Genomic DNA, 115,343 nt, shown 5'->3' with positions numbered 1-115,343 from the left:
ATAACATCGATGTTTTCATTTCTCAACTCTCTTACAACGCCATGAATTCTGGATCCTTTTACTCCTACACAAGCTCCTACCGGATCAATTCTGTCGTCATAAGCATCTACTGCGATCTTCGCCTTTTCACCAGGAATTCTTACTACCTTTTTCAAGATAATTGTACCGTCCTGGATCTCAGGAATTTCCAGCTCTAATAACTTCTCAAGGAATTTAGGTGCAGTTCTGGAAATAATAATCTGCGGTTTAGAACCTTTAAAATCTACTGTCTCAACAATAGCTCTGATATTCTCACCCTTTTTAAAGAAATCGGATGGGATCTGGTTTTCTTTCGGTAAAATAAATTCATTCCCTTCATCATCCAGCAAAATCACGTGCTTATGACGGATATGGTGGATTTCTCCTACAACTATTTCCCCAATTTTATCTCTGAACTGTTCGTACAGCATTGCATTATTATGCTCCTGAAGTTTAGTAGCCAGAATCTGCTTCAGGGTAAGAATATTTCTTCTTCCCAACTGCGCAACAGGAATTTCCATTGTAAAGTCTTCGCCTACTTCGAAGGTAGGGTCTATCTTTTTCGCTTCAGAAATTTCAATTTCCAGATCATCATCTTCAGACATTTCGTCCTCTACAATTGTTTTATTTAAAAATATCTGAAAATCTCCTTTATCCGGGTTTACAATCACATCAAAATGGTCATCTGAATCAAATCTCTTTCTTAAAAGAGTTTTCAGTGAATCTTCAATAATTGCCATAAGATCAATCTTACTGATCCCTTTTTCGTCTTTAAAATCACCAAAGGATTCAATCAACGCTATATTATCCATCTATTCTTTTTTCTTTTTAAAATTTAATTACTACTAATGCTTTTCTGATCTCAGAGTAAGGAATCTCTTTTTCCTCCTCTACATCTACTTTCCCTTTTCCGATATCTTTCGGCTTACGGTAACGCAAAACAAGGGTGATTTTCTCATCATCTACTTTTGACAATTCCCCTTCAATTTTAGAAGAATCCCCCAGCATCACCTCAATCTCTCTTCCAATGTTTTTACTGAACTGTCTCGGTGTGGATAATGGCTCACTCAGTCCGGCAGACATCACCTGAAGGCTGAAGTCATGTTCTTCACGATCCATATTGAATTCTATTGCACGGCTTGCATCAAGGCAATCCTGCAAAGAAACTCCGTTATCACCATCTAAAATCACTGTAATATCATCCCCTGCAGAAATCTTAAGATCAATAAGAAACAGATCTTTTCTGGTCTCAAGGAATTCATTTAATAATTCTTCAATTCTTTTTCTAAACTCCATATATTTTTATCTTGATTTACAGTACGAAAAAAGGCTTTCTTCCGAAGCCTTCCCATTTTTTCCGTAAATCCATTGCAAATATAAGCTTTTTTTCTAAAAATGCAAAATTATATTAAGTATCAAGCAAATAGCGCCCGGTTCATTTACAATAAATTAAAAGAATATGTCACAGGATTTTTATTACTTTTGTCTTTAGAATTTTAAAACAAACATTTTGAATATAACGATTGTAGGAACAGGTTATGTAGGATTAGTTACAGGAACTACTCTGGCAGAACTTGGCAATTCAGTATACTGTGTTGATATTGATGAAAAAAAAGTAGAAGGTATGAAAAACGGCATTGTTCCCATCTATGAGCCGAACCTTGAAGAAATGTTTTTGAGAAACATCCAGTCTGAAAGATTATTTTTCACTACCAATCTTAAAGAAGCTTTAGATAAAAGCGAAGTTATTTATCTGGCATTGCCTACTCCTCCGGGGGAAGACGGATCTGCAGACCTGTCTTATGTACTTAAGGTAGCCCAGGATATTGGTGAACTGATGACTGAATATAAAGTCATTGTCAATAAAAGTACCGTTCCTGTGGGAACTGCGGAAAGAGTAAGAGAAACGATCTCTTCCAGAACAGATATCCCTTTTGATGTGGTATCAAATCCTGAATTCTTAAGAGAAGGCTTTGCCGTTGAAGACTCTATGAATCCCTCGAGAGTAGTTGTAGGCGCCAGCTCAGAAAGAGCCAAAGACATCATGTCTAAAATTTACCAGCCCTTTACCAATACAGGGATTCCCATCATCTTTATGGATGAAAAATCCTCAGAGCTTACCAAATATGCAGCGAATTCATTTTTGGCAGTAAAAATTACCTTTATGAATGAAATTGCGAACTATTGCGAAAAAGTAGGTGCAGACGTAGATAAGGTAAGACTGGGAATGGGTAGTGACGACAGGATCGGGCACAGATTCTTATTCCCGGGTATCGGATATGGCGGAAGCTGTTTCCCTAAAGATGTAAAAGCCCTTATAAAATCAGGGAAGCAGGAAGACTTTAATTTCCAGATCCTGGAAGCCACGGAAAAAGTAAATACAACCCAGAAAGTAATCTTGGTTTCTGAAATTGAAAAATATTTCGGAGGAAATATTGAAGGAAAGAAAATTGCCATGTGGGGACTTGCCTTTAAAGCCAATACAGATGACATCAGAGAGGCTTCCTCTTTAGACAATATCGCTCTTTTGTTAGAGAAAGGTGCAGAAATCATAGCTTATGATGCTGTTGCAGAAAATAATGTTCAGAAGCTTTTAGGCAGCAAAATCAGGTATGCCAAAGGAATGTATGATGCACTGGAGGATGTAGATGCCTTGTTTATTGCTACTGAATGGCCGGAATTCAAAAATCCTAATTTTGAACTTATGGCTAAAAAAATGAAAAACAAAGTCATTTTTGACGGCAGAAACATGTATCCATTGGAAATCCCTGAGCAAAACGGATTTCATTATAAAAGTATAGGAAGAAAGACCATCTCAAAATAAATCAATGAAAAATATTATCATTACAGGAGGTGCCGGATTTATCGGTTCCCATGTTGTAAGAGAATTTGTAAAAAACAATCCGGACACTACGATCATCAATCTTGATGCCCTCACCTACGCCGGAAATCTGGAAAACTTAAAGGACATTGAAAATGAGCCCAATTATGTTTTCGAAAAAGCAGACATCACAAAACCGGAAGAACTCAGAAAGGTTTTTGAAAAATATAACCCGGATGCTGTTGTACATTTAGCTGCAGAAAGTCATGTAGACAGAAGTATTACAGATCCGATGGCATTTATCAATACGAATGTGAACGGAACCGCCCATCTTCTGAACCTGTGTAAAGAGTTCTGGACATTAAATCCTGATCATACCCATGGCAGATTCCCGGATGAAAAAAGAACACATCTTTTTTACCATATTTCAACGGATGAGGTATATGGAAGCTTAGGCGAAACAGGATTCTTTCTGGAAACAACACCATATGATCCTCAATCTCCATATTCAGCTTCAAAAGCAGCTTCCGACCATTTGGTAAGAGCTTATGGAAATACATATGGAATGCCATTTATCGTATCCAACTGCTCCAATAACTACGGACCTAATCATTTTCCGGAAAAACTGATTCCGCTTTGCATTTCGAATATCATCAATGAAAAACCGCTTCCAATTTATGGCGACGGAAAGTATACCCGAGACTGGTTATTTGTAATTGATCATGCCAGAGCGATTCATCAGATCTTTAAAGAAGCAAGAACCGGAGAAACATATAATATCGGAGGCTTTAATGAGTGGCAGAATATTGACCTTGTAAGAGAACTGATCAGACAAATGGATGCTAAACTGGAAAGACCGGAAGGCTATTCTGAAAAACTGATTACCTATGTAAAAGACAGACCTGGGCATGATAAACGTTATGCCATTGATGCAACAAAATTAAATAAAGATCTGGGATGGAAACCATCTGTGACTTTTGAAGAAGGGTTAGGAAAAACGATTGACTGGTACCTGGAAAATAAGGAATGGCTGGAGCATGTAACGAGTGGAGATTATCAGAAATACTACGAGACTCAATATAATTAATCATGAAGCTGGTTTTTCTATTGCTATTTATCATATCTTCTCTTTTTAATGCTCAGGCACTCCCTCCGCCTCCGGCAATGGCAAACTCTTCACAGCAAAAGCTTATTGATGAGTTTATAGAAGTTTCCCATTATAAGGAAGCATTGATTAATTATGCAAAAGATTATCTGGAACTGAAAATGTTTGATTACAGTGTGGATCCGCCCAAAGAACTGATTACAAAGGAACAGGCAAGATCTATTATCAACCGTTTTAATTTTGATGAGTTTAAAATTTCATTATACAGCTCATTCTCTTTTATTCCGGAAAAAAACTTAAAAGAACTTATACAATTTCATAAAGGCATAGGAGGAAAATTATCCAAAGATAATTCGGTATTCCTCATCACTCCCACCATAGATTTAAATATTAAAAATCAAATGGATTATGCCATAGAAAACATACAAAAATAAAAGATGAAAGGAATAATATTAGCCGGAGGATCCGGAACAAGACTCTACCCTCTAACGATTGCAGTAAGTAAACAGCTGATGCCGGTTTATGACAAACCTATGATCTATTATCCGCTTTCCACATTGCTTTTGGCAGGAATCAAGGATATTCTGATCATCACTACCCCGCATGACCAGGAAGGTTTCATCAAACTTCTGGGCGATGGTTCACAAATCGGCTGTAATATAGAATACGTTGTACAGCCAAGCCCTGATGGTTTAGCACAGGCATTTATCCTGGGCGACAGGTTTATCGGCAGTGATCCTGCCGCACTGGTACTGGGTGATAATATTTTTTACGGTTCGGAAATGGGAACTTTACTGAAAAATAAAACCAACCCGGACGGAGGTGTTGTTTTTGCCTATCATGTAGCTGATCCTGAAAGATATGGTGTCGTGGAATTTGACAAAGATCTGAAAGCCGTTTCTATTGAAGAAAAACCGTTGAATCCAAAGTCAAACTATGCTGTACCCGGACTTTATTTTTATGATAACAATGTAGTCGAAATTGCTAAAAATATCAAGCCTTCTGCAAGAGGCGAGCTGGAAATTACCGATATCAATAATGTTTATTTAAAGAATGGAAAGCTTGAGGTAGCTGTTCTTGACAGAGGGACCGCATGGCTGGACACAGGAACTTTTGACTCTCTTCACGATGCTTCAGAATTTGTAAGCGTTATTGAAAAAAGACAAGGATTTAAAATAGGCTGTATAGAAGAAATTGCGTTCAGAAACAAATTCATTAATGAAGAAAAACTGCTTGAAACGGCTACCAAATATGGTAAAAGCGGATATGGTGAATACCTGAAACAACTTATCGGAAAATAATCAATATAATTTATAAAAATCACAGACTATTGGCCATAACGCCAATAGTTTTTGTTCATACCGCCAAATATCAATATATTAGTTGTTGATTTTTAGTTTTATTGACGATGAAAATTCATAAACTAAGAGAGACGGTAAGAATTAATTATTATAAATTTGCAAAAACTTACACAGATGAATGAACCACAACAGAAGTGGACAGAAACGATTGATGCAGATCATTCGTTATTTGACTTGAAGCTAAAAGAAGTCTGGCGATACAAAGATCTTGTTTACATGTTTGTAAAAAGAGATTTTGTATCCAGTTTTAAACAGACTATTTTAGGGCCAATCTGGTTTTTTATTAATCCCATCTTAACAACCATTGTCTATCTGGTTATTTTCGGAAGAATTGCCAAATTACCTACAGACGGTGCACCGCCGCTTCTTTTTTACCTGGCTGGTGTTACTCTTTGGAATTACTTTTCAGCCTCATTACTGGCGACCTCCTCTACATTTACCGGAAATGCAGGAATCTTCGGAAAGGTGTATTTCCCGAGACTGGTGACTCCGTTATCAATTGTCATTTCCAATCTGATGAGGTTTGGGGTTCAGTTTCTTTTATTTATCCTTGCATGGGCATATTATCTGAGTGAAGGAAAAGTTCATCCTAACATATGGATCCTTGCAACGCCCTTTCTGATAATCCTTATGGCCCTATTTGCCTTAGGATTGGGTATGATTTTTTCTGCTCTTACAACAAAATATAAAGATCTGGCAATGCTGCTGGGGTTTGGAGTAAGCTTATATATGTATGCAACACCGGTGATATATCCTATTTCCTCATTACCGGGATTCTTTAAGAAGCTTGCTCTATATAATCCTTTAACAGGTATTTTTGAATGTTTTAAATATGCATGGTTAGGGGTTGGTGACTTCTCTCCTCTCATGTTAGGGATGAGCTCTGCTATCATTCTCATCATCATGGCAGTAGGAGTTGTTATTTTCAACAAGGTTGAAAAAACGTTTATGGATACGGTGTAATTATTTGCTGTTTAAAATTTAAATTAAAAAAAATGCTGGCTTTAAAAGCAGAAAACATATCTAAACAATACCGTCTGGGACAAGTCGGGACGGGTACTCTTTCCCATGATCTCAACAGGTTCTGGCACAAGGTAAGAGGGAAAGAAGATCCTTATCTGAAAATTGGAGAAACGAATGACAGAACTACAAAAGGAGATTCTGAGTATGTATGGTCTCTTCGTGATGTTAATTTTGAAATAGAAAAAGGTGATGCAGTAGGAATTATCGGAAGAAACGGTGCCGGGAAATCCACCTTATTAAAATTATTGAGTAAGGTTACAAAACCTACTACAGGAAAAATATATACGAATGGCAGAATCGCATCCCTGTTAGAAGTAGGTACAGGTTTCCATCCGGAAATGACAGGCAGGGAAAATGTATTCTTAAACGGGGCTATTTTGGGTATGTCCCGTAAGGAAATCAAGCGTAAATTTGATGAAATTGTGGCATTTTCAGGTGTTGAAAGGTACATAGATACTCCTGTGAAAAGATATTCTTCAGGAATGTATGTCCGTCTGGCTTTTGCTGTTGCAGCTCATTTGGAATCTGAGATTCTTATTGTAGACGAAGTTCTAGCTGTAGGAGATGCAGAATTTCAGAAAAAATGTCTGGGAAAAATGAACGATGTGACCAAAGGAGAAGGAAGAACAATTCTTTTTGTAAGCCATAATATGGCAGCTGTTAAGCAGCTTTGTACATCAGGAATATTAATGAGAAACGGACAGATCGCTCATCGCGGGGATATCAATAGTGTTTTGGAAAATTATATCATCAATGAATTATCTCCTAATGTTGATTTCAGATATATAGAAGATTTGAGCAAAAAAGCACAGATTCAAAAAGTAAAAATATATAATAATAAAACTGTAGAAACTACTGAGTTCGGCCATAATGAAGATATTAATCTGGATATAGGTTTTGTCAACAGAAATGTAAATACAGGGATCAGAGTCAATATTGCAGTTTTGGATAAGTTTGAAAATGTGGTCTTTATTACGAGAAAAGTATTTGAAGGAAAAAATGAAAATAATTTCACTCTCAAGATTGAGGGAGGTAAATTAATACCTAACACTTACGTACTTTCAGTTGCTATAGATACACCCTCGGTAGAATTGTACGATATTATAAAAGGTGGCATACAACTTAATATCATTGAAACGGGACATGAGAATTTCCTTGCCGGAGATACGGACAACGGAATTATCACTCCACCTGTAATATGGATGTAAACAATGGGTAAAAAAATATTAATTCTTTCTACAGGTGATGTAAATGGTGCATACGAAGCCATGTACAAAGTCGCTCATATTATGAAAAATATGGGTCATGAGGTTGTCATGTGTGTGAAACACAAAACAAAAAATGAAGACTTCATTAAAACCTACAGACATCAACACTCTTCGCCACATCCAGGTCTATTGACAAGAGTTATCGGCAAAATAAAGAATAAAATAAATCCTGTACAGCCTCCAAAAGCACTGAGTACAGACAGAAAATACTCCTTTTTCAGCAAAGATGAATTATCAGAAAATATTCATGTTGAGAGTATGCTGAACATTGTAGGTTTCACACCTGATTTTATCTTCACGGGAATGACTATTGATTTTCTCAACAGTACAGATCTTCTCAATATATATAATGCTACCAAAGCAAAAATATACAATGTTACAGTAGATATGAATCATTTCACCGGAGGTTGCCATTTTTCTTGGGGATGTGACGGCTATATCAAAGGATGTGATGAAAACTGCCCCGCAATTACAAAGAATGATGAAAGAGTAACAGCTAAAAATAATTTTGAAAGAAAATTTGAAAATGCAAAAAAAGCTAACTTTCAGATTATTGCCGGTTCAGGGCTGACGTTGAAGCAAGCTCAGGAATCAAAGATATATAAGGATCAGAAAACAATTTATAATGTCAACAGCCTTATTGACACCAAATTACTCAATGATAAAAACAAATCAATCGCAAAAAAAATATTTTCATTAGCTGATGATCACTTTTATATTTTAACGGGCGCCCAAAATATGGAAGATCCAAGGAAAGGGTTTTCCTACCTTCTTGAGGCTCTTGAAATATTAGATAAAGAATTGCCTGTTGAGCAAAAAGAAAGAATAGTGCTTCTGGTTGTTTCCAACAGTGTAAATGAAGAGTTCAACAGAGTGACCTTCAAAAAACAAAAAATAGATTACATAAAAGACTACAGGTTATTATCATTATTATATCAGGCTGCTGACATCTTTATCAATTCATCCATTGAAGATTCCGGGCCTATGATGGTTTCCGAAGCTCTTGCCTGTGGTACGCCTGTGGTAGGCTTTGATACCGGTGTACTCACCAATATGGTAATAAATGATTACAATGGATATAAAGCTCCGTTGAAGGACAGTGAAAAATTAGCTGAAGGAATAAAAAAGATCTTTGAATTAAATAAAGATTCTTACAAAACCTTTTCTCAAAATGCAGTCAAACAGGTCGAAGAATTTTCGTCTTATGAGTATGCTGAAGAAATCTTTAAAAACATCCTTGAAGCATGAAAAAAGTTGCTATTTTAGGGGCCAGCTATCTGCAGCTGCCGTTAGTAAAAAAAGCGAAAGAAAACAATCATGAAGTACATTGTTTTGCCTGGGATGACGGGAAAGCAGTTTGTAAAGAATATGCAGATTACTTTTATGATGTTTCTGTTCTGGAAAAAGAAACCATTCTTGCAGAATGCAGACAAATTGGTATAGATGGTATCCTGACCATTGCAACTGATATCTGTATTCCTACAATTGCCTATGTAGCCCACGAATTAAACCTCCCCGGAAACAGCATTGAATGCTCATTATTAACGACAAACAAGTCGCTGATGAGGAAGTGCTTTGAAGAAAATAACATTGTATCACCCCGGTCCATTTCAGTTTCTGAATTTAATCCTGATGATTTTAAGTCATTCAATTATCCATTGATTATAAAACCTTCTGACAGATCCGGAAGTTTGGGAGTAATAAAGGCAGATTCTCCTGAGGAATGTAAAGAAGCAGTAGAAAATGCAATACGTTATTCTTTCTCTAAAACCTGTGTAGTTGAAGAATACATCAAAGGCAAAGAAGTAAGCGTGGAAACAATAAGTTTAAACGGCGAGCATAAGATTATAACAATCACAGATAAAATTATTACAGAAGAACCTTATTTTGTAGAACTGGCACATCATCAGCCCAGTTCATTTCCCCAGGATATTCAAAATAAAATACATGATATTACCTATGCCATGCTGAAAGCTACCAAGGTTGAAAGCGGAGCTTCGCATGCAGAACTTATGATCACGAAAGAAGGTAATGTCTTCCCTATAGAAATAGGAAGCCGTATGGGAGGAGATTTTATAGGTTCGGATCTTGTTCAGCTATCAACAGGATTTGATTATGTACAAGCCGTTTTGGATATTGCTTTGGGAGAATTTAAATTCCCTTCTGAAATATCACAAAAAAAATATTCGGGAGTCTATTTTTTATCAGAAAATACGAAATACCTGCTTCCTCTCTTTGCTGAAAATGCATTGGAAACATTTATCGTAAAAAAAGAAATAACAAACCCTTCATTACAGCAGGCACACTCAAGTAATGATCGTTCAGGATATTTGATATATCAGTCGGACAAAAAAATTGATTTGGCATGAAACGCATAGCTATTATTGGATCAGGTCATCTGGGACAACAAATTCTGCATCATATTCATACTGATACAGAAGATAAGGTTATTGGTTTTTTTGATGATTTTCAGGAAAAAGGAAATACCATTAAGAACCTTCCTGTTCTGGGCGGCATAGACCATATTATGGCTTCTTTTGAACAAAATCTTTTTGATGAACTTATAATTGCTATCGGATATAAACATCTCACGTTTAAAAAGCAGGTATTCGAACAATTTAAAAACACAATTCCATTTTATACCTTTATCCATTCCACAACCATTGTTGATTCTTCAGCAAAAATAGGGGCCGGAAGCTTTGTGTATCCCAATTGCATGATTGATCAGCATGTGGAAATCGGTGAAAATACACTCATCAATATTTCATGCTCCATTGCACATGACTCAGTTATAGGCAACCATAGTTTTCTCTCTCCCTCAGTTTCAATAGCTGGTTTCGTTACCATTTCAGAATTATGTATTCTTGGGATAAACAGCACAATTATTGATAACATCAGTATTTCAGAAAATATACAATTGGGAGGAGGAACCGTAGTCATTAAAAATTTAGATACATCAGGATTGTATGTTGGTAATCCTGCAAGATTTATAAAATAAATATGATTCCATTCAACAAACCTTTTATTATAGGCAACGAGCTAACATACATTGAAGAAGCAGTAAAAAGCGGCAAAATTTCAGGTGACGGAATGTTCACAAAGAAATGCCAGCATTTTTTTGAACAGAAATATAACTTTCCTAAAGTTCTGATGACAACTTCATGTACTGATGCTCTGGAAATGGCCGCTATTTTATGCAACGTAGAACCTGGTGATGAAGTAATTGTTCCCAGTTATACCTTTGTTTCTTCTGCCAATGCATTTGCTCTTCGTGGTGCCAAAATAGTTTTCGTGGATTCTTATGCCAATAATCCCAATATTGATCCGGCAGAAATAGAAAAGCACATTACAGAAAAAACCAAAGTTATTGTTCCTGTACACTATGCAGGAGTAGCTTGTGATATGGAGAAGATCATGAATCTTGCCCATAAGCACAATCTATTTGTGGTAGAAGATGCTGCACAGGCTATTGACAGCTATTACACCTTCTCGGATGGTACAAGAAAAGCATTGGGATCTATAGGACACTTTGCAGCTTTTTCTTTTCATGAAACCAAAAATATCATTGCCGGAGAAGGCGGAATGCTGGCTATTAATGATCCCCAATATTTTGACCGTGCTGAGGTAATTCGTGAAAAAGGAACCAACAGAAGTGCTTTCTTCCGTGGAGAAGTAAATAAATACGGCTGGGTAGATCTGGGTTCGTCTTTTTTGCCTTCTGAGATCATATCAGCATTTTTATATGCTCAGCTGGAAAACCTGGAAATCATACAGAAAAAAAGATTAGAGATCTGGCATAATTATCAGAACGGGCTTTCTTCGTTACAGGAAAAAGGATTCATTACACTGCCGGATATCCCTGCTTCTGCAACCAATAATGCCCACATGTTTTACATTGTCTGTAACAGCTATGAGGACAGGAGTAATTTAATTCAGTACCTGAAAGCACAGGATATCCACCCTGTTTTTCATTATCTTAGCTTGAATAAAAGTGACTTTTTCTTAGCAAATAATCCTAAAATAGATATTCCTAACTCAGACCATTTCACAGATTGTCTGCTGAGACTTCCCTTTTATTATGAATTATCTGAATCTGAACAAAATAAGATTATAGAATTGATCAACAGTTTTTATAAAAAATAATATAACTGCCCCGCCACTTCTCAATAATAAAATATGAATTTTTTAAAAAAATATATTGTTAATTTTTTGTTCGATGTTCTGAATTCGAATGCATATAAAGCTCACCGGCAAAATAAACTGAATGCATGGGCAAGGAAAAGCTTTAAACAGTTTGGAACGAATTCTGTATTGCCAGAGGACCATTGGATAAAAAACCCTCAATATATATCTATAGGCAAAAACTTCAGTTCCCTGTTTCATCTCAGGTTGGAAGCATGGGATCGTTTTCAGGGAGAACACTTTACTCCTGAGATCATAATCGGGGATGACGTCATTTGTAATTCAGACGTCCACATTGGTGCTATTAATAAGATTATTATTGGAAATAACGTACTTATGGCCAGCAGAATATACATTTCTGATCATTCCCATGGAAATATAAGCATTGAAGATCTGGAGCATGTCCCTGGAATGAGGCCGCTATATTCCAAAGGCCCTGTAATTATTGAGGATAACGTATGGATTGGCGAAGGCGTATGCATCCTCCCGGGAGTTACCATTGGTGAGAATTGTATTATAGGAGCCAACTCTGTGGTAAATAAGAGCTTCCCTAAAAATTCAGTTATTGCAGGAATTCCCGCCAGATTAATAAAAACATTAGAAAACTGAAATGAAAAAAATAAAACCTCTAGCATTTTATCTCCCTCAATATCACCCCGTTCCTGAAAATGATGAATGGTGGGGAAAAGGCTTTACGGAATGGACCAATGTAAGTAAGGCTAAGCCATTATTTGAAGGACATGAACAGCCTATATATCCTGCAGACCTGGGATATTATGATCTTCGGGTTCCTGAGGTCAGGGAGCAGCAGGCTCAGATGGCAAAAGATTATGGAGTACACGGATTTATTTACTATCACTACTGGTTTGGCAGCGGTAAACAATTGCTGGAACGTGTTGCCAATGATGTATTGCAGTCAGGTAAGCCTGATTTTCCTTTTTGCTTCTGCTGGGCCAATGAGACATGGTCAGGAATATGGCATGGATTGTCAGAAAAAATACTGGCCAAACAGACTTATCCGGATGAACAGGATTTAATTGCTCATTTCGAATATCTGCTGCCTTTCTTCAAAGATGAAAGATATATTAAAGTAGACAACAAGCCGCTTTTCATTATCTATGATCCGAATCATTTAAATGAAGGTGATCCTCACTATATTTCAAAGTTCAGAGCGCTTGCGAAGAAAAACGGATTTGACGACCTGTATGTTATGGCATCCAATAAACTCCGTGATGATTTTGATTTTAAATCCATGGGGTATGACAGCAAAATCTCCAATGCCTTTCAGAAAGCATGGGTTCCCCATATTGATAAAAAAGAATATATCTCCCACTCCCAATATTATAAAAACAGGATAAAAGGACTGATCGGGATTAAGAAAAAAGAGCAGCCTAAAGTAAGAATTCAGGATGCCCGGGCCGTTGTAAATGACTTAAAGTTCGAAGAAAGTAACGTTCCTACCTATCCATGTATCCTGCCTAACTGGGACAACACTCCGAGAAGTGGCTACAGAGGGATTATATTAGCCAATAATTCCCCGGAACTGTTCGAAAAACAGGTAGAAAAAGCGCTACAATATCTTGAAAGTAAAAAAGATTATCCGGAACAGTTTTTAATTGTTAAATCCTGGAACGAATGGGCCGAAGGAAATATCCTTGAACCTGACAGAAAACACGGCTTCGGATATTTGAATGCATTAAAAAAAATATTGAATAAATACAGTGGAAATGAGTAAATTCAGTGTACTTATCGCTAATTATAATAATGGCCATTTTTTTGAAAAATGTTACCGGAGTTTAATTGCGCAGACTGAAACAGACTGGGAAGCAGTAATTTTAGATGACGGTTCTACTGACAATTCTCTTGAAATCATCAAAAAGATCATTGGTGGTGATCCCCGGTTTAAAATCAATCTGAATGAAGAAAACAGAGGAATAGGATATACAAAAAGAAAATTAATTGCCCTTGCTGAATCCGAAGTATGCGGTTTTTTAGACCCTGATGATGCGCTGGCACCACAAGCCCTGGAAATTGTCTTAAAAACTCATTCCGAAAATCCGGAAGCAGGCTTGGTATATTCAAACTTTGTCCGTTGCGATGAGCACCTCAACCCCATATCCGTTCATAAGGCCAAACAAATTACAGACCTGGATCAGTCTTATTTTAACTTCAATGCTGAAATCTCGCATTTTGTCACCTTCAAGAAAAAGATTTACGAAAAGACATCAGGTATTGATCCTTTTCTCAAAATTGCTGAAGATAAAGACTGGTATATGAAAATGTGCGAAATAGCCCCCGTTAAATATATTGATGAGGACTTATATTTATACAGAATCCATGACAGCGGCATTTCTACTACAAAAAATGCAGAAAAGGCATTGTTTTGGCACTGGGTAGCACTGATAAAAATGGCAGAAAGAAGAAACATCAGTGTGGAAGACCTTTTCCTTCAGAGCTATGTTCCGAAAAATAAATATGATCAGGCGCTCAATAAGCTGAATCACGTGAAAAATTCAAGATGGGCAAAACTGGGAAATATGCTTGGACTTTTTAAAATATTTAAAAAACTTTAACCCTATTGGAGTAAATTAACGTCTTAACGAGATAAAAAACACATATGATAATTGGTAATGGAATTCTGGCAAATGCCGTAAGATTGTACGATAAAGAAGATGTTATTTTTTTTGCATCAGGGGTTTCCAATTCACTGGAAAAAAATCCTGTTGAATTTGAAAGAGAAATATCACTCCTGAAATCAGTTATTCAAGACCATCCTGATAAAAAACTGATTTATTTTTCCACATGCAGTATTTACGACCCCAGTAAAACCGGAAGTCCTTATGTGATGCATAAACTTACCATTGAAAAAATAATCGCTGAGCATTGTTCAGACTTTATTATTTTCAGGGTAGGAAATGCTGTAGGCCGCGGTGGAAATCCCAATACGCTGATCAATTTCTTTAAAAATTCGATTCTTTCTGAAAATAAGCTGACAATCCATAGCAATGCAAGAAGAATCCTTATCGGGACAGATGATATTGCTGCATTTGTAGGAAAATACATGAGAGATTTCAATAATGAGATTATCAATCTCGCCTACCCTTACCAATATTCGTTGCCGGAGATATTATCCCAGCTGGAATATCATCTTGCTAAAAATGCAGATTATGAAAGCATAGAGGAAGGTTCCCTCTACAATATAGAGTTCAACAGCATTACCGAAGACTTTTTCAGGGGCATATCACCTGATGAATATTTAAAAAAGCTTTATACATCTTATTTATAAACCAGAATGATGCTGCTGCATACAATTAAACCGGCAGCTTCATCTGTAACCTGAAAAAATAATTTTTGTACCTTCGAACAGAAAAATTCAGAAACCCTGAGACCAGGCGGAAACAATTTATAAAGCCTGAACTTGTATTAACTGAAGATTAAAAACACAACTAACCCATTGAATAAAAATGAAAATGAACCCCAAAATATCCGTAATTGTTCCCTGCTACAAGCAGGCTCAGTTTTTAGATGAATGCCTGCAGTCCATACTGGATCAGACTTATGAAAACTGGGAATGTATTATTGTCAATGACGGATCACCCGATAATACTGATGAAGTAGCTGATAAATGGGTAAAAAAAGACAACCGTTTCAGATATCTTTATAAAGAAAACGGAGGCTTATCTTCTGCAAGAAATGCTGCTCTGGAAATCGTTACCGGAGATTATATACAGTTTCTGGATTCTGATGACCTCATACACCGGGAAAAGTTTGCCAAAAGCCTTTCCGGAGATAAAGAATATCCCTTGATCGTAAGCCAATATACAATTTACAGAAACCGGGAGCACCTTCCGGGCTATAAAGATATTCAGCAAAGCTTCCTGACGTTTGATGGAATTGTATACGGCTGGGACCTTAGTTTTTCTATTCCTATCCATTGTGCTTTGATCAATAAAAAGCTTTTGGAAGGTTTTCTTTTTGATACGACTCTTACCAGCTGTGAAGACTGGGTTATGTGGATTTATATCACTAAAGATAACCCTGATGCCCTTCTGATCAATGAAGCTCTTGCCCATTACCGAAAAGATGTCAACGACAATATGTCTGCTGACCCGCTCAAAATCATGAAGCAGCGCCTTAAAATTCTACCAACATTAAAGAAGCTTTACGGTGAAGAGGTACATGACAAGCTGGCCTATCATATCATAGAAGTTCGTACAACCCAACTGATACAACAGAGACGCGAATTTCAAAAAATGATTCCTCTGGCGGTTGTGGCAAGATATCTTTCTTTTAAAAAATTCTATTATAAACTTTTCAGGAAGAAAGTAGACGGCTAGCTTCCAGACAGCTATATTTCCATAAAACCACACAAATGAATCGGGTGATGCCAGACAGATATTGAGCAGAAACCCAAATAACATGCTATAACTTTTAATAAATTTATTTAGATGAGTCAGTTTGTACACGTAATCATGACAAGATTCAATGTTCCAACAAAAGGATGGAACGAAACGCGTTCAGGATTTAAACCCCTTACAGAAGAATGGCTGGATGACCGTTTTAAGCTATTCAGAACATACGTGCTTCCTTCCTATAAAAATCAGACCAACCAAAACTATGTCTGGCTTACCTTTTTTGATACCAACACATCTGATAAATTTAGAAAAATCATCAAAGAAATTGAAGCAGAATATCCTGTTTTCAGAGCCGTTTTCGTAGAGGATTTTGATGAAATGAAAACCAAAGCTGTAGAAGTAATTCCCCAATACTTCGCCTCTGACACTAAATTTGTCATTACCAGTGAGCTGGATAATGATGATATGCTTCATCAGGACTATATAAAAACCGTACAGGAACTCTTTAAACCGGTTCATGACCTTGTCATTGATCTGAGAAGAGGATACCAGCTTACTATGCTGCCTGATCGAAAAGCAGTGGTGAATGTTTATAATGATGTGGTAAATCCTTTTGTAAGTTTAGCCGAAAGTGTGGATAACTTTAAAACGATGTTAAAAGAAAGAGCACACAACAGCTACCGTCATTACCCGAATTTTTCTGTTGAAAACAGCAGGGAGATGTATATTCAGATCATCCATCAATATAACCTGATGAATGTTACCTTTAAGCATAAAGCAGTTTACGATGTTGATTTCTCTGAATATGGGATGACAGAAAATACCAGATTTACCATTAACCGCTTCAGAACCCTTCAGCATAATATTGCCAGGGTACCTTTCGTAATGGGACTTATTCTGAAGAAAATTTTTAAAAGATAAGGCCCGCCATCTGCCATGAAGCTTAATAACCTCCAGATATTAAGAGGAATTTCAGCATTGTTGGTGTGTTGTTTTCATTTTCGTGAAACCATCAACCTGCCAGGCCTGAATCTTGGTGATATTCTTTTTAAAAAAGGAAGTATTGGTGTACCTGTTTTCTTTATTATCAGTGGATTTATTATGGCTTTTACCACTCAGAAACTCAATTTCAGTAAAGATTCATTTCAGCAGATCACTCTCTTTTATAAAAGAAGAATCATCAGAATTGTTCCGTTGTATTATCTTCTCACATTGGCTGCGATGATACCCGGAGGAGGTTTCCTGCTATATTTTTACGGACCGGGTCTTCATGAGCTTATCCATTCTTTATTATTTCTTCCGACACGGAAAGAATTCCCCGTACTTTTTCTGGGCTGGTCATTAAATTTTGAAATGTTCTTTTACCTTATATTCGGAATTTCATTACTGTTTAAAGAAAAAAGATATTACTTCATCACAGCCTTTTTTATCCTGACAACTATTTTAGGATATTTTATCCATTTTGAAAATCCTTATCTCAGGATGGTAACCCATTCCCTGAATCTCTATTTTGTAACAGGAATTCTTTTTTCACTTTTACTGAACAGATTTACCGTTTCAAGAACCTGGGCAGGAATTATTGCTGGGGCAGGAATTACATCATTCATCCTTGTTTTGCTTAGTATTATCCCGATAGACAATGACTGGGTAAAGCTGGCCATTATATCCCTGTTTGTGTTTTCTTTTTTAACTTTTGACTACACATTCCATTGGAAAGGAAACAGATTTTTAGTCTTTCTGGGTGATATTTCCTATTCATTATATTTGTCTCATCCTTTTGTAGAAATAGTATTCAGGAGGTTTAAAGTTGAAGGTTATCTCAATATTCCTTTTTTCCTTTTAAAAATTATTACGGCTGTTATAGCAGCTTCGTTCCTGTATTATTTTGTAGAAAAAAAGGTAACCCATTATTTAAAAATTAAATTAAAAGCATAATTGATCAAAATGAAAATTTCAGTAATCATCCCCGTCTACAACGCTGAAAAATATGTTGCCCAGGCTGTAAAGTCTGCGCTTCAGTTGGAAGATGTATATGAAGTAGTACTGGTAGAGGATAAATCTCCGGACAACGCTTTGCAGGTATGCCAGGAACTTGCTGCACAATATGACAGGGTAAAGCTTTACCAGCATCCTGATAAAGGAAACCATGGGGCAGGCGCAACCAGAAATTTAGGAATTGAAAAATCAGAAGGAGATTTTATTGCATTCCTTGATGCCGATGATTACTATCTTCCGAACCGTTTTGATGCAGAAAAAGAATTGTTTACCAACAAAGATGTGGATGGAGTGTATGGTGCCATAGGCGTCCATTATTATTCTGAAAAGGCAAAAGAACAGTATTATAAAGTTTTCGGAGACCGCCTTACTACGGTTTATAAAAAATATCCTCCCAAAGATGTATTTCCGGGACAGCTTAATATGATAGGAACTTTTGGACTTTTCAGTATTGATGCTCTCACAATCCGTAAAAGTTCTTTACAAAATATGGAGTATTTCTTCAAAACCCATTTAAAGCTTCATCAGGACACAGAATTTTTATTCAGGCTTTCTTACTACCTGGATTTATATCCGGGAATACTTGACAAAGCAGTAGCTGTAAGAGGTGTTCATGAGAATAACAGAATTACCAAAGTAGATTCCGGACAAATAAAGCCGGCTTCTACAAGGGTTGTATTATGGAAAGAAGTCAACAGCTGGGCAGAGAATGAAAATACGATTCCCGAAGATATTAAGCTCCATATCAAACGGGTATACAGAAGTTTTCAGATTGCCAATGCTCCCCTTCTGAAAAAATGGGGAATGATCACGAAGTATCTGCTGACGGATTATAAAAGTATCCGATCCGGTCTTTACAATATTAATTTCAGAAACGACCTGTTTTAAACTAAGAAACTAGTTTAATAATTAATGTTTTGCAAAATGGATTTTTCTTAAAAGATTCCGCATCGGTTTTTCAATAAACTGGTAGAAAACAGCAGAACTCAGCAGCATCACAACAATATAAATCACAAATACCGTATCGATACCGAATGTATATTCCTGAGACTTAAAAAACGCCCTTAAAAGATAAAGAACAGGGATATGCGTAATGTATATGCCATAGCTTATTTCTCCCAGATACTCCAGCGGCTTCAATGAAAATAATCTGGTAACCCGGCCGTTATTGGCAGAAATCAGGATGATAGCAGGAACAAAAAGTAAAGCCATCAGACCATTATGGTAGAAAAGCGGTACAAACATCAGAGATATAAGGATCAGTAAAAAAACGGCAATAACCTGACGGTCGTAATTTTTCTGTCTGTAATTTTTTACGAAAAATATCCCCGCAAGGTTTCCGATCAGAAATTCATTAAGATGCCAGAAAGGGAAATAGTAAAGGAACTCATGGCTTTTTGTATGAGGCCCTTCATACGCTCCATACACCGGGTAAAGATTAGAAAACACCTGGGTAACCAGCCATAGAGCAATGGCAAACACCCAGATCATTTTATTCTTTTTGGCATAAAAATAATTATATAAAAGCGGAAAAAGCAGATAGAAGAAAAACTCAACGGAGATAGACCATCCCGGAAAATTGAGGATCATGGCTTCTCCGGGTATCCAGCTCTGAATCCCCAATCCATATAAAACCACTTTATACCAGTCGAACATCTCATACCGCGTCATAAAATACAGCAAAAGCCCAAGCATATAAAGCGGATAAATCCGGGCAAACCTGTTTTTATAAAATTCCAGATAATCAATTTTGTCTTTCTTATGATACGCTATAATCATAATAAACCCTGAAAGGATAAAAAAATAGCTGACCCCTACATTAGCCCTCAGAAAAAGATTGGAAATGTAGTCTATCTTATATAAAAACAGATCTTTATTAAAATGGGAAACAACAATTGCCATGGCGGCAACAAACCGGGTAAATGTAATCTGACTTATCTTCACAGAAAAACAAAATGCTTTACTTTATCAAAAGATACTCCCTTCAAAGCGGCAGGCTGTTTATCTGATATAAAGTATTAATTTTAAGGCACAAAAATAAGATTTATTCTTATAATTATGTAAAACAAATTATATTTGTAGGCTACAAATGTGAAAATAAATTCAGGTATGCTATATGAAATTTTAGCAAAAATTCAACGGAAAAGTCAGATTTCTCGTCTCAGAAAACACCCTAATGTTTCTTTTAAGGGGATAAAGCTTGGGACCAGCAATCATTTTGTTCTGCACGGAAATTTAAAGAAAATTACCATCGGGGATTCCGTGAGTTTCAGAAATTATGTACACATCCTGGTACAGCAAAATGCGACTTTAGAAATCGGGAATCATTTTTTCATGAATAATTTCTGTTCCATCAATTGTCTTGACAGCATTTCAATAGGTGACAACACGCTGTTTGGGGAAAATGTTAAGCTTTACGACCACAATCATGCTTATCAGACACATCCGGAATTTAAGCTGTTTTCTTCTGAGTTCACCACCGCTCCCATCAAGATCGGAAGTAACTGCTGGCTCGGAAGTAACGTAACCGTTTTAAAAGGGGTTACCATAGGAGATAACTGCATTATCGGAGCAGGATGTACCATTTACAAAGACATTCCGCCTAACACTACTGTAATCAATCGTCAGGATTTAATATTTAAGGAACAATAATGAAGTTTTCGATCCTTATCGCACACTATAACAATGCTCTTTTTTTCAAAGACTGTTTTGAAAGCATTCTTCAGCAAACCTATACAGACTGGGAAGCTATAATTTTAGATGATGCTTCTGCTGAAAGTGAGAAGAAAATAGTACAGGAAATAATTTCAAATGACAAAAGATTTAAATTTTTTGAAAATGAAAAAAATTCCGGTGTAGGAGTCACAAAAAGTAAGCTGATTGAACTGGCAGAAGGAGACATCTGTGGGTTTCTGGATCCTGATGATGCCATTGCCCCTACAGCCATTCAAAAGTGTATGGAAGTGTTCCAGGCTAAAAAAAATACCGTTCTTACCTACTCAAGATTCATGACCTGTGATCAGAACCTGAAACCGATTTCACCATTCAGATCTGCCATGCAGGTGCCGAATGGAGATCCTTACTTTTTCAATTTCCCGATTCAGATTGCTCATTTTGTGACTTTCAGAAAGGCAGTTTATGAACAAACCGAAAAAATGAATCCCAATTTAAAAATAGGAGAAGATCAGGATTTATACCTTAAAATGTATGAAAAAGGGAAAGTTCGGTTTATTGATGAAACCAACTATTTTTACAGAACACATCAGGGCGGAATCTCCCAGAATGACAATAAAAAGAAATCCCACGACTATTTTGCCCAGGTGATTTTCAATACCATGAAGCGCAGAGGACTTACCACCATTAATGGAGAAAAAGTTCCGGAACAATATACAAATGCAGATGAAATATTCGGACTGCTGCAATACCAGCACCAGCTCCCTTTCCGTATCAAGAAAAAAATAAAAATTACTTTACAATCAATCTTCGGATAATGTTAGAAAAAAAAATAAAAATTCTGTTCAGGCATCGTTCCATGGAAATGGGAGGCGTAGAAAAAGTATTACTGGCTCTTCTCAATAACCTTGATCCTGACAAATTTGAAATTACGGTATGCCTGACCCTTAACCAGGGGAAATTGCGTGATGAACTTCCGAAACATATCAGAAAACTATATCTTACCGATGGAAAAGAAGATTTTTCCGGGAACTCTATTTTACAGAAGCTTCAGCTTGTTAAAAGAAGACTGAAGCTGAGAAAACTGAAAAACAACCCTGCGATTGCCGACCGTCTCATCAATGATACTTTTGATATAGAAATCGGTATGGATTACAGGGATTACGAAGCCATTCTTAATTCTACCAATAAAAAATCAAAAAAAATAGGATGGTTTCATTCTGAAATTAATGTTCCAAAATTTCAGCCGCTGGTCCCTGATATTTTAAAGAGCTTTCCTCAGTTTGATCATATGGTATATTGTTCCCACAAGATAAAAGATATGATGCATCAGCACTATCCGGATCTCAATTATCCGGCAGAAAGTGTAATTATCAATCCTATTCCTATTGAAGAGATCAAGCGGAAAGCGGAAGAAAAACTGGAAAATTTTCCGGAAGGGCCTGTCTTTGCATCTATCGGAAGGCTTCATTCAAGAAAAGGCTACCATAAACTTATTGAAGCTCATACAAGGCTTATTAACGAAGGTTTCCATCACAGTATTATTGTCATTGGTGATGGTGACGAAATGAAGAACCTCAGGACTCAGACAGCAAAAAACAATGTTGAAAAAACATTTATTTTAGCAGGGAATCAGATGAACCCATATCCTTACATCAAAAAGGCAGATTATTTTATCCTTCCTTCAGAATCTGAAGCCTGGCCATTGGTAATTGCCGAAGCATTAATCCTTCAAAAACCGATTATTGCAACAGAGGTAGGAGATGTAGGTCTTATGATCAAAGACCGGGAAACGGGATACCTCATCAATTACGAGATCGATGAAATGTATTCGGCTATGAAAAAATTCCTTACGGATCCCGGCTTTGTTCTTCAAATCAGGGAGAATCTGAAAACTATTGAAAGCCAGTTTGACAATAAGAAAATATTTGACAGCGTAGAAAATATGATAGAAACGCTATACAGAAAATAGGCTACTGTGCAGAATATCCTCCGTCAATCACGAGATTGGTACCTGTGACCCATCTTGAGGCATCAGACAGCAGAAAAATACAAGCATTCGCTACGTCTTCAGGTTCGCCTATTCCCAGCGGATGCTTTTTTATGATCTCAGATGAAGCCTCTTCACCAATATCTTCAAACATTTTTTCTAAAATCGGAGTGTTTACCATCGCAGGGCTTATGCTATTGACACGGATATTACTTCTTGAAAGCTCCATGGCCAATGAACGGGCTCCGGCAATTACCGCTCCTTTACTCGCAGAATATGCAGCTTTTCCTGCCTCTCCTACCATTCCTGCAACCGAAGAGATAAATACAAAACTGGAGGTTTCGTCTTTATATTTTTTTAAGGATAAAATTTTAGCAATTTCGAGTCCTGCAATGACATTCACGGCAAATATGTCCTGATACAGCTGAGAATGGTGTTTTTTTAGCGGTAATGTTTTTTCGATACCGGCACAGTGTATAAATCCTGATATTTTACCTAAAACTGAAACTTTATCAGCAATAATTGCTTCAAGGTTTTCAGATTGGGTAATATCTTCAGTTATCGTTTCCACTTTTGTTTCAGGATCCAGCATGGAGACGGTTTTCATCAGTTCTGCATGATTTCTGCCCACAAGGATCAGGTTTGCACCGCTTTTGCTGCATCCTACAGAACAGCTTCTCCCGATTCCGGAAGAAGCGCCTGTAATGAGAATAATTTTATTTTTTAATGAGAAAGCATCCATTAATCTTCAAAATTTTCTTTCCCTATAACATCCATTAAATCTGATACGGTTTCGATATCTTTAAAATGCTTGGTATCAATTTTCTTGCTGAAATTTTCGTCTACAAACGCAATAACAGAAAGTAAGCTGATAGAATCATAGCTTTCCAGAGATTTCAGATTCGTTTCAGTAGTTAATGTTTCATCTTCTTCCAATTCCTCCTGTAGTTTTTCTAAAAAAACAGATGTTTTCATATTTTATAATTTTAAATGTTTGTTTTTAAATTTCCATAATAGTAGCTCCCCATGAGTACCCTACTCCGAATCCTGCCATTAAAACCTTATCTCCTTCTTTCAGCATTCCTTTTTCCATCATATTTTTAAGAGCAATAGGAATGGTTGCAGAAACAGTATTCCCTGTTTTTTCCATATCAATATAGAACTTTTCCGCAGGAATTTTCGTTTTCTTTCTTAAATAATTCAACATAAAAGAATTAGCCTGATGAAAAACAAAATAATCAATATCATCCATGGTCATTCCGTTCACTTCCAGTGTTTCTTTTACCAGTCCGGGAATATTCTCAATCGTAAAATTAAAAATTTCCGGGCCGTTCATATAAATATTTTCCGGGCTGAATTCATGTTCAGGATTCAGCTCAAAATCTTTTTTAAAAGCCCCTTTCTTCACAATAAGATTTTCTGCACCGCTGCCGTCTGTTCCCAGACAGAACTGATAATCATTACCTTCAGCCTTTTCGATAATGGCAGAAGCAGAGGCATCCCCGAATATACTTCGGTTTCCTTTATCATCAGGATGAATATGTTTGGTGTACGTTTCTGAAGTAACCAAAAGAATACTCTTTGCAATTCCTGCAGAGATCAATCCTTTTGCAAAAGCCAGTCCGTACACAAATCCCGAGCAGCCCAGGTTAAAATCTATGGCTCCGATATTTTTTCTAAGCCCCAGTCTGTCCTGCAAAATACAGGCCGTTGTAGGCAGGAAATATTCAGGACTCTGGGTACAGAACAAAATAAAATCTACTTGGTTCCTGTCATAGCTTTCGAAAATTTTTTCTGAAGATTGTACGGCCATATCCAGTACGGTTTCATTATCAGAAGAGATGTGGCGCTGGGAAATGCCTACTTTCTCCTGGATACGCTCTGAGCTCCATTCGGGGAACTGTTTTTCAAGATCATCGTTAGTTAACACCTGCTGAGGCAGATAATATTCTATTTTTGAAATTTTCATCATATTAATAAATTCTCTTTCTTTGCAAAAGTAACGAAAACAAATTTACACTTTGATGATTTTTATATTCAGAATCTTGTTAAAAATAGACGCTCTCTATCATACTTTTTTGAACAGGGCCAGTCTTGAAGTGGCAAAATACAGAGGGATGAAAGTAGGTAAAAACTTCAATATGCCTGATAAAGTGTATTTCGGAACAGAACCTTACCTTATCGAAATTGGTGATAATGTGAATATTGCCGGGGATGTAAGGTTTGTAAATCACGGGGGAACCACTACTCTTCTGAGAAGGCTTCCCGGATATGAAGATGCCAGAATCCTCGGAAGAATAAAAATCGGAAATAACTGTACCATTGGCCTTAATTGTGTGATCATGCAGGATGTACAGATTGGAAACAACTGTATTCTGGGAGCTAATTCTGTGTTATCGCAGTCTATGCCTGATAATACGGTCTTTATCGGAAACCCTGCACAGTTTCTCTGCACCATTGAAGATTATGGTGACATCGTTCTTAAAAATAATCCGGAATATCCCCGTGAACTGGAGAAAGACAGAAAAAAGCTGGACGCCTATATCAAAGAGAATCTTCCTTACAAATTCAAAAAAGCAAGGAAAATCAAATAAAAACCATGAAACGGAAAAAAATCTTATTTATATATTACCAAAATACCAAGGCTGGCGGCATAGCTAAAGTACTTTCCCATCTAACCTCAGAACTGGCAGAGCTCAATTACGACATTGAAATTCTTTTTCTGCTTGAGCCGCACGAGGATTTTTATCCGATACATCCTAAAGTTAAAAAACACTATATCAATTCTTTTGGAGATAAATACGCAAGGCTCGGAACTTCCATGTATAAGAAGTACAGTAAAATCCCCAAAATATATAATATTTATTCTTATCTGTATGATTTTGGCTCATACAGGGTATTAAAACAATGGATCCGTGAAAACCATCACAGGTATGACACTATCGTTTCCTGCTGGTATAAAATTTCCTCAATGCTGGCTGTTGACAGTCAGGTAAGTAAGAAAACAATTGCGTGGGAACATATCAGCTACCAGACAGGCGGGTTGGTTTATTACCGCATTTTACGGAAATATTATAAAAACCTGCGCTCCATCATCTCCCTGACACAGACTTCGCTGGAGCATTACAAAAAAATAAATCCGAATTCTGTGGTTATTTCCAACATTATCGGGGATAATTATGAAAATTTCCAACTGGATATTTCCAATAAAGAAAATATTATCTGTACTGTAAGCAGGCTGGATCCTGAAAAAAATGTAGAAGATTTAATTAATATCATCAAGGAATGCAATATAGGTGAAGACTGGAAAATCATTATTGCCGGTGACGGAAGCCAAAAAAATTTACTCAAAGAGCAGGCTCAGAAGCTTGGGCTCCATTCCATTGAATTTCTCGGAAGCATTCCTCAGGAACAAATCTTAGCGCTATACAAAAAATCAAAAATATTTTGCATGACCTCACTGAACGAAGGCCTGCCTACCGTTCTTATTGAAGCCATGTTCTGTGGTAATGCTCTTATTGCCTATGACTGTCCTACCGGTCCTTCCGAAATCATAAATGCCAATAACGGTTATCTGATCCGGATGCACGATAAGGAGGATTTTATCATAAAACTGAAACATCTGATTAACAACCCTGGTGAACTTACAGAGCTTATGGTTTCCAGCAAAGCGGAATCAGAAAAATGGAGTAAAGAAAAAATAGTACTGCAATGGGAAAAGATACTTTAGAACAGGATATGCTTATATCCGTCATCATTCCTGTTTACAATTCTGCGAATAGCCTGCCTCAATGTATTAATTCTATTTTAGAGCAGCGTTATAAAAATTTTGAACTGCTGTTAATAAATGATGGTTCTGCAGATTGTTCTTTAGAAATCATGAATTCATTTGCCGGAAAAGATCAAAGAGTTAAAGTCATTGATAAAATTAAAAACAGCGGAGTAAGTGATACAAGGAATATGGGTATTTCTCATGCAAAAGGAAAGATAATCTGTTTTATAGATTCTGATGACTGGGTTGAAAAAAATTATCTCCAGGTTTTCGTTGATCATTATAAATCATCAGATACTTTACTTCTTCAGAATATTATACGGGGTAAAGCCAGAGATCTTCATTATAAAACGTATCAAATACAGACAGATTTTACAGAATTACTGGTGAGAAATAACCTGTTATATTTCGGAGGGCCCGTTGCAAAATTTTTTGAAAGGGAAATCATCACAGAAAATAAGATTACTTTTAACAAAGAAGTAAGTTATGGTGAAGATCTGATGTTCTTTCTGGAATATATGAAACACATTAATGCCATAAAAATCATTGATGCCTCCCTGTATCATTATGAGTTTACTGAAAGCTCGCTGAGCAGGTCAAAACATTCCTTTGAATCTTTATTCAAATTGCATACTGCCATAAAAGATTTTATTTCCTTACACCGGCAGCAATCCGGCAAAAAGCTAAAAAAATATGTTTATCAGGTAGACTGGGATATTATTGAATCCGGTATCGATCAGGGTATTATCGGTAAAAACTTAAGCAGAAAAGAAGCCTATAAAAATCTGGACTGCATAGCATCATCGATAAACATCTGTCATTTCATATATACAGGGTTTTACAGAAAAGCTTTATTTTTACTTCTCAAAACCAGACAATTTAAGCTGCTTTTGAAACTTAAAAGAACTCTAAATAAATAATTCTCCTTTGAAAAAAAAAATTCTTATTCGTATTGGTTCCCTTCGCCACGGTGGTGCAGAAAAAGTCCTTGTTAATTTTCTTAAAAATCTTCCTGAGGACAAATATGAAATAGACCTGCTCATCAACCTGTATACAGGAATGTATATCAAGGAAATTCCGTCATGGGTCAATCTGCATTATTTGCTTAAAGGAGAAATGATTACCACCAACAGGCCCCATGAAATACCGGTAAAGGTATTCAGAGTACTGTATCAGAAAATGTTTTTATGGTTTCCGTCGCTTCTTTACAGGTTTGTTTTGAAAAATAAAAAATATGACGTAGAGATAGCGGCCATCCATGGGATGTACAAAGAGCTGCTTTCCAGCCCGCAAAAAGATTCAAAAAAAATAATCTGGATTCAGAATGATATTTTTAATCTGAAAGAATATACACCGGATGTTATAAGGGAGCTTTTTAAATTTGACCGGATACTGGTAATTTCCGAAAAACTGAAAGAAGAAATGCTGAAGGCTGCACAAAATGACCGGGAGAAACAGAATGTGATTAAAATCTTTAATCCGATAGATAAAAATGATACTTTAAGAAAAGCAGATATTGAAATCAGCGATTACCCTTTCAGTAATGATCTTCCCACTTTTGTGACTGTAGGAACCGTATATCCTCAGAAAGGCTATGACAGGCTATTGAATGTTCATAAAAAACTGATTGATGAAGGATTAAAGCACCAGCTGCTGATCATTGGTGACGGCTATGACTTTAATGCTATTCAGGAGCAACTTAATACGTTAGGACTTCAGGATACTGCAAAAATGCTTGGTTTCAGCAGCAATCCCTACCCTTACATGAAAAAGGCGGATTTTTATATTATGTCTTCGCGGCATGAAGGGTTTCCTACCATTATTGCTGAGGCCCTTATTCTTAACAAACCTATTTCGGCAACAGACATTTCCGGAATCAGGGATCTTCTGCAGGACGGAAAACTGGGAAATATCACCGCAAATTCCGAAGAAGGAATATATGAGGGAATGAAAAAGTTCCTTACTGATAAAAATGCTACTGAAGAATACCGGAAACAGATCTCTGAAACGGAACTTCCCTTTGTTTTGGAAAAATCCGTAGAACATCTTCAGAAAATAATTGACGAAGCATAAAAACATTGACAATGGCTGATTATTCTATTATTCAAAAAGACTTTTACCGGGAAAGCGGAAAATGGCTTTCAACATTTCAGATCTGGAAAAAATGCATCAATCCCAATCTCCATTTTATTTACATCTTGAGAAAGGCACAGAAATATCAGAAGAAACCCGTTCTGAATATTTTCTGGAGGATAGTACTAAGACATTATCAGATCAAATACGGATTTCAGATCTATCCTGAAACCCAGATTGGTGAAGGTTTTTATTTAGGACATTTTGGAAGCCTTGTCATCAATCCGAAAACGATTATCGGAAAAAACTGCAATATTGCCCATGGAGTTACCATCGGCCAGCAAAACCGCGGAAAAAATGAGGGTTCTCCCGTTATTGGTGATGAAGTATGGATAGGCACCAATGCTGTAATTGTAGGCGCCATTACTATTGGTAATAATGTACTTGTTGTTCCTAATTCTTATGTTAATTTCGATGTACCACAGGATTCTATCGTTATGGGAAACCCCGGAAAAATTTTTCCAAATTTAAAAGCAACACAAGGCTATATCAACAATAAGATATAAAACCTGCCAATGGCTGAAGATTTTTGAAACGCTGGCGTAATACACTATAAAACAAATCATAAAATTCTGCGATACTATTTGAAATTTATTATTTTTTTCTATTTTTACAAAAAATGAAAACAGTTATACTATAATTCATTTTTAAAAAATTAAAAACACACAACTATGAAAAAAAACACTCAAATTCAATCGGGTAGTTGAAACTACGGCTGCCCATCCTTTTACCTTTCAGAAACACAACATTAGCATTTAAAATCAGAACAACTGTAAACACTTATGTTTATAGACTTTGCCTTTTTATTCACAATAAGTGAAGAAAGCAAGCTGGTCTTCTATTGTGAATCTGGATATTTTACCACTTTAAAAAGACACAACGTTTAATAAATTCTAAACACATGAAAAAAAAGTCTATGCTCAGAGCTATTGCCGTACTATTCTGTATAGTACCCAGCCAAGCTTTTTCCAGGCTCTCTTCCATTCCGGCAGAGTACAGTTATGGAAAAGAAAAGCCTCCAGGGGTGAGCCGTTATACGCCGCCTTATGTCTATGATCTGGATCCAGGTTTCACCATTCAGCAGAATGTCAACCAGAAAGGACTGGTTGTTATTGAAGGAAAATTCACAAAGCCTTTCACCAGCGATGATGTCCGCATGGAGATCAAGTATCAGACCCCGCAAGGCGGCTGGATAACCGCCTGGTGCAAGATTCTGTATTCCTACAATCAGTACAATGAAAACCTTAAAGCTGTTTTTGAACTGCCTGAAGCCACTACAGCAACCTATAACCTGAAGATTGAACTGAACTCCAATTCGAATCTCAGCAACTTCAGCAGTGTGACATGGAACAAATCCGTAAGCCATTACAAGCAAGGAGATTATAGCCCCACCAGCTGTGACCTTGACGAAAATGAATACACCATCCTTTTGACTCCTAAAAAAGAAGGAACACTTATCCTTGATAATACAGGAAAAGTTACAGGTATCAAAGACAGGGTAACCTCAGCCCATGCGTGGAATAAACTTAGCAATATCATTATGAACAATAAGAAAGATGATGTTGTATTTTCTCCAAAGAACCCTTCAGATCTCCTTACCGATACTAATGGGAGTAAATCCGTAAAGATGGTGAATACAGGAGCTATAAGCGATACATTGGGCGCCACTCCGGAGTTTATTTACCATGAAATGCCAGGACATCCGATCCCTTATCTGTACAGCTATGATGATCCTGTATATATGTTTGCAGGGAAATTCTCCATCAACGGATTGATGATGAAATTCAGCCAATGGCCGGGAGAACCCAACGGACCTGGTTATCACAACTTTAAGAACCCAAACAGCCTGGAAAGCAGATACTTTAATATGTACAATACCATCCATGAAAAACTATCTGACTTCATGACTGACCAGGAGCCTATTGTGATTGTATCCAGCTATATTACAGGATTCCGGGTCTACAAAAGTAACGGATCCTACATTAACATTACTAACCTTACGGCTCACAGTAATTATGGCGCTCCTCATTTCGGTTACACCAATGATCAGGGCAATGCCCGTAGGGGACCGGGTTCTGAAGACCTGATCATTTCTAATACACCGGAAATGACCTTATATGGCATGGGTGCCCTCCGGAATAGTGTTACCAATTTCTATGACCCCGTACGTTCACTACAGGATATTGAATCAGAAATATCAAAATTCATCAACTATGTAGGAATCTTCAATATTCCTTATAATGTTGGGGAATGTGTGAATGCATGTTTTGCAATAAACTCAGGAGCTCTTCCGGACAATAATGTCATAGACTGGACCAAAGCCCCCAACAGCTATATTTTTACAGGAAAAGATAAAAACGGTAATAATGTGGATGGCCTTTATATTCCTGTTAAAAAAGCATATGAAATGTGGGCAAAAGGAGGCGACCTCATGAAGGATGAACAGAACAACTATACCAGGATTCCGGATGCAGGAGTTGCCAAAGCCGGATTATACTGGGAAGATGAAGTAGGACTGATAAAATCAGTGGCCCTTGAGGGAGCCGGAGAAAATGCCAGGATTAAAGTACTTGTCAATAAATTGAAAGAAGGAAACGCTGTGGTTTCTTATCGTATTGATGATAAAATATACTGGACCTGGCATGTTTGGGTTACGGATGACCCAACCAATGGAAGCACATATCACCAGGGATTTGAGGCTGATAAAAACAATAACCTTGTAACAGACTGGAAATGGATGGACAGGAACCTTGGAGCGACCAATGCCAATCTTGTAGGTCATGATTTCCACAAATCAGGAGGATTGCAATATCAATGGGGAAGAAAAGACCCGTTCCCATCCAATTATAAAGATCTTTCGATATATACCATCAGAGGAGAAGTTGGAATCCTGAAAGGTTCCGTTCCTTCAAAATACAGAGGAAGCCTGTATGCACCGGCTGACAATACAGGTTTTGATTCTCCTAACGGAAACATTAGATATTCCATCAATAATCCTATCAACTTAATTATTCCGCCGGTTTATGTGTACAAAATAGGAGAAACACCTGTTGATAACGGAGAAAACTACCTGATTCAGGGTCCTGGTGCAAACGACTGGGAAAGAAAAGAGCAAACCACATGGTTCTCAAAAAATAAGTATAAGGTATTCAACACGAACAACCATTATGACAATGAAACCTGGGATTTGTGGGGAGATACCCGCGGTGGAAAATGGGTAAATATGAATACTTCTGACGCAACCGTTGCCAAAGAAAGCAAGCAGTATGCAATGAAATCTTCTTTTGACCCATGCCCATGCGGATGGAGAGTTCCTTCTTTCTACTCATCCGTAGATGCAGAACCGAAAACCAGCCCATGGGGTAAGGCAGGAAGCATGAGTAATGTGGATATCTCGCCTAATACCTTAAGTCCACAATATCCTGGAATAAAAGTTTATCCTGGTTATGGATTTGACTTAAGCAATGTTGCTGACCGAAATTTAGGAATGCTACCCATCACAGGAAACTATGAGTACTACCCTCAGCCAATGACTTTAGCCAACCGTACCAGTGCCCAGATTGACGGATTAAGGGATGCCAACAAGCTATACAAACAGCCATTCATAGGCTTCCAGGATCAGCATAGTGATGGAGCACTGCATGCCTCTACGTTCTTTTCTTCCATCAGCCCGGGGGAAACTCCCGTAACAGGAGCAAGAGGACTTTTCCTAATATCAGATGCAGGAAATGTTCCCAACCACTCAAATGTAGGATGGCACAATATAGCTTATAACCGCATTCTTGAGGGAAATACCTATGAAACAAGGGCAGTACGCTGTATAAAAGATCCTAACAATGCTTATATGTCTGCAGCATTCGAAACAGAATATGTGGCTGCATCCCCTGTACAATATTCATCGGAAACTCTTAAGGAATGGACAAAAGACCCCAACAGTTACATTGAATATACCAACACCACGTTAGATGTACCTGCAGCAGATAAAGACATGGTTATCGATATTCCTTTGAGAAAAGCATATGCAATGCATAACCTCTATTTATCCGAAAATAATGAAATGCCAACAGGAAACATCAAATCTGCCTCTGTACAGTGGACAACTGATAAGAACCTGATTGCCAACATGGAAATCATTGGAGACACTATGGAAAATTCCAGATTAAGGGTAACTCTCAACCAGGGCCGTACAGGTAACGCCGTGGTAGCTTTTCATTTAGGAAATACCGGATGGATAAGTAGTGGAAATCCTGACCCGGTTCTTTGGAGCTGGCATATCTGGGTTCCCGGCACAGTAATACAGGAAAGCCCAGAATTCACCACAGAATCTATAGCAAATGATGGTATAAAAGCAGCTAATGAGCAGTTCGTAAACCCAACAAACAGTTATTATGGAGTTCCCTTAAAAACAATATTAATGGATAGGGACCTAGGAGCACAGATGCCATTTATCAACGAACATGTGGAAGGTTCTGCTGATACAGAAACTTCACCACTGGGATACCAGGCCTCTAACCCAACTTCTGTAAACAGTTTACGGGTAGATCAGATCAAGAACAGTGGCGGCCTGCATTTCCAATGGGGAAGAAAAGATCCGATCCCTGTATTTTACAATCCCGGAGGCTTCTATAATTACCCTCAGGTCTGGGTTTCCGGAAAATTATCCAGGCCTTTCAATACCTATAATGTCTACAGACAAAGCAACCTTGCAGGCGGAGTCATCCAGTATGGTGCAGCGGATATTACCAATACCAGCTATATGAGTAATTATACAAAACCTTACAGTACTTACTCCAACAGTTCAAATGCCAATGTATTGCCTACGGACAATACAGCTTTAAAAATAAAAAAAGTTCTAAAGTACTCTGTTAATAACCCATTTGTATTTCTGTATCAGAACGATGCTGCTAAGTTCGACTGGATTTCTGATGAGAACGGATTATTTACTGAAAGATGGAACCATGCCGGAACAAAATCTCCATATGACCCATGTCCTGCCGGCTGGAGAATCCCTGATCTACAGGGAACAGCGGTGGACGGTGTAAACATCTTTGACGGCTACTTAAGTTACGCCAAAGGAAACTCTCCATGGTTCTATAATGCCAAGTTCAGCATTCTTCAGTCCAACGGAAGCTATAAAAACTTCTACGGAATAGATCCTACTATTTCAAGCACATTATCAGGAGTACCCAGCTACGCTCCAAACAACAGGGTTCACTTTGAAAATTATAATGTCAATAAAGGAAATTATATAGGAGGATATGCCCGATCTACCGGCGCAAAAACGAACATCAGATATGGATTCGTCTTCAATAAGCCCGGTTATAACATCGGTAATTTTGCAAACAATGGAATCAGAGGTTTTGCCGGAGGTAATAATATGGATGGTATCATTGATGCAGCCAATGCAAGTTTCTATAAATCGGGGATTTGGACTTCTGCCGCTTTAGGGAACGGATCAGGTAAGGCAGTAGGAATGTACTTCAATTCTGAAGGTGGTCAAACTACCACTTCTTCTCCATTGAATGTTATCTTTTACTTTACTCCGACCTATGATTTCAACCCACAGGCTGCAATGTCTTGCCGTTGTGCCAAGATCCAATATGACGCCGAAGGAAATGAAATCCCAAGATATGATCCTTCAGCAATTCCCGTCCCTAAAAACGCAATGCAGAAAGCTGTCAATACCTTTGCCAAAAAGGACATTGAAAAGATGCAGAAAGACAACAGCAAACTGATTCTTTTCCCAAATCCGGTTAAGAATATATTATACATCAATGCTGATGACAAAGAGTATTATTTCCAGATCTACAGCCTTTCCGGACAACTGATAAAAGAAGGAAAGTTTGAGAACAGACAGACCGATGTATCTTCTCTGGTATCCGGAGCTTATTTAGTGAGGATCAACAATGCAGAAGCATTCGTGAAAATCATTAAGGAATAATCATCTCTCACTTCATAATTAAACGATCCCGGTTGGGATCGTTTTTTTGTTTAAAAACTATTCTAATAATTAAATGGAAAACGTCAACATAGGATTATCACCGTAAAGTATAGTAACACCAACAGTTAGAGAAAATTTTACTTGCATTTATCGGTAATTTCATGTACTTTTGAAAAATGTATTGTTAGATTACAGGTTATTATATTTTATCAGTAGATGACACAATCTTACAATACAACTTGTTCTGAAAGAAATCGCTTAATATTCAAAAACACAATCCAGACCTATTATTAATTTAAAAAAGATAATTTTTGATGAAAAAAATACAGCCCAAATTTTCCCATTCCATACCTGTGCAATCAACTCTATAAACGGACAGCACTCCGTTGCACAAACAACCGTAACAATTTATCTTCAAAAGTTTCTTTTGAGCTGTTGAGATATCTGTACACTTAAGAATTATTTCTGAAATTAATTCTTTTCCAAACAATATATAATTCCGATACCCGGCATAACACCTTCAGGAAACACCTAAGGAAGATGATATAAAAATTAATCTCAAAGCATAGAAAAACAAATACAAACATGTTAAAAAAAATAGTTCCGATTCTTCTCATCTTGATTTATCTTACAGGTTTTTTACTTTCCTTCACTTATATATTTGATAATTTATTTGGTGCAGAAAAGCTGGAAAGTATCCGGAATATTTTCGAATACGGAATTATGTTCTGTTCTTTCCTCGTATTCAATGCATTTCTTTTTAAAAACAAATACACCTCAGTAATTGCCGTTATTCTATGTTTATTATTAAGCATTAATTTCCTGATATCAGTATCCTGTTTTTTTATTTACCACTCAGGCTTCAATGTAGGAATGGCAATAAGCATCCTGGAATCTAATGTAAATGAAGCCATAAGCATGTCTTATATGTTTATCCTGCCAGGTATCCTGTTTTTTATTTTTTTTGGATTACTGCTTTATTCAGTAAATTATCTGAAAAAAAGTGTAATTAAGTTTGATATCAAATTTTTTATCATCGCTTTATTGTGGCTGCTTATGCCGTTTGCTTTTTATTTTAAACACAGATATGTAAGTAATAAAGGCGGAGGAAGAATGATTAAAAATGTGTACTATCATTTAACGGATTTCGGTATTGCATTAGATATCCAGAAAGATATCAATGCTCTCAAAAATGTTCCAAAATTCGACGTCAAAAAAATACAGCCTGGAATAGAAAATGTAATTCTTATCATCGGTGAATCTGAAAGGAAGCAAAACATGTCCTTATATGGCTACGACAAAAAAACAACACCTTATACAGATCAGCAGGCCGAAAATATGATGATTTTTGACCATGCCGTTTCTCCGGCAGGAATCACCAACCTGAGTGTTCCCCTGATGCTATCCAGCATTCATCCGGATGAATTCAGGTATCATTATGAGAAGCTTTCCTACAACATCATCAATCTGGCCAACCAAAGCGGATACAATTCCTTCTGGCTCAGTACACAGGCAAGCGCAAGAGGAATTACAGCCATCGCTTCCATGGCTAAAAATAAAAAATGGGTAAACGGCTATGATGAAGTAATTGTCCCCGAATTGAAGAACGTTATTCAGAAGAAACAGGATAAATTTATAATTCTTCACATTATGGGCAGCCATCCCAATCCATGCAACAGACTGCCTGCTAACTGGAATTCCGGAGATCTGAACTGCTATGACAGCTCCATCAAATACACGGATTATGTCTTCAATAATATTTTCCGCACTTTGAAAAACACCAATTCTGTAGTCATCTATGCTTCTGATCATGGTCTCAAAATAAAGGGTGACAAATTATTGCACATAGACTCTAAAGAATCTACCCAGGTACCGTTTTTTGTATGGTTTGGAGATAAGGTACCTGCCAAATACAGAATCACCGGACATGAAACCAAACTGACCCAGACCACTTATATTTACCCTCTGATCATGAAATATATGGGTCTCGAAACACCTCAGCATTATAAAAATGAGGAAAATAAATACCTGGACCTCAACATGAGCAGTATGGAATATAACCAGCTTCCGGAATAATCATTCCTGGTACTGCTAAGAGTGTTTATTGAAAAATTAAGAATATTTTAATTCCCATGACTCAGATTTTGATTTATACTTTGTAATTTTATACTGTTTTTAAACGTTTGGATTAAACTTATAGACATTAATAGTTGTAAAGCAAAAAGCATATCGGAATATTGAATATGATTTTAAGCATATTTTAATATTAAACTTTGTTAAAAGTGATTGATTCTTTAACAAAAATTATATTTTTGTACAATTATTGATTTGGTCTATTGATTTTGAAAATAATTTAAACGAAATAAATAATTATAAACCTTACAATTTAAATTATGGCACAATCGTACGAAGTTATTTTCGAAAACAACAAAAAATGGGTAGAGTCCAAATTAGCTGGGGATCCTGACTTCTTTCATGAACTTGCAAAAACTCAGCATCCGGATTATCTGTACATCGGATGTTCGGATAGCAGAGCTACTGCAGAAGAACTGATGGGAGCAAAACCAGGCGAGGTGTTTGTTTACAGAAACATTGCCAATGTGGTCAATACTTTAGATATGAGTTCCACAGCCGTTATTCAATATGCTGTAGAACATCTGAAAGTAAAACACATTATTGTTTGCGGACATTACAACTGCGGCGGTGTAAAAGCAGCAATGACTCCTCAGGATCTGGGGTTACTGAATCCCTGGCTGAGAACCATCCGTGATGTATACAGACTGCATCAGGCGGAGCTGGATGCTATTGAGGACGAAGGTAAGCGTTATGACAGGCTTGTAGAGCTTAACGTTCAGGAGCAGTGCATTAACGTGATCAAAATGGCCTGTGTGCAGGAAAGATACATTTTAGAAGAGTATCCTATTGTTCATGGCTGGGTTTTTGACCTCAGAACAGGTAAAATCATTGATCTGGAGATTGATTTTGAGAAAATCTTGAAAGACATCCAAAAGATCTACAATCTTACAAGTTCTGATTGGGTAATGAGCAGAAAGACTAAATAGTTTTTCTAAAAAAGAATGTAAAAATGAAATTCTGGAGTATTATTGTATTAACGTTTTTTCTGAATTTTACGGCGCTGCCAGGCATTGCTGCGGTTGCGGGCTGGGATATTGCAAGAACGAATGTAATAATCAATGAAGAAGAACCCCATTCTCACCCATCCTCATTCATTGTTTACGAAAAGACCATTCCGAAACCTTTAGATGTTTTCGATTATCTGAAGTTTTCCGAACCTGATGTTCAGGGCGTGTCTTTTGTTCTGATTGATGATTCCTTTCATCTTTCACCTTTACTTACTATATTTTCTCCCCCTCCGGAAGCGTAACTCCTATAGTTAGATTTTTTGATACTATTTCCATATCATTTCTGATATCGGATACACACGTACTTTAAAAAATTATTTTTTCAACTTTTATAATTGACTTATTTAAAGCAGATAAGCCGGTTATACCTTACAGCTTCACATTATGAAAAAGACATCATTAATAGGAGGAATCAAGGAGAATTTTCCTTCAGGACTCGTGGTATTTTTAGTAGCACTTCCGTTGTGTTTAGGAATTGCTTTAGCATCAGGCGCTCCACCTTTATCCGGTATTATTTCCGGTATCATAGGCGGCCTGGTAGTAGGAACAATCAGTAATTCAAATATTTCAGTTTCAGGTCCTGCAGCAGGTCTGACAGCTATCGTTTTAACAGCAATAACAGATCTTGGTGCATTTGAGCTTTTCCTTTGTGCAGGGATTATTGCAGGACTTATCCAATTGGTTTTAGGGTTTGTAAGAGCCGGAAGTATTTCCAACTATTTCCCGAATAATGTCATTGAAGGAATGCTGGCAGCCATCGGAATTATTATTATTTTAAAACAGATTCCGCATGCGTTAGGATTTGATAAAGATTATGAAGGGCATGAATCCATCTTCGATAACGGCCTGAATTTCGGATATTTTACAGAATTGTTTGGAGCGATCCATCCCGGTGCAGTTGTTATTACTTTCATTTCTGTAGCGATCCTTATCGCATGGGATAAAATCCACGTACTGAAAAGGATGAAAATGCTTCCGGGAGCATTGGTTGCCGTCATTGTAAGCATCCTTTTGAATCAGCTGTTTAAGATGTCCGGAAGCTCGCTGGCTATCGAAACCCAGCATTTGGTTTCTTTACCGGTACCACAGTCTTTTGATGATTTTAAGAACCTGATTACGACTCCTGACCTTAACGGCTTTACCAATCCTAAAGTATGGATTGTAGGGGCAACGATTGCCATTGTAGCTTCTATCGAAACTTTACTTTGTATTGAAGCTTCAGATCGTCTGGACAGACAGAGAAGGATTACAGATACCAATCTGGAGCTTAAGGCACAGGGCATCGGGAACCTTATAAGCTCATTCATCGGAGGGCTTCCAATGACTTCTGTGGTCGTAAGAAGTTCTGCGAATGCCAATGCAGGAGCAACCTCTAAAATGTCCACAATTATTCATGGTGTCTTCTTATTGATTTGTGTACTGTCTATTCCTGTTGTTTTAAATTTAATTCCGTTGGCAACATTGGCTGCGGTATTAATTCTGGTAGGATATAAACTGGCGAAGCCGGCTACATTCAAACATTTCTGGCATTTGGGAAAATTCCAGTTTATTCCGTTTGTGGCAACGGTGGTAGCGGTAGTGGCTACAGATCTTTTAAAAGGTGTGGGAATTGGTCTGGCGATATCCATTTTCTATATCCTTCAGGGAAATATGAAAAGAGCCTATTATTTAAGCAGAGAAAGGCTGGATGATGCAGATGGGATCAATATCAAACTGGCTGAAGAAGTATCATTTTTAAATAAGGCAGCCATCAAAAAAACACTTAAAAATATAAAACCCAACTCTACGGTGGTCATTGATGCGAGAAACACTTCCTACATTGCAACAGATGTACTGGAAATGATTCAGGACTTTGCCAATATCCGCGCAAAGGAACAGGACATCAATGTAGAACTGATAGGCTTTAAAACTTCATACAGAGATTACGAAAGAAGTGAGGATTCCCATATCCTGGTTACTCACAAGAGAGCCATGTAATCTCAATAATTAATTAATTTTTTTAACTTTAAATTCGAAAACAATAAAAATATGAAAGCACATACATACGAAACCCAATCTACTATTACTCCTGAAAAAGCATTAGAGTTCTTAAAAGAAGGAAACCAGAGATTCGTAAACAATCTTAAGGCAAACAGAGACCTTCTTGAACAGGTGAATGCAACCCGTGAGGGACAGTGGCCTTTTGCAGTAGTATTGAGCTGCATAGACAGCCGTACATCTGCAGAGCTTATCTTTGATCAGGGATTAGGAGACATCTTTAGTATCAGAATTGCCGGTAACTTTGTGAATCAGGATATTCTGGGATCTATGGAATTTGGGTGCAATGTGGCAGGTTCTAAACTTATTGTCGTATTAGGACATACCAAGTGCGGAGCTTTGAAAGGAGGTCTTGATGCTGCAAAAATTGAAGGTCTGGGAATGGACAACCTGAACCATCTTATCAATCACTTCAATCCTATCATCAATGAAATTATTGAAGAGAATGAAGAACGTTCATCCAACAACAGCTCTCTTCTTGAAAGGCTTAACCAGCAAAATGTAAGAAGCGCGATTGAAGACATCCGTAAGCAAAGTTCAACCCTTAAAAATCTTGAAGCTGAAGGTAAAATTAAAATCGTTGGCGCCAATTACGATGTTGAAACAGGTGCTGTAACCTGGTTATAAGAAGCAATTCATTTAATTCCAATTATAATTTACAGAAATGCCATCGGATTCCGATGGCATTTATTTTTGACAAATAGCATCAATATTCTAGCTATTTTAAATTTCATTTTTAAAAGTCTATTGATACAAGCTTTTTATACTGTCATTTTTCTTTTTGATTTCTGAATAGATCAAATTCAGTTTTTCGGGGTTTACTTTAGCTGGATTTGCTTTTATCGGAGATCGGTTACTTGGATGAACCATTGCCTTTTTTAAATCAAATTGCTCAAGATCTTTTTGAGTATAGAATATTTTTAAAAATCCGCCTGTCTTGGTAGGAATTTCTTTAGCTTTTACTGTATCAATTTTTATTGATTTTACTTTTTCATATTTTAAATTGCCTTTTACATCCATAAAAACCGGTGAAACAGCTATATCTTTTGGGGTAATTATGATAGAATTAATTGTTATACTATTTTTTATAGCTTCGTTCACGGGAAGGCTGATAGGATAGGAATCTATGGTTTTCGTTCCGTCAGAAAATAAGAAAATTGATTTTTCTCCTTCTTGTCCTTCCACGGAATATAAAGCATTTAATAAGGCATGTGAAAAATTAGTCCCCGCTTTCAATGGCTTGAAGAGAGTTATATCTTTTGTAATTTTATCAATAGAGGTAAGCAATTTCTGTTTATCCCGTGTTATAGGACAAATGAGATAAGAGTCTCCTGCAAAAACTACAATTGAAAATGCCTGATTTTCTTTTTTAGCAGAAACTACATTTCTTACAACCTTTAAAATTGCTTCTGATCTGTTCGGCTCAAAATCTATTGAATACATCGATAATGATTTATCTATCATCAAAACTATATTCTGCTGTGGCAGAGCGCTTCTTTTCTCCACATTTTTATTTTCAGTCTTGTTACAACTTAAGAGAGTCACCAAAAGCAGGATAAAAAAAGGCTTCATTTTTTTATAATTTCATGGAAATAGTAGATTTGAATACAACATTAATAGCTTGTGATTCAATACACAATAATAATCAATTATTTAATAGGTAACACTTCTTGAAGCGAATAAATTTTAAATAATAAAGTATTTAAACATAAAATGAATGACTGCCTTATTGTAAGACAGTCATTACATTATATTTTAATTTTTGTTGTTTTTCCTTTCTGAAATTATTTCCCGTTAAAAGCGGACATTGTATTATTCAATCCGGCAAATACAAAAGAAAGAGCAGCCTTGGAAAAGGTTTCAATTCTTTCGGTAAGCTTTTCAGCTTCTTCTTCATTCCAGGTTCCTAATACATAATCTACCTGTCGTCCGGCAGCAAAGTCTGCAGAGATCCCAAAACGAAGCCTTGCGTAATTTTGAGTCTGCAGTACTTCATTGATATTTTTAAGTCCGTTATGCCCCGCATCGGATCCTTTTCCTTTCAATCTTAACGTTCCGAAAGGGAGGGCCAGGTCATCGGTAACAATAAGCACATTCTCCAAAGGAATGTTTTCTTTCTGCATCCAGTATTTCACAGCATTCCCTGAAAGATTCATATAAGTATCAGGCTTAAGGACAAAAACTTTCCTTCCTTTATGTTTTCCTTCTGCCAGCCACCCGAAATTCGATGTATTGAATGATACCTCAAGTGTTTCCGCTATTTTCTCAGCTACTTTAAAGCCTATGTTATGTCGTGTATTTTCATATTCTGAGCCTTTGTTCCCAAGCCCTACGATTAAATATTTCATCAGAAATTTTTTGCAAAATTAAGGGATAAAAAATAAAAAACTCAATCTTAGGAAAGATTGAGTTTGAATATTGTTAAAAAAATTCTTTATTGTGGTTTGTAGATGTAATTAACACCATATCCTTTTGTCATATAAGTCTGAGGATCGTAAACGTAATTTGTACTCTTAACAATCGGCGTCGGAATTGGTGGAGTAAGATCTGTTACCGACCATCTCTTAGGGTTATTTGGAGAAAGGATAAGACTTTCTTTATCATTGATTATTGTAGATAATAATCTTGAAATTTTATATACATGCGGCAATAATGTGAATGGGCTCACCTGCTCATCATATGCATAATATTCATAGCTGTATTTTCCTGTAACAGCTCCAAATGCACCTCCTGACATTGTTCCGTAATATCTTACTACTTTTGATACGTTATCTCCTACATAGCTGTACCCTGTTTTAGAATAATCCGTGAAAGTAAGAGGAGCTCCCGGAACATCCGGCCCGTTTCTCATAATGATAGAATCCAGTTTTCCTGTAGAAGCGCTGTATTTGATATCATAAGCCGTTTTTTCTTTTCTCAGCAAAGTTTGTGGCCCAGGAGTCGTTGCAGGCGGAACAGGCGGAGGTCTTCTGAAGATCGAGCGGCTTTCAGAAATAAGCTGCAGCCTGTTGTTATTTGCGTAAGTGAATAATTGAGTGTAGGACACACTGTCTTTATCCAGCTTTCCGTTCCCGTCAAGATCAAGAAAACCATTGAAGTTGATCTGGCTGATTTTATCACCACTGTACATAATATCAGTAACGGAAGCACTGTCTGTGATTACTTTGGTCACAAGAAGCCCGCTGTAGCGATATTCTGCGATAGTATCTTTATCTGTAATTTCTCTGTATAATGCTCTGGGACCGCTTAATCCTTCTGTATTGTTAAGATCCAGCAATGGATTCCCGTCCTCATCCAGCATGTCCTTGCAGGAATGTATTGAGGAAAACCCTGCGATCAGTAAAATAAAATAGAAAATTTGTTTCATTTCCTTGTAATTGATTATTTTTTTGACAAATATAATTTTTTTTTGCCTAAAAATTGTATTATTATTTATATTCTGGTGAGATTAATAACTATATTTCTCCTATAAATTTTTATAGGTAAAAGTTAAATTCTGATTTTTTTCAACTGTTACATACCCCTGGTTATCATAAGAATAACTTTGGGCTGTATTTACAGGAGCAGCCGGTGACGGCAGTTCTATGAACATTGAAGTAGGATTGTTCGGAGATATTTTATAGAACTGGGCCGGATTGATCAGACTTCGTGTGATAAAATACACTGAAGGGAGTGTTGAATACGGGCTTTTCTGAGCATCATAGTTCTGGAAGCTGTACTTGCTTATCACAGCTGTGCTCATATTCGGGTTTCCATTGATATCCAGTATACCTTTGGAACAAACTACCTGAATAACATTATCACCATTGTACACAAAACTATAGTCAATAAATCTGTTATAGGCACTGATTCCTCCTTCTTTTCTCTTCTCAAGAATTTTAGTAAGTTTATTGGTAGTTGCACTATAGGTAAATGCATAGTCACTTACAACAGATACAGACGGGGTAGCCCCTGTTGCTGTAGAAGTAGCATTGTAAATCTTTTTACCGGTAGCATCAGGAACAATGTTGAATTCATACACAAGGCTGGATGATGCTGAACTTACATATTTAATTTTAGTGATATTCTTATCCGTATAGGTTACCGTTCCGGTAAAATAAGCATTTCCCGGAGCAGATTCATCTTTAGACACTGCAGTCTGTAAGTCTCCGGTTACCGCTGTAGTAGTGTATTCTTCCTGAGTAACATTATTGGAACTAACCTTTGCCAAAATCTTTTTAGGCGGCGGACCATCATCAGGATTCGGGATGGATTCTGTAGGATCTGAGGTAGTATTACATGCTGTCAGGAACCCAAGAAAAGCAATACCGGCAAACATTTTAAAAAAATAGTTTTTTACCATATAGAATTTTTTAGCTTGTCCAAATATAATTCAATTTTCGATAATACACTTTACTTTATCTGAACAAATTCACAAGAAATAGAGTTAATAAACAAAAAAAATCTAAAAACATAACGTTTTTAGATTTCCAAATATTGTATTATTATGAAAATTAATAAGGCTGTAATATTGATGTTGTCAAAACAGACTGTGACATATCGCTATTGAGGAAAGTAGCGTCAACCGCTCTTCCTATTCCAAGCACTGTTCCTGCAATAGCTCTTTTTATACAGGCTACTTTAACAGAATATTGATTTTGAGGGATAAGATTGGTAAGGGTTGCATTAAGGTTAAAAATCTTATAAGCACCGCTGTCTCCCAGGAGCACATCTGTTCTCACCGCTCTGAGTGCATCATTTATAAAAACACCACAGGCAAAGCTTGCAGAATTGGTACCTGTCTTCTGAACCGTTGTCTGGAATGAAAAAGTAGCTTTGTTTGTACCGTTGGTAACGGAAAACGTATCTACTGTTCCGGGAATTACAGTCCAGCCTCCCGTCAGAGCGTCTCCATTACTGTAAGGGCTGGTAGACCCACTGGCCCCAGAAAAGCTGATTCCGGTTTTATCCGCAACGGTGTTGATGGAAAACAAAGACATACTCCCCTGCCCATCAGCAATTTTGATAGCTTTCCAGTCATTCGTACCTAAATCCGTATTATTGTGCAATATATCACCGGCTGTACCGGCAGAACCTTTCAGTAAATCAGTACCTCCAGTTCTTAATTCTTTTCCAACATTAAGATCTCCGTTCACATCCAGCATATTAGTCGGATTAGGAGTATTGATACCCACCTGAGCATTTGTTGCAGCAGCTAATAAAAGAGATGTAACAAATAATATTTTTTTCATAATCCTTCTTAATTTATAATAGAGTTAAATACTTCCGGAACTTCATACACGTCTATTTTAAGAGAAGACTGGGAAATAAACTTATTGATATTGCTGTATAAATTTGTTCCTATACTCAGTGTATTTCCTGATCCCCCATAAGAGCCTAGTCTTGTACATGCAACACTTACCGTATGGTCCCCTTTGGAAAGATTATCTACAATCCCGATCTGGGTGTGGGTAAGGAAAGGATATGAAGTAGTAATGGCCTTCAGATTTCGCTGTCTCAGGTTTACCAGTTTGTCATCCACAAAAATTCCACAAGCATAATCTATTGAATTGTCTGTACTTCCTGCTCCCCCAAAATCTGCCTGTACAACAGTTTCAAACTGAAAATACGCTTTACTTTGAGTACTGAATACACTGATTACATGTGAAAGCCCGTCTATTTTTTTGAAGTTCGTAAGCGTACTATATTGTTTTCCCTGGGTAAATGTTCCTCCTCTGGAAGCAAGACTTACTGAAGAATCTTCCGAAGAAGTAAAGGTAATTCCTGCATCATCCGAGAATGAATTGTTATAAATCAGGTAAAATTTATTAGGTTCGTATTCAGGAATTCGAAGTGATTTCCACATCGGCGGAAAACCTTCCCCCTGAGAAACCAGCAGCTGGTCATTATTGCCATGGAAAACGGAGTTATCAGCAGAATTAAAAACCCCGATTTTATTTCTGAAATTAACATCTCCGTTTACATCAAGTTTGGCTTTTGGAGTCTCTGTTTTTATTCCTACCTGAGCTGACAGTAAAAGGCCCATGGTAAGAAGCAGCGTTGATAATAGTTTTTTCATCATTAGTTGTTTTTATAGCTCACGTATTCGATAACATCCATTTTCATTGTAGATTCCAGAGTAAATGCGCTGGAAGCCCCGTTTGAAGACTGTACATTACGTCCGATCGCAAATTGCGAAGCAGCACTTGAGGTATCAATCTTTCTGCATGCAATGTCAATATTATGAACTCCTACAGGAACGTTCTGCTCAGTATAGTTAAGCGTAAAGATATAATCCTGAAGCCCTGCTTTTCCGCTGTTGTTATTGGAAGCAATTCTGTCCGGACGTACAGCTACCAGTGTTCCGTTTCTGAAAACACCGCAGGCAAATCTGACACTCTGTACCGTAGTAGCTGTGGAAGCCTTCATTTCAACGCCGGTCTGAAACTGATACGTAAGCCTGTTCTTGCCGTTTTTGATGGTAAAAGTATTGCTAAGCCCGTTTATTTTTTTCCAGTTCCCTTTGGTGATATCAGTGATATTATCCCCAACATTGTTGGTATAGACGCCATCACCTGCAACTCCATCAGTAAGTGATATAATACCCGTTTGATCCGACGACAGATAAGAATTGATCAGCTTATACTGCCCCTCTTCCATAAAGGAAACATTCAAAGATTTCCACACAGGAGGCAAACCCTCACCCTGAGAAACCAAAACCTGGCCGTTCAATCCAGCTTCACCAGCCTGAGTTGAAGTTCCGCCTACTCTAAGTTCTTTTCTTAAGGTGGTTTTCCCGTTCACATCAAGAACAGACTTCGGTTTAGCAGTACCGATTCCCACCTGTGCATTGGCATAGAATGATAAAAATCCAGCCGCGCAGCAATATATAATTTTTTTCATAATAAGGACTGCAAAGGTACAGAATGAAGTCCAAAAAATTCCAGTTATATATCGGTAAACCTATAGAAATAAACACATTAGAGAATAGAATTAATCACACATAAAAGTAGAATTATTTCTACATAACTCCACTTTTTATATTTAGAAAACAGCATATAAGGTCTCAAACCCTTACTGTGCGGGAGTTTACAAAACTTCTTTACTCATTAAAGAGTGATTTCGCACCCTTAAAAAAGGCTGTAATTCTCTTTAACAGGAATATTACAAAAGAAAAACATGATAACAATCACAAAAAAACGTATAAAATTTTAAGGCTTTTATACGTTTTTCACAATTTTTATAAACTTGTTCCTAAAGAACAAAAAGTAAAATTTAATTATGCTCAATAATGGCTTTCAGCAGTAGATTTACCTCATCTACATTTTTAACCTTTTCCTTTCTCATCATCAGCTGATTGCCCTCTTTTCCTGACTTCTCTTTCAGCTGAGCTTCAGCAGGATTTCGGGTCAGATAATTAATTATATGTCTGAATCTGTCAGTCTGATAAAACCTGTCCTGGGGATTTCCCGGGAAGTACCCTAAAAACACACCGTTTTTCATGACAATTTTTTCAAAACCAATGTCTGCCGCAAGCCACTTCAGGGAAACACTCTTCAATAGATTTACAGCTTCTTTAGGTAACGGCCCGAAACGGTCAATCAGCTCCAGTTCAAACTGATGAAGATCCGCCTCATTATTGATCTCGGCAATTTTCTGATATAATAACAGCCTTTCTTCTGTATTGGAAATATATGAATCCGGCAGCATCAGCTCCAAATCGGTATCGATATTGACATCCTTCACAGATTTGAAAAGCTTCTGTCTGTCTTCTTCATTTTCAAAAAGATTTTCAAAATCAGCATCATCTTTTAGTTCTTCCAATGCTTCCTGCATTAATTTCTGATACGTTTCAAACCCCATCTCATTAATAAATCCACTCTGCTCAGCACCCAGCAGATCACCGGCACCACGGATTTCCAGGTCTTTCATTGCAATCTGAAAACCACTTCCAAGATCAGAAAACTGTTCTATTGCTTCCAGACGTTTTCTGGCATCGGAAGTCATCATATCATAAGGAGGAGTAATCAGGTAGCAGAAAGCTTTCCTGTTGCTGCGTCCTACCCTTCCTCTCATCTGGTGCAGGTCTGCCATTCCAAATCTTTGTGCATCATTGATGAAAATGGTATTGGCGTTGGGCACATCTACCCCACTTTCTACAATGGTGGTAGACACAAGAACATCATATTTCCCTTCCATAAAATCCAGCACATTTTTCTCAAGCTGCTTTCCTTCCATCTGCCCATGTCCCGTAATCACTCTTGCATCCGGAACCAGCCTCTGGATAAGTCCTGCAATGTCTTTAAGGTTTTCAATCCTGTTATTGATAAAATAGACCTGTCCATCTCTCTGGAGCTCATAAGAAACAGCATCACGAAGGGTTTCTTCATTGAATCCGATCAGCTGTGTCTCTACAGGCTGCCTGTTGGGCGGTGGTGTTTTGATCACGGATAAATCTCTTGCTGCCATTAATGAAAACTGTAAAGTTCTCGGAATAGGAGTTGCCGTAAGGGTAAGGGTATCAACATTATTCTTCAAAGTTTTCAATTTATCTTTTACTGAAACTCCGAATTTGTGCTCTTCATCAATAATCAGCAACCCAAGATCTTTAAATTTCACAGAACTGCTCACCAATTGATGTGTACCAATAATAATGTCTACCTTTCCGTTTTTCAACGCTTCCAAAGTCTCAGATTTCTGTTTAGCCGTCCTGAACCTGTTCACATAAGCAACATTTACCGGGAAATCTTTAAGCCTTTCTTTAAAGCTTCTGTAATGCTGGAAAGCAAGAATAGTTGTAGGCACCAACACAGCCACCTGTTTGCCGTCTGTAGCCGCTTTAAATGCCGCCCGGATTGCGACTTCCGTTTTTCCGAAACCAACATCTCCACAAACAAGTCTGTCCATTACCGTATCAGCTTCCATATCTCTTTTTACATCGATGGTCGCTTTTTCCTGATCCGGAGTATCTTCGTAAATAAAGCTGGCTTCCAGTTCATTCTGTAGATAGGAATCGGGTGTATACGCAAAACCTTTGGCCGTTTTTCTCTGGGCATATAATTTGATAAGGTCAAAAGCAATCTGCTTAACCTTCGCTTTCGTTTTCTGCTTTAAAGATTTCCAGGTCGGAGATCCGAGCTTGCTCAGCACAACCTCTCTTCCATCCGGTCCGTTGTACTTCGAAATTTTATGTAAAGAGTGAATGCTTACATATAATAAGTCTCCGTTTTTATAAGTCAGTTTAAAACATTCCTGGATTTTCCCGTCATTATTCACTTTTACCAATCCCATAAATTTTCCGATTCCATGATCGATATGGGCGATATAATCTCCGATTTTCAGAGACATGAGGTCTTTCAGGGTAAGCTGTTCAGATTTGGCAAAAGTGTTTTTAGCTTTGTACCTCTGATAACGGTCAAAGATCTGGTGATCCGTATAGACCATCAGTTTATGCCCGTTATCAACAAATCCTTCATGAAGTTCGGATTTAAAGCTTTTAAAAGGAAGCTCATGTTCAAGCTCTTCAAAAATAGACTCCAGTCTTTCTTTCTGTTTTTCTGTTGAAAAAGAAATCCAGGTATCGAATCCATTGTTCTGCTTTTCCTCAATATCTTCAATCAATAATTCAAAGTTTTTATGAAAAGATGGCTGTGGAAGCTGGTCCATTTTTACTTCAGTAACTTCTTTCAGGCCTTCCATCATCACTCCTCCAAAATCAACTGTTTTGAATTTTTTATAATCGAACAGAAACTCCTGGTCAGAAATAAAAAGTTCCTGCGGAGTCCTGTGAGCAATATCTTTACTCAGTGTATCATACTTTTCCAGGGACTTTTCATAGAATGTCCTGATCTTCTGCATTCCTACCATTCCGTTTTTAGAAACGACAAAGCTTTCAGGAGATAATAACTGCAGCAAAGACACTCTGGTTCCCGTCACTGAAAAGTTCATATTGGAAACCAACTGGAAATCCTTCACTTTATCTACTGAAAGCTGTGTCTCAATATCAAAAGTTTTAATGCTTTCCACTTCATTACCGAAGAACGTGATCCTATACGGTTTTTCATGCGAATAGGAAAAGACATCTACAATACCGCCTCTTACAGAAAACTCTCCCGGTTCAGAAACAAAATCAGCCTGCTGGAAATGATAATGATTAAGCAGTTCATCCACGAAATCAAAGTCCAGCTGATCCCCCACTTTAATATGATGGGAAATTGCTTTAAAATCCTCTTTTTTCAAAACCTTTTCAGACAAAGCTCCAGCGTATGCCACTATAACTTTAGGAGATCTCCCTGAATTGATTTTATTTAAAACCTCAGTTCTTAAAACCAGATTGGCATTCTGCGTTTTTTCTACCTGATAAGGTTCAAGATGGGTTGCCGGAAAATACAATACCTTATCCTTACCCAAAAGATCTTCCATCTCCGTATTGGCATACAAGGCATCTTCCTTATCATCTACCAGATAAAGAATATTTTTCTTCTGGACCAAAAAAAGCTCAGCCACAAAAATAGAAACCGAAGAGCCGGCACTTCCTTTTACGGCAATATGCTGATTATTTTCTAGCTGGGTAAAAATTTCTTTTCCAAATTCTTTCTGCAAAAGATCTGGAAGAAACTTTTCATTGATGGATTTTAACTGCATAAATAGTAATGGTATAAACGACAAAAGCGATTTCGGGAGTTTTCCGAAACCGTTTATGATATACAAAGGTACGGATATTTTTTATGTTCCTTTGAAAAACAGAAAGAGTGATGTTTAAAATGAATAGCTTACGTTCATTATTCTTAATTTTTTACAATTTTATTTAATAACATGTTAAAAAAATTCAAGTATTTTCTCCGTGGCACAGTGTTTGGCTTTTAAGTAAAACCAAACATTAAGAATAGTATTATGAAAAAAGCAATTAAAATCCTAGGAGTTATGATGCTGTTGGTATTTACAGCATTATCTTTTTCGTCGTGCAGCAAAGATGACGACCCTGTTAACAATGAATTTTTTGCAGGCACCTACAAAGGGCAGATTTCTTATAATGACGGTGGCTCTACCAACATCAGCACGGACAACGGAAGTGTATTTGTAACAAAGATAGCGAGCGGCACCAAGTATAATTTTGCTTTCTCAAACAGCATTCCGGACATTAATGGAGTAGAGTTTAATCAGGAAGGAGATCATACGCTTGTGATGATTGGTTCTACTGCGACCTCTTATATCAGAATTGACAACAATACTTTAAAAATATTATTTGCAAAAGACGGCAAAACGTGGACAGCCAACTGTACACGCTAGATTTGTCTATTTATATATTATGCAAGCCTGTCTCCTCTATTGAAGACAGGCTTTTTAATTGTAAATGAAGTGTTTTAATATTTTTTTAAGCTGTAATAAACTTTAGTTAAGTTTAAAAATCCTAATTTTCTAGCCTGCTTTTTGTATATCTTTATTCAACAAAAACAAACAATAATTCTTATGAAAAAATTATTATCTGCAATGTCATTGATCCTTGGATTAGGACTTGCAACTGCCCAGCAGACTGCTCCCGCTAAAAGCACAACAGCACATCCACCTGTAAAAGCAACTGCTGTAAAGGCTGCTGCTAAACCGGCAGAAGTAAAAGCTGCCAAACCGGCAATGGATGCAAAAGCTGTGAAGCCTGCACAACCAGCCGCCAAAATGAAAAAAGACGGCACCCCGGACAAGAGGTACAAAGAAAACAAACACCTGAAAAAAGACGGTACTCCTGATAAAAGATATAAGGAGAACAAATAAGCATAACATCAACATATAGTTGTTATTTTCATAATCAAATTTCGAAAAGCCGGTGGAACTTGTTCCATCGGTTTTTTTATGTGAGGCTTCATAAAAAATGATTCCAGATTCTCTACTTATTTATAAATTTGACCCATGTTAAACTTCTTCAAGAAAAATGCAGCACTGATCTGGGCAAAGAAACATGTCCGAAAAGCAGAGGATTTCAAAAAAAACGCTGAGAAAGACCAGGAAGATTTACTCCTTTCTCTTGTGAATACGGCTCAAAAAACACTTTTTGGGCGGGAGCATGATTTTGAAAACATCCATACTGTAAAAGAATTTCAGGACAGAGTTCCTGTAGCCGATTATGAAGATCTGAAACCTTATATTGAAAGAGTAAAAAAAGGCCAGGCAAATATTCTCTGGACAGAAACTCCTGAATATTTTGCCAAAACTTCAGGGACAACTTCAGGATCTAAATACATTCCTATTTCCAAAGAAGGAATGCCATTTCAGATTGCCGGTGCGCAAAGTGCTCTTTTCCATTATATCAGCAAAAAAAACAATGCAGATTTTGTAAACGGAAAAATGATTTTTCTTCAGGGCAGCCCTGAACTGGAAGAGGTATTCGGAATAAAGACAGGAAGACTGTCCGGCATTGTAGCGCATCATATTCCCAATTATCTTCAGAAAAACCGTCTGCCAAGCTGGGAAACCAATATCATGGAAGACTGGGAAGCCAAGGTAGACAAAATCATAGAGGAAACGGAACATGAAAATATGACGCTGATCTCCGGAATCCCGCCATGGCTGATAATGTATTTTGAGAAGCTAACCGAAAAACATGGTAAAAAGATCAAACAGCTTTTCCCGAATCTTCAGCTTATTGTCACCGGAGGAGTCAATTACGAGCCTTATCGTGATAAAATGGAAGAACTTTTGGGAGGCAAAGTAGATATCATCCAGACCTTTCCGGCGTCTGAAGGATTCTTTGCTTTTCAGGACGATTATACCAGAGAAGGGCTGCTGCTCCTTACTAATCATGGAATTTTCTATGAATTTATTCCCCTGGAAGAATATGGCAAACCTGAAGCAAGAAGATTAACGTTAAAAGAAATTGAGCTGCATAAAGATTATGCACTGATTCTTACCACCAATTCCGGGTTATGGGCTTACTCCATAGGAGATGTTGTAAGGTTTATCAGCAAAGATCCGTACAGAATTCTGGTAAGTGGAAGAACCAAACATTTCACTTCTGCTTTTGGGGAACACGTAATTGCTTTTGAAGTGGAAGAAGCAATGAAAGCTACCCTTGAAAAATACCCCGCACAGATTACAGAGTTTCATCTTGCACCTCAGGTAAACCCGGCTGAAGGACTTCCTTATCATGAATGGCTGATAGAGTTTGAAAAGGAACCTGAGCATTTGGATGTATTCAGAAATGAGCTTGATCAGCAGCTACGGGCAAGAAATACGTACTATGACGATCTGATTTCGGGAAATATTTTACAGCAACTGCACATCACAAGGCTTAAAAAGAATGCTTTTCATGACTATGCCAAATCCCAGGGAAAATTAGGAGGCCAAAACAAGACTCCAAGATTGGCTAATGACAGGAAGATTGCAGATCTCTTAGAAATTTACAAACTTTAATCATATTTTTTAAATTCCAGAAACGTATATTCGAAAAAAATTATAAATTTGAAAAACTAAAAGAAAATAATGAAAGCATCTGTACTGTTGAAATCATCCTTACTAACGTCTTTATTTGTTATTACATCTTGTGCTACGACAAAATACAGCGAAGATATTTCAAAAAACAATTACTCCAATCTTGAAGCCGGAAAAATTTACAAAGTCACCATGAGAGACGGATCTCCGAAACAGACGATTTTATTCAGAAACGTCGTTGGTGAAAATCTTGTAGGTACAGCGGGTAAAAAAGACAGTACAGAGGTAATTATTCCAAAAGCAAATGTAGCAGCTGTAAAAGACAGAAGAAAGGCCAGAATTGCGGCCGGTGCTACTCTTATCGGCGCTGCAGGTGTTGCTGCAATTGTACTGAGCTCTACCAGAGCCGACTAAAATAGATTTTATCTTTTGGGATATATTTAATATATCTTTTAAAAATCAACATATGAATAGTCCTAAATAAATTTTTAGGGCTATTTTTGTTCATGATTTCCTTTACCCCGTTACAAACATTACAAAATGTTGAGTTCAGAAATCTTCTCACCGGGAGATTTTTTATTGTTTTAGCTTTCAGAATGCTTGCCACTTTATTGGGATGGTGGGTATATCAGTTAACAAAAGATCCTTTTTCCATCGGCCTTATCGGTCTTTCAGAAGTAATTCCTGCCGTAAGCTGCGCGCTGTATGCAGGGCATGTTATCGATATGAATGAGAAAAAGAGACTGCTTCTCATTTGCAACTATGCTTATATTTTTCTGATCGGGCTTCTTCTGATTCCTGCATTTTTTAATGTGGAAATGCATTTTACCGGCCATCAGATCACTTATTTTATTTATGGCGTTATATTTTTTACAGGGATCGCAAGAGCTTTTATCGGTCCTATTGTTCCTTCCATGATTCCAAAAATTGTAAAGAAGGAAAATCTTCCGAATGCAGTAACTCTGAACCAGGCCACGTTCCTGATATCTTCTGTCTGCGGGCATGCTATTGGTGGTGTCCTTATCGGATTTATCGGAGTAAAATGGACCCTGGTTGCTATTTTATCATTAATATTTGTCGCTTCATTATTTTTCTGGCAGCTTCATAAACAGCATTCGGAATACAAAAAAGAAACAGTAAATGTTGTGGAAAGTATGCGTGAAGGAATTTCTTATATCTTTAAAACCAAAGAAATCCTGGGAGCACTATGCCTTGATATGTTTGCCGTCCTTTTTGGAGGGGCAGTGGCTATGATCCCGGTATTTGCCACAGATATTTTAAAGTCAGGAGCGGAAGGCTTCGGATTGCTGAATGCAGCCTCAGATATCGGTTCTATGTGTATCATTACTATTTTATCTATTGTTCCGCTTAGAAAAAACCAAGGAAAGATCCTTCTTGCTGTTGTTACCGGATTCGGGCTTTGCATCATTGGATTTGGCCTGTCCAAAATATACTGGCTGTCTTTTATGTTCCTGGTGATGAGCGGCATGCTGGATGGGATTTCCGTTGTTATCCGCGGCACCATTGTGCAGCTTAAAACGCCTGATCATATAAGAGGCCGTGTTCTGAGTGTGAATTCGATTTTCATCATGTCCAGCAATGAAATGGGACAGTTTGAAAGCGGTCTTATGGCTAAATTACTGGGGGTTGTGCGCTCTGTCGTATTTGGAGGATGTATGACCGTCCTGGTTGCATTGGTAGTGGGAAGCACTAATCCCAAACTGAGGAAAATGCAATATTAATATATTGTTTATCAATTGTTTTAAAATTCTGATATACAAAAAATCAGAATCCGAAATACTTAAAATCAGAATAGAACGTTTTCTATTCTGATTTTTATTTTACAGCTGTTTTTTTTAATCCAATAAAAGAATTCGATCTCAAAAATTCATCAAAACCACCAATATCTTTACGATGTCTGCATAATTCAATCTCAAGAATAAAATACAACATTTAAAACCAATACATTACTTTGATTAAATATATCTCAAAATCTTTAATTTAACGTTAATAATTTTTTATATTTGCTTCATAAACTATCCCCTATGACTAAACTTTTACTAATTATGAGCTTTCTCATTGTAAATTATTGGGCAGAAGCCCAGACTTTCTCTGATAAAGCGTTAACCCAAGCTGTTTTGCAGCTCAACGCTTCCAAAACAGCCAATGATTACGATAATCTTTTCAATAAATTTTCTGGAGCAAAAACGTCAGAAACATGGCAGTCCAGTTATTATGCCGCTGTCGCTTTATATCTTAAGAATGAAACCCTGCTGAAGAAATCAGCCGGAGCAAGCCTTATGGATGACAATGCTTTAGCCAGAAAAATAGCAGCAGGAGCATGGACTGTACAAAGAGACAATGCTGAGATCAACATATTGCTAGGGTTACTATATGTTCAGAAAATTCAGATCGATAGCTCCCAAAGCAGCCAGCCGGACCAGGATATCATCTCTCAAAGTATAGCAAAAGCGGAAGCCAACTCTGTAAACAATCCGAGACTGGCCGTTCTTCAGGCAAAAATCAAAGAAAAATCAGGTGATAAATCCAATGCCGACATTTTATACCGTAAAGCTTTAAGCGAATTCTCCAACCCCTCTTCAGACAGTAAATCTCCAACATGGGGAAAGCAGCTGATACCTTTCCAATAACCTGAAGATAAAAAATTAAAATGATCAACATGAAAAAATATCTACTCGTTTTTCTATTTTTTTTAGCCCAAATGGCTTTTGCACAGCAGGACTGTGCTACTGCCATACCGATATGCAGTGATGCCGCCATTTCTCTCACTCCTAACAGCTGGGGGAATGTAAAAGAAGGTCAGGTAGGCTGTCTGGGCCCTTCCGGAGAGAGTAATTCCATATGGCTTACTTTCAGCATAGAAACAGCCGGAACACTTACTTTTGTAGTAACTCCTACAGGCCCCAATGCCGTAGGTATTGATTATGATTTTGCCCTTTATGGCCCCAATCATAACTGTGCCAATACAACAGCCACTCCATTGAGATGTTCTTATGCTGGTGTTAATATAAGCATCGTCAACCCTACCGGGCTTAATATGACTTCTACGGATACAAGTGAACCATCAACTGGTGATGGTTTTGTAAAATATATTGATGTCCTCCCGGGGCAGGTTTACCATCTTCTTTTGAATAATTATTCTCCGCAAATTGCCCCATTTACGTTAACTTTTGGAGGAACAGCTAAGCTTCTTACTCCGTTTGACCATAATTCGGCACAGGTTTATCAGCCACATCCGTTTTTACAGCCTGGCCCTACGCAGAACGGAGAGATCCCGGTATGCGGAAAAATTGTCAACTATGATTTTTCTACATTTTCCTCCCAGATCTTAAATGGCAACCCTAATTTTGTAGTAAAATATTATGCTTCAGCAACAGATGCATTAGACGATACAAACGCAATTACTGCGCCTACGAACATTAATGTAGCTACCACTTATACTTATGCAATCAGCTATGTTGATCCAAACAGCCCGACCAGCTTCTTAAACCAGTGCAGAGAATATGGACAGATCAAATTTCTTGATAAATCATTCACGCTAAACCCTGCCACACTTACCTCTTGCAGCAACAATAATTCAGGGACTGCAATGTATGATCTATCTACAGCAACTGTAGGAGCTGCTCCTAACCATATATTAAAGTATTATCCTTCTATGTATGATCTTAATAACGGAACCAATGAGATTACCAATCCTTACATGTTTGTTTCGGCAGAAGGGTCAGTTTTTGTAAAAGCAATCAACGAATTTGGATGTACAGCATCTGCAGAAATTACTCTTAAATTCTATCCTCTGGTTACAGCAACAGATGCTTCATTAAGATCTTGTTTTATAGAATCCAACCCGTCCACTGCTTTATTCAATCTTGCAAATGCACCGGTGACAAGCCCTACGGGAACCACTACCAAGAGATATTTCCCGTCACTGACAGATGCAATAGATGCAACAAACGAAATTTTAGGATTCAATAATTATATAGCACCGAATGGATTTGTATATGTTAGAGTATCAGACACACGAGGATGCTATACCGTTGCAAAAATTACCTTAACAGTAATTCCTCCTGTAACATCAAGTGTTCTGAAAGACAAAATCATCTGTATGGAGGACACCACAACTTTAGATGCAGGACCAGGATTCAACAGCTACGAGTGGAGCACAGGAGCTACTACCCAGTCTATCAAAGATGTAGGAGTAGGGGTTTACTGGGTAAAACTGAAAACAGGAGAATGTATCGCAACGCAGAAAGTTACTGTATATCCTTCTGAACAACCTGTCGTAAACGGGGTTGATGTTTCCAATACAACTCTTACAATAAATGTTATCGGAGGAACACCGGATTATCAGTACTCAATGGATAAAATCACATGGCAGAATTCCAATACCTTCACCAATATTGCCAGAGGCACTTATAAAGTATATGTAAAAGATGCTTATGACTGTGAGCCTATTGAAGTGACTGTAGTGGTTCCAAACCTTATCAATATGATTACGCCTAATGGCGACGGTGTGAATGATGTTGTAGATTATTCCGCTATGGCAGACAAACAAAATCTTATTTTGAGTATCTTTGACAGATACGGAACAAAAATCCACCAGGGAGACAAATCAAACGGTTACAAATGGGACGGAACGATTGCAGGGAAGAAGATACCAACAGGTACATACTGGTATTCTGTAACCTGGAATGAGAATGATAAAAAGAACACTCCTTTCAAGTTTTCAGGTTGGATTGTGGTAAAAAACAGAGAATAATCCTTTACATAAAAAGCCGCTTTGGCGGCTTTTTCTTTTACAAATAATGATAAAAATTTATTGATTTTATAACTTGTTTAACGAAAATAGTTTTAACAATGAAAAAAATATTACTTCTTTTTATTTTATTGATAACTCAAATGGCCTATTCACAGTCAGACTGTGTCACAGCAATCCCTATCTGTGGTAACTCTGACATTTCTTATACCCCTTCTGGCCCGGGGAGCATCATAGAAATTCTTAATCAACACGGAGGCTGCCTTAGTACCAATGAAAGATATACTGTTTGGTATACCTTCACTGTGTCTACACCAGGTACACTTGCGTTTACAATAAAACCTAACGACCAGGACGATGATTACGATTTCGCAGTCTATGGCCCTACTACAAACGGCTGTGCTTCTTTACAGGACGCAAATCATGTTTTCATACAGCCAATAAGATGTAATTACAGCGGTACTCCGGGAGACACAGGACTGGATCTTGCTCTTGCTCCCCCTGCAGTATTCCCTACCAACCCTCCTGGTACCACAGCAAGTATGAACAATGGAAAATGGAGTCCTTATATGAACGTACTGGTAGGCCAGACCTATTATCTGGTTATTGACAACTTCAGCAGATCCGTTAATGGTTTTTCTTTAGAATGGACAGGTACGGCAAGCTTAAGTTCTGCATTTAACGATCCTGTACTTTCCCCTAACCCATTTATCACTCCGGGAATTCCGGGAGCTAATCCTAATGATCCAAGCCAGGTGATGGTTTGTTCATTACCAACTCAGTTTGATTTTACAACACTGACGGCATCCATTATTAACGGTAACAGTTCCAACTTCTCCGTTACTTATCACAAAACAACCAACGACGCCCTTACAGGCGCCAACCCTCTTACAGTAACTACTGTAGACGGAACAACAACATACTATTACCGAATTGTATACCACGATCCAAGCAATCCGAATAACCCTATCAACGGATGCTTTATTACCGGGAAGTTCAAGTTTGTCAATGCCGGCATCACAGCCAATTCGGCCACTTTATACTCCTGTAACAACAATGGAGCCGGTACCGCAAAATACAATTTAACAACAGCCAATATATTCGGAGGCTCCGGGGCAACAATTAAATATTATACTACGGTTGCCGATATGAACGCAGATATCAATGAAATTACTGATCCTGCCAACTACGTTTCCGCCGAAACAACCATATATGCAAAAGTTGTTTCCAACTTCGGTTGTATTGCAACTACTACGATCAGATTGTTATTCTATCCAACGGTTGTATTGAAAGATGCTGTACTTCAAAACTGTTATATTGAAAACGATGTTACCCGTTCAACATTTGATCTTTCCAAAGCTGATATCGGGGTAGCTGTTCCAACTCCTACAGGAACTATTATTAAATATTATACCTCGATAGCCGATGCTAAAGCTCAGACAAATCCTATTGTAGGAGCATTAAATTATCTTTCAGAAAGCAAAACGGTATATGTAAGAGTAGACAATGACAAACAATGTTATTCAATTGCCAAGATAGAACTGGTGGTATTACCTCCGGTAAAATCAGCTGTACTAAAAGACAAAACGATTTGTGCAGAGGCCAAAACCACTTTGGATGCAGGACCTGGATTTGTAAGCTACGAATGGAGCACAGGTGAAACGACACAGTCTATCAGCAACGTGGGAGTTGGTGCTTATTGGGTAAAACTTCAGACCGGGAAATGTTTTACACTTCAGGAAGTACGTGTGCACCCAAGCCTTCAGCCGGTAATTTCAGGAATAGAAATTACCAACAACAACATCACTGTAACAGCTACGGGCGGAGTTCCTCCTTACAAATATTCTGTAGATGGTGTTACATGGCAGGATTCCAATATATTCACAGGACTTCCAAGAGGTGAAAATACAATATATGTAAAGGATACTTACAACTGTACTCCTATTCAGGTGACGGTGACGGTTCCTAACCTTATTAACGCCATCACACCAAACGGAGATAATGTAAATGATGTTATCGACTACTCAGCATTAGCATACAAGAAGAACCTTATCTTCATTGTGTATGACAGATATGGAAACAAACTTCATGAAGCTAATAAAATGAGAAACTTTACCTGGGACGGAACAGCCTTCGGTAAGAAAATTCCAACCGGAACTTACTGGTACACGATCTCATGGAATGAAAATGATAAAAACAATACCGAAACCAAATATTCAGGATGGGTATTGGTAAAAAACAGAGAATAAGTTCTCCTAAATCTATTTTATAAAATCACCTCAGTTCTGAGGTGATTTTTTTATCAACAGATTCAAGCTCCTGTTTACAGCATTTTCCGAAAGACTGCTAATAATTTGTTGAATACTATTTTTTAATTATTTTTTAAATAAACTATCTTTGCACCATGGCGCAGAAAGAAACATTATCATCCCTGACACACGGAAACTTTGCAAAAGAATTGTCTATTGCGGATGGAAAAATGCCTCCCAATGCAGTGGACTTTGAAAGACTTGTTATCGGAACTTTTTTGATTGACAAAAAAGGTCTTGATCATTCCATTGACCTCCTTACTCCGGAGGTATTTTATGACCCCAGACATCAGGTCATCTTTTCCACTATCCTGAAACTTTATGAAGGCAACCACCCGGTAGACTTAATGACGATTATTCAGGATTTAAAAAAAGAAGATAAGCTGAGTCAGGCAGGTGGAGATCATTACATCATTGACCTTACAATGGGAGTAAGCTCATCTGCTCATATTGAATACCATGTACGTGTTATTCTTGAAAAATATATTTTAAGAAGCCTTATCAACGTTTCTGCCAACGTTATTGATTCTTCCTACAAAGAGTCAACAGATGTTTTTGAACTTCTGGACAAGGCAGAACAATCTTTCTTCGAGATCACTAACGGAACGATTAAGAAGGGATTCGACACTGCCAATTCATTGGTAAAGCAGGCTATTGATACCATTAAATCTTTAAAAGATAAGCAGGGGCTTTCAGGAGTTCCATCAGGTTTCAGAGATGTGGATAAGGAAACCGGTGGATGGCAGAACTCTGACCTCATCATTATTGCAGCCCGTCCGGCGATGGGTAAAACGGCATTTCTTCTTTCCATGGCAAGAAATATTGCTGTAGGCCACAAAATCCCTATGGCGCTGTTCTCTCTCGAGATGGCATCCGTACAGCTTATCACCAGAATGATTGCTTCCGAAACAAGAATCTCCTCAGAGAAGTTAAGAAAAGGAACACTGGATGATGAAGAATGGCAAAGACTGTTCTCCAACGTATCTGAACTGGAAAACGCTCCTTTATATATTGATGAAACTCCTTCCCTTTCGATATTTGATTTCCGTGCGAAGTGCCGAAGACTGGTAATGCAGCATGGCGTAAGGCTTATCATGGTCGACTATCTTCAGCTGATGACTGCCGGAGGAGGCGGTAAAGGAGTCGGAAACCGTGAACAGGAAATCTCCATGATTTCACGTTCATTAAAAGCGATTGCAAAAGAACTTAATGTACCTGTGATTGCTCTTTCCCAGCTTTCAAGAAGTGTGGAAGCCCGTCCGGGGAAAAGACCTCAGCTCTCAGATTTGAGGGAATCCGGAGCGATTGAGCAGGATGCGGATATTGTATCTTTCATCTTCAGACCGGAATATTATAAAATTTCTGTTTGGGATAATGATGAAGAAGGACAGGAGACTTCTACTGAAAACCAGGCTGAGCTTATTATTGCAAAACACAGAAATGGTGCTACGGCAGATGTCAGATTATCATTCCTAAAACATTTTGCAAAATTCGGTGATATAGAAGCAGCATTTGATGGCGGTGCCGGAGGAGGATATCCTTCCAATTTCGGGGAGCCAAGCGGATTTGACAGGATCAAAACTACGATTCAGCCAGGAGCGGCATTTGATCTTCCGGACAGTTCGAAACTTTCGGGGTCATCAATGAATGATTTCGACGATGATGATGACTTTCCGTTTTAAGGAGGGCTAAATTCAAACCAGATCAGTTTAATGTACTGTCAATAAATCAATTTTAAAAAGCAGATTTGAGAATCGAAATTTATACCGATGGGGCTTGCAGCGGAAATCCGGGAAAAGGCGGATACGGAATTCTCATGCGGGTTCCGGAAAAAAATTACCAGAAAACATTTTCAAGAGGTTTTCGGAAAACCACCAACAACAGAATGGAGCTTCTGGCTGTCATCACGGCATTGGAAAAACTGAAATCAACAGAAAATGAGATCCATGTCTACACAGACAGCAAATACGTATCTGATGCGATCAATCAGAACTGGATTGCAGGTTGGATCAAAAGAGGATGGAAAAATGTAAAAAACCCCGACCTCTGGAAAAAATTTGTTGAACTTTACAATAAACACAACCCCAGAATGCACTGGATAAAAGGCCATGCCGGGCACTTTGAAAACGAGCTTTGTGATAAATTAGCGGTTGCAGCAGCCAATTCTTCCGATCTCGAAATTGATACTTATTTTGAGAGCCTGGATAATAATTCCTTATTTTAATTGAATTAATACAAATACGTAATCACTACTATAATATTCACCATTATATCATAATAAGCGATAAATATTTAAAAAATTATTAAAATTTTAGCAAAATTAACATTAAATACATATTAATTGATTGGGATTTAATATCTTTACATATTAAAATAAGTCCCATTATAAATGAATAAAAATCTATTATTGTATTTATCTGTTCTTTTACTCTGTATAGCCGGGAAGTCCTTTGCCCAGACTTATCAGCTTGTCGGAAACCCGGTAACGACTACCGGCTGGACAATGGTTTCTCCCACCCAGGTAAACACAGATTTTATTCAGCTTACTCCGGATACCAACAACCAATCCGGCTCCATCAGGCTGAATGATCCTATCAATTTAAAATATTGTGACAAATGGAGGGTGGAATTTGATTTCAGAATGGATTCCAACCAAACCTCCAACGGAGATGGAATCGCTTTCTGGTATCTTGCCAATCCGCCTGTTGCCAGCGTATTAGGCTCAGGACTTGGAGTTTCTCAGAATGCAGTTGGTCTTATCGTAGGGCTTGATACTTACAACAATACCACTACTGCTACAATGAGCAAGGTTCATGTTGCTTACGGACAGGTTCAAAACACAACAGACTCCAATAACGTTGAATTTTTCAATGTTCCCGGAAGTTCTTTTCACTCACCGGATTTAAATACTACGCAGCCTTTTCAGGGAACTACCTTTAAGCATGTTGAAGTAACAGCACAGGTAGATCCTGCTGCCCCTACCAGCTGGATCATAAAAATAACAATAGACGGTAATGTAATCTGCAATCAGTCTTTTGCCCCCTCCGGAACAGCAGCTGCAATGACTGTCGGATATTTTGGATTTTCAGCGTCTACAGGAGGGGCAAGATCAAGACACTCTATTAAAAATGTAAAAATTTATACGGATAAAGTTCCTATTTTACAGAATTCAGCAACTCAGTCTTTCTGCCCTAATCCCACTACCGGATATGGCTCTGTAAACCTGACTTCATTTAATTCGCAGTTTGTCAGCAATCCTTCCAATTATACATTCACTTACTATCCTTTTGGAAGCTCAACGCCTATTGCGAACCCTGCCAATTATCAGTTTAATGCCAACACAACCGTTACCGTTGTTGTTAAAGATAATGCAGGACTCCTTTGTGATAATCCGGATGGGAAAATATTACTGGTTCTCGCTCCTTTTAAAGCCGAAGACAAAACCATTACGGCATGTAATAACAATAAAGCCGGAACCGCTGCTTTCAACCTGAATACGGCGAATGTCACTGATGTTCCCGGTGTCACTAAAAAATATTATAAAACGTTAGCAGATCTCAATGCCGATAGTAATGAGATTCAAAATCCAACCAATTATATAGCTGCACCGGGAGTTGTTTATGTAAAAGTAACTACCCCTCAGGGATGTACAGGTACGGCAAAAATCACACTGGCATTTTACCCTGACACCCCTGTGAAAGAAGCTACCCTGAGATCTTGTTTCATTGAAAATAATATTAACAGCGCTATTTTTAACCTGACTGCTGCGGATGTGACCACTCTGGGAACAGGGGCCGCAAAAAAATATTATACCTCAATAGCAAACGCTTTAGACGGAACCAATGAGATCATGAATCCCCTTCAGTATTTATCAACAAGTACTGCCGTGTATGCAAAAGTAACAGATGCCAACGGATGCTATAATATTGCTAAAATCAACCTTATCGTATTACCTCCTGTAACATCTTCTGTTCTGAAAGACAAAATCATTTGTATTGGTGAAAAAACAGATCTGGATGCAGGTCCCGGATTCGATGGTTATGAATGGAGCACCGGAGCTACAACCTCATCTATTAAGGATGTAGGCGTAGGGCCTTATTGGGTAAAACTTAAAACCGGCAACTGTATTACCACACAGATTGTCAATGTAAAAGCATCTGCAAACCCTGTAATCTCCAGCATCAATATTGACAATAACACAATAACTGTAAATGTAGCTGGCGGAACCCCTCCTTATCAGTTTTCTGTGGACGGAGTTAACTGGCAGACCAGCAATATATTCACAGGCCTTGCAAGAGGAGAGGTAAGAGTTTATGTAAAAGATGTTTATAACTGTACACCTGTTGAAGTTCAGATTACAGTACCTAACCTTATCAATGCCATCACTCCGAACGGCGACAATGTAAACGACTTTATTGACTACTCGGCACTTGCCTACAAGAAAAACCTGCTGTTCATTGTTTATGACAGATATGGCAACAAACTTTATGAGGCAGGGAAAATGAGAAACTTCACATGGGACGGAACTGCTTCCGGTAAAAAAGTCCTCACAGGTACTTACTGGTACACCATCTCATGGAACGAAAACAACAAAGACAATACTGAAACCAAATACTCAGGCTGGGTATTGGTAAAAAACAGAGAATAATTGAACATCTGAAACTACCTCCTTGGGGGTAGTTTCGGTATTAAAAGCAGGCTATATTCAATCCAAAACTGAAACCAGACATTGCTTTCGTGAGCAATATAAACATAAAAAAAAAAAAAACAATTTATATCCAAGAACAAATAACATTATAATCCATCCACTATGAAAAAAGATATACTCATTTTATTTTTGACTATCTTACTCTGTCTTCCGGGAAGATTATTTTCACAGACTTACCAATTGACCGGAAACCCTGTAAATACGACCGGCTGGGACCTGGTTTCTGATGCTGTGGTAAGCGGAGATTTTGTAAGGCTTACAAGTGATCAGACCAGCAGATACGGCGCTATAAAACTATCCACTCCAATCACCCTGAGCTACTGTGATAAATGGAAGGTGGAATTCGATTTCAGAATCGATGGAAACGGAACCGCACAGTTTGGAAGAGGAGACGGCTTTACTTTCTGGTATCTTGCCAATCCGCCAACAGGATTCGTTTCAGGAGGAGGACTAGGTATTCCGGCCAATGCTTCAGGGCTTATGGTTGGTTTTGATATCTTCAACAATACAACTGAAGGGCAGATGAGTAAAGTTCATATTCTTTATGGCACCAACAATACAGCGGGTAACAATATTGAGTACAACACGACTCCGGGAAGCACATTCCACTCTCCGGATCTTATTGCAACGCAGCCGTTTGTAGGAGATACTTACAGACACGTTGAAGTAAACGGAGAAACAGACCTTACCAATCCTACCAACTGGATTATCAAAGTAAGAATAAATGGTGTTCTTATTGTAGATCAGTCTTTTGCTCCTTCCGGAGGCGCTGTGGGAATGTCACAGGGATATTTCGGTTTCTCTGCAGCAACCGGAGGCGCCAGCGCAAGACATTCCATTAAAAATGTTAAAGTATTTGTGGATAAAGTTCCTATCTTAAGCAATACCGTAACACCGTTCGTATGTACGAATCCAGCTACTGGAAATGGTGTTGTAGACCTTACTTCTTACAATTCTCAATTTGTAAATAATCCTGGTAACTATATTTTCACTTATTATTTACTGGGAAGCTCTACTCCCATTGCCAATCCTACAAACTTTCAGTATTCAGGAAATACCACAATCAAAGTAGTTGTCAAAGACCCTACTTCTACTCTTTGTGATAACGGCGACGGAGTCATCCAGCTGAATCCTACTCCATTTGCAGCAACAGATGCCAGTCTTACCGGATGTAATAACAACAATGCAGGGACTGCAACCTTTGACCTCAACACAGCTGCCGTAACCACTGTTGCAGGAGTTACCAAGGAATTCTATCCCACTCTATATGATCTGAATAATGGGACGAACCAGATTACAAATCCCTCTGCTTACGCATCTGCAGCAGCAACAATATACGTAAAGGTAACTACTCCTCAGGGCTGTGTAAGTACAGCTAAAATTACATTGAATATTTACCCTGTTGTGGTTGTCAATGATATTGAAATCAAATCGTGTTTTATTGAAAGCAATCCGTCTATGGCATCCTTTAATCTCGTAGGAGCCGTCGTTTCACAGGGTGGACTCACAAAAGAATATTACCCTTCATTGACTGATGCTATCAGTGGAACTAATGCAATCTCCACTCCTGCAGCATACATTGCGCCTAATGGAGTTGCCTATATTAAAGTATTCAGTGCAAACGGCTGCTATTCTATTGCTAAAGTTACGTTAACCGTAATACCGCCTGTTTACTCAACAGCTTTACTTGACAAAACAATTTGTATAGAAAACACAACCACTTTAGATGCAGGAGCAGGTTTCAAAAGCTACGAATGGAGCACAGGAGCTACCACACAGTCTATCAAGAATGTAGGAGTAGGCACTTATTGGGTAAAACTTAAAACAGGCGATTGTATTGTGACACAAAAGGTAACGGTATATCCTTCCGATAATCCCGTTATTACCACGATTGATATCGCAGGAAGCACTGTAACGGTATATGCCAATGGCGGAACTCCTCCGTACCAGTATTCAATGGATAATATCAACTGGCAGGATTCCAATGTCTTTACCAATATTGCAAGAGGAGAGGCAAAAGTATATGTAAGAGATGGCTATAACTGTCTCCCTGTTGAAGTCAATATCACAGTACCTAATCTGATCAATGTAATTACTCCAAATGATGACGGCAAGAATGATTTTATTGATTATTCAGCGCTTGCCAATAAACAGAATCTGGAAATAGCAATTTTCGACAGATATGGTTACAAAATGTTCCAGGCAGATAAAACCAATGGTTACAAATGGACAGGAACCACCAACGGAAGCAAAAAAGTTCCTACAGGAAATTACTGGTATTCTATTTCATGGAATGAAAATAATAAAAACAGTACTCCGATAAAATTCTCAGGCTGGATTGTTGTAAAGAACAGAGAATAATTACACTTTCCAACACATCAAAAGAATCACTCCGCTGGCCGGGGTGATTTTTTGCATTAACGGAAAGGAGATATTTCATTTTAAAGACTCTTTATTCATATTCAATTCTTAAATTTGTCCTATGAATTATTTGGAAGCTTTAAGCAGAAGATATTCTGTAAAAAAATTCAATCATCAGATTATTCCTCAGGAAACTCTTCACAACATTCTTGAGTCAGGAAAGCTGTCTGCCAGTTCACTGGGACTTCAGCCCTATAAGATTATCGTTGTTGAGAGTGAGGAGATGAAACAGAAACTGATTCCTGCCTTCTATAATCCATCACAGATTTCCACCTGTTCTCATCTTATTGCTATTATTTCAAAGAAAACGATTGAAGAGAATTATATCCGTGGTTATTTTAATCATATTTCTGAAGTACGGGACACTCCCATTGAAAAACTGGATCCCTTCAGAAACAGCATTAATCAGCATATCAACCAGAAAACACATGATGAAATTTTCAACTGGGCGGAAAAGCAGTCCTATATAGTATTGGCCAATCTTATGTATGCCGCTGCTATTGAAAATATAGACTCATGTCCCATGGAAGGCTTCCGCCAGGATCTTATAGAAGAAATTCTGGATATCAATCCTGAAACAGAAAAAGTAACCGTTACCCTCGCTTTAGGCTACCGTTCTGAAGAAGACCATTTCCAGCACATGAAAAAAGTAAGAAAACCAAACGAAAAATTGTTTAAATTTATTTAATATTTTAAACGATTGTACCTAAAGCCAGCATATGATAAAAGCGGATGTATTAGTAATCGGTTCCGGCATTTCCGGACTTTCCTATGCCATTAAAGTTTCTGAACAGCTCCCTGATGCCAAAATCATTATTGTAACCAAGTCTGACGAGGACGAAAGCAACACCAAATATGCACAGGGCGGTCTCGCTGTCGTTACAGATTTTCAGAATGACAATTTCCAAAAGCATATTGATGATACAATGCGTGCCGGCGACGGAGAAAACAAACGCGATGTCGTGGAAATGGTAGTAAGAGAAGCTCCGGCGAGATTTAATGAAATTGTTGAATGGGGTGCACAGTTTGATATGAAGAACGGCAAATTCGCTTTAGGAAGAGAAGGAGGCCATACTGAAAACAGAATCGTCCATCATAAAGATATCACAGGTTTTGAAATCGAAAGAGCTCTTTTGGAAACAGCCAATAACAGCCCGAATATTGAAATTTTGGATCATCACTATGTCATTGACATCATTACACAGCACCATGTCCCGGGAAAAGAACTTAATGAAGGTGACATCCACTGTTATGGCGCTTACATTCTGGATGAAAAATCCAAAACCATCAAAAAAATTACTTCTAAAATAACACTGGCAGCCACAGGAGGTGCCGGACATGTTTATAAAAACACCACCAATCCTACGATTGCAACAGGAGACGGAATTGCCTTTGTAGCCCGTGCCAAAGGAAAGGTTTCCAATATGCAGTACTACCAGTTCCATCCAACAGCCTTATACAGCAAAATGGACGGAATGCTGTTTTTAATTTCAGAAGCAGTACGTGGAGACGGGGCCAAATTAAGAACCAAAAAAGGTGAAAAGTTCATGCATAAATATGATGAACGTGAAGAGTTGGCATCCAGAGACATTGTTGCAAGAGCCATTGACGCTGAAATGAAAATTACCGGCGATGAATTTGTTGGCCTGGATTGCAAGGAAATGAACCATGAAAAATTCTTAGAACATTTCCCTAATATTTATAAAAAATGCAAAGACGAAGGAATTGATCCATTCACTCAGCTGATTCCTGTTGTTCCCGCCTGTCACTATTTGATGGGGGGCATTGAAGTAGACAGGGACGGGCAGTCTTCCATCAGAAACCTTTTTGCCGTAGGAGAATGCACCAACTCAGGACTTCATGGCGCCAACAGACTTGCTTCAAATTCACTTCTTGAAGGTTTGGTTTTCGGCCACAATGCTGCTATGAAAACTGTAGATCTCCTGAATGAAAACAACTTCAACTTCGATGATCTGAAAGCCGTTCCTGAATGGAATGAAGAAGGAATGAAAATTATGGATGAAATGGTCATTATCAGTTATCTGAGAAAACAGCTTCAGGAAATGATGAGTGATCTGGTAGGTATTGTAAGGAGCAACCGACGTTTGAATATGGCTCTGCAAAAACACCAGGAGATTGCCGCTGCCGTTGATGAAATATACCACTACTCTATACTTTCCCCGCAATTGTCAGAATTAAGAAACTTAACAACCGTTGCACACCTCATTATTACCCAATCTATGGAAATGAAGGAGAATAAGGGAGCATTTTATAATAAAGATTTAGCCTAAAGCAAAACATAATGAAAAGACCAAGCTACGTTACAGATAAAACATTAAAGACATTTATAAAAAACGCTCTTGAAGAGGATATTCAGGATGGAGATCACTCTACCCTGTCTACTATTCCACAGGATCTTGTACAGAGTGCAAAGCTTTTGGTAAAACAGGACTGTATTCTTGCAGGTGTTGAGCTGGCAGAAATCATTTTCCACACTTTTGACAAAAACCTAAAGGTTGAAGTTTTTATTACAGACGGAACTCCTTGTAAAGTTGGGGATGTAGCTCTTATTGTAACCGGAAGCGCAAGGTCTATCCTTTCCACTGAAAGGTTTGTTCTTAACTGCATGCAGAGAATGAGCGGTATTGCTACTCTTACCCACGATTGGGACTCCAGATTGGTAGGTACAAAAACTAAACTTTTAGATACAAGAAAAACGACTCCCAACTTCAGAATGTGTGAAAAATGGGCAGTGGCTATTGGCGGAGGGACTAATCACAGATATGGCCTTTATGACATGATTATGCTGAAGGACAATCACATCGATTATAACGGAAGCATTACCAATGCAGTAGCTATGGCGAAAGACTATGTTAAAAAGAATAAGAAAAAGTTAAAAATAGAGGTGGAAACAAGGAATCTTGAAGAAGTTCAGGAAGCCATCAATGCTAAGGTTGACAGAATTATGCTTGATAATATGGATGTGAAGACCATGAAAGAAGCTGTAAAAATGATCAACGGCTCCTGTGAGTCTGAAGCTTCAGGTGGAATTACCCGTGATATGCTGAAAGAAATTGCAGCAACCGGCGTTACTTACATCTCTGTAGGAGCTCTTACACACTCTGCAGAGAATATAGATTTGAGTCTCAAAGCAGTGAAATAGCGTTGAATTTTTAACAAAAAGACCCCCAGTTTGTTAAAAATTCAATAACATGACTTTTTTCATACAAAAATTCAATTTTTAGCCATACCACTGATTTTTAACACCTTAACATTATTAAGACTGATTAAAAATTAACATTGAGTTAATAATAGTTAAATTTAATTTTGCGAATTTTGCAGAAAATTAAATCTAATTATTACTAACGATTATGAAATTAATCAACAAATCAATACTGACTGCGGTAATTACATTATCTACAGCTAGTGTTTATTACGCTCAAGAGGTTCAGGATTCTACGAAAACTCAATCTAAGGACATCGAGGAGGTAATCTTAAGAGGTGTTACGGATATCGCTAAAGATAGAAAAACACCTGTTGCTGCATCTACCATTAAAGCAGCACAACTTGCAGAAAGATTAGGTAACCAGGAGTTACCTGAGATTTTGAACACTACTCCATCTGTTTACGCAACAAAATCAGGAGGTGGTTTTGGTGATGGAGGTCTTACAATCAGAGGTTTCGAATCCAGAAACATTGCAGTAATGGTGAACGGTATGCCTGTAAATGATATGGAAGGAGGTACTGTTTATTTTTCAAACTGGACCGGATTATCTGATGTAACAAGTACATTACAAGTTCAGAGAGGTTTGGGTTCTTCTAAATTAGCTATTGCTTCTGTAGGAGGAACAGTAAACTTCCTTACCCGCTCTGCTGACATGAAAAAAGGTGGGGTAATCAGATTAGGTGTTGGTAACAACGACTATTTAAAAACCTCTTTTTCTTATAACACTGGTAAATCTAAAGATGGTGTTTCTGCTTCATTCTTAATGAGCAGACAAGCCGGAGGTACTTATATTGAAAATACTGATTATGAATCTTATGCATATTTCTTTGCATTAGGTTATGAAATCAACAAAAAACATAACTTACAGTTTACCATAACTTCTGCTCCTCAGTGGCACGATCAAAGAACTTTTGCTCCAACAATTCAAAATTACATCAACTACAACCCTGAATATGATGGAAAAAGTCCTTACAGAAGATATAACTCTGACTTCGGATATTATACTGATGCTTCAGGAAACAAAGTTGCTTTAGCAAACAGATCTAACTATTATTCTAAGCCAGTAATGATGTTAAACTGGGACTGGACAATGAGTGAAAAGTCTAAATTAAGTACAGTTTTATACATGTCTAATGGTAGAGGTGGTGGAACAGGTGATTTAGGTAAAGTAGGAGGAAAAGGAATGACTGATTTCTATGATGCAGCTGGTCACTTTAACTATGATGCCATTTTCGCAGCTAATGCAGCTGTTAACTTAAATACTGCGGGTGCTGGAAGTACACTAATTCGTAGATCAAGTATCAACTCTCACAACTGGTATGGTATCTTGGCAAACTTCCAACATAAAATCAATGACAACTGGAATTTCTCAGTAGGAACAGATGACAGATATTATTATGGTTACCACTACCAGGTTGTTAGTGACCTTTATGGAGCAGCAGGATATAAAGACAAAGCGAACCAAAATTTAGCTCCAAGAATCGTAAGCAATACTTATGATTATAAAAAGCTTAGCTGGAATCCTTTTGGAGGTAAATTAGCTCCATCTGAAGACCAGATTGGATATAGCAATGACGGAGAAGTTCTTTGGTACAGTGGATTTGCGCAAGTAGAATATACTAAAGATAACTTATCTGCATTCTTACAAGGTTCCGTATCTAACCAAGGTTACCAGCGAATTGATAACTTCGTAGTAGACGGAAGTACAGTAAAAGGTCAGACAATAAACACTAAAACTGGATTTAAAAATATCTTCGGATACAATATTAAAGGGGGAGCTAACTATAACATTAATGAGCAACATAATGTTTTTGCTAATTTAGGTTATTATAGCAAGCAGCCATTCCTTAATACTGTTTACCCAAGTAACCAACAGCTTATTAACCCTTATCTGACTAATGAGAAAATTTCTTCTGCTGAAGTTGGATATGGATTCAGATCTGCGAAATTCACTGCAAATGTGAACGTATATAGAACACAGTGGAAAGACAGATGGTTAAGAAAAACAGGTCAGACTTTCACTTTAGCAGACGGTTCAACGACTACAGGTTATTCTGAAATCAATGGTATTACCGAAATTCACCAGGGAGTAGAATTTGATGGAGTATACAGACCTAACCGTTTCTTGGAAGTTCAGGGGATGTTCTCTTGGGGAGATTACTATTATAAAGGAAATGCTAGCGTAGCTTCTTTCGATGATAACAACAACCCTGTTACTTTAGCTGGTTCAGCAGGTAACGAACTATACTTGGATAAAGTAAAAGTAGGAGGTTCAAGCAATAACAGTATTCCTCAGATGACAGCATCATTAGGTCTTACAGTAAAACCGGTAAAAGATCTTAATATCTTCGGAACTTGGAGATATGTAGGTAAACTTTATTCTACTATTGATGCTGGAACATTTACTAACGTTTCTGCACAGGATAGAGGAGTATTGAAATTACCTGACTTCAACTTATTCGATGTAGGTTTCTCCTACAAAATCAGATTGCAGAACGAGGCTCAGTACTTCACTATTGGTGCTAACGTTTACAACCTATTTGATACTGTATATATTTCTGACTCTGCTACAAGTGTATTTGCTGACGATAAACCAAAATATCTGGCTGATGGGAAAACACTTAATACAAAAAATCAGACTTACGAACAACTTGGTATGATGTACAAAGGTCTAGCAACTGGTAACCGTGCTTATTTCGGTTTCGGAACTACCTGGGCAGCAACATTATCATTCAACTTCTAATAATATTATAATATTAGATTTTCTCAATATCAATCCCGGCTTTGAGCCGGGATTTTTGTTATCTTTGTGTACAAAAAAATAGGATTATGGATTTTTACAACATTTTACTTAATGCCCACAAAGGATTCGGGTATCTTGAGATTCTTTTGGTAACATTATTTATCATTGCCCTTTTAGCTACCATGTTCGGTTTCAGTGGAAAAGTGAACAAATTTCTGAAGAAAACGACTCTTTTTACGATGATTTTCTTTCATGTTCAGTTTTTATTGGGAATCATTATGCTGATCACCACTTTCAGCAAAGGATTAAATATGGGAGAAGTAATGAAAAATGCGGCATTAAGATTCCAATATGTTGAACATCCGTTCTCTATGCTTATTGCTGCGGTTTTGATGACCATTGTCAACAAAAAAGTAAAATCCAATGATACTATTTCTTTGGGAGTAGTCATTATGGGGCTGATTGCAGTAGGCTTATTTGCATTCGCATTCCCCTGGACAAGAGTCTTTGGGGCTTAAAAAAAAATAAAGAAATTATATGCGTTATAATTTATAAATAGTTTAATCTTAAATTTTTAATTAAATCAATGAAAGTAGCTGTAGTAGGTTCAACAGGAATGGTTGGACAAGTTATGCTTAAAGTTTTGGAGGAGAGAAACTTCCCTGTAACAGAATTAATCCCGGTAGCATCCGAAAGATCTGTAGGCAAGAAGGTGAAGTATAAACAGAAGGAATTTACCATCGTAAGCATGAAGGACGCTATAGCTGCCAAACCGGATATTGCCATCTTCTCTGCAGGAGGATCTACTTCACTTGAATTCGCTCCTTTATTTGCAGAAGCAGGAACAACAGTAATTGATAATTCTTCTGCATGGAGAATGGACCCTGATAAAAAATTAGTCGTTCCCGAGATCAATGCTGATGTTTTAACGAAAGAAGATAAAATCATTGCCAATCCGAATTGTTCTACCATCCAATTGGTAATGGTTCTTGGACCGTTGAACAAAAAATATGATTTAAAAAGAGTAATCGTTTCTACGTATCAGTCTGTAACAGGAACAGGTAAGGCTGCTGTAGACCAGTTAAACGGTGAGATCAGTGGAGATGAATCTACTGAAAAAGTATACCCTTATCAGATCTTCAAAAATGCATTGCCACACTGTGATGTATTTGCTGATGATGACTATACAAAAGAAGAGATCAAACTGATGAAAGAGCCTAAGAAAATTTTAGGAGATGATACTTTCAACCTGACAGCAACTGCTGTAAGAGTTCCGGTTCAGGGTGGACACTCAGAAAGTGTAAATATCGAATTCGAAAATGAATTTGACCTTGACGAAGTAAGAAAAATCTTATCTGAAACACCTGGTGTAATTGTAATGGACGATGTGAAAAACAACCACTACCCTATGCCTCTGTACTCAGAAGGAAAAGACGAGGTTTTCGTTGGAAGAATCAGAAGGGATCTGTCACAGCCTAAAACGCTCAACCTCTGGATCGTAGCAGACAACCTGAGGAAGGGAGCAGCAACAAACGCTGTACAAATCGCAGAATACCTTGTAGCAAACAACTTAGTATAAACTAACAAAATAAAAAAGAGTCTCAGAATTGAGATTCTTTTTTTTATCAAACTCCATATGAATACCCAGAAAAATGCACACCAAGAGAAAATAGGATTCCAAAAGCTTATTGCCGTATTTGGAGTAATGCTTTTTATCGGAAAGATTATTGCCTGGAGGCTAACCAACTCTGACGCAGTCTTTTCCGATGCCATGGAAAGTATCGTGAATGTCATCAGTGCATTTATGGGGCTTTATTCACTCCATCTTGCAGCAAAACCTAAAGATGAGGACCATCCGTACGGCCATGGAAAGGTTGAGTTCGTAACCTCCGGTATTGAAGGTGCCCTTATCGCTATTGCCGGTGTTATGATTATTTATGAAGGAGTTCATAGCCTTATTGTAGGAAAAACATTAAGCAAAATTGATCTCGGAATTTGGATTATTGCTGCCACTGCAGTGGTTAACTATCTTCTGGGCTATATTTCCATAAAAAAAGGAGAAAGAGAGAACTCCCTGGTTCTTATTTCATCCGGTAAGCATCTTCAGTCCGATACCATTACAACACTTGGGGTGGTGGCCAGTTTAGTAATTGTCTATTTCACCAAAATCTATTGGCTGGATTCCGTAGTAGCATTAAGCTTTGGCCTTTATATCATATTTGTAGGTTATAAAATCGTCCGGAAATCCCTAAGTGGTATTATGGATGAACAGGACCCTGAGATACTTAATCAGGTTATTAAAATTCTTGAAGAAAACAGACATACAGAATGGATTGATGTACACAATATGAAAATCCAGCAGTTTGGTGCTTCCCTGCATATTGATGCCCATATTACCCTTCCCTGGTATTATGATCTTCGTGATGCTCACGATGAAATGGAGAAAGTAATTCTCCTGCTTGCCAAAAATATAAGACGCAATATTGAGTTCAATTTCCATATGGACGACTGTAAACCGATTTCGTGTCCGGTTTGCCAGATCAAAGAATGTCCTGTCCGTGAAAAAGATTTTATCAAACGTGTCAAATGGACCCCGGAAAACGTAACCAGTGTAAATAAGCACACAGCAACTAAGGATGAGTAAGAAAATAAATCAGGCTGATTCAGCTTTCTTTATGAGCTATTTGTTTTCTGTAATAAAACATCGGTACAATCAGAAGTATGATTAACGGCTGGATTACGAATCTCCTCATATAAAAAGAAAAAAGATACCCTATTTCAAATCTGTCATGAATACAATACAGATAGATAGGCAATGTAATGGCAAAAACAACAGCCATCATCACTGCTCCCTGTATCGTCCAAGCCTTATTTTTAAATAAGCCATAAATAATCAGGCAGGAAAAAAATGAATTTAAAATAAATCGGAAAACATGCCCGGCAATCAGTTTGCTCCATTCAAATGAGGGAAAATCAATATTCTTATTGGCTTCATGAAAATAATCCAGGAAAGGATCATAAAAAACAGTTCCTTCCAGGATTCTTACCCCTATCAACCCGCAGATTCCTGCGATAACCAGAAGCCAGCTAAGAATTTTCATGTTTTAAAGCAAAAAATTTAATCCAGATCAGCCAAAGTACAACAACACTCCCGTAAATAACAGCAGGAAAAACAAAATCGTGGAATATTTTTCCATACTCCTTATGATCAGTCATCACGATATTTAATCCCATAATTCTCAGGAGATTCATGATATAGAGTATGACTAATCCTGCACCCGCAAAAACAAAAGTCTTTATTCCTTTATAAAAGGCAAACACAAAAGACACAAATAAAATAATGACAGAAACGGCATTACATCCTTCTACCATTCTTGTCACATAATTTTGCTTAACATAAAACCAAACCTGCTCATTCTTTACATCATCATAAAGCTGGGTAGGATAACCTATCGCATTCTGAATGAAAGTCACCTGATTGGCAATCATCCTTGAAAACGAATCCAGCCCGGAATCTTTTCCGCTGTTCAGATAGAACTGATAAGCGAAAAGCAGCACCAGATAAATAACAATAAAGCGCAATAAAATACCTAAAACAGGCTTAAAGTCTTTCAGCATACTGCAAAGATAAAAATTAGCATGTAATATCCTGGATTTGAATCAGGAAACTTAAAAATAATGGAACAAGCTCCAGAATTATGGGATTTAAAATAGAAATTTTTCTCTAAAACATTCAATAAAAATAATATTCTACAGATCTGTTATAACAGGCTTAAGCTTTCATGTGTGAGTTCTTTAAACTATCATTTCCAACTCATGTTAATTTAGTATATTTGTTTCCATATTATGACTTCTGAAAACGCAAAACGATTTTTTGAAAACCAGCTAGGTAAAAAATCTTCTGAATTTGTCACATTAGCTCAAAGCGGCTCTGCGAGGGTAAATTTCCTGGCCACTGCCGGTACAGAAAAATACATCATTACATACAATGAAAATATTCCGGAAAATGAAAGTTTTCTTTACTATTCTGAAGTATTCTCAGGTTTGAATCTTAATACTCCTTCCATCCTTGCCATTTCAGAGGACAGGAAGATGTATATCCAGGAATTTTTGGGACAGCATACCCTTTCTGAAGTGATTGCGAAAGAACAGCTGTCTCCCTCCGTAAGATCTTTGGTACAGCAGACGTTAGAAAAGCTTTACCAGCTGCAGGTACAGACTCAGGGAAAAATTGATTTTTCAAAAACCTTTGAGTATGAAAGTTATGATGAGCTTCCCGTGACGCATGATCTTTATTATTTTAAAAACTTTGTGGCCGATTTTCTGGAGCTTGAATATAATAAGTCGGCTCTTCTGAAAGAATTCAAAAAGATTGCGGTACTTATTGAGAATCTTGAACCTAAAGGAATTATGATCCGTGATTTCCAGGCAAGAAACATCATGGTGAACGAACAGAATGAAGTCTCTTTTATCGATTATCAGTCGGCAATGAAAGGTCCGTTGATGTATGATGTCATCTCTTTTCTTTTTCAGGCTAAAGCCAATTTTCCTGAAGATTTCAAACAGGAAATGCTGGATTTTTATATTGGGCAGTTTGATCATCCTGAAACAAGAATTCAGTTGAAAAATGCAGTGATGCCTATTCAGATGATGAGATTTTTACAGGTTTTGGGAGCTTACGGATTCAGAGGTTTGATTCAGAGGAAACAACATTTCATGGCCAGCCTGGAAAAAGGAATTCAGAATATTATACAGTTTTCAAACGCCTGGGAACATATGAAGGATTATCCTGAACTGAATAAGGTTATTCAGCAATTGGAATCGGAAAAGGCACAACAAAAAATTGAAGAAATTATAAATTTGAACCATTAAGAAGCTTTAAGTTATTAAGGGCTTATTGGTCTAAAAAATTAAAAACATACAAATGCTACACATCGAGATACACAGTTTTTCTTACAAAAAAGGAGGAATTCCCAAGGATAATTCCGGAAACGGCGGAGGTTTCGCCTTTGACTGCCGTGGAATTTTAAATCCGGGAAGAATTGAAGAATATAAAAGCCAGACCGGAAATGATATAGGAGTTCAGGAATATCTGGAAACAAAAACCGAAATGCCAAAGTTTTTGGAACTGGTAAAATCTCTTGTTTCAATTAATATTGACAATTATTTAGAAAGAGGTTTTGAACATCTGCAGATCAATTTCGGATGTACCGGCGGGCAGCACAGATCGGTATATTGTGCAATAAAGATCGCTGAATTTATCAAAGAAAAATATCCTGAAGGTACTGAGATCACCCTTCAACATGATGAACAGCCACAACTCAATATTAGTAATCAGTAATGAGTAAATAAGTAATTTCTTATTACAATTATCCATTACTCATTATTCATCACTCATTACTTATACTATTATGAAAGCTTTAATTTTCGCAGCAGGGAAAGGCACCAGACTGAAACCGTTTACAGATCATCACCCTAAAGCACTGGCAAAAGTAAATGAAGTTCCGCTTCTGGAAAGGAATATCAGTTATCTGAAAAGTTTCGGAATCACGGATTTTGTGATCAACATCCATCATTTTGGAGATCAGATTGTTGATTTTTTAAATAAAAATAATAATTTCGGGTGTAAGATCGAAATTTCGGATGAAACCAACGAACTTCTGGAGACAGGTGGCGGCTTGATTTTTGCACGAAAATTTCTGGATCACGGAGAAGATTTTTTAATTATGAATGCTGATATTCTGACGGACCTGAATATCAATACTTTGGTAGAATACCACAAAAAGATAAAAGATTTTGCTACTTTAGCGGTTTCGGACAGAGAAAGTTCGAGAAAACTCCTTTTCAATGATGATTTGGTATTAAGAGGCTGGCTGAATGTCCAAACCGGGGAACAAAGGCTTGCAGAATTCAACAAAGGCTTTAAAGCGCTTGCTTTCAGCGGTGTCCATTGTATCAATCCTATTATCTTTGAAAAAATAAAAAGAACAGGCAAATTTTCTGTTATGGAAGAATATCTGGATCTGATGCACACCGAGCATATACATGGCTTTGTGCATGACAGTATTCTTATTGATGTTGGAAGACCATCATCCATAATAGAAGCCGAAAAACATTTTAAATAAATTTTGCAATGGAAATTGATGGAACCAGAGATGAAAGTTTGGTAAATCCAGAACTTGATATTAACGAAACAAAACTACACAATAGCTTCAGACAAAAAACATGGGATGAAACGATCACTAAAGACAGCTGGATGGTCTTCAAGGTCATGGCTGAATTTGTAGACGGTTATGAAAAACTGGCTAAGATTGGCCCATGCGTTTCAATATTTGGTTCTGCCCGACTGAAGCCGGAGAACAAATATTATGAAATGGCAGTTGATATTGCTGAAAAGATTACCAAACTGGGCTTCGGAATTATTACCGGAGGCGGACCCGGAATTATGGAAGCAGGAAATAAAGGAGCTTTCAATGCTAAGGGAAAATCTATCGGGCTCAATATTGATCTTCCGTTTGAACAGCATTTTAATCCTTATATCAACAAATCCTATTCTATGAATTTCGATTACTTTTTCGTGAGAAAAGTAATGTTTGTAAAATATTCCCAGGGGTTTGTGGTAATGCCGGGAGGCTTCGGGACCCTGGATGAACTGACTGAGGCGATGACTCTTATTCAGACCAATAAAATCGGGAAATTCCCGATTGTTCTTGTAGGAAGTGAATTCTGGGGAGGACTGCTGGATTGGTTTAAGGCAACCCTGTTAAAAGAAGGAATGATTGCTGAGGACGATCTTGATCTTTATCGTGTGGTAGATAGTGCTGACGAGGCTGTTGCACATATTAAGGCCTTTTATGATAAATATTCTGTAAATGTAAATTTTTAATTGGCATATTATTTGTGACTTATAACTAACAAGTATGATTGTAAATCTATTAATTAAGATGAAAAAACTTTTATATATATCAGGAATTTTAACATTTTTTGTTTTAATGAGTTTTATGTATGTAGACTTTTTCTCTTCAATGACCAAAGTTGACTATATTGATGGAAGCAAGACATTGAAGTTTACCACAAAAATGAATACAAGCCATATCTCTGATGCTATTAAAATAAACCCTAACACGGCTGGATTTGAAGCGGAGGTAAAAAAATATGTGAACAATAATTTTGATGTATTTGTCAATGGGGCTCCTAAAACGATTACCTTCACGGGAAGTCAGGTCAGCGGAGAAACTGTATGGGTGTATTTTGAAACCGGAGGCGTTTCGGATATCAACACCTTAAAGATTAAAAATACGATCCTTTTAAGCGCTTTTCCTAAGCAGATCAACATTGTTAATATCGCCTACAAAGGCAGCCAGAAAACAATGAACTTCCAGCGAGGAAAAGAAGTGAATGAAGTTTCTTTTTAATGTAAATTAGATTTAACCATTATAAATGGGTACCCTGGAAAGTTAAATTTTTCAGGGTATTTTTTATTCAAAAAACATTTCTAAAGTAAAGACTACCGGGAAAGAGAATTTCTATGTACAGTTCGGACTTTATATTTAGATCCTAATGACAGTAACAAAAAGATTCTGTGCAGTTAATTTTGCTGGATAACCATTACGGTTAATAAGAGGAAATAAAAACCACCACAGATGCGGTGTTTTTTATTTTAACGGGTTAAAATCCTGTACTCCATAAAAGGGTCGCAAGGTTCAGCTCACTGTCCTTAAAATAAATCAGGCAGCTTTTCAAGCTGCCTGATTTTATAGTATATGAGAATATATTCTATCTAAAATATTACTCAATTTTGATATTGTCAATCTGAACATCATACACTCCACCATTTCCGGTTTTGATAGCAAACATGTCTTTTCCTGCTGTAGTGTTAATATCTGCAATACCTGTAAGGGTAAGCTCAACCAATCTCCACTGACCGTTTGTATTGATAGAACCGTTGTAAGAGTTGGCACTTTCTACTCCTAAAGTAGCTCCGGTAGAGAATGTACCTAAGTTAAATACGTAGAAACCTCCACCTGCTTTATATACGTTGAAAGACAGTGACTTTCCTGTTGCAGTACCTTTGATATACATTGTAATTCTTTTTGGTACAGCTGGTATTCCTGTAGCAGCAACAGATGTAAATACATAATCGTTAGCGGTCGGAGTACCTTTGATCTGAAGTGAATTTGTACCATTATATCCTAAACCAACACCTTGTGTAGCGTAAGGCTTAAGTCCGAAACCGTTTACACTTGATAAGAAAGTTGCCCAGTTTTCAAAATCTGAACCTGCGAAAAGGTTTACAGCAGAAGCAGAAGGAGCATCTGGTTCACCTGGATTGAATCTTGGGTTCGGGAAGTTAATATCATCAAGAGTTCTTATATAAGCCTGATCTGTGAAAATAGTTGCGTTACTTGAACTTGTAAAACGGCTCAAAAGAAGAACGATATCACCACTTTTTTCATATTTAGGAGAGATAGGAGATTTCGCAAAAGTTGCATAGTTGCTGAAACGAAGATCTAATCTACCTGCTTTTTTATCCGTAATATAACGGTCACCTGTAGCAGATTCGTCAGCAAAAGTTTTTGTCAGTTCCGGTTCTTCAAACTGAACATTTTTAATTTTTACAAGCTGATTGATGTGAGCACCATTTTTAAGAGCATCAGCAATAGAATTAAACTCTAATGGCTTTATTGCAGTTACTACAGCCTTTTGTCCGTCACAAACTCTTGCCATATAATTGGATAGTTTATTAGGGTTGATTCTACCGATAGGATAGTTAGGATCAAAAGAACCTACTTTAATGTTTCCATTAACCCCCTGAACGATCAATCCTTTCAGGTTGATTCTTACTAAAGATCCTGTAGGATAATCAAGATACTGATTCCCACCATCGATATCAATCTCGATACCTTGTGTTGGATTTTCAGGCTTATCCTGAAGGAACATCATTTTGTAAATATTCCCTGATTCATCGCTTGAGGAAACATATGCTTCAACGATGTAATCTTCTTTAATGATATCAGCTTCAGTTGGTTTTGCTTTTGCAATGGTAGCAAGATCAGTTAGTAGGTGATTTGCTGCTGCAAATTTATTGGTACACTTGATTTCCGGGATCTCATAATCATCAGTTTTTACACATGATGAGAATGACAGCATTGAAATAGCACTAAAGATCGCCGCTTTAAAATATATATTTTTCATTGTTTTCGATTTTTAATTTTAATTTTTTAGAATCTGAATTGAAGGTTAACAAAATAAGATCTACCCTGATTATACCAATATTTAGGAGCGAATACCATATTTCCGCTGTCATAATCATTAGCATAATCAATATAGTTAACGTTTCTGGTCTGTTCAAATCCTCCTGTAATATAATTTCTGTTATTAAGGATATTATTGACAGATGCAGACACCAGCACATAATACTTACCAATCATCCACGATTTCCCTGCATTGACATTGAAGAAGAATGCTGAAGGCAGTTTTGTAGGCGTAAGAACTCTTGCAAGTTCTTCATCATTTACCTGGTCATAAGGCACTCCCGGCGTGTTAGGATTTGTATAGAATCTTTCTGTTCTGGTTACAGGAGACGGATCCAGGAATGAATGTCCGAAATAGTTCCATGTTGCTCCTAACCACCAGTATTTAGGACTGCTGTAACGAAGACCTAGCGTATATGCCTCCTGAGGAGTTCCGCCCTGTCTGTAGTTTTTAAGCGTTGCTTCCCCCATATTGGTATAAGATCTTGAAACGATATTTCCGTTCCCGTCCAGCTCTCTGAAAGTTCCAACAGCATCAGATGCAAAATAAACGGTAGGGTTATTGGTATAAGTATACTGTCCTAAACTTAATAATCCGCTGGCGGTTAAAGTAGGAGTAAGTTTCACCTGTGCACCAAGCTCAACACCCATATTTCTTTTGTTGGCACCTGCCAGCACCTGTGTAATGAAAGCCCCGTCCTGAATAGGAGCCTGATCTCCGCTTTCAGTAAGATTTGTCAGTTTAACTCCCTGTGCGAAGTATCTTTGTACACTTGTTTCATTTTGTGTATTAACAAGATAACCTGTCAGTCTAAGTTTAACAATCGGAGTGGAAATTACATAACTCAAATCATTGGCATCAATAACAACGTTTTTGATCCCGGGAGTTGTAACACCACTTACTCTTGTATTAAAATAAATATCATTCAGGAAAGGAGACTGTGAGAAGTAGGCCCCGTTATAAACAAGGAAGTTCCTACCATTGATTTTATAGGTAACCTGCCCTTTAATACCTGCATTCCAGAAGTTTTGATCTGCACCTTTTCCGTAAGAAGATTCATACAGATAGTGCTGAAACAATCCTTCTCTGCTGTTCGTAGTATACCCGAATAGCCCGGAAATAAATACATCGAATCTTCCTGTTGAGAATTTAAAGGCTGGATTTATTTTGAATTCCTGTCTTCTGAAAATATAGCTGTACCCGATTTTATCACCTTCTCTTTTGGCAACATCAGTATCGCCTTCTCTTGTGTTGAATTTTCCCCAAACACTTCCAGCATTCGTATTGGATGCAAACGGGTCCATATTCAGGGCAAAATCAGCACCTAACAGGTCGTTTACTTCTCTGTACTGCTCAGATCTGTAGTTCTGGTAAGATAAGTTTAAGATAAAACGGGAAGTATCCGTGAAATTATAAGTATAGTGAGTTGCCACATTCCATACTTTATCATCTTTTACATCATCCACAAGATAATAAGCTGCTCTTCTTCCACCCAATAATGCATTGTATTCCACATTTCTGTTGGCATTATAAAGATTATCCCAATTGATCTGCGTATGTGACTGGTCATCATTCGTCCACCAATCTCTGGTGATTCCGATATTGGCAGCCTGCTCCGGAGACGGATCTTTATAATTTAACCAGTAACTTGGCAAATTACGGTAATAAGTTGGTGATGGGTTATTCGCTCTGTACCAGTCTAATCTGGAACTGTATTCTTTTCCGAACTGATAAGAAACAGAGGTCCATAATTGAGAATTTTTATTAATTTTCCAGAAATCCTGCAACTGGATCATTGGCTGGAACCCTCTTTTCACCCTTTCATTTCTCTTATCTCCATTCTGCCATCCCCAGTAAGAGTTATAATGAACTCCTCTGAAATCATATACTTCCTGAGTACTTGGACTTGAAGAACTTCTTTCATATTTAGAACCAATGGCGTTTAACGTCATCGTGTGACTATCGCTGAATTTCTTCTCAATACCAATATACCCACTGTATGCATCATAAGCAGTTCCATCCTGTATCCCTTCCTGTGCCCATCTTCTGGCAATCATTCCTGTAAACGCCCATCCGTTCTTGTTCATTCCGGAAGAGAATCTGTAGGATAATCTGTTTCTATAATTTCTGTTGGTAAGAGAGTATGTCAGCTGATTTCCTTTTCTGTACTCACTGGCTTTCGTATTCTTATAAAATACCCCGGTAGTTCCTCCAAAGGCATATTCTGAAGGGGCATGGTTAGCTGCAATCTCCGGGTAACGGGTAATTTCGTTCAATCCTCCCCAGGTACTGAAGTCTACATCTCCATTATCTGCAGCGGCCATAGAAACACCGTTGATCATATTCTCACCTGTTCTGCTATCAATTCCTCTCGGACGGAACCAGTACGGCCCTAAATCGAAACTTGCAATCCTATTGAAAACATCCTGTGAAGACTGTAATAATCCTACAGTTGCAGTTTGCTGTGCACCACCACTGTCACTTTCTCCGGAATCTTCTACAATAGCTAATCCCTGGTCTGCACCGTTCAATGCTGAATAAAGAGTAATTACTCCAAGATCTTTTCTTTTCTCATCGCTGGTTACATCAAATTCAAACATTTTAGTTTCAAAATTGGGTTTTGTAACCATAATCTGATAATGTCCGGGCATCAAATCCGTAAATTGGAAATATCCTATTTTGTCTGCCTTTGCATCATTTCCTGCTCCTTTTAAATCTACATTTGCTTGCTCAACAGGCTTACCGTCTGCATCCTTAAGATATGCAAACACTGTTGTCTGCGCATAATAATATGAAGCAGGCAGCAAAGTAAATAAAGAGATCAATGATAGTTTTTTAATCATGAGTATATTTATTTTTTAATACTTTTCTTGTTAATTTTCAACAGTTTAAAAGTTGGGGGCACAAATTTAATCAAATTTTGTAATTCAGAACTTTTTTAACGTTATTTTTTCTTAACATTGCAATCTTTTAAGAATCATTATAAAAGAGAGATTCGGATTACTGCTTTTAAATTTACAAATATTTAAAACGCAGTGAATTAAAAAAAAGTAAATTTGTAATTAATAGTATAATAAAACTCTAAAGAGATGAAGAGATTTTCGAGTCTGTTTGCCCTATTTATTTCAATTGTGGCATTCTCACAACAACAGGGGAAACTGAGAAAAGTAGCTGCCGTTGGGTTTTTGAATGTAGAAAACCTTTGGGACACTATCCGCTCAGCAGATTATATTGACGGAACCAAAGACATTAAAAATCCTGCTTTTCACAGAAGCATCCCCATGGATTCCATCAAGTTTCTGGAAGCAGAAAAATATGACGGACCATGGAGTGACGGAGCTTTGATCGGCAAAAAAGTAGTTAGAGAACAGGGGGGGTCTGAAGAGTTTACTCCTAAAAGTCCAAAAAACTACGGAACAAAAATCTATAAAGCAAAACTTGCCAACGAGGCCAAAGTAATTTCCGAAATGGGGGCACAATACACCAAAACTGCTCCTGCAGTAGTGGGCCTCATTGAGGTTGAAAACAGACAGGTAATCCAGGATCTTATCAATGAACCTGCTTTAAAGAAATATGATTACGGAATCATTCACTACAATTCTTATGATTACAGGGGAATTGATGTTGCTTTGATCTACCAGAAAAGAAGATTCACGCCTACCAATTCATTAAAAAAAGAACTGGTTATTTACGGCGACAACGGAAAAAGAGAATATACGAGAGATATCCTTGTGGTAACAGGATTTTTAGATAATGAAAAAGTAGCTTTCTTTATGAATCACTGGCCTTCAAGAAGAGGCGGTGAAGCCATTTCCTTACCTAAAAGAAATGCCGCTGCCGCATTATTAAAACAGCAGATGGACAGCGTAAGAGCGGCAGACCCAACAACAAAGCTTTTTGCAATGGGTGACTTTAATGACGACCCTGTAAGCCCAAGTTTAAAAAACCATCTGAAAGCACAGGCTAATCCAAAAGACCTAAGCGAAGAAACACCCTATCTTAACCTGATGTACCCTTTATATAAGAAAGGAGTTGCTTCTTTGGCTTATCAGGACGCACCCAACCTGTTTGACCAGATTATCGTTTCCAAAAATGTAATTTCAGATCAGGTAACAAAAGAATACTCTGTATACAAAACAGAAATTTTTGCACCGGCATATCTTGTGAATAAAGAAGGAAATTATAAAGGTTATCCTTTCAGATCCTGGAACGGAGACCAGTTTACAGGAGGCTACAGTGACCACTTCCCGGCATTTGTAGTTCTCCAGAAAGAACCATAAAAAAGTTAGGCACTCTTATTGGAGTGCTTTTTTTGTATAAATATCTTAATCATGAAAAATATTATTTTATGGGTATTGATTGCATTAGTCCCTTTCAGCTGTTTTTCTCAGGAAACACCAAAGAAAGATAAAGAGCAACACGAGATGAAGCCCTCCAAAAATGAGGACGGAGAATGGGATCTTACAGTCATTGATACTCAGTTTGATTATTTTCTGAATGCTGTAGCCAAACCTATCAGCCAATACTCAGAATCTTATCTGAAGACAAAAAATACATTTCTGGTCAACGAATGGAACAGTTATTACAATTCCGGCAGATATAGAAATATTATTGAATCCGGGATAGATTATGATCCAAAGGAAAATTACGGGATCAAGTTTGAATATAAATTATACCAGGTCTTCGTGTATGTCAACTGGAAATATAAATTAAGACTGAACGGCTTATCCGGAAGCGATGCGATAAGGTAAATTTAAAATCAATAAAAAAGGTTCAGAGTTTCTGAACCTTTTATTTTTATAATAGCTGAAAATTATTTATTGAATAATTCTTCTACTTTATCCCAGTTTACTACATCGAAGAAAGCTGAAACATAATCAGGCCTTCTGTTCTGGTAGTTTAAATAATAAGCATGCTCCCAAACGTCTAATCCTAAAACCGGAGTTCCTTTAACGTCTGCTACAGGCATTAACGGGTTATCCTGGTTTGGTGTGGAAGAAACAGATACAGAACCGTCAGCATTTTTTACCAACCAAGCCCATCCTGAACCGAATCTTGTTTTAGCAGCCTCAGAGAAATCAGTTTTGAATTTATCAAGACCTCCGTAATTTTCGATAGCAGCTTTTACATTTCCTACAGGCTCTTTGCTTCCTCCAGGCGTTAAGATTTCCCAAAATAAAGAGTGGTTGAAGTGACCTCCTCCGTTATTTCTTACTGCTGGTTTATCAGTTCCTGTCTGGCAGATTTCTTCGATTGTTTTACCTGCTAGTTCAGTACCTTCAATGGCTTTATTTAAATTGTCAATGTATGCCTGGTGGTGTTTTGTATGGTGGATTTCCATAGTTCTTGCATCGATCGTTGGCTCTAATGCATCGTATGCATATCCTAGTTTTGGTAATTCAAATGACATAATCTTTATTTTTAATGTTATGATTCAAAATTAGCCAATATTTAAGGGATTATCAAGAATTCTGGATTACTTTAATAAATCTTTAACATTGATATATTGATTTAGAATGAATTAAGTTTTATTTTTTTATGCAATATCAGCAAAAAGCACGAACCTAATGATCCGTGCTTTCTATTTAACAATAATTAAATTAATTTATTTATTCATAGACATCAGGAATTCTTCATTATTGAGAGTTCCTTTAATGTTTTTATCTACAAATTCCATAGCTTCCACAGGATTCATCTCAGAAAGATATTTTCTGAGAATCCACATTCTCTGTGAAGTTACTTCATCCAGAAGAAGATCATCTCTACGGGTACTTGATGCTACAAGGTCAATAGCAGGATAAATTCTTCTGTTGGCAATTTTTCTGTCCAGCTGAAGCTCCATGTTACCTGTACCTTTGAATTCTTCAAAGATTACTTCATCCATCTTGGATCCTGTATCAATCAATGCGGTAGCAATAATCGTCAGAGAACCTCCGCCTTCGATTTTTCTTGCTGCTCCGAAGAATCTTTTCGGTTTGTGAAGAGCATTCGCATCTACCCCACCGGAAAGAACTTTACCTGATGCAGGTGTCACGGTGTTGTATGCTCTTGCCAGTCTTGTAATAGAATCCAGTAAAATGACTACATCATGTCCGCATTCAACCATTCTTTGGGCCTTTGCAAGGACAAGGTTAGCTACTTTTACGTGTTTTTCGGCGGCTTCGTCAAATGTAGAAGCAATTACTTCTGCATTCACACTTCTTTCCATATCGGTAACCTCTTCCGGACGTTCATCAATCAGAAGAACCATCATATATACTTCCGGATGGTTCGCTGCAATAGAATTAGCGATATCTTTAAGCAACATTGTCTTACCTGTTTTAGGCTGCGCAACGATCATTGCTCTCTGACCTTTCCCGATAGGGGCAAATAAATCTACAATTCTTGTGGATACTGTAGATCCGCTTCCTGCCAGGTTGAATTTCTCTTCAGGGAAAAGTGGTGTCAGATATTCAAAAGCTACACGGTCTTTGATAAAGGCAAGATCACGTCCGTTAACTTCTGTAGGCCTTAATAATGAGAAATATTTTTCCCCTTCTTTAGGAAGCCTGACAATTCCTTTCACTGTATCTCCGGTTTTCAAACCGAAATTTCTGATCTGTGCCGTAGAAACATACACATCATCAGGAGAAGAGATATAGCTGAAATCTGAGGAACGTAAAAATCCGTAGTTATCCGGTAAGATTTCCAAAACCCCTTCAATACTTACCAATCCATCAAAATTAAATTCTTTTTTAGGATCGTTCTGCTCCTCAGCCTTTTCAGAATGTCTGTTCTGATTTTGGTTTTGGTGCTGTTGGTGCTGGTTTTGGTTTTTATGCTGGTTTCCACTGTTCTGTGGGTGGTTTTGTCCTTTTTGAGGTCTGTTAGCCTGTGGTTGTTGAGAATTGTTAGGCTTTTCTTCTGCCTGGGCAGGCTCTGGGGATTCTGTGTTTTTGGGAGCTTCTGTTCTTTCCTGGGCTACTTCTGCATTAGCGGTGTTGGCAGAAACTCTTTTTCTTTTCTTTTTTGCCTGGGCTGTTGCTGTGGGTTCTTCTGTTACTGCAGCAGCTTCAGCTTTTGGTTCTTCCTGTTTTATTTCTTCGGAAGCCGGCACCTTTTCTTCTGTTTTTTCCTCTGCATTAGGTTCTACCGGAGCTTTTGCATTTGCTTTTGGCTTGGCTGCCGTTTTTTTCGGGGCAGCTTTTTTTGCCGGGGCTTTGGCAGGTTTTTCTGCCGGAGCCTCTTCAGTAGTTATACTGGCGGTTTCAGTGGCGTTGAAATAATCTTTTGCAACTTTAGGGTTAGAAGCCTGAAAGTCAAGAATAGCAAAGATCTTGTCATTTTCATTGCTGTTTCTTGCAACTTTAACGCCTAAATCTTTTAAGATTTTAGTCAGTTCCGTTACGGATTTTGACCTTAACGTTTCTATGTTAAACATATTTAATGTAAAAATGTAATTAATTGTGAGTAAGAAAAGTAAGTCCGGTGACTTTTGTTTTCAAGTACATTGTATAATGCAAATCTACACTTATTTTTGAATTGTGCAAAATTTATATTATTTTTGCCAAGAATTTAATATTCAATGCTACAGAGAATACAAACTATATGGACTTTATTAGCAGTTTTGGCTGCTGTTTTCCTTTTCATAACAGGTCAGGATGTTGTCATTTCAGACAGTATTCCTTTACTTAATATCAGCTGTATAGCCCTTGTTATTATTGGAGCATTAAGTATTTTCAGTTTCAAAAACAGAAAAAGACAAATTTTGCTGAATACCATCAGCATCATTATAAACGCTTTGTTGATTGGTGTATTGGCGTACTGGTTACTAAACTTATCCGGAGGAATTCAGTTTCCTGAGAAGGGTATTGAGCCGATTTTCCCATTGATGGCGGTGATCTGTCTGCTTATTGCAAACGTTTACATCCGCAAAGATGAGAGGCTCGTAAAATCTGTAGACAGACTTCGATAACCTTACAACGATTTTTTGAGTGAGAACAGCTTCTTTTCAGGAGCTGTTTTTTATTTTCCATACTTTCTTATTTAATTTATGTAAATTCATTGCAACTTTTTAGTCAGAAACACGACAGATCATATAACTTTTAATAAAAGACAATGAAAAAGCTTACGTATCTTACTTTATCACTATTCTCCATATTTACCTTTGCACAGGAAGTTTCCAGGGAAAGAGTAAAAACAGTTCTTTCCACTCTCGCTTCAGATGAAATGAAAGGCCGTGAAATCGGAACCCGGGAAAATGAAAATGCAGCCCATTATATCGCTAAACTTTTTAAAGAAAACAACCTGGAATATTGTACAGGAAATTCTTATCTGGTGCCATTTGACTACCATGGAAAAACAGTATACAACGTTTGTGGAATCAAAAAAGGAAAATCTGATCAGTATCTGGGTTTTTCAGGGCATTTCGACCATATCGGAACCAGTGATAAAAGCGGAGACAATATTTATAACGGAGCGGATGATGATGCCAGCGGAATCACGACTCTGGTAGGTATTGCTGATTATTTTAAAAATAAAAAACCGGAATTCTCCATGGTATTTATGGCATTTAACGGAGAGGAAAAAGGAATGCTGGGTTCAAGAGCTATTTCAACAGATTCTAATCTGGATCACATTTATAATAAAATGACTGCCCTTTTTAATTTTGAAATGGTAGCTACAGAATCCCAATGGGGCAAAAATGCATTATATATGACAGGAGACGGATTCTCAGATCTTGATGAGCTTTTCAATAAAAATGCAGTAAACGGATTAAAAATTAATGCTGATCCTTATGCAAAGCAGCAGCTGTTTTACCGTTCGGATAATGTAAGTTTTGTAAAAAAGAAAATTATTGCCCATTCATTCTCTACGGTTGATATGACAAAGGCGTCTCATTATCACCATGAAAATGATGATATCAATATTGTTGATTTTGATAATATGACACAGATCATCAATAATTTTGGAAAAACACTGGATAAGCTGAATCCTAAAAACTTTAGCCCAAAATATACCGATCAGGTGAAATTTTAATTAAACCATTATAAAAGGAACCGCTGAATAAGCGGTTTTTTTATTAAACTGCTTTGCTGTTCCACCTTTTGTTCCGGTATTAAAGTTTCGTTTATTTATTTTAAAAACAAAGTTTAACAGCCCTGAGTTGTAACAAAAAAACGATTTTTGAAACATATCCGTTAAAGTAAAACAGGATTAAGAACGTCTTATCTTTTAATTTTACGTAATTTTGCTATCCAATTTTTTCATTGAATGAACGAATATAAAAAAATCTTAAAGTTCGCGAGGCCGCATCAAAAATATATCTACGGAAGTTTATTTTTCAATATTCTGTATTCTGTATTTCAGATTGCTTCCCTGGGGACTATTCTACCGGTTCTGGGAATGCTTTTTGGAACCATAAAACCAGAAAAATATGAAAAAGCACCAGTATATTCCGGTGATATTGTTGATTTTTTCTCCTATATAAAAGAATATTCCAATTATTATGTACAAACACTGGTGAGTAATTACGGGGCACTTACTGTCCTTGCCTGGCTGTGCATCATTACTGCATTTATGTTCTTTTTGAGAAATGCATTCCGGTATTTCGGTTCTTTATTGCTGATCAATTACCGTGTGGGAGTAACCAAAGACCTGCGTGGAGCGATGTACAGAAAAATACTTTCCCTTCCTGTTTCATTCTTTACAGAGAGCAGAAAGGGAGATATGATGTCCCGTATGTCCAATGACGTAGGAGAAGTGGAAGGAAATATCTTAGGAAGCTTGATTGAACTGATAAACGCACCTTTTATGCTGATCAGTACATTGGTGACCTTATTTTTCCTGAGTCCTGAAATGACTCTTTTCTCGCTATTGGTTCTTCCTGTGATGGGAACAATGATTGCATTGATCGGAAAAAGCCTTAAAAAAGACTCACATGAAGCACAAAGTGAGCTTGGAACTATTTTCTCTATTGTGGATGAAACATTGAAGTCTTCAAAGGTTATTAAAATATTCAATGGGGAAAAAATCATGAATAACAGATTCATGCATTCTATGAACAAATGGATCTCAAGTTCTATCAATTTGGGTAAAAAGAAAGAATTGGCGTCTCCAATGAGCGAATTCTTAGGTTCTATTACCTTCCTGATTATTGCATGGTACGGTGGGAAACAAATTATTGTTGAGCAGAGTATTTCTCCGGCAGATTTCCTTGTATTTTTAGGAATGTTCTTCCAGATCCTTCCTCCTGCAAAAAGCTTATCTACTTCTATTTCCAATGTACAGAAAGGAGAAGCTTCCCTGAAAAGGGTATTGGAAATCCTTGAAGCCGATGTGAAAATTGAAGAAATTGCAGAACCTGTCTCTATTACAACACTTCAGAATAATATTGAATTCAAGGATATTGGATTCTATTATGACAAAGCAAATCTTATCCTTAAAAACTTCAACTTAACCATTCCTAAAGGAAAAACGGTTGCTTTGGTAGGCCAAAGCGGGAGTGGTAAAACAACCATCGCCAATCTTTTAGCGAGGTTCTATGATGTTTCGGAAGGAGAAATCCTTATTGACGGGACAAACATTAAACATTTAAAATTACAGGAATACCGCCAGCTGCTGGGAATGGTAACGCAGGAATCCGTATTATTCAACGATTCTGTATATAACAATATCCTGATGGGTAAACCCGATGCCACCAAAGAAGAGGTAATTGCTGCTGCAAAAATTGCCAATGCGGATTCTTTCATTTCCAACCTTTCTGAAGGGTATGATACCAATATCGGTGATGATGGAAACAAACTTTCCGGAGGCCAGAAACAGAGGGTTTCTATCGCAAGAGCTGTATTGAAAAACCCGCCGATTATGATCCTTGATGAAGCCACATCCGCCCTGGATACAGAATCTGAAAGATTTGTTCAGGATGCCCTGGAGAAAATGATGGAGAACAGGACTTCTTTAGTGATTGCCCACCGTCTTTCAACGATTCAGAAAGCAGACTGGATTGTAGTGATGGAAAAAGGTGATATCGTGGAACAGGGAACCCACCACGACCTGATTGCAAAAAGAGGAATGTATCACAAACTTGTTGAACTTCAAAACTTCGACTAATCTTTTAATCGAATTAAAATGAACCCTATACAAGAGTATTTCTACAGAATCGAAGAGCCTGAAAGAAGTACTCTTTTGTTTTTACGTGATAAGATCCTGGCTTCAGATCCGGAAAATATTACAGAAACTTTCAGTTTCGGACTTCCGTTCATCAAATACAAAAAGAAAATGCTGTGTTACTTCTATTACAGCAAAAAATATCAAAAGCATTACCTGAGCTTTTATCATGGTGACAGACTTGATTATCCTGAACTGATCCAGGATGGCAGAAAGAAGTTTAAAATCCTTCTTATTGATAGGGAAGAGGACATTCCCGTAGAACTGATACTGAACCTTGTACAGGAGGTTAAAAGACATATAAAATAAAAAACTCCGGCACGAATAATCGTGCCGGAGCCATCTTTAAAAACCTTTCATCATTGTGTGTTTATTCCGTTAAATTCTGCCTGCTTAATTGCCCAGGCAATCATATTGGCAAAAAGGATTGAATTCTGAACCTGCATTCCTCCTGTTGTATATCCGTTTCCTGCATATCCGTAAGAGGATTTCTGAACCGGTAAATATCCTCCTGAACTTGGCGCTACAAAAGGCTCAATGGTATTACTTGGATACTGATTTCCATTGGCATTTTCATTACTTAAAAAACCACCGTCACCAAACCATATAAAGTTTAGGCTCGTATTTCTTAATCCTGAAATTCCTGTTCTGGTAGTTGTGCTGTTAATAGGCTGTGCATAGCTGTAAGGAACAAATCCACTTGTCAACCCTGAAATATTTACTGTGGTAGAAGCATCTTCACCCCAGTTTTTTCCTCTTACGTCTCCAAAAGGTCCGTTAAGGATGGGATCATCAGAATTGGTAAGAGCATACACAGAACCTGCACCACCCCCATAAGATGCTGAAATCGTAGGATCGGAGAATATTCCTCTGAATAGATTCTGTGCAGTGCCCGTATCATCTGTCATCGCAATAACAACTCCTTTTTTATTAAGATAGGAAGCAATATAACCTGCATCTGTAGCATTAGGTGTGTAGTTGTAACCAATGACAACAATATCCGGCTTATTATTAAGAGCCGCCTGAAGAGCTGCTGAAGAAGGTGAGTTCCCTAAAGAGGTATGCGTAAAGCCTTCATATTTAACAATACTGGAAGCTGTCGTACCAAAGTTTGTTGGAGAATCCATCAGACTTCTTGACGGACCGGTATAGGCACTATAACCGTAAGCTGTTTCTAATCCGATATGGAGAACCGTTTTTTTAGGAATGACGACGACTACATTTACAGAACATGTTGTAGATACCCCGCCCTGGCTGTCAGAAGTAATTGTCATTGTTTTCACCGATGTAGAAGTTGGAGTTCCTGTTCCGCTTAATGTAATATTCTGATTTCCCGTAGAGGTAAATGTCCCTGACCCGCTGAAAGAAATTCCGTCAACAGTATTAGTTGTAACAGTATAGCTTCCCAGTGCTGTTACATTAACAGGAAGAGTAATTGTATTGGAAGCGGTTAAAGCTGTCCCAACCTTGTATACTCCGTTTACCGCAGCACTTCCACAACTCATGGTATAGATTCCTGCAGGACTTAATACATTCACTGTAACAGCAGGTGTACATGAAACATCTGTCCCGTTGGCATTTAGTCCTACGGTATCTACCTGTATTGCAGCAGGCGCTCCCTGTCCCGGAACTTGGATAGTTTGCGTTCCTGTAGAAAGAAAAACACCTGTTCCGTAGAAATTATATCCATTTGTTGTAGTACCTGTAATCGTATAATTTCCAATTTTAGTTACGTTTACGGACACACTTAAATAATTGGATGCTGTAAGCTCTTTTGTCTGAACATAAGTTCCCATTGCTTTTGTACTGGAACAGTCGACCGTAAAAACAGCTTTGCCCATTTGTCCGCAGACACTTTTCCATTCGTTATCAGCAAGACTCCAGTAATTAATACAGTCCTCAGTAATGTTATAAATTGTCAAACCATCATCCTTGGCAGTATTCATTACAATTGCATTTCGCTGCGCTTCAGTTAACCTTGGGATAAGTACCCCTTTGTTGTTATTTCCTGAAACAACATCCAAAACCGAATTAGTGTTCGGCGTTGTCGTATTGATTCCTACTGCACCATTATTGGTTTGAGAAAAAGCTTCTCCAAAAACAAAGAGCATTGCTACGAGCAGGACTTTGATTGGAGGCATTGTAAATTTTGTTTCCATCATTGTATAAGTTATAATTGTTTGATAATATTAATCTGGGCATTTAACTTCCACAAAATTATCAACCACAGATGATTACAAAATAATTCCTGCTACGCAATACTACTCACGCGTAGTAAAACTCACAAATGCCAATGACTTATCCTGATAAAAAACACAAATAAAAAGTTGAGTTTTTTAACAAAACCCAACTATAAATTCAAATATCAAAATCAAAACAACATAAAAAACAATTACTTTTTATTTATCACAAAAAATAAAATCATTAAGTTAAAAAAACTCATTATTTAAAAATACTTTTCCATTTCGCAATGGTATTCCGGCTTATCTTAAAATGGCCACTCACCTGAAGATTAGTGAGTTCATTTCTTTTCTGATAACTGAGAATTTTCAGTATTGATTCCTTATCATAAGAACGGAGCCTCTGATTTTTACGTTCCACCGTATATCCTGTTTCTCCAAAAATCAGTTGATTAAATTTCAGAATGTCAAAAGCTGAATGTAATGTTTCCAGCTTGAGCCTGATGGTGGGGTCTGATAATTTTCCGGGAAATTTTTCTTCAAGAATGTCGCTATAAATCTGCTTATAATCCGGCATCATATTATATCTTTTTCATCCATTTATTTAAAGTGGTCTTGGGTATTTTATACCTTTTAACCACATCATTGGCTGTCATTTTCCCTGTTTTTATTTTATCAAGAATAAAATCCTTAACCTCCTGCGTATAAATGCTTTTCCTGAAAACCAGGGTGTTTTCCTTTTGAGTGAGGGCATTATCAATTCTCGCCTGTGGAGCATACAAAATCAGATGTCCGGTATAGAATCGGAAGAAATCGAATTTTAATAGTTTACACCATTTGAGGAGCACATCGGTATCGATACTTTTTGCATGATACATCCTCTCCACTTCATCTTCCGTACTGTTTAAAAACCGGGAAATTCTTTCTATTGGAATCTGATACTCTTCCACTTTGGATTGGACCAGGCTTCCAATATGGATGTTCTTAATATTCATCACAATGTTTTTAGGTAAAAATATTGACAAGAACATCAAAAAACACTATCAGAACCTACTCAAGATTACGTATGAGTAACAAAAATCAGAATTCTGTTTAAATTTTAATTAAAAAGCTGTTGATATTGATCTCCGAGGAAATATTCAGTTTTTTCCGTATCCTGTATTTTTTACTTTCTACAGCCCGGATACTGTTATTGGTACACTGTGCTATTTTTTTGGTATCAAAATCCAGCTTCATCAATGCACAGAAATAGAGCTCAGAATGGATCAGATTAGGATTTATTCTTAAAATATCAGGAATGAAATGTGGAAAAAATACCTGAAATTTTTCAAAAAACACGGGTGAATTGCTTTCCGCCAGATTTAAAATTTCCTGAATATTTTCTTCTGAAAGGTGGTTGATCAGCATCTGCTGTTTCATCAATTCCGAATTCGTTTTTACCAGATCCTTGATGGTGGAATCCTTTTCTTTTTTATCGGAAATTAAACCATGAATAAGCTCATCCTTCTGAGTAATAAATACAATATCCATCAGGAAAGAAGCAACGGAGAATAAAATATTCAGCAGTTTTATAGTTTTAAAATCTTCTTTTTCTATGAACCTGCTCTTTGGTAGGAAATCAAAATCAAAATACAGACATGCAATGAAATTGATACTGATGATGAATGTAATAAAAAAGATGATGAGGGAATCTTGTTTGTATTTCAGAAAGAACGGAACAGCAAACAGAAGACAAAAGTAAAAGTATTCTACTCCGGCGTTTTTGTATGTATAGATATTAAAAAAGCTCACTATAAATGTGAGTAAAACAAATATACCGATAATGAAAGGCTTTAAAACCGTTTTGAACCTTTTGGTTTTTCCTTTTACAGCCATCAGAAACAGCCAGAAGAAGGTAATTACCGTAAGAAATATGGAGATCAGCATATCCCCGAAAAAAATAATAATAAAAATGGAGTAAAACAGGAATATGAAAAACAATAAAAGCAAATACCGGTTAATAAGATGAAGATAATTGCTTTCAAAACCATCATCCATATTCTCCGCTTCGTCATTGATCACCTTAAAGAAAAACTTATAAATCATCTTGTTGTTTTTTTATGCTTTCACAAGCTTAAGTTGGCATTTGTACTTTTGAAAGTATAAATTTTCCAATATTAACAGCCTTTCATGCAAAATAAAAATCTTCAAAACGAAATCTATCAGTCTTTTTCAGCATTAAAGGGTATGATTAAGGTGTTTTCTAGCTACAATTTACTAAAATCCGATGTTAAAATTATCAAATGAAATACCATTTTTGACAATAAATTAACCATCATTTACCTCGGATCACTTAAAAGCATGAGCTTGTGTTTTTAAGCAGGCAAAATTATTGATTCCAATGGAAAAGTATAACTCTTCCAATACGCAATAATACTCATGCGTAATTAAACTCAAACAACAAAATATACCCTTTTATACCTCAAATAAAAAAGAGAGCTTTAAAAGCTCTCTTTTGATTTTTTATCTGCGACAGGAATTTTAGTTTTCTTTCAGTTTGGCAATCACATCCAGACCGCCTTTTGTAATATCTCCGATTTTACAGATAATTTCAGTGTCCAAAGGAAGGAATACATCCATTCTGGAACCGAACTTAATAAATCCGAACTCATGTCCTGCTTTTGCTTTATCACCTTCATTACAGTAGAAAACGATTCTTCTTGCAACATATCCGGCAATCTGTCTGAAGACAACTTTGTGATTGGTCATCGTCTGAACTGCTACGGTAGTTCTTTCATTCTCTGTAGAGGATTTTTCATGCCATGCTACCAGATATTTTCCCGGGTGGTATTTTTTGTAAATCACTTCTCCCGAAACCGGATATCTGCAGATATGAACATTCAGTGGAGACATGAAAATGGAAACCTGGATGGCTTTTCCTTTTATAAATTCATCTTCTTCCACTTCTTTGATCATGACCACTTTTCCGTCCACAGGGGCAATCACGTTTTCTCTGTGGTCAAGGATAGTACGGTCCGGAACTCTGAAAAACCAGAAGACTAAACTGTAAATGACCAGCAAAGGCATAATGATCAGCAGGGACCATATTTTAAGGAAATAGATCGCTAAGGCTCCCAGGATGATAAAAAGTATGGTAGCAACGGTAATCGTTCCTTTTGATTCTCTATGTAATTTCATGAGACTAAATAAATTTTTCTAAAATAAAGTACAAATATACGACAGGAACGCAGATAATAAAACTATCCAGCCTGTCTAAAACTCCTCCGTGCCCCGGAATGATGTTTCCACTGTCTTTCACACCGAAGTTTCTCTTCAACTGGCTTTCTACCAGATCTCCTAACGGAGCAAAGGCTGCAACCAGAAATCCTACGATCATCCAGTTTCCTCTCAATTCAGGCTGATAATGTTCAATAAAGTAAGATAAGACCAATGTTAAAACAACACCGCCCGCATAGCCTTCCCAAGTTTTTTTAGGAGAAATTTTAGGAGCCATTTTATGTTTACCGAAGAATTTCCCTACCAGATAAGCAAAAGTATCACTGCTCCAGATCAGAATAAACAGAAACAGCACCTCGAGAGAAAAACTTTCGTTATAACTGGAGAACTTTGGCAACCCTAATGCAAAGCTGAACGGGAGCGCCACGTAAATAACGGTAAAAATAAGCTTCCCGCTGTCGAAGTATAATTCGTTAGGATATTTGAATAAAGTTACCACAGCAATCCCGATCAGGGCCAGGGCCAATATTTCGCTAAGCCTGAAATCAAAAAAGAAATCGTGGTTAAAATATCTTTTGGAGAAAATATAAAAAATAAAGATGACCAGTGGAAATACTACCCATTTTTCGTACCCGTTTCCAAATTTCATGATTTTGACACATTCCCAGGTTCCTACGATCAGGAGTAAGCTCATCAGGCCATGATAAAGATATTGCTGTTTGACCAAACCAGGAGCAATACTGTTCAGCAATTGTGCTCCCAGGGGAGTAGAACAAAGAATAATGATGGCTACATAAACGATACCTGATACGGTTCTTTGAATGAGATTTTTGTCCAAAATTTAAAATTTAGAAGTGGTTGCTTAATCTTCAAGCAGCAATAAAAACAGTTTTGTATTGGAATTGGAAGAACTGTCCATTTTAGACTGGCTTCCGCTGATGGAAGTAAGGTTCTTGATATTTCCGTTTCTTTTTATTTTCCCCATAGCATCATTCAGGTTGTTTACAATCTGGGAAACATTGGCAATGATGATAATTTTATCAGGAAGCCTGGAAGAATGATAGTGAAGGATATTATTATGAGAAAGCATGATTCTGCCGTCATAGGCAATGAGGTATTCACAGGTAATGAATGCAGCATCATTAGACTGCTGCAGTTCTGAGGTATAAGAAGTCTTCACAACGTTCAAAAAGTTCTGAAGTTCTTTATCCCAGCAGAAGAGATTGTGGATGCCTTCTATTTTGATAATTTGATTTAAAGTTTGTAGAGCCTCCGCTTCATCTGCACAATAATTAAAAAATCCTCCCGAATGCGTAAATAATTGCGCAAACTTATAGTCAAGATCCGCATTTTTCAGCGAATCCCCAAGCTTCTCCAGGCTCTGTTTTTCCTCTTCTTCAGGCTGGTTGGTAAGTTTGCTTACAATCCTCTTGAATAAATTCAACTTAATCTATTTTTAGTCAACTTTATACAAAAATAGAAAATAAATTATAATAGTGTTCAAAATATCTCTTGAAATATGAAAAAACCCGGCAATTTTACAGTTGCCAGGTTTTTGTTATTTATATTTTTTAAAGGTCTTAAAGCTGCGTCGGGCTTTCAGGAGCCTGAATTTCGCTTTCTTCTTCTTTCTCTTTGATCTGAGGTGCTGCCTCTGCTATTGGCTGATCTTTTTCAGGAATAGTATTGGTAACAGGCTTCTCTGTCAATTCCGGATCCCATGCTCTCTTTCCGAAAATTTCTTCCAGATCTTCACGGAAGATCACTTCTTTTTCCAGCAGCTTGTTGGCTAAAGCATCCAGCTTATCCTTATTATCTGCAAGGATTCTTACAGCTCTGTCATACTGATTTTCGATAATCGATTTGATCTCTGCATCAATTTTTGTAGCCGTTTCTTCAGAATAAGGTTTTCCGAAATTATATTCAGACTGACCTGAACTGTCATAGTAAGAAATATTACCGATATTCGGGCTTAATCCGTAGATTGTTACCATGGCCTGCGCTCTCTTCGTCACTGTTTCAAGATCAGAAAGTGCTCCTGTGGAAATATTGTTGAAGATTACCTGCTCTGCAGCTCTTCCTCCCAGTGTTGCACACATTTCGTCCAGCATCTGTTCAGTAGTGGTAAGCTGTCTTTCCTCAGGCAGATACCATGCTGCACCTAATGAGCGTCCTCTAGGAACAATAGTCACTTTTAAAAGTGGAGATGCATGCTCTACCAGCCAGGAAATTGTTGCATGTCCTGCCTCGTGGTAAGCTACTCTTCTCTTTTCAGAAGGTTTGATTGCTTTATTTTTCTTTTCAAGACCACCAATGATTCTGTCCACAGCATCAAGGAAATCCTGTTTGGTTACTGAAGTATGATTATTTCTTGCTGCAATAAGCGCCGCTTCGTTACAAACGTTCGCAATATCTGCTCCACTGAAACCAGGAGTTTGTTTTGCAAGGAATTCTCTGTCTACATTATCATCAAGCTTGATTTTCTTCAGGTGAACATCAAAGATCTGTCTTCTTTCGTGAAGCTCCGGAAGGTCTACATAGATAGAACGGTCAAAACGTCCTGCTCTCATCAAAGCTTTATCAAGGATATCTGCTCTGTTGGTTGCTGCCATTACGATAACATTCGTATCGGTTCCGAAACCATCCATTTCAGTAAGAAGCTGGTTCAGGGTATTTTCTCTTTCATCGTTTCCGCCGGAGAAATTATTTTTTCCTCTTGCACGTCCGATGGCATCAATCTCATCGATGAAGATAATTGCCGGAGATTTTGCTTTAGCCTGAGCAAAAAGGTCTCTTACCCTTGAAGCTCCTACCCCAACAAACATTTCGACGAAATCAGAACCTGAAAGTGAGAAAAACGGAACTTTGGCTTCACCAGCAACAGCTTTTGCCAGTAAGGTTTTACCGGTTCCCGGAGGCCCTACCAACAGGACACCTTTAGGAATTTTACCTCCCAGTTTTGTATATTTTTCAGAGTTTTTGAGGAAATCCACTACTTCCTGAACTTCTTCTTTTGCTCCTTCCAAACCTGCAACATCTTTAAATGTCACCTGAATTCTTTCTTTTTCATCAAAAAGCTTCGCTTTGGATTTTCCGATAGAGAAAATTTGTCCGCCGGGACCTCCGCCACCACCCATCTTTCTGAAAAGAAGGAAATAGAATAATCCTAAAATTGAAATCCAAACCAGTGCAGGAATCAGAATATCCATTAATGCACTTTTACCCGTTCCGTAATCTTTGGTTGTTTTGATTGCCGGGTTGGTCGCTTTGATCTGTTCAAATTTCTGAAGGAAAAGTTGCAGGTCTCCATATTTTACAGAAAAATCTGCTTTAGGAGCCATTTCGAAGGCAGAAAGCGGGTTGTTTTCTTTTCCGGCTTTGGAAACCATTGCCGATTTTGCTTCTTTTGTCAGGAAAACATCAGCTTTCTCTATGTCTTTGTATATAATTATATTCTGGACTTTCCCCGCCTGCATTTCTCTAAAGAAACCATCTTCATCAATAGATTTTGCACTGTCGCCTCCAAGGAAATTGGAGCCAAAGAATAGCAAAAGAGCTATGATTGCAATAGGAAAGAACCAGTTGAATCCTTTATTATTCATTTAAACTTTTTAAAATTTTTATTATTCATTTTCAATTCTGGTAATGACTGCGTCACCCCAAAGCTCTTCTATGTCGTAGTACTCACGTACCTGTTTCTGGAATATATGAACCACCACTGAAACGTAATCTACCAGTACCCACATCGCATTTTCAGCACCTTCCACATGCCAAGGTCTGTCGTGCAGTTCATTTCTTACTTTTTTCTCAACACTTCCTGCCAATGCAGCCACCTGTGTATTCGAGTTTCCACTACATATTACGAATGTTTCTGCTACGGAATTTTCGATGTTGGAAAGATCAAAGATCATTATGTCTTCACCTTTTACATCCTGGATAGCTTCAACGATTTTATCTATTAATGCTTGTTTTTCTGCTGTTTTATTCATTAAAAAAATACTATAATCTGCAAATTTATTGTTTTTTCTTTACTTTAACCTTACTTTTACCCTCTTAATGTCTTAAAGTTTTCTTAAATGAGCCAACTCTTCTACCTGAAAGAATGTTCTTCTACTAATGACGAAATATCAAAGTTTTTACTTTACGGAAATTCAGATTTTACAGGGCTTCATACTTTTAATCAGACTAAAGGCCGTGGTCAGTATGGAAATACCTGGACTCAGACTGCCGGAAAAAACCTGGCATATACGCTGGCAGTGAATACTCAGAACATCTTGTGCTCCGACTTTATATTCAATTACTATACCGCAATGATAATCCGGGATTTCCTTGCCAAATTGTCTGACTCAGAGGTAAAAATCAAATGGCCGAATGATATTATCCTTAAAGGTAAAAAAATCGTTGGAATTTTAATAGAAAAGAAAAAAATTAATCAAAATAATTATTTCATTATAGGAGCCGGAATCAATATTCTGCAGAAAAATTTTGATGAAATATCCAACGCAGGATCACTCCTGACGCAAACAGGAGTAGAATTTGACCTTGAAGACCTTGCCCAAAACCTTCATGAATTCCTGTCCGAAAAACTGAAAAACATTCCATCTGATCAGGAAATACTGGATGGGTTCAATACCAACCTTTTCAGAAAGGATGAGATATCAGTCTTTGAAATTGAAAAAGAGCGACAAAATGGCATCATCCGAAAAGCAGACGAAAAAGGTGAACTCTGGATAGAGCTGGAAGACGGGATGCGTTCCTTTTACCACAAGGAAGTAAAATTACTTTACTGATTGGCTCTTTTGATATAAAGGTAAAGAGTAAGCGGCAGGAAGACCAGATTGGGCAGCCACATTGCCAGCGCCGGAGACAGACTTTTATTTTCCGAAACTACTTTTAAAGCTTCAAATGAAAACACGAAAATAAAGGCCAATGAAATCCCTATCGCCAGGTTAATTCCCAACCCTCCCCTTTTCTTTTGTGATGACAGGGAAAGCGCCAGAAATGTCAGAATAATGATTGAAACAGGCATTGAAGTTCTCTGATGAAGCTCATTCAGGTAAGAATTCAGGTTACTGTTACCTCTTGCCTTTTCTCTTTCAATAAACTTTAAGAGTTCCGGAGTGGTTTTATTCTGCCCCAAAAGCTCGTTCGGGAAAAGCTCTTCCGGGGAATGCCCATAGTTTTTCCTTAGTTCTATTCCGTTATTAAGCTTTTCTGAATTGTCTTTATTGATTGTTTTTTCCAAATAATTATTTAAGACAAACTGCTTTTTGTCTTTGTCCCAATATACTTCGCTGGCTTTTAGCTCGTAGGTCATTTTTCTGTCTTTATCATATTTCTGATAAACGAAACTTGATCCTCTTTTTTCCCTTTTGTTCCAGGAATCAACGAAGATATATTCTGTTTTGCTCAGCTGTGAAGAAGCCGGAGCGGTTCCTAAGATTTTTTCTTTATTGGCTGCATTATAGGTATAGGCTTCCAGCTCATTTTTCTTGATATTGGCCCATGGAAGTACCATATGATATACCACCAGGGCAATCAGACCAATAAAAATAGAGGTAAGAAGATATGGTTTTGAAAACCTGTGAAAGCTGGCTCCGCTACTGATGATGGCAACAATTTCGGTATTATTTGCCATTCTGGAGGTAAAATAAATTACCGAAATAAAAACCAGGATGGAAAGAAAGGTTACCACAAGATTAATAATCCAGAAGGGATAGAAATGGATCAGGAAATACATCAGATCCAGTTTCGGATCAATGGCTTTGGCATTTTCTATCCTTGGGATTTTCTGCTGTACGTCAATTACGAGGACCACTATAGACAACAATACGAGCATGAAACTGAAAGTTCCAAGGTATTTTTTTATGATATATCTGTCTACAATTTTAAGCATATTTTCTTATAGTCTTTGTCTGAGAACCGGTACTACAGAGTTTTTCCATTCATAAAAATCTCCTGCAATGATATGCTCTCTGGCTACTTTTACCAGATCCAGATAGAATGCAAGATTATGAATTGAAGCAATCTGTTTTGCCAGATATTCTTTAGATACGAACAGGTGGCGAAGATACGCTTTTGAATATTCACGATCTACAAAACTGGTCCCGAATTCGTCCAAAGGTGAAAAGTCACGTTTCCATTTTTCATTTTTAAGATTCATCACCCCCTGCCATGTGAAAAGCATTGCATTTCTTGCATTTCTTGTTGGCATTACACAATCCATCATATCAATACCCAGGCCGATAGATTCAAGGATATTCCATGGAGTTCCTACTCCCATCAGATACCTTGGTTTTTCTTTAGGAAGAATGTCTGTTACTTCATCGGTGATTCTGTACATTTCTTCTTCTGGCTCTCCAACGGAAAGTCCTCCGATCGCGTTCCCTTCTGCTCCTGCTTCGGAAATCACTTCAGCAGAAATTTTTCTAAGGTCGGAATAAGTAGATCCCTGAACAATCGGGAAAAGTCTTTGCTTATGTCCGTATAATTCAGGATTATTATTGGTCCATTCAATACATCTTTTCAGCCAGCGGTGGGTAAGTTCCATGGATGATTTTGCCTGATTGTAATCACATGGGTAAGGAGTACATTCATCAAAAGCCATGAAAATATCGGCTCCGATCTGTCTTTGAATTTCCATTGATCTCTCCGGGGAAAACATGTGATAACTTCCGTCGATGTGAGATTTGAATCTCGCTCCTTCTTCCGTCATCTTTCTGTTACTGGCCAGTGAAAATACCTGAAAACCTCCTGAATCGGTAAGGATAGGAAGGTCGCAGTTCATGAATTTATGTAAACCACCTGCATCCTGCATCGTTTCCATTCCGGGACGAAGGTAAAGGTGATAAGTATTTCCCAGAATAATCTGGGCTTTAATGTCTTCTTTTAATTCTCTCTGATGAACTGTTTTCACACTTGCTACAGTTCCCACAGGCATAAAAATAGGTGTTTGAATCTTCCCGTGATCTGTGGTAATCTCCCCTGCTCTTGCTTTTCCTTCAGAGGTCTTTTCTATAGTAAAAAATTTCATCTCTATACTTTTTTAATGCACTGTTTTATCAGTGATTTCCTGCAGGACAGAAACTCGTATGCTCTTTTACCTTACTAAAGGTATTACAGCACCATTCTGTTTCATTTTATCCTTTATGTATTTATCTGCTTTGGGATCTTTTTTCAGTAATATTTCCTGTGCATCATTAGCAATCCCATCCATTTCTTCTTTAATTACATAGTATTTGAAACTGTCTACAAAATCATCAGGCTTTACCTTATATGATTTCAGGACAGCTCTTGTACCTGCTTCCATATTTTTGTCAGGATATACATAGATAGCCTGATCATTGATCGCAAGATCAGCAATTATTTCTGCCATCATACCTTTATCGACCAGGTTTTTAGGCTTATCAATATAATCGCCGCACGAAAACAGCCCCAGCAAAACGAAAATAAAGATCAGCTTTTTCATCAGTTTCATAATCTGTTGATGATTGATTTCCATTTTAAGTTCAATACTCCGAAAACAGCTTCATGGATAATTCCGCCGTTCATTTTGCTTTCTCCTAAAATTCTGTTGGTAAATATGATTGGAACTTCCACAATTCTGAAGCCTTTTTTAAATGCCCTGAATTTCATTTCTATCTGAAACCCGTAGCCTTTTAATTTTACATTGTCCAACCCTATTTCTTCCAATACTTTTCTTGAAAAGCAGACAAATCCTGCTGTAGTATCATGAATTGGAAGCCCCAGCACAAACCTTACATATTTTGAGGCAAAGTAAGAAAGCAATACTCTTCCCATAGGCCAGTTCACTACATTTACCCCTTTTGAATAGCGGGAGCCGATGGCCATATCTGCATTTAGACAGGCTTCGAAAAGTCTCGGCAGGTCATTCGGGTTATGTGAAAAATCGGCATCCATTTCAAAAATATAATCATACTTATTTTCGATAGCCCATTTAAACCCATGAATATATGCCTTTCCCAAACCGTCTTTTACATGTCTTACTGACAGGTGGAGATAATGCGGATATTTCTTCTGCAATTCTTTTACAACCTCTGCCGTTCCATCCGGAGAAGTATCATCCACTACCAGGATATGAAAGTCATCCTCCAATGCAAAAACTGCGGAAATAATATTTTCAATATTTTCCTTTTCGTTATAGGTTGGGATGATGACGAGTTTTTTCATTTCAGTTTGCAAAGATAGTTTATTTAACCTTTTTATTTTATACAAAATAATCTATAATTTTGCAAAAATATTTCTCGGGGATTAAGCGGATGAAACAGAAACTTTTATTCAACAGATCTGAACAATACGTAAAATCGATGAGAGCAAATATTTTAACTGCAGATGCATGGATCAGGTAATAGGAAAATGTATGCCGCACTGTGTAATCCGGAGTTAAATAATAAATAAAAAAACTTAAATTTTGCCATCATCACAACAACACTTCATCAATCACGTAAGAATACCTGAGCATAATGATTGGGTAATCTTTATCCTTGTGGGCTGTATCTTTTTATATGTTTTTATGATGAACATCATAGAAAGGGATGCCAGTCTCAAAGATTTTCTGCTTCAGAAATATTTTGATGCGAGTAATAACCTTCCCAGCTGGATTATCACATCCTGTGTAACCACCCTTACCCTTTCTGTATTAATTTCACAGTACGTTCCTGTTGTACCGAAATTTATTGCGGACCTTCAGCTTTTCGGATATCAGCTTAATAAATTCGGGTATACTCTGCTGGCAGTGCTGTTTTTTTATGTAATAAAATCTACATTAGGTTTTTTATTTTATCAAAGTATAGGGGATGGAAAAAAATGGACTATTTTTTATTTTACCTCCACAAAATTTTATTTCATCTTATCTTTTTTGCTGATAATTCTTTGTGTAGCCCACTATTACTTCCCGATAGACAGAAATAAAATGTTTTTATATTATTTCTGCTTCTTTTCTTTTGTATTCATTTTCAAGGTTTTTTTCTATTTATTTCACAAGAACAAGATTCTTCCGGAGAAATGGTATTATAAATTTTTGTATATTTGCACCCTCCAAATCGCACCATTATTATTGCTTTGGAAGTTGTTATTTTTTTAATAAAAGTCAATGATGAGAATAAAGTCTATATTGGTTTCTCAACCAGCGCCTAGTGAGTCTTCTCCATATCTGGATATAGCGAAGAAGGAAAAAATAAAGATTGATTTCCGTCCATTTATCCACGTCGAAGGAGTTGACAATAAAGAGCTCAGAACACAGAAAATAGATCTGACGCAGTATACCGGTATTATTTTTACCAGTAAAAATGCGATTGACCATTACTTCAGACTCGCAGAGGAATTGCGTTTTGCCGTTCCGGATACGATGAGATATATCTGCCAGTCGGAAGCAATTGCCAACTATCTTCAAAAGCATATTGTGTACAGAAAAAGAAAAATCAGTTTTGGGGAGAAAAATTTCTCAGATCTGTTGCCTCTTTTCAAAAAATTCCCATCTGAAAAATATCTGCTGCCATCTTCAGATGTTTTAAGTCCGGATATTGTAAAAACCATGGATGCATCTAATGTAGACTGGACAAGAGCAATTATGTACCGTACCGTATGCAGCGACCTTACAGATATCAACGTCAAAGATTATGACATGCTGATTTTCTTCAGTCCGCAGGGAATCAAATCACTGCAACAAAACTTCCCTGACTTCAAGCAGGAAGAAACCAAAATCGGTGTTTTCGGAAATACGACTTTGGCAGCTGCGGAAGAAGCGGGATTAAAAGTAGATCTTATGGCACCTACAAAAGAAACACCTTCTATGACGATGGCTTTAGAAAAATATATTAAAGCTCTTCATAAATAATTTAGTATAAAATAAATAAGCCATCTTTTCTTTATTGAAAAGGTGGCTTATTTATTTCAAAACCAGTTAAAATAATACAACTTTAACACCTGTAAATCAAATAGTTAAGTCATATTTTTTTCTTGACAGATTGAATTTTTCATTACCTTTAAGAGAAAAAATATGAAAAAATTATTATTATTCGGTGTACTCTTTTTAACTATTGTATTTGTAAATGCACAAAACGATAACTGTTCGGGAGCAATACCGCTGACAGTGGGAACAGACTTTGCCTCTGGAGTACTCACCTCTACAAATTTAAATGCAACTACTGACGGCTCTTTACCTGCATGCAACCCATACGCTACCGACAATGTATGGTTTACAGTAGTAGTGCCGGCAAGTGGCAGTCTCACAATAAGAACAGGCTGGGGCGGTTCATTTTTTTATAATTCAGTACTTACTGTTTACAGCGGCAATTGTAGTGCTTTAACCGAAATCGGTTGTAATGATGATTACAACTCAGGGTTTTCGTTAGTATCATTATCGGGCCAGACTCCTGGAACTACCTTGTATGTAAGTGTCTGGAAACAAGATTCCAATACAAACAATGGAGAATTCCAGATTTCAGCTTATGACCCTATTCCTCCTGCTAATGACAAATGCGCACAGGCAACACTATTAACAGTAGGAACAGATTTCGCTTCAGGAGCCATCATTTCAAACAATGCAGGAGCAATTACTGACGGATCTCTGCCATCCTGCAATTCATATGCTGTTGATAATGTATGGTTTACGGCAGTGGTACCACAGAGCGGGAATATAAAGATAGAAATACAGGAAGCTTCAGGCTCTCCATTTTATGCCCCTGTACTTACCGTTTACCGAGGAACTTGCGGTTCATTAACAGAAATTAATTGTAGCAACGATATCTTCTATGTCCCAATCTCATTAACCGGACAGATCCCAGGTACCATCTTGTATATAAGTGTATGGAGAGATGATGACTCATTCTCAGAAAATGGAGAGTTCCAGATTTCAGCTTATGATAATACGGCATTGTCTACACATGAAGTTTCTGAAAACAGTAAAAAAATCCGGGTATCTCCAAATCCTTTTACTGATATCCTTACTGTTTCCAATATCTCTGAAGTACAATCGATATCAGTAGTGGATGCTTCAGGGAGCCTGGTTAAAACCATTGAAAAACCTTCATCATCACTACAGCTTGGAGAGGTACAAGAAGGAGTCTATTTACTTATATTAAAACTAAATGACGGAACTACAAAAACCATTAAAACAATAAAAAAATAACCCTATAATTAATATTAATTATAAAGGCTATCATAAATTTGATAGCCTTTCTTATATTTGAACAATAATTAACATTGAATAAAAACGTCTCTGAAAAAACATTCTAAAAAAGAAAAAATATAAGACGTAAAAATAAAAATATCCGGATGAAAGTTCCACAGGCAAAAAAAATAGAAAAAATATTAGAAACCCACGGCGATAAAAGAATCGATAATTACTTCTGGCTGAATGAAAGAGAAAACCCGGAAGTCATCCAATATATTGAAGAAGAAAATGCTTATGCGGAATTTATCATGAAAGATACCGAAGCCCTTCAGGAAGAGCTTTTCGAAGAAATGAAGGCACGCTATAAAAAGGATGATGAATCTCTGCCTTATTTCTTTAATGAATACTGGTATATTGTGCGTTATGAAGAAGGCAAGGAATATCCTATTTTCTGCAGGAAGCACACAAGCCTTGATAATGAAGAAGAAATTGTGCTTGACGTTAATATTCTTGCGGAAGGCGAAAGCTTCTTTGAAGTAGGAAGTGTAGCTGTGAGTCCCAATAACGAACTGGCTTCTTTTTCATCAGATAATGTAGGAAGAAGAATTTACACGCTGAATTTCAAAAACTTAAAAACCGGAGAAATCCTTCCTGATACAATTCCAAATACTACAGGAAAAGCTGTCTGGGCTAATGACAACCAGCATGTCTTTTATATCAGAAAAGATAAGAATCTTCGTGCATTCCAGGTATACAGACATCAATTGGGAACAGATTCAGCGGATGATGTTCTGATCTTCCACGAAGAAGATGAAACGTTTGATGTGAATGTATTTAAGACAAAATCCTTACAATATATTTTTATTGCAAGCTCAAGCACTATTTCTGATGAGCACCGCTTTATTCCTTCTGACGATGTATTTGCAGAATGGACCATAATCCAGCCTAGAATAGACGACCTTGAATATTCGGTTGAGCATTATGAGGATGAATTTTATATCATTACCAATGCTGATGATGCCTTCAATTTCAAGATTGTAAAAACAAAAATTGATAATTGCGGTATGGAAAACTGGGTTGATGTCATTCCGCACCGCGCAGAAGTTTTGCTGGAAGGCTTTGAAATCTTTAAAGATTATCTGGTTCTTGAAGAAAGAGAAAAAGGATTGCTTCAGATCAAAATCATTGATGAAACAACACAGGAATCGCATTATCTGCCTTTTTCTGATCCAACATATACGGCTTATATCGGTGTCAATCTGGAATTTGATACAGAAATTTTACGTTACGGTTATACTTCTCTTACCCAGCCAAGCTCAACTTATGAGTATAACATGAAGGAGAAGACTACAAAACTGCTGAAGCAGCAGGAAGTCCTGGGCGGAAAATTTTTTCCTGAAAACTATGTTTCGGAAAGAATATGGGCAGATTCAAGGGATGGCAAGACAAAAATTCCTATTTCTTTAGTGTATCATAAAGACACCAAAAAATCAGCTGACACACCTCTTCTTCTGTATGGGTACGGAAGTTATGGACATACCGTGGACGCCAGCTTCTCGAATGTAAGATTATCGATTCTGGACAGAGGATTTATTTATGCTATTGCTCATATCCGCGGGGGAGAATATCTTGGAAGAGAATGGTATGAAGACGGAAAAATGCTGTTCAAGAAAAATACTTTCTTCGATTTTATTGATGCAGGAAAATATCTGATCAAGGAAAATTATACTTCATCAAAACACATGTATGCAATGGGAGGAAGTGCCGGCGGACTGCTGGTAGGTGCTGTGGTCAATTATGAGCCTCAGTTATTCAATGGGATTGTAGCACAGGTTCCTTTTGTAGATGTTGTTACCACCATGCTGGATGATACTATTCCCTTGACTACCGGAGAATATGATGAATGGGGAAATCCAAACGATGAGGAATATTATCACTATATGAAAGACTACTCTCCCTATGATAATGTAGAAGCTAAAGACTATCCACACATGCTGATCACTACAGGATTCCATGATTCACAGGTACAGTATTGGGAACCGGCAAAATGGACCGCAAAACTGAGAGAGCTGAAAACAGATGATAATATTTTAATTTTTAAAACAGATATGAGTTCCGGACATGGAGGAGCAAGCGGAAGATTTGAATCCCTGAAAGAAGACGCGTTGGAGTATGCATTTCTTTTAAAAATAAATGATAATTCATAAACGATAATTGATATGAACACAGACAACAACTACAATCAGATGTTTGCACAAAAGACCAATCTTTAACCATTGCTATCATTAATGAGTTGTCTGATATTCCATATTCTGATGAATATCCAAATATAAGAAAACAAGTCTTCAGATCTGTTCCATCTACAGCAAGTAACTATAGAGCAATGTGCAGAGCAAGAAGCCAGTGAAATTTTAAAGTAACCTCCGCCTACAAAAAGAAATCAGGAGAAGAATTAAAGCATTAACAACATCAATCATTAATCATCATTTATCAATTATATGAACGAGTCCGAATATTGGAAAAAAATAGAACAGTTCTTCGAAGACAATTTTCAGACTGAGAAGAACCCTCCCATCGAAACCCTTTTATTTCTGATAGGGTTACAGGAGCTGGGAAGCGGCCAGCAGAAATATACAAAAGACGACAAAGTAAACCTGATTCACATTGCGGTGTGCAGGCTGCTGGAGCCCTTTGGATATTATAAATTCACACACTATGAAGACGGATGGCCGCAGTTTGATAAACTGGAAGAACTTCCGGAATTAAAGCCAAATGAGCAGACCTTGCTGATGAAAAAGGCAATTATTCAGTATTTTCAGGAGGAAGAGCTTTTATAAAGGATCGAAGCTTGAAGAATGAAGCAGGAAGTTAATCCCTGCCGATAATAAAAAGAGGATTTTCCATGGAAAATCCTCTTTTATTTATTATTTATCAATAACTATCGTATGTTAAATTTATCCGATCAGTTCCTCCAACTGATTCAATCCCATGGTAAATCCCTGTTCAAACCCCATATCCAGCATCTTTTTCATCACTTCCTGAGACTGGTAATGAATATTAATGGTTACTTTGGTCCCTTCTTCCACTCCTGTAAAGCCGATCAGCCATTTTGATTTTGGAAAATCCTCATTTACATTTCCTTTCTCATCACAGAAAGCACTCATCCAGTCAAGGCTTCTGTGCTCTGTAATTTCTCCGTATTCAGAACGGGAATATCCTTTTTCCCCGTTGGGCCCTACCATGGCATAAAACCAAACCCCTCCTTCCCTGAAGTCCTGGCTTACCGTTTCACATCTCCAGGGTTTAGGCCCCCACCATTGATCCAATAACTCAGCCTGGGTAAAATGGTTCCATACTGTTGAAACATCAGCCTTATAAATTTTCATGACATAAGTACTGAGCGCATCAAAATCTTTGTTGAAAATGATATTAGATTCCATACATATTAATTTTTAATAAAGTTAGGACTTTATTTACTGAAAGGACTTTTCATATGGCAAGTAAAAGATAATTCATAAATAATTGTTAAAAAACACTGTTTTAAGAAAAAAAAAACAATTTTTTGGCTCGTTTTTTGTTTACGTAGTCTTAAAACAATTAATTTTAACATTCATTTTTCCAAAACATATATAAATAAATAATGAATAACAAATTCATCCCAATAATTTCGGTGTTTATGACCATCTCACTGATTGTCTTTGTAACGCTCCAATTTTATTGGTTGAAAGGCTATTACGGTGTACTGGAACAGGATTTTTCAAACAAAGTATATGCAGTTTTGGAAAGTACTTCAAAAAGTATTGAAGAGATTGAAGCTGACAAGTACCTGAATCAGGATTACAAAGATTTCAGAAAAAATATTATTGCCAACAGTAAGCAGCCATCCTTAACTACGATTCAGCAGGTGGAAGACTCCGGCACCCAGAGACAGATCATCTATTCCAAGAATATTATTGAAAAAACGCAGCTTCCGATTTCTCAGAAAGGAGATTCTATTAAGCTGACAACCTTATATACAGACGAAGCAGCCTATAAAATAAAAAGAGATACCACCAATCGCGAACTTCTTACCACGGATATTAACCAGGAAATTGAAACCGGCGACTATTCCATGAAAGAATTTGTGAAAGTATATGGAAACAATCTTCCGATTACCAAAAGAGTAGATTCAAAAACACTTGATTCCGTCATTGCGAAGGAACTTAAAATAAGAGGAATTACTGCCAAGTTCGGATATGGAGTTCTTGACCGCAACAACAAACTTACAAGTATTGCGAACAAAGCCTACAAAGAAAAAAAAGACAGTAATACTTACAGCTTTCCTCTGTTTGCAGATAAGAAAAATACCTTATACAGCCTTGCACTGGTATTCCCTAAAAAAGAATATTCCCTTGCGATGAACAACTGGCCAATGTTGCTGGGAACATTCCTCTCTCTTCTTACCATTCTTGGAATTTATATTATTTCCATCAATTATATGATGAGACAGAAGAAACTTGCTGAAGTAAAAACCGACTTCATCAACAATATGTCCCATGAGTTTAAAACACCATTGGCAACCATTTCTGTCGCAACGGATTCATTGGCTAATGACAAAATTGCCACCAATCCGGATAAGGTAAAATACTATTCCGAACTGATCAAGCAGGAGAACCTGAGGATGAAAAAGCAGGTGGAAAACGTGCTTAATATGTCGAAGCTTGAAAGAAATGAAGTAGAGCTGTTCTTAAAAGAAACCAATGTAAGAGAGCTTATCAAAAAAACTACAGAGTCTTTCAATCTGATTGTACAGCAAAGAAACGGAACCCTTACACAGGAGTTCAACGCCACTCAATATAATTTTAAAATAGACGAATTCCATATCTCAAATATGTTGGTCAACTTACTGGACAATGCCAATAAATATTCTCCTGAGGCACCGGAAATACATGTGAAAACAAGAAATGAAGGGCACTGGTATGTGATTGAAATCTCTGATAAGGGGATGGGAATGGATACTCAGAATAAAACC

At 37.4% G+C, this 115,343-nt stretch carries 103 protein-coding genes (2 of these 103 cut by a window edge); 69 read left to right on the top strand and 34 right to left on the bottom strand.

The annotated features are described in order from the left end of the window. Both nusA and rimP read right to left on the bottom strand, forming a co-directional pair. Window positions 1–830: the 5' portion of a transcription termination factor NusA gene (gene nusA / locus ACR1PO_RS11080; RefSeq protein ID WP_002982960.1), read on the bottom strand. The gene continues 406 nt to the left of window position 1, outside the view; 830 of the gene's 1,236 nt are visible here — the first part of the coding sequence; the start codon lies at window positions 828–830; the stop codon falls past the left edge of the window. Window positions 831–846: 16 nt separating this feature from the next. Continuing rightward, window positions 847–1,314 (bottom strand): ribosome assembly cofactor RimP, encoded by a 468-nt coding sequence (rimP, locus tag ACR1PO_RS11075; RefSeq protein ID WP_433986804.1) that lies wholly within the window; start codon window positions 1,312–1,314, stop codon window positions 847–849. Between the two features lie 214 nt (window positions 1,315–1,528). Between rimP and ACR1PO_RS11070 the strand changes: the two genes are divergently transcribed. From ACR1PO_RS11070 to ACR1PO_RS10985, 18 genes are all read left to right on the top strand, one after another. Beyond that, window positions 1,529–2,842 (top strand): UDP-glucose dehydrogenase family protein, encoded by a 1,314-nt coding sequence (locus ACR1PO_RS11070; RefSeq protein WP_433986803.1) that lies wholly within the window; start codon window positions 1,529–1,531, stop codon window positions 2,840–2,842. Between the two features lie 4 nt (window positions 2,843–2,846). Next, window positions 2,847–3,926, top strand: a complete 1,080-nt coding sequence (gene rfbB, locus ACR1PO_RS11065; protein ID WP_332388391.1) for a dTDP-glucose 4,6-dehydratase — start codon at window positions 2,847–2,849, stop codon at window positions 3,924–3,926. Between the two features lie 2 nt (window positions 3,927–3,928). Beyond that, on the top strand, window positions 3,929–4,378 hold the full coding sequence (locus ACR1PO_RS11060; protein WP_433986802.1) for a hypothetical protein: 450 nt from the start codon (window positions 3,929–3,931) through the stop codon (window positions 4,376–4,378). Window positions 4,379–4,381: 3 nt separating this feature from the next. After that, complete coding sequence (gene rfbA, locus ACR1PO_RS11055) at window positions 4,382–5,245, top strand: glucose-1-phosphate thymidylyltransferase RfbA (protein ID WP_332388393.1); 864 nt, start codon at window positions 4,382–4,384, stop codon at window positions 5,243–5,245. 174 nt (window positions 5,246–5,419) lie between these two features. Next, a complete protein-coding gene (locus ACR1PO_RS11050) occupies window positions 5,420–6,268 on the top strand; it encodes an ABC transporter permease (protein ID WP_332388394.1) in 849 nt (282 codons plus the stop codon). A 32-nt stretch (window positions 6,269–6,300) separates the two neighbouring features. After that, entirely contained in the window at window positions 6,301–7,536 is a 1,236-nt protein-coding gene (locus ACR1PO_RS11045) for an ABC transporter ATP-binding protein (RefSeq protein WP_332388395.1), read from the top strand. Window positions 7,537–7,539: 3 nt separating this feature from the next. Further along, window positions 7,540–8,844: a glycosyltransferase gene (locus ACR1PO_RS11040; protein WP_433986801.1), complete on the top strand. Its 1,305-nt coding sequence runs from the start codon at window positions 7,540–7,542 to the stop codon at window positions 8,842–8,844. After that, a complete protein-coding gene (locus ACR1PO_RS11035) occupies window positions 8,841–9,965 on the top strand; it encodes an ATP-grasp domain-containing protein (RefSeq protein WP_433986800.1) in 1,125 nt (374 codons plus the stop codon). The genes ACR1PO_RS11040 and ACR1PO_RS11035 overlap by 4 nt, the downstream gene beginning before the upstream one ends. After that, complete coding sequence (locus ACR1PO_RS11030; protein WP_332388399.1) at window positions 9,962–10,594, top strand: acetyltransferase; 633 nt, start codon at window positions 9,962–9,964, stop codon at window positions 10,592–10,594. The genes ACR1PO_RS11035 and ACR1PO_RS11030 overlap by 4 nt, the downstream gene beginning before the upstream one ends. A gap of 2 nt (window positions 10,595–10,596) precedes the next feature. Beyond that, window positions 10,597–11,739, top strand: a complete 1,143-nt coding sequence (gene rffA / locus ACR1PO_RS11025) for a dTDP-4-amino-4,6-dideoxygalactose transaminase (RefSeq protein ID WP_433986799.1) — start codon at window positions 10,597–10,599, stop codon at window positions 11,737–11,739. A gap of 33 nt (window positions 11,740–11,772) precedes the next feature. Continuing rightward, entirely contained in the window at window positions 11,773–12,387 is a 615-nt protein-coding gene (locus ACR1PO_RS11020; protein WP_332388401.1) for a DapH/DapD/GlmU-related protein, read from the top strand. A 1-nt stretch (window position 12,388) separates the two neighbouring features. Further along, window positions 12,389–13,513 carry a glycosyltransferase WbsX family protein gene (locus tag ACR1PO_RS11015; protein ID WP_332388402.1) on the top strand — a complete coding sequence of 375 codons (1,125 nt, stop codon included), beginning with the start codon at window positions 12,389–12,391 and terminating at the stop codon, window positions 13,511–13,513. Beyond that, window positions 13,506–14,351: a glycosyltransferase family 2 protein gene (locus ACR1PO_RS11010; RefSeq protein ID WP_433986798.1), complete on the top strand. Its 846-nt coding sequence runs from the start codon at window positions 13,506–13,508 to the stop codon at window positions 14,349–14,351. The genes ACR1PO_RS11015 and ACR1PO_RS11010 overlap by 8 nt, the downstream gene beginning before the upstream one ends. A gap of 44 nt (window positions 14,352–14,395) precedes the next feature. After that, window positions 14,396–15,064: an NAD-dependent epimerase/dehydratase family protein gene (locus tag ACR1PO_RS11005; RefSeq protein WP_433986797.1), complete on the top strand. Its 669-nt coding sequence runs from the start codon at window positions 14,396–14,398 to the stop codon at window positions 15,062–15,064. 184 nt (window positions 15,065–15,248) lie between these two features. Further along, window positions 15,249–16,115 (top strand): glycosyltransferase family 2 protein, encoded by an 867-nt coding sequence (locus ACR1PO_RS11000; protein ID WP_433986796.1) that lies wholly within the window; start codon window positions 15,249–15,251, stop codon window positions 16,113–16,115. A 111-nt stretch (window positions 16,116–16,226) separates the two neighbouring features. After that, window positions 16,227–17,054, top strand: coding sequence for a glycosyltransferase (locus ACR1PO_RS10995; protein WP_433986795.1), 828 nt, complete (start codon window positions 16,227–16,229; stop codon window positions 17,052–17,054). A 15-nt stretch (window positions 17,055–17,069) separates the two neighbouring features. Beyond that, the gene (locus ACR1PO_RS10990; protein WP_433986794.1) at window positions 17,070–18,068 is read left to right on the top strand and encodes an acyltransferase family protein; all 999 of its coding nucleotides are present in this window, start codon (window positions 17,070–17,072) and stop codon (window positions 18,066–18,068) included. Between the two features lie 9 nt (window positions 18,069–18,077). Next, window positions 18,078–19,016 (top strand): glycosyltransferase family 2 protein, encoded by a 939-nt coding sequence (locus ACR1PO_RS10985; RefSeq protein WP_433986793.1) that lies wholly within the window; start codon window positions 18,078–18,080, stop codon window positions 19,014–19,016. A 21-nt stretch (window positions 19,017–19,037) separates the two neighbouring features. Here ACR1PO_RS10985 and ACR1PO_RS10980 read toward each other — a convergent pair whose 3' ends face one another. After that, window positions 19,038–20,072 (bottom strand): acyltransferase family protein, encoded by a 1,035-nt coding sequence (locus tag ACR1PO_RS10980; RefSeq protein WP_433986792.1) that lies wholly within the window; start codon window positions 20,070–20,072, stop codon window positions 19,038–19,040. A 165-nt stretch (window positions 20,073–20,237) separates the two neighbouring features. Between ACR1PO_RS10980 and ACR1PO_RS10975 the strand changes: the two genes are divergently transcribed. Genes ACR1PO_RS10975 through ACR1PO_RS10965 form a run of 3 tightly spaced genes read left to right on the top strand, consistent with a single transcriptional unit; the run spans window position 20,238 to window position 22,773 of the window. Further along, complete coding sequence (locus ACR1PO_RS10975; protein WP_433986791.1) at window positions 20,238–20,780, top strand: acyltransferase; 543 nt, start codon at window positions 20,238–20,240, stop codon at window positions 20,778–20,780. Continuing rightward, the gene (locus tag ACR1PO_RS10970; protein WP_433986790.1) at window positions 20,780–21,619 is read left to right on the top strand and encodes a glycosyltransferase family 2 protein; all 840 of its coding nucleotides are present in this window, start codon (window positions 20,780–20,782) and stop codon (window positions 21,617–21,619) included. The genes ACR1PO_RS10975 and ACR1PO_RS10970 overlap by 1 nt, the downstream gene beginning before the upstream one ends. Beyond that, complete coding sequence (locus ACR1PO_RS10965; protein WP_433986789.1) at window positions 21,619–22,773, top strand: glycosyltransferase; 1,155 nt, start codon at window positions 21,619–21,621, stop codon at window positions 22,771–22,773. Before ACR1PO_RS10970 ends, ACR1PO_RS10965 begins: the two co-directional genes overlap by 1 nt. Before the next feature lies 1 nt (window position 22,774). Here ACR1PO_RS10965 and ACR1PO_RS10960 read toward each other — a convergent pair whose 3' ends face one another. From ACR1PO_RS10960 to ACR1PO_RS10950, 3 genes are read right to left on the bottom strand one after another with little or no spacing between them, the layout of a single operon-like run. Then, window positions 22,775–23,533 (bottom strand): SDR family NAD(P)-dependent oxidoreductase, encoded by a 759-nt coding sequence (locus ACR1PO_RS10960; RefSeq protein ID WP_433986788.1) that lies wholly within the window; start codon window positions 23,531–23,533, stop codon window positions 22,775–22,777. After that, window positions 23,533–23,766, bottom strand: a complete 234-nt coding sequence (locus ACR1PO_RS10955) for a phosphopantetheine-binding protein (protein ID WP_047422304.1) — start codon at window positions 23,764–23,766, stop codon at window positions 23,533–23,535. The genes ACR1PO_RS10960 and ACR1PO_RS10955 overlap by 1 nt, the downstream gene beginning before the upstream one ends. A 25-nt stretch (window positions 23,767–23,791) precedes the next feature. After that, the gene (locus ACR1PO_RS10950; RefSeq protein ID WP_433986787.1) at window positions 23,792–24,763 is read right to left on the bottom strand and encodes a 3-oxoacyl-ACP synthase III family protein; all 972 of its coding nucleotides are present in this window, start codon (window positions 24,761–24,763) and stop codon (window positions 23,792–23,794) included. A 52-nt stretch (window positions 24,764–24,815) separates the two neighbouring features. Between ACR1PO_RS10950 and ACR1PO_RS10945 the strand changes: the two genes are divergently transcribed. From ACR1PO_RS10945 to ACR1PO_RS10895, 11 genes are all read left to right on the top strand, one after another. Then, window positions 24,816–25,385, top strand: coding sequence for an acyltransferase (locus ACR1PO_RS10945; protein WP_433986786.1), 570 nt, complete (start codon window positions 24,816–24,818; stop codon window positions 25,383–25,385). A 5-nt stretch (window positions 25,386–25,390) separates the two neighbouring features. Next, window positions 25,391–26,521, top strand: coding sequence for a glycosyltransferase (locus tag ACR1PO_RS10940; RefSeq protein WP_433986785.1), 1,131 nt, complete (start codon window positions 25,391–25,393; stop codon window positions 26,519–26,521). After that, the gene (locus ACR1PO_RS10935; RefSeq protein ID WP_433986784.1) at window positions 26,503–27,483 is read left to right on the top strand and encodes a glycosyltransferase family 2 protein; all 981 of its coding nucleotides are present in this window, start codon (window positions 26,503–26,505) and stop codon (window positions 27,481–27,483) included. Before ACR1PO_RS10940 ends, ACR1PO_RS10935 begins: the two co-directional genes overlap by 19 nt. A gap of 7 nt (window positions 27,484–27,490) precedes the next feature. Further along, entirely contained in the window at window positions 27,491–28,636 is a 1,146-nt protein-coding gene (locus ACR1PO_RS10930) for a glycosyltransferase (RefSeq protein WP_433986783.1), read from the top strand. Between the two features lie 11 nt (window positions 28,637–28,647). After that, window positions 28,648–29,202, top strand: a complete 555-nt coding sequence (locus ACR1PO_RS10925) for a serine O-acetyltransferase (protein WP_433986782.1) — start codon at window positions 28,648–28,650, stop codon at window positions 29,200–29,202. A 395-nt stretch (window positions 29,203–29,597) separates the two neighbouring features. Continuing rightward, window positions 29,598–34,637 (top strand): T9SS type A sorting domain-containing protein, encoded by a 5,040-nt coding sequence (locus ACR1PO_RS10920; RefSeq protein ID WP_433986781.1) that lies wholly within the window; start codon window positions 29,598–29,600, stop codon window positions 34,635–34,637. 585 nt (window positions 34,638–35,222) lie between these two features. Continuing rightward, a complete protein-coding gene (locus tag ACR1PO_RS10915; protein ID WP_433986780.1) occupies window positions 35,223–36,713 on the top strand; it encodes a phosphoethanolamine transferase in 1,491 nt (496 codons plus the stop codon). A 317-nt stretch (window positions 36,714–37,030) separates the two neighbouring features. Beyond that, the gene (locus ACR1PO_RS10910) at window positions 37,031–37,699 is read left to right on the top strand and encodes a carbonic anhydrase (protein ID WP_332388424.1); all 669 of its coding nucleotides are present in this window, start codon (window positions 37,031–37,033) and stop codon (window positions 37,697–37,699) included. Between the two features lie 23 nt (window positions 37,700–37,722). Then, a complete protein-coding gene (locus ACR1PO_RS10905; RefSeq protein ID WP_433986779.1) occupies window positions 37,723–38,022 on the top strand; it encodes a hypothetical protein in 300 nt (99 codons plus the stop codon). Window positions 38,023–38,164: 142 nt separating this feature from the next. Further along, entirely contained in the window at window positions 38,165–39,757 is a 1,593-nt protein-coding gene (locus tag ACR1PO_RS10900) for a SulP family inorganic anion transporter (protein ID WP_433986778.1), read from the top strand. Window positions 39,758–39,808: 51 nt separating this feature from the next. Beyond that, window positions 39,809–40,444, top strand: a complete 636-nt coding sequence (locus tag ACR1PO_RS10895) for a carbonic anhydrase (protein ID WP_332388427.1) — start codon at window positions 39,809–39,811, stop codon at window positions 40,442–40,444. A 117-nt stretch (window positions 40,445–40,561) separates the two neighbouring features. Here ACR1PO_RS10895 and ACR1PO_RS10890 read toward each other — a convergent pair whose 3' ends face one another. From ACR1PO_RS10890 to mfd, 8 genes are all read right to left on the bottom strand, one after another. Then, on the bottom strand, window positions 40,562–41,389 hold the full coding sequence (locus tag ACR1PO_RS10890; RefSeq protein WP_433986777.1) for a vWA domain-containing protein: 828 nt from the start codon (window positions 41,387–41,389) through the stop codon (window positions 40,562–40,564). 212 nt (window positions 41,390–41,601) lie between these two features. Beyond that, a complete protein-coding gene (gene pth / locus ACR1PO_RS10885) occupies window positions 41,602–42,165 on the bottom strand; it encodes an aminoacyl-tRNA hydrolase (RefSeq protein ID WP_131437308.1) in 564 nt (187 codons plus the stop codon). An 86-nt stretch (window positions 42,166–42,251) separates the two neighbouring features. After that, window positions 42,252–43,184, bottom strand: a complete 933-nt coding sequence (locus tag ACR1PO_RS10880; protein WP_332388430.1) for a hypothetical protein — start codon at window positions 43,182–43,184, stop codon at window positions 42,252–42,254. 99 nt (window positions 43,185–43,283) lie between these two features. Continuing rightward, a complete protein-coding gene (locus ACR1PO_RS10875; protein WP_433986776.1) occupies window positions 43,284–44,159 on the bottom strand; it encodes a hypothetical protein in 876 nt (291 codons plus the stop codon). Between the two features lie 151 nt (window positions 44,160–44,310). After that, window positions 44,311–45,048, bottom strand: coding sequence for a hypothetical protein (locus ACR1PO_RS10870; protein WP_433986775.1), 738 nt, complete (start codon window positions 45,046–45,048; stop codon window positions 44,311–44,313). 8 nt (window positions 45,049–45,056) lie between these two features. After that, window positions 45,057–45,878 (bottom strand): hypothetical protein, encoded by an 822-nt coding sequence (locus ACR1PO_RS10865; RefSeq protein ID WP_433986774.1) that lies wholly within the window; start codon window positions 45,876–45,878, stop codon window positions 45,057–45,059. After that, window positions 45,878–46,699, bottom strand: a complete 822-nt coding sequence (locus ACR1PO_RS10860) for a hypothetical protein (protein WP_433986773.1) — start codon at window positions 46,697–46,699, stop codon at window positions 45,878–45,880. The genes ACR1PO_RS10865 and ACR1PO_RS10860 overlap by 1 nt, the downstream gene beginning before the upstream one ends. A 372-nt stretch (window positions 46,700–47,071) precedes the next feature. Next, the gene (mfd, locus tag ACR1PO_RS10855; RefSeq protein ID WP_433986772.1) at window positions 47,072–50,440 is read right to left on the bottom strand and encodes a transcription-repair coupling factor; all 3,369 of its coding nucleotides are present in this window, start codon (window positions 50,438–50,440) and stop codon (window positions 47,072–47,074) included. A 249-nt stretch (window positions 50,441–50,689) separates the two neighbouring features. On the opposite strand from mfd, the gene ACR1PO_RS10850 reads away from it, so the two are divergent. The 19 genes from ACR1PO_RS10850 to ACR1PO_RS10760 all read left to right on the top strand — a co-directional run bounded on the left by ACR1PO_RS10850 (window position 50,690) and on the right by ACR1PO_RS10760 (window position 76,043). Continuing rightward, entirely contained in the window at window positions 50,690–51,085 is a 396-nt protein-coding gene (locus tag ACR1PO_RS10850; protein WP_332388436.1) for a hypothetical protein, read from the top strand. Between the two features lie 180 nt (window positions 51,086–51,265). Then, on the top strand, window positions 51,266–51,565 hold the full coding sequence (locus ACR1PO_RS10845; RefSeq protein ID WP_332388437.1) for a hypothetical protein: 300 nt from the start codon (window positions 51,266–51,268) through the stop codon (window positions 51,563–51,565). Between the two features lie 135 nt (window positions 51,566–51,700). Further along, the gene (locus tag ACR1PO_RS10840; protein WP_332388438.1) at window positions 51,701–53,200 is read left to right on the top strand and encodes a GH3 auxin-responsive promoter family protein; all 1,500 of its coding nucleotides are present in this window, start codon (window positions 51,701–51,703) and stop codon (window positions 53,198–53,200) included. Between the two features lie 69 nt (window positions 53,201–53,269). Beyond that, entirely contained in the window at window positions 53,270–53,632 is a 363-nt protein-coding gene (locus ACR1PO_RS10835; RefSeq protein WP_002982820.1) for a hypothetical protein, read from the top strand. 92 nt (window positions 53,633–53,724) lie between these two features. Then, window positions 53,725–54,960: an MFS transporter gene (locus ACR1PO_RS10830; RefSeq protein WP_131437292.1), complete on the top strand. Its 1,236-nt coding sequence runs from the start codon at window positions 53,725–53,727 to the stop codon at window positions 54,958–54,960. A 324-nt stretch (window positions 54,961–55,284) separates the two neighbouring features. After that, window positions 55,285–55,869 (top strand): hypothetical protein, encoded by a 585-nt coding sequence (locus ACR1PO_RS10825; protein WP_332388439.1) that lies wholly within the window; start codon window positions 55,285–55,287, stop codon window positions 55,867–55,869. A 29-nt stretch (window positions 55,870–55,898) separates the two neighbouring features. Then, window positions 55,899–57,995 (top strand): FIDD domain-containing protein, encoded by a 2,097-nt coding sequence (locus tag ACR1PO_RS10820; protein WP_332388440.1) that lies wholly within the window; start codon window positions 55,899–55,901, stop codon window positions 57,993–57,995. A gap of 98 nt (window positions 57,996–58,093) precedes the next feature. Further along, complete coding sequence (locus ACR1PO_RS10815; protein WP_433986771.1) at window positions 58,094–60,241, top strand: FIDD domain-containing protein; 2,148 nt, start codon at window positions 58,094–58,096, stop codon at window positions 60,239–60,241. Window positions 60,242–60,396: 155 nt separating this feature from the next. Beyond that, window positions 60,397–61,983, top strand: coding sequence for a replicative DNA helicase (gene dnaB / locus ACR1PO_RS10810; RefSeq protein ID WP_002982805.1), 1,587 nt, complete (start codon window positions 60,397–60,399; stop codon window positions 61,981–61,983). Between the two features lie 65 nt (window positions 61,984–62,048). Further along, window positions 62,049–62,525 carry a ribonuclease HI gene (gene rnhA / locus ACR1PO_RS10805; RefSeq protein ID WP_332388442.1) on the top strand — a complete coding sequence of 159 codons (477 nt, stop codon included), beginning with the start codon at window positions 62,049–62,051 and terminating at the stop codon, window positions 62,523–62,525. 165 nt (window positions 62,526–62,690) lie between these two features. After that, window positions 62,691–64,949, top strand: coding sequence for an FIDD domain-containing protein (locus ACR1PO_RS10800; RefSeq protein ID WP_433986770.1), 2,259 nt, complete (start codon window positions 62,691–62,693; stop codon window positions 64,947–64,949). Between the two features lie 162 nt (window positions 64,950–65,111). Then, the gene (locus ACR1PO_RS10795; RefSeq protein ID WP_332388445.1) at window positions 65,112–67,370 is read left to right on the top strand and encodes an FIDD domain-containing protein; all 2,259 of its coding nucleotides are present in this window, start codon (window positions 65,112–65,114) and stop codon (window positions 67,368–67,370) included. Between the two features lie 121 nt (window positions 67,371–67,491). Beyond that, window positions 67,492–68,118 carry an NAD(P)H-dependent oxidoreductase gene (locus ACR1PO_RS10790; RefSeq protein WP_332388446.1) on the top strand — a complete coding sequence of 209 codons (627 nt, stop codon included), beginning with the start codon at window positions 67,492–67,494 and terminating at the stop codon, window positions 68,116–68,118. Window positions 68,119–68,149: 31 nt separating this feature from the next. Further along, on the top strand, window positions 68,150–69,721 hold the full coding sequence (nadB, locus tag ACR1PO_RS10785) for an L-aspartate oxidase (RefSeq protein WP_433986769.1): 1,572 nt from the start codon (window positions 68,150–68,152) through the stop codon (window positions 69,719–69,721). Between the two features lie 11 nt (window positions 69,722–69,732). Next, the gene (gene nadC / locus ACR1PO_RS10780; RefSeq protein WP_433986768.1) at window positions 69,733–70,593 is read left to right on the top strand and encodes a carboxylating nicotinate-nucleotide diphosphorylase; all 861 of its coding nucleotides are present in this window, start codon (window positions 69,733–69,735) and stop codon (window positions 70,591–70,593) included. Between the two features lie 208 nt (window positions 70,594–70,801). Then, on the top strand, window positions 70,802–73,399 hold the full coding sequence (locus ACR1PO_RS10775) for a TonB-dependent receptor (protein WP_433986767.1): 2,598 nt from the start codon (window positions 70,802–70,804) through the stop codon (window positions 73,397–73,399). A gap of 86 nt (window positions 73,400–73,485) precedes the next feature. Then, window positions 73,486–73,917: a hypothetical protein gene (locus ACR1PO_RS10770; protein WP_089692819.1), complete on the top strand. Its 432-nt coding sequence runs from the start codon at window positions 73,486–73,488 to the stop codon at window positions 73,915–73,917. 68 nt (window positions 73,918–73,985) lie between these two features. Further along, window positions 73,986–74,978: an aspartate-semialdehyde dehydrogenase gene (locus ACR1PO_RS10765; protein ID WP_433986766.1), complete on the top strand. Its 993-nt coding sequence runs from the start codon at window positions 73,986–73,988 to the stop codon at window positions 74,976–74,978. 57 nt (window positions 74,979–75,035) lie between these two features. Further along, entirely contained in the window at window positions 75,036–76,043 is a 1,008-nt protein-coding gene (locus ACR1PO_RS10760; protein WP_433986765.1) for a cation diffusion facilitator family transporter, read from the top strand. 19 nt (window positions 76,044–76,062) lie between these two features. Here the strand turns inward: ACR1PO_RS10760 and ACR1PO_RS10755 are convergent, their stop codons facing one another. Both ACR1PO_RS10755 and xrtF read right to left on the bottom strand, forming a co-directional pair. Next, window positions 76,063–76,500, bottom strand: a complete 438-nt coding sequence (locus ACR1PO_RS10755; protein ID WP_433986764.1) for an exosortase F system-associated membrane protein — start codon at window positions 76,498–76,500, stop codon at window positions 76,063–76,065. Continuing rightward, the gene (gene xrtF / locus ACR1PO_RS10750; protein ID WP_332388528.1) at window positions 76,487–77,017 is read right to left on the bottom strand and encodes an exosortase family protein XrtF; all 531 of its coding nucleotides are present in this window, start codon (window positions 77,015–77,017) and stop codon (window positions 76,487–76,489) included. The genes ACR1PO_RS10755 and xrtF overlap by 14 nt, the downstream gene beginning before the upstream one ends. A gap of 228 nt (window positions 77,018–77,245) precedes the next feature. Between xrtF and ACR1PO_RS10745 the strand changes: the two genes are divergently transcribed. The 5 genes from ACR1PO_RS10745 (at window position 77,246) to ACR1PO_RS10725 (ending at window position 80,814) form a co-directional block, all read left to right on the top strand. After that, window positions 77,246–78,271 carry an aminoglycoside phosphotransferase family protein gene (locus ACR1PO_RS10745; protein WP_433986763.1) on the top strand — a complete coding sequence of 342 codons (1,026 nt, stop codon included), beginning with the start codon at window positions 77,246–77,248 and terminating at the stop codon, window positions 78,269–78,271. A gap of 52 nt (window positions 78,272–78,323) precedes the next feature. Further along, window positions 78,324–78,740, top strand: a complete 417-nt coding sequence (locus ACR1PO_RS10740; protein WP_332388530.1) for a RapZ C-terminal domain-containing protein — start codon at window positions 78,324–78,326, stop codon at window positions 78,738–78,740. A 70-nt stretch (window positions 78,741–78,810) separates the two neighbouring features. Next, a complete protein-coding gene (locus tag ACR1PO_RS10735; protein WP_433986762.1) occupies window positions 78,811–79,524 on the top strand; it encodes a nucleotidyltransferase family protein in 714 nt (237 codons plus the stop codon). An 8-nt stretch (window positions 79,525–79,532) separates the two neighbouring features. Further along, a complete protein-coding gene (locus ACR1PO_RS10730; RefSeq protein ID WP_185146574.1) occupies window positions 79,533–80,285 on the top strand; it encodes an LOG family protein in 753 nt (250 codons plus the stop codon). 58 nt (window positions 80,286–80,343) lie between these two features. Beyond that, window positions 80,344–80,814 (top strand): DUF6702 family protein, encoded by a 471-nt coding sequence (locus ACR1PO_RS10725; RefSeq protein ID WP_228370574.1) that lies wholly within the window; start codon window positions 80,344–80,346, stop codon window positions 80,812–80,814. Window positions 80,815–81,187: 373 nt separating this feature from the next. Here ACR1PO_RS10725 and ACR1PO_RS10720 read toward each other — a convergent pair whose 3' ends face one another. Both ACR1PO_RS10720 and ACR1PO_RS10715 read right to left on the bottom strand, forming a co-directional pair. Beyond that, the gene (locus tag ACR1PO_RS10720) at window positions 81,188–82,594 is read right to left on the bottom strand and encodes a DUF5689 domain-containing protein (RefSeq protein WP_433986761.1); all 1,407 of its coding nucleotides are present in this window, start codon (window positions 82,592–82,594) and stop codon (window positions 81,188–81,190) included. A gap of 26 nt (window positions 82,595–82,620) precedes the next feature. Next, entirely contained in the window at window positions 82,621–85,497 is a 2,877-nt protein-coding gene (locus ACR1PO_RS10715; RefSeq protein WP_433986760.1) for a carboxypeptidase regulatory-like domain-containing protein, read from the bottom strand. A gap of 246 nt (window positions 85,498–85,743) precedes the next feature. Between ACR1PO_RS10715 and ACR1PO_RS10710 the strand changes: the two genes are divergently transcribed. Next, complete coding sequence (locus ACR1PO_RS10710) at window positions 85,744–86,934, top strand: endonuclease/exonuclease/phosphatase family protein (RefSeq protein ID WP_433986759.1); 1,191 nt, start codon at window positions 85,744–85,746, stop codon at window positions 86,932–86,934. A 51-nt stretch (window positions 86,935–86,985) separates the two neighbouring features. Then, window positions 86,986–87,405, top strand: coding sequence for a DUF6146 family protein (locus ACR1PO_RS10705; RefSeq protein WP_332388535.1), 420 nt, complete (start codon window positions 86,986–86,988; stop codon window positions 87,403–87,405). A 62-nt stretch (window positions 87,406–87,467) separates the two neighbouring features. Here ACR1PO_RS10705 and ACR1PO_RS10700 read toward each other — a convergent pair whose 3' ends face one another. Further along, the gene (locus tag ACR1PO_RS10700; RefSeq protein WP_047427203.1) at window positions 87,468–88,064 is read right to left on the bottom strand and encodes a superoxide dismutase; all 597 of its coding nucleotides are present in this window, start codon (window positions 88,062–88,064) and stop codon (window positions 87,468–87,470) included. Between the two features lie 195 nt (window positions 88,065–88,259). Further along, on the bottom strand, window positions 88,260–90,074 hold the full coding sequence (rho, locus tag ACR1PO_RS10695; RefSeq protein ID WP_433986758.1) for a transcription termination factor Rho: 1,815 nt from the start codon (window positions 90,072–90,074) through the stop codon (window positions 88,260–88,262). 144 nt (window positions 90,075–90,218) lie between these two features. Between rho and ACR1PO_RS10690 the strand changes: the two genes are divergently transcribed. The 4 genes from ACR1PO_RS10690 (at window position 90,219) to ACR1PO_RS10675 (ending at window position 94,111) form a co-directional block, all read left to right on the top strand. Beyond that, window positions 90,219–90,608 carry a DUF4293 family protein gene (locus tag ACR1PO_RS10690; RefSeq protein WP_433986757.1) on the top strand — a complete coding sequence of 130 codons (390 nt, stop codon included), beginning with the start codon at window positions 90,219–90,221 and terminating at the stop codon, window positions 90,606–90,608. A 143-nt stretch (window positions 90,609–90,751) separates the two neighbouring features. Further along, window positions 90,752–91,672: a M28 family peptidase gene (locus ACR1PO_RS10685; RefSeq protein WP_433986756.1), complete on the top strand. Its 921-nt coding sequence runs from the start codon at window positions 90,752–90,754 to the stop codon at window positions 91,670–91,672. Between the two features lie 234 nt (window positions 91,673–91,906). Continuing rightward, window positions 91,907–93,745 carry an ABC transporter ATP-binding protein gene (locus tag ACR1PO_RS10680; protein WP_433986755.1) on the top strand — a complete coding sequence of 613 codons (1,839 nt, stop codon included), beginning with the start codon at window positions 91,907–91,909 and terminating at the stop codon, window positions 93,743–93,745. 18 nt (window positions 93,746–93,763) lie between these two features. After that, on the top strand, window positions 93,764–94,111 hold the full coding sequence (locus tag ACR1PO_RS10675) for a DUF1801 domain-containing protein (protein ID WP_332388541.1): 348 nt from the start codon (window positions 93,764–93,766) through the stop codon (window positions 94,109–94,111). Between the two features lie 50 nt (window positions 94,112–94,161). Here the strand turns inward: ACR1PO_RS10675 and ACR1PO_RS10670 are convergent, their stop codons facing one another. The 9 genes from ACR1PO_RS10670 to rsfS all read right to left on the bottom strand — a co-directional run bounded on the left by ACR1PO_RS10670 (window position 94,162) and on the right by rsfS (window position 103,187). Then, a complete protein-coding gene (locus ACR1PO_RS10670; RefSeq protein WP_433986754.1) occupies window positions 94,162–95,964 on the bottom strand; it encodes a phage tail-like protein in 1,803 nt (600 codons plus the stop codon). Window positions 95,965–96,244: 280 nt separating this feature from the next. Then, complete coding sequence (locus ACR1PO_RS10665) at window positions 96,245–96,562, bottom strand: helix-turn-helix domain-containing protein (RefSeq protein WP_433986753.1); 318 nt, start codon at window positions 96,560–96,562, stop codon at window positions 96,245–96,247. A 1-nt stretch (window position 96,563) separates the two neighbouring features. Next, window positions 96,564–96,977 (bottom strand): transposase, encoded by a 414-nt coding sequence (locus ACR1PO_RS10660; RefSeq protein ID WP_433986752.1) that lies wholly within the window; start codon window positions 96,975–96,977, stop codon window positions 96,564–96,566. 97 nt (window positions 96,978–97,074) lie between these two features. Continuing rightward, window positions 97,075–98,067, bottom strand: coding sequence for a helix-turn-helix transcriptional regulator (locus ACR1PO_RS10655; RefSeq protein WP_433986751.1), 993 nt, complete (start codon window positions 98,065–98,067; stop codon window positions 97,075–97,077). A gap of 435 nt (window positions 98,068–98,502) precedes the next feature. Next, on the bottom strand, window positions 98,503–99,159 hold the full coding sequence (locus ACR1PO_RS10650; protein ID WP_332388548.1) for a phosphatidylserine decarboxylase family protein: 657 nt from the start codon (window positions 99,157–99,159) through the stop codon (window positions 98,503–98,505). 4 nt (window positions 99,160–99,163) lie between these two features. After that, window positions 99,164–100,036, bottom strand: a complete 873-nt coding sequence (locus tag ACR1PO_RS10645; protein WP_332388549.1) for a phosphatidate cytidylyltransferase — start codon at window positions 100,034–100,036, stop codon at window positions 99,164–99,166. 24 nt (window positions 100,037–100,060) lie between these two features. Then, window positions 100,061–100,642, bottom strand: coding sequence for an LUD domain-containing protein (locus ACR1PO_RS10640; RefSeq protein WP_232722903.1), 582 nt, complete (start codon window positions 100,640–100,642; stop codon window positions 100,061–100,063). Window positions 100,643–100,778: 136 nt separating this feature from the next. Further along, on the bottom strand, window positions 100,779–102,800 hold the full coding sequence (ftsH, locus tag ACR1PO_RS10635) for an ATP-dependent zinc metalloprotease FtsH (protein WP_433986750.1): 2,022 nt from the start codon (window positions 102,798–102,800) through the stop codon (window positions 100,779–100,781). A gap of 21 nt (window positions 102,801–102,821) precedes the next feature. After that, on the bottom strand, window positions 102,822–103,187 hold the full coding sequence (rsfS, locus tag ACR1PO_RS10630; protein WP_002982704.1) for a ribosome silencing factor: 366 nt from the start codon (window positions 103,185–103,187) through the stop codon (window positions 102,822–102,824). Window positions 103,188–103,274: 87 nt separating this feature from the next. Between rsfS and ACR1PO_RS10625 the strand changes: the two genes are divergently transcribed. Further along, window positions 103,275–103,988 carry a biotin--[acetyl-CoA-carboxylase] ligase gene (locus ACR1PO_RS10625; RefSeq protein ID WP_433986749.1) on the top strand — a complete coding sequence of 238 codons (714 nt, stop codon included), beginning with the start codon at window positions 103,275–103,277 and terminating at the stop codon, window positions 103,986–103,988. On the opposite strand, the gene ACR1PO_RS10620 is transcribed toward ACR1PO_RS10625, so the two are convergent. The 4 genes from ACR1PO_RS10620 to ACR1PO_RS10605 all read right to left on the bottom strand — a co-directional run bounded on the left by ACR1PO_RS10620 (window position 103,982) and on the right by ACR1PO_RS10605 (window position 107,388). Continuing rightward, window positions 103,982–105,094: an LptF/LptG family permease gene (locus ACR1PO_RS10620; RefSeq protein WP_232722906.1), complete on the bottom strand. Its 1,113-nt coding sequence runs from the start codon at window positions 105,092–105,094 to the stop codon at window positions 103,982–103,984. The two genes, ACR1PO_RS10625 and ACR1PO_RS10620, sit on opposite strands and share 7 nt — an antisense overlap. A 6-nt stretch (window positions 105,095–105,100) precedes the next feature. Further along, on the bottom strand, window positions 105,101–106,231 hold the full coding sequence (gene tgt / locus ACR1PO_RS10615) for a tRNA guanosine(34) transglycosylase Tgt (RefSeq protein ID WP_433986748.1): 1,131 nt from the start codon (window positions 106,229–106,231) through the stop codon (window positions 105,101–105,103). A gap of 66 nt (window positions 106,232–106,297) precedes the next feature. Continuing rightward, on the bottom strand, window positions 106,298–106,666 hold the full coding sequence (locus ACR1PO_RS10610; protein ID WP_433986747.1) for a DUF4296 domain-containing protein: 369 nt from the start codon (window positions 106,664–106,666) through the stop codon (window positions 106,298–106,300). A 5-nt stretch (window positions 106,667–106,671) separates the two neighbouring features. Beyond that, window positions 106,672–107,388, bottom strand: coding sequence for a polyprenol monophosphomannose synthase (locus ACR1PO_RS10605; RefSeq protein WP_002982694.1), 717 nt, complete (start codon window positions 107,386–107,388; stop codon window positions 106,672–106,674). A gap of 241 nt (window positions 107,389–107,629) precedes the next feature. Here ACR1PO_RS10605 and ACR1PO_RS10600 point away from each other — a divergent pair, with 241 nt between their 5' ends. From ACR1PO_RS10600 to ACR1PO_RS10580, 5 genes are all read left to right on the top strand, one after another. Then, window positions 107,630–108,301 (top strand): DUF4271 domain-containing protein, encoded by a 672-nt coding sequence (locus ACR1PO_RS10600; RefSeq protein ID WP_433986746.1) that lies wholly within the window; start codon window positions 107,630–107,632, stop codon window positions 108,299–108,301. A gap of 12 nt (window positions 108,302–108,313) precedes the next feature. After that, the gene (locus ACR1PO_RS10595; protein ID WP_332388990.1) at window positions 108,314–109,054 is read left to right on the top strand and encodes a uroporphyrinogen-III synthase; all 741 of its coding nucleotides are present in this window, start codon (window positions 108,314–108,316) and stop codon (window positions 109,052–109,054) included. A 162-nt stretch (window positions 109,055–109,216) separates the two neighbouring features. Further along, window positions 109,217–110,347, top strand: coding sequence for a T9SS type A sorting domain-containing protein (locus tag ACR1PO_RS10590; RefSeq protein ID WP_433986745.1), 1,131 nt, complete (start codon window positions 109,217–109,219; stop codon window positions 110,345–110,347). Between the two features lie 146 nt (window positions 110,348–110,493). After that, a complete protein-coding gene (locus tag ACR1PO_RS10585; RefSeq protein WP_332388555.1) occupies window positions 110,494–112,539 on the top strand; it encodes a S9 family peptidase in 2,046 nt (681 codons plus the stop codon). A 291-nt stretch (window positions 112,540–112,830) separates the two neighbouring features. Further along, on the top strand, window positions 112,831–113,169 hold the full coding sequence (locus tag ACR1PO_RS10580) for a hypothetical protein (protein WP_312286669.1): 339 nt from the start codon (window positions 112,831–112,833) through the stop codon (window positions 113,167–113,169). Window positions 113,170–113,286: 117 nt separating this feature from the next. On the opposite strand, the gene ACR1PO_RS10575 is transcribed toward ACR1PO_RS10580, so the two are convergent. Beyond that, window positions 113,287–113,772 carry an SRPBCC family protein gene (locus ACR1PO_RS10575; RefSeq protein WP_433986744.1) on the bottom strand — a complete coding sequence of 162 codons (486 nt, stop codon included), beginning with the start codon at window positions 113,770–113,772 and terminating at the stop codon, window positions 113,287–113,289. A 200-nt stretch (window positions 113,773–113,972) separates the two neighbouring features. Between ACR1PO_RS10575 and ACR1PO_RS10570 the strand changes: the two genes are divergently transcribed. Beyond that, window positions 113,973–115,343 carry the 5' portion of a sensor histidine kinase gene (locus tag ACR1PO_RS10570; protein ID WP_433986743.1) on the top strand. It continues 174 nt past the right edge of the window, so the window shows 1,371 of its 1,545 coding nt (coding positions 1–1,371); the start codon lies at window positions 113,973–113,975; the stop codon falls past the right edge of the window.

Source organism: Chryseobacterium amylolyticum, from assembly GCF_051011775.1.
Lineage (GTDB): Bacteria > Bacteroidota > Bacteroidia > Flavobacteriales > Weeksellaceae > Chryseobacterium.
The sequence above is the reverse complement of the archived record's forward strand: the minus strand, read 5'-3'. Positions and strand labels throughout refer to the sequence as shown.

Coding starts and splice junctions, on each gene's coding strand:
- ACR1PO_RS10835 (WP_002982820.1), top strand. CDS start 53,270: ATGAAAGCATCTGTACTGTTGAAATCATCCTTACTAACGTCTTTATTT.
- ACR1PO_RS10655 (WP_433986751.1), bottom strand. CDS start 98,067: ATGATTTATAAGTTTTTCTTTAAGGTGATCAATGACGAAGCGGAGAAT.
- ACR1PO_RS11035 (WP_433986800.1), top strand. CDS start 8,841: ATGAAAAAAGTTGCTATTTTAGGGGCCAGCTATCTGCAGCTGCCGTTA.
- ACR1PO_RS10620 (WP_232722906.1), bottom strand. CDS start 105,094: ATGCTTAAAATTGTAGACAGATATATCATAAAAAAATACCTTGGAACT.
- ACR1PO_RS10715 (WP_433986760.1), bottom strand. CDS start 85,497: ATGATTAAAAAACTATCATTGATCTCTTTATTTACTTTGCTGCCTGCT.
- nadB (WP_433986769.1), top strand. CDS start 68,150: ATGATAAAAGCGGATGTATTAGTAATCGGTTCCGGCATTTCCGGACTT.
- ACR1PO_RS10770 (WP_089692819.1), top strand. CDS start 73,486: ATGGATTTTTACAACATTTTACTTAATGCCCACAAAGGATTCGGGTAT.
- ACR1PO_RS10870 (WP_433986775.1), bottom strand. CDS start 45,048: ATGAAAAAAATATTATTTGTTACATCTCTTTTATTAGCTGCTGCAACA.
- xrtF (WP_332388528.1), bottom strand. CDS start 77,017: ATGCTGAAAGACTTTAAGCCTGTTTTAGGTATTTTATTGCGCTTTATT.
- ACR1PO_RS10920 (WP_433986781.1), top strand. CDS start 29,598: ATGAAAAAAAAGTCTATGCTCAGAGCTATTGCCGTACTATTCTGTATA.
- ACR1PO_RS10725 (WP_228370574.1), top strand. CDS start 80,344: ATGAAAAAACTTTTATATATATCAGGAATTTTAACATTTTTTGTTTTA.
- ACR1PO_RS10575 (WP_433986744.1), bottom strand. CDS start 113,772: ATGGAATCTAATATCATTTTCAACAAAGATTTTGATGCGCTCAGTACT.
- ACR1PO_RS10955 (WP_047422304.1), bottom strand. CDS start 23,766: ATGAAAACATCTGTTTTTTTAGAAAAACTACAGGAGGAATTGGAAGAA.
- ACR1PO_RS10890 (WP_433986777.1), bottom strand. CDS start 41,389: ATGAAGCCTTTTTTTATCCTGCTTTTGGTGACTCTCTTAAGTTGTAAC.
- rffA (WP_433986799.1), top strand. CDS start 10,597: ATGATTCCATTCAACAAACCTTTTATTATAGGCAACGAGCTAACATAC.
- ACR1PO_RS10650 (WP_332388548.1), bottom strand. CDS start 99,159: ATGAAATTACATAGAGAATCAAAAGGAACGATTACCGTTGCTACCATA.
- ACR1PO_RS10945 (WP_433986786.1), top strand. CDS start 24,816: ATGATTTTTATATTCAGAATCTTGTTAAAAATAGACGCTCTCTATCAT.
- ACR1PO_RS10875 (WP_433986776.1), bottom strand. CDS start 44,159: ATGGTAAAAAACTATTTTTTTAAAATGTTTGCCGGTATTGCTTTTCTT.
- ACR1PO_RS10730 (WP_185146574.1), top strand. CDS start 79,533: ATGGAAATTGATGGAACCAGAGATGAAAGTTTGGTAAATCCAGAACTT.
- ACR1PO_RS10735 (WP_433986762.1), top strand. CDS start 78,811: ATGAAAGCTTTAATTTTCGCAGCAGGGAAAGGCACCAGACTGAAACCG.
- ACR1PO_RS10825 (WP_332388439.1), top strand. CDS start 55,285: ATGAGCTTTCTCATTGTAAATTATTGGGCAGAAGCCCAGACTTTCTCT.
- ACR1PO_RS10660 (WP_433986752.1), bottom strand. CDS start 96,977: ATGAATATTAAGAACATCCATATTGGAAGCCTGGTCCAATCCAAAGTG.
- nadC (WP_433986768.1), top strand. CDS start 69,733: ATGAAAAGACCAAGCTACGTTACAGATAAAACATTAAAGACATTTATA.
- ACR1PO_RS10720 (WP_433986761.1), bottom strand. CDS start 82,594: ATGAAAAATATATATTTTAAAGCGGCGATCTTTAGTGCTATTTCAATG.
- ACR1PO_RS10760 (WP_433986765.1), top strand. CDS start 75,036: ATGAATACCCAGAAAAATGCACACCAAGAGAAAATAGGATTCCAAAAG.
- ACR1PO_RS10910 (WP_332388424.1), top strand. CDS start 37,031: ATGGCACAATCGTACGAAGTTATTTTCGAAAACAACAAAAAATGGGTA.
- ACR1PO_RS10690 (WP_433986757.1), top strand. CDS start 90,219: ATGCTACAGAGAATACAAACTATATGGACTTTATTAGCAGTTTTGGCT.
- ACR1PO_RS10680 (WP_433986755.1), top strand. CDS start 91,907: ATGAACGAATATAAAAAAATCTTAAAGTTCGCGAGGCCGCATCAAAAA.
- ACR1PO_RS10990 (WP_433986794.1), top strand. CDS start 17,070: ATGAAGCTTAATAACCTCCAGATATTAAGAGGAATTTCAGCATTGTTG.
- pth (WP_131437308.1), bottom strand. CDS start 42,165: ATGAAATATTTAATCGTAGGGCTTGGGAACAAAGGCTCAGAATATGAA.
- ftsH (WP_433986750.1), bottom strand. CDS start 102,800: ATGAATAATAAAGGATTCAACTGGTTCTTTCCTATTGCAATCATAGCT.
- ACR1PO_RS10850 (WP_332388436.1), top strand. CDS start 50,690: ATGAAAAAAGCAATTAAAATCCTAGGAGTTATGATGCTGTTGGTATTT.
- ACR1PO_RS10895 (WP_332388427.1), top strand. CDS start 39,809: ATGAAAGCACATACATACGAAACCCAATCTACTATTACTCCTGAAAAA.
- ACR1PO_RS11015 (WP_332388402.1), top strand. CDS start 12,389: ATGAAAAAAATAAAACCTCTAGCATTTTATCTCCCTCAATATCACCCC.
- ACR1PO_RS10590 (WP_433986745.1), top strand. CDS start 109,217: ATGAAAAAATTATTATTATTCGGTGTACTCTTTTTAACTATTGTATTT.
- ACR1PO_RS10900 (WP_433986778.1), top strand. CDS start 38,165: ATGAAAAAGACATCATTAATAGGAGGAATCAAGGAGAATTTTCCTTCA.
- dnaB (WP_002982805.1), top strand. CDS start 60,397: ATGGCGCAGAAAGAAACATTATCATCCCTGACACACGGAAACTTTGCA.
- rfbB (WP_332388391.1), top strand. CDS start 2,847: ATGAAAAATATTATCATTACAGGAGGTGCCGGATTTATCGGTTCCCAT.
- ACR1PO_RS10595 (WP_332388990.1), top strand. CDS start 108,314: ATGAGAATAAAGTCTATATTGGTTTCTCAACCAGCGCCTAGTGAGTCT.
- ACR1PO_RS10830 (WP_131437292.1), top strand. CDS start 53,725: ATGATTTCCTTTACCCCGTTACAAACATTACAAAATGTTGAGTTCAGA.
- ACR1PO_RS11000 (WP_433986796.1), top strand. CDS start 15,249: ATGAACCCCAAAATATCCGTAATTGTTCCCTGCTACAAGCAGGCTCAG.
- ACR1PO_RS10975 (WP_433986791.1), top strand. CDS start 20,238: ATGCTATATGAAATTTTAGCAAAAATTCAACGGAAAAGTCAGATTTCT.
- ACR1PO_RS10790 (WP_332388446.1), top strand. CDS start 67,492: ATGAATTATTTGGAAGCTTTAAGCAGAAGATATTCTGTAAAAAAATTC.
- ACR1PO_RS10950 (WP_433986787.1), bottom strand. CDS start 24,763: ATGATGAAAATTTCAAAAATAGAATATTATCTGCCTCAGCAGGTGTTA.
- ACR1PO_RS10665 (WP_433986753.1), bottom strand. CDS start 96,562: ATGATGCCGGATTATAAGCAGATTTATAGCGACATTCTTGAAGAAAAA.
- ACR1PO_RS10940 (WP_433986785.1), top strand. CDS start 25,391: ATGAAACGGAAAAAAATCTTATTTATATATTACCAAAATACCAAGGCT.
- rfbA (WP_332388393.1), top strand. CDS start 4,382: ATGAAAGGAATAATATTAGCCGGAGGATCCGGAACAAGACTCTACCCT.
- ACR1PO_RS11040 (WP_433986801.1), top strand. CDS start 7,540: ATGGGTAAAAAAATATTAATTCTTTCTACAGGTGATGTAAATGGTGCA.
- ACR1PO_RS10685 (WP_433986756.1), top strand. CDS start 90,752: ATGAAAAAGCTTACGTATCTTACTTTATCACTATTCTCCATATTTACC.
- ACR1PO_RS10820 (WP_332388440.1), top strand. CDS start 55,899: ATGAAAAAATATCTACTCGTTTTTCTATTTTTTTTAGCCCAAATGGCT.
- ACR1PO_RS10960 (WP_433986788.1), bottom strand. CDS start 23,533: ATGGATGCTTTCTCATTAAAAAATAAAATTATTCTCATTACAGGCGCT.
- tgt (WP_433986748.1), bottom strand. CDS start 106,231: ATGAAATTTTTTACTATAGAAAAGACCTCTGAAGGAAAAGCAAGAGCA.
- ACR1PO_RS11060 (WP_433986802.1), top strand. CDS start 3,929: ATGAAGCTGGTTTTTCTATTGCTATTTATCATATCTTCTCTTTTTAAT.
- ACR1PO_RS10740 (WP_332388530.1), top strand. CDS start 78,324: ATGCTACACATCGAGATACACAGTTTTTCTTACAAAAAAGGAGGAATT.
- ACR1PO_RS10700 (WP_047427203.1), bottom strand. CDS start 88,064: ATGTCATTTGAATTACCAAAACTAGGATATGCATACGATGCATTAGAG.
- ACR1PO_RS10965 (WP_433986789.1), top strand. CDS start 21,619: ATGTTAGAAAAAAAAATAAAAATTCTGTTCAGGCATCGTTCCATGGAA.
- ACR1PO_RS11045 (WP_332388395.1), top strand. CDS start 6,301: ATGCTGGCTTTAAAAGCAGAAAACATATCTAAACAATACCGTCTGGGA.
- ACR1PO_RS10860 (WP_433986773.1), bottom strand. CDS start 46,699: ATGAAAAAAATTATATATTGCTGCGCGGCTGGATTTTTATCATTCTAT.
- ACR1PO_RS10795 (WP_332388445.1), top strand. CDS start 65,112: ATGAAAAAAGATATACTCATTTTATTTTTGACTATCTTACTCTGTCTT.
- ACR1PO_RS10610 (WP_433986747.1), bottom strand. CDS start 106,666: ATGAAAAAGCTGATCTTTATTTTCGTTTTGCTGGGGCTGTTTTCGTGC.
- ACR1PO_RS10605 (WP_002982694.1), bottom strand. CDS start 107,388: ATGAAAAAACTCGTCATCATCCCAACCTATAACGAAAAGGAAAATATT.
- ACR1PO_RS10880 (WP_332388430.1), bottom strand. CDS start 43,184: ATGAAACAAATTTTCTATTTTATTTTACTGATCGCAGGGTTTTCCTCA.
- ACR1PO_RS10745 (WP_433986763.1), top strand. CDS start 77,246: ATGACTTCTGAAAACGCAAAACGATTTTTTGAAAACCAGCTAGGTAAA.
- ACR1PO_RS10705 (WP_332388535.1), top strand. CDS start 86,986: ATGAAAAATATTATTTTATGGGTATTGATTGCATTAGTCCCTTTCAGC.
- rho (WP_433986758.1), bottom strand. CDS start 90,074: ATGTTTAACATAGAAACGTTAAGGTCAAAATCCGTAACGGAACTGACT.
- mfd (WP_433986772.1), bottom strand. CDS start 50,440: ATGCAGTTAAAATCCATCAATGAAAAGTTTCTTCCAGATCTTTTGCAG.
- ACR1PO_RS10970 (WP_433986790.1), top strand. CDS start 20,780: ATGAAGTTTTCGATCCTTATCGCACACTATAACAATGCTCTTTTTTTC.
- ACR1PO_RS10985 (WP_433986793.1), top strand. CDS start 18,078: ATGAAAATTTCAGTAATCATCCCCGTCTACAACGCTGAAAAATATGTT.
- ACR1PO_RS10775 (WP_433986767.1), top strand. CDS start 70,802: ATGAAATTAATCAACAAATCAATACTGACTGCGGTAATTACATTATCT.
- ACR1PO_RS10670 (WP_433986754.1), bottom strand. CDS start 95,964: ATGATGGAAACAAAATTTACAATGCCTCCAATCAAAGTCCTGCTCGTA.
- ACR1PO_RS10865 (WP_433986774.1), bottom strand. CDS start 45,878: ATGATGAAAAAACTATTATCAACGCTGCTTCTTACCATGGGCCTTTTA.
- ACR1PO_RS10580 (WP_312286669.1), top strand. CDS start 112,831: ATGAACGAGTCCGAATATTGGAAAAAAATAGAACAGTTCTTCGAAGAC.
- ACR1PO_RS10755 (WP_433986764.1), bottom strand. CDS start 76,500: ATGAAAATTCTTAGCTGGCTTCTGGTTATCGCAGGAATCTGCGGGTTG.
- rimP (WP_433986804.1), bottom strand. CDS start 1,314: ATGGAGTTTAGAAAAAGAATTGAAGAATTATTAAATGAATTCCTTGAG.
- ACR1PO_RS10840 (WP_332388438.1), top strand. CDS start 51,701: ATGTTAAACTTCTTCAAGAAAAATGCAGCACTGATCTGGGCAAAGAAA.
- ACR1PO_RS10675 (WP_332388541.1), top strand. CDS start 93,764: ATGAACCCTATACAAGAGTATTTCTACAGAATCGAAGAGCCTGAAAGA.
- rsfS (WP_002982704.1), bottom strand. CDS start 103,187: ATGAATAAAACAGCAGAAAAACAAGCATTAATAGATAAAATCGTTGAA.
- ACR1PO_RS11010 (WP_433986798.1), top strand. CDS start 13,506: ATGAGTAAATTCAGTGTACTTATCGCTAATTATAATAATGGCCATTTT.
- ACR1PO_RS11050 (WP_332388394.1), top strand. CDS start 5,420: ATGAATGAACCACAACAGAAGTGGACAGAAACGATTGATGCAGATCAT.
- ACR1PO_RS10925 (WP_433986782.1), top strand. CDS start 28,648: ATGGCTGATTATTCTATTATTCAAAAAGACTTTTACCGGGAAAGCGGA.
- ACR1PO_RS10625 (WP_433986749.1), top strand. CDS start 103,275: ATGAGCCAACTCTTCTACCTGAAAGAATGTTCTTCTACTAATGACGAA.
- ACR1PO_RS10995 (WP_433986795.1), top strand. CDS start 16,227: ATGAGTCAGTTTGTACACGTAATCATGACAAGATTCAATGTTCCAACA.
- ACR1PO_RS10915 (WP_433986780.1), top strand. CDS start 35,223: ATGTTAAAAAAAATAGTTCCGATTCTTCTCATCTTGATTTATCTTACA.
- ACR1PO_RS10905 (WP_433986779.1), top strand. CDS start 37,723: ATGAAATTCTGGAGTATTATTGTATTAACGTTTTTTCTGAATTTTACG.
- ACR1PO_RS10765 (WP_433986766.1), top strand. CDS start 73,986: ATGAAAGTAGCTGTAGTAGGTTCAACAGGAATGGTTGGACAAGTTATG.
- ACR1PO_RS10845 (WP_332388437.1), top strand. CDS start 51,266: ATGAAAAAATTATTATCTGCAATGTCATTGATCCTTGGATTAGGACTT.
- ACR1PO_RS10710 (WP_433986759.1), top strand. CDS start 85,744: ATGAAGAGATTTTCGAGTCTGTTTGCCCTATTTATTTCAATTGTGGCA.
- ACR1PO_RS10585 (WP_332388555.1), top strand. CDS start 110,494: ATGAAAGTTCCACAGGCAAAAAAAATAGAAAAAATATTAGAAACCCAC.
- ACR1PO_RS11005 (WP_433986797.1), top strand. CDS start 14,396: ATGATAATTGGTAATGGAATTCTGGCAAATGCCGTAAGATTGTACGAT.
- ACR1PO_RS10800 (WP_433986770.1), top strand. CDS start 62,691: ATGAATAAAAATCTATTATTGTATTTATCTGTTCTTTTACTCTGTATA.
- ACR1PO_RS11030 (WP_332388399.1), top strand. CDS start 9,962: ATGAAACGCATAGCTATTATTGGATCAGGTCATCTGGGACAACAAATT.
- ACR1PO_RS10815 (WP_433986771.1), top strand. CDS start 58,094: ATGAAAAAAATATTACTTCTTTTTATTTTATTGATAACTCAAATGGCC.
- ACR1PO_RS10935 (WP_433986784.1), top strand. CDS start 26,503: ATGGGAAAAGATACTTTAGAACAGGATATGCTTATATCCGTCATCATT.
- ACR1PO_RS11020 (WP_332388401.1), top strand. CDS start 11,773: ATGAATTTTTTAAAAAAATATATTGTTAATTTTTTGTTCGATGTTCTG.